This window comes from Bacillus sp. KH172YL63 (assembly GCF_011398925.1).
GTDB lineage: Bacteria > Bacillota > Bacilli > Bacillales > Bacillaceae_B > Rossellomorea.
The window spans coordinates 3470001-3584856 of the sequence record NZ_AP022842.1; the positions used below are offsets into that span (position 1 = coordinate 3470001).

The 114856-nt window shown below is 45.5% G+C and carries 119 protein-coding genes, 1 tRNA gene, 1 rRNA gene, 2 pseudogenes and 2 riboswitches (2 of these 125 only partly in view); of the genes and pseudogenes, 38 read left to right on the forward strand and 85 right to left on the reverse strand.

The window, feature by feature from the left end; all coding sequences use genetic code 11:
- The 3 genes from KH172YL63_RS17795 to KH172YL63_RS17805 form a co-directional block, all read right to left on the reverse strand.
- Positions 1–752 (reverse strand): 16S ribosomal RNA (locus KH172YL63_RS17795) (it extends 716 nt beyond the left edge of the window).
- A gap of 550 nt (positions 753–1302) precedes the next feature.
- On the reverse strand, positions 1303–1806 hold the full coding sequence (locus KH172YL63_RS17800) for a GNAT family N-acetyltransferase (protein ID WP_173107345.1): 504 nt from the start codon (positions 1804–1806) through the stop codon (positions 1303–1305).
- Positions 1796–2713, reverse strand: a complete 918-nt coding sequence (locus KH172YL63_RS17805; protein WP_173107346.1) for a DMT family transporter — start codon at positions 2711–2713, stop codon at positions 1796–1798. The genes KH172YL63_RS17800 and KH172YL63_RS17805 overlap by 11 nt, the downstream gene beginning before the upstream one ends.
- 104 nt (positions 2714–2817) lie before the next feature.
- On the opposite strand from KH172YL63_RS17805, the gene KH172YL63_RS17810 reads away from it, so the two are divergent.
- Positions 2818–3510 carry an MgtC/SapB family protein gene (locus KH172YL63_RS17810; RefSeq protein WP_173107347.1) on the forward strand — a complete coding sequence of 231 codons (693 nt, stop codon included), beginning with the start codon at positions 2818–2820 and terminating at the stop codon, positions 3508–3510.
- Between the two features lie 200 nt (positions 3511–3710).
- On the opposite strand, the gene KH172YL63_RS17815 is transcribed toward KH172YL63_RS17810, so the two are convergent.
- The 8 genes from KH172YL63_RS17815 to KH172YL63_RS17850 all read right to left on the reverse strand — a co-directional run bounded on the left by KH172YL63_RS17815 (position 3711) and on the right by KH172YL63_RS17850 (position 13971).
- Positions 3711–5570 (reverse strand): PTS fructose transporter subunit IIABC, encoded by a 1860-nt coding sequence (locus KH172YL63_RS17815; protein WP_173107348.1) that lies wholly within the window; start codon positions 5568–5570, stop codon positions 3711–3713.
- 15 nt (positions 5571–5585) lie between these two features.
- The gene (pfkB, locus tag KH172YL63_RS17820; RefSeq protein WP_173107349.1) at positions 5586–6497 is read right to left on the reverse strand and encodes a 1-phosphofructokinase; all 912 of its coding nucleotides are present in this window, start codon (positions 6495–6497) and stop codon (positions 5586–5588) included.
- Positions 6494–7246 carry a DeoR/GlpR family DNA-binding transcription regulator gene (locus tag KH172YL63_RS17825; protein ID WP_332066880.1) on the reverse strand — a complete coding sequence of 251 codons (753 nt, stop codon included), beginning with the start codon at positions 7244–7246 and terminating at the stop codon, positions 6494–6496. The genes pfkB and KH172YL63_RS17825 overlap by 4 nt, the downstream gene beginning before the upstream one ends.
- Positions 7247–7637: 391 nt before the next feature.
- A complete protein-coding gene (locus KH172YL63_RS17830; RefSeq protein ID WP_197747080.1) occupies positions 7638–9617 on the reverse strand; it encodes a lipoteichoic acid synthase in 1980 nt (659 codons plus the stop codon).
- A gap of 396 nt (positions 9618–10013) precedes the next feature.
- Positions 10014–11024 (reverse strand): ABC transporter permease, encoded by a 1011-nt coding sequence (locus KH172YL63_RS17835; RefSeq protein WP_173107351.1) that lies wholly within the window; start codon positions 11022–11024, stop codon positions 10014–10016.
- A 2-nt stretch (positions 11025–11026) separates the two neighbouring features.
- Positions 11027–11902: an ABC transporter permease subunit gene (locus KH172YL63_RS17840; RefSeq protein WP_173107352.1), complete on the reverse strand. Its 876-nt coding sequence runs from the start codon at positions 11900–11902 to the stop codon at positions 11027–11029.
- Positions 11903–12078: 176 nt separating this feature from the next.
- On the reverse strand, positions 12079–12900 hold the full coding sequence (locus tag KH172YL63_RS17845) for a Cof-type HAD-IIB family hydrolase (protein ID WP_173107353.1): 822 nt from the start codon (positions 12898–12900) through the stop codon (positions 12079–12081).
- Between the two features lie 117 nt (positions 12901–13017).
- Complete coding sequence (locus tag KH172YL63_RS17850; RefSeq protein WP_173107354.1) at positions 13018–13971, reverse strand: aminoimidazole riboside kinase; 954 nt, start codon at positions 13969–13971, stop codon at positions 13018–13020.
- A 121-nt stretch (positions 13972–14092) separates the two neighbouring features.
- Here KH172YL63_RS17850 and KH172YL63_RS17855 point away from each other — a divergent pair, with 121 nt between their 5' ends.
- From KH172YL63_RS17855 to nagB, 3 genes are read left to right on the forward strand one after another with little or no spacing between them, the layout of a single operon-like run.
- Positions 14093–14326, forward strand: a complete 234-nt coding sequence (locus KH172YL63_RS17855; protein WP_173107355.1) for a DUF3953 domain-containing protein — start codon at positions 14093–14095, stop codon at positions 14324–14326.
- Positions 14327–14357: 31 nt separating this feature from the next.
- A complete protein-coding gene (nagA, locus tag KH172YL63_RS17860) occupies positions 14358–15566 on the forward strand; it encodes an N-acetylglucosamine-6-phosphate deacetylase (protein ID WP_173107356.1) in 1209 nt (402 codons plus the stop codon).
- Positions 15553–16317, forward strand: coding sequence for a glucosamine-6-phosphate deaminase (gene nagB / locus KH172YL63_RS17865; protein WP_173107357.1), 765 nt, complete (start codon positions 15553–15555; stop codon positions 16315–16317). The genes nagA and nagB overlap by 14 nt, the downstream gene beginning before the upstream one ends.
- A 34-nt stretch (positions 16318–16351) precedes the next feature.
- On the opposite strand, the gene KH172YL63_RS17870 is transcribed toward nagB, so the two are convergent.
- Positions 16352–17707, reverse strand: a complete 1356-nt coding sequence (locus KH172YL63_RS17870; protein ID WP_173107358.1) for an arsenic transporter — start codon at positions 17705–17707, stop codon at positions 16352–16354.
- 482 nt (positions 17708–18189) lie between these two features.
- Here KH172YL63_RS17870 and KH172YL63_RS17875 point away from each other — a divergent pair.
- A tRNA-Ala gene (locus KH172YL63_RS17875) sits at positions 18190–18262 on the forward strand.
- 47 nt (positions 18263–18309) lie between these two features.
- Here KH172YL63_RS17875 and KH172YL63_RS17880 read toward each other — a convergent pair.
- The 4 genes from KH172YL63_RS17880 to KH172YL63_RS17895 all read right to left on the reverse strand — a co-directional run bounded on the left by KH172YL63_RS17880 (position 18310) and on the right by KH172YL63_RS17895 (position 20517).
- The gene (locus KH172YL63_RS17880; RefSeq protein WP_173107359.1) at positions 18310–19443 is read right to left on the reverse strand and encodes an MBL fold metallo-hydrolase; all 1134 of its coding nucleotides are present in this window, start codon (positions 19441–19443) and stop codon (positions 18310–18312) included.
- A gap of 38 nt (positions 19444–19481) precedes the next feature.
- On the reverse strand, positions 19482–19715 hold the full coding sequence (locus tag KH172YL63_RS17885) for a glutaredoxin family protein (protein ID WP_173107360.1): 234 nt from the start codon (positions 19713–19715) through the stop codon (positions 19482–19484).
- A gap of 65 nt (positions 19716–19780) precedes the next feature.
- Complete coding sequence (locus KH172YL63_RS17890; protein WP_232066058.1) at positions 19781–20155, reverse strand: DsrE/DsrF/DrsH-like family protein; 375 nt, start codon at positions 20153–20155, stop codon at positions 19781–19783.
- A gap of 14 nt (positions 20156–20169) precedes the next feature.
- The gene (locus KH172YL63_RS17895; protein WP_173107362.1) at positions 20170–20517 is read right to left on the reverse strand and encodes a DsrE/DsrF/DrsH-like family protein; all 348 of its coding nucleotides are present in this window, start codon (positions 20515–20517) and stop codon (positions 20170–20172) included.
- Positions 20518–20649: 132 nt separating this feature from the next.
- Here KH172YL63_RS17895 and KH172YL63_RS17900 point away from each other — a divergent pair, with 132 nt between their 5' ends.
- Both KH172YL63_RS17900 and KH172YL63_RS17905 read left to right on the forward strand, forming a co-directional pair.
- Positions 20650–21201, forward strand: a complete 552-nt coding sequence (locus KH172YL63_RS17900; protein ID WP_173107363.1) for a GNAT family N-acetyltransferase — start codon at positions 20650–20652, stop codon at positions 21199–21201.
- Between the two features lie 54 nt (positions 21202–21255).
- Positions 21256–22248 carry a potassium channel family protein gene (locus KH172YL63_RS17905; RefSeq protein ID WP_173107364.1) on the forward strand — a complete coding sequence of 331 codons (993 nt, stop codon included), beginning with the start codon at positions 21256–21258 and terminating at the stop codon, positions 22246–22248.
- Here KH172YL63_RS17905 and KH172YL63_RS17910 read toward each other — a convergent pair.
- The 3 genes from KH172YL63_RS17910 to KH172YL63_RS17920 all read right to left on the reverse strand — a co-directional run bounded on the left by KH172YL63_RS17910 (position 22241) and on the right by KH172YL63_RS17920 (position 26000).
- The gene (locus tag KH172YL63_RS17910; RefSeq protein ID WP_173107365.1) at positions 22241–22648 is read right to left on the reverse strand and encodes a YugN-like family protein; all 408 of its coding nucleotides are present in this window, start codon (positions 22646–22648) and stop codon (positions 22241–22243) included. The two genes, KH172YL63_RS17905 and KH172YL63_RS17910, sit on opposite strands and share 8 nt — an antisense overlap.
- A gap of 360 nt (positions 22649–23008) precedes the next feature.
- Positions 23009–24358, reverse strand: a complete 1350-nt coding sequence (locus KH172YL63_RS17915) for a glucose-6-phosphate isomerase (RefSeq protein ID WP_173107366.1) — start codon at positions 24356–24358, stop codon at positions 23009–23011.
- A 478-nt stretch (positions 24359–24836) separates the two neighbouring features.
- The gene (locus KH172YL63_RS17920) at positions 24837–26000 is read right to left on the reverse strand and encodes an iron-containing alcohol dehydrogenase (RefSeq protein WP_173107367.1); all 1164 of its coding nucleotides are present in this window, start codon (positions 25998–26000) and stop codon (positions 24837–24839) included.
- A gap of 200 nt (positions 26001–26200) precedes the next feature.
- Between KH172YL63_RS17920 and KH172YL63_RS17925 the strand changes: the two genes are divergently transcribed.
- On the forward strand, positions 26201–26434 hold the full coding sequence (locus tag KH172YL63_RS17925; RefSeq protein ID WP_173107368.1) for a DUF378 domain-containing protein: 234 nt from the start codon (positions 26201–26203) through the stop codon (positions 26432–26434).
- 51 nt (positions 26435–26485) lie between these two features.
- Here KH172YL63_RS17925 and KH172YL63_RS17930 read toward each other — a convergent pair whose 3' ends face one another.
- The 4 genes from KH172YL63_RS17930 to pruA form a co-directional block, all read right to left on the reverse strand.
- On the reverse strand, positions 26486–27886 hold the full coding sequence (locus KH172YL63_RS17930) for an aldehyde dehydrogenase (RefSeq protein WP_173107369.1): 1401 nt from the start codon (positions 27884–27886) through the stop codon (positions 26486–26488).
- Between the two features lie 188 nt (positions 27887–28074).
- The gene (locus tag KH172YL63_RS17935; protein ID WP_173107370.1) at positions 28075–29319 is read right to left on the reverse strand and encodes a Glu/Leu/Phe/Val family dehydrogenase; all 1245 of its coding nucleotides are present in this window, start codon (positions 29317–29319) and stop codon (positions 28075–28077) included.
- A gap of 154 nt (positions 29320–29473) precedes the next feature.
- On the reverse strand, positions 29474–30667 hold the full coding sequence (locus tag KH172YL63_RS17940; RefSeq protein ID WP_173107371.1) for an ornithine--oxo-acid transaminase: 1194 nt from the start codon (positions 30665–30667) through the stop codon (positions 29474–29476).
- Positions 30668–30748: 81 nt separating this feature from the next.
- The gene (gene pruA / locus KH172YL63_RS17945; RefSeq protein ID WP_173108278.1) at positions 30749–32293 is read right to left on the reverse strand and encodes an L-glutamate gamma-semialdehyde dehydrogenase; all 1545 of its coding nucleotides are present in this window, start codon (positions 32291–32293) and stop codon (positions 30749–30751) included.
- A 298-nt stretch (positions 32294–32591) separates the two neighbouring features.
- Between pruA and KH172YL63_RS17950 the strand changes: the two genes are divergently transcribed.
- Positions 32592–33962: a sigma-54 interaction domain-containing protein gene (locus KH172YL63_RS17950; protein ID WP_173107372.1), complete on the forward strand. Its 1371-nt coding sequence runs from the start codon at positions 32592–32594 to the stop codon at positions 33960–33962.
- Between the two features lie 148 nt (positions 33963–34110).
- On the opposite strand, the gene KH172YL63_RS17955 is transcribed toward KH172YL63_RS17950, so the two are convergent.
- The 9 genes and pseudogenes from KH172YL63_RS17955 to KH172YL63_RS17995 form a co-directional block, all read right to left on the reverse strand.
- The gene (locus tag KH172YL63_RS17955) at positions 34111–35571 is read right to left on the reverse strand and encodes a catalase (RefSeq protein ID WP_173107373.1); all 1461 of its coding nucleotides are present in this window, start codon (positions 35569–35571) and stop codon (positions 34111–34113) included.
- Positions 35572–35940: 369 nt separating this feature from the next.
- Positions 35941–36276 (reverse strand): DUF779 domain-containing protein, encoded by a 336-nt coding sequence (locus KH172YL63_RS17960; protein ID WP_173107374.1) that lies wholly within the window; start codon positions 36274–36276, stop codon positions 35941–35943.
- A 1-nt stretch (position 36277) separates the two neighbouring features.
- Positions 36278–37798, reverse strand: coding sequence for an aldehyde dehydrogenase (gene adh, locus KH172YL63_RS17965; protein ID WP_173107375.1), 1521 nt, complete (start codon positions 37796–37798; stop codon positions 36278–36280).
- Between the two features lie 279 nt (positions 37799–38077).
- Positions 38078–38632, reverse strand: a complete 555-nt coding sequence (locus KH172YL63_RS17970; RefSeq protein ID WP_173107376.1) for an MEDS domain-containing protein — start codon at positions 38630–38632, stop codon at positions 38078–38080.
- A 161-nt stretch (positions 38633–38793) separates the two neighbouring features.
- Positions 38794–40051: pseudogene (ltrA, locus tag KH172YL63_RS17975) on the reverse strand (group II intron reverse transcriptase/maturase).
- 602 nt (positions 40052–40653) lie between these two features.
- Positions 40654–41061, reverse strand: a complete 408-nt coding sequence (yugI, locus tag KH172YL63_RS17980) for a S1 domain-containing post-transcriptional regulator GSP13 (RefSeq protein WP_173107377.1) — start codon at positions 41059–41061, stop codon at positions 40654–40656.
- 194 nt (positions 41062–41255) lie between these two features.
- The gene (locus tag KH172YL63_RS17985) at positions 41256–42500 is read right to left on the reverse strand and encodes a hypothetical protein (protein WP_173107378.1); all 1245 of its coding nucleotides are present in this window, start codon (positions 42498–42500) and stop codon (positions 41256–41258) included.
- Positions 42493–43050, reverse strand: coding sequence for an RNA polymerase sigma factor (locus KH172YL63_RS17990; protein ID WP_173107379.1), 558 nt, complete (start codon positions 43048–43050; stop codon positions 42493–42495). Before KH172YL63_RS17990 ends, KH172YL63_RS17985 begins: the two co-directional genes overlap by 8 nt.
- Before the next feature lie 103 nt (positions 43051–43153).
- Entirely contained in the window at positions 43154–43441 is a 288-nt protein-coding gene (locus tag KH172YL63_RS17995) for a spore morphogenesis/germination protein YwcE (protein ID WP_173107380.1), read from the reverse strand.
- 343 nt (positions 43442–43784) lie between these two features.
- Between KH172YL63_RS17995 and KH172YL63_RS18000 the strand changes: the two genes are divergently transcribed.
- Entirely contained in the window at positions 43785–45113 is a 1329-nt protein-coding gene (locus tag KH172YL63_RS18000) for a sodium-dependent transporter (RefSeq protein ID WP_173107381.1), read from the forward strand.
- Positions 45114–45357: 244 nt separating this feature from the next.
- Positions 45358–45729, forward strand: a complete 372-nt coding sequence (locus KH172YL63_RS18005; protein WP_173107382.1) for a helix-turn-helix domain-containing protein — start codon at positions 45358–45360, stop codon at positions 45727–45729.
- A 155-nt stretch (positions 45730–45884) separates the two neighbouring features.
- Here KH172YL63_RS18005 and KH172YL63_RS18010 read toward each other — a convergent pair whose 3' ends face one another.
- Together KH172YL63_RS18010 and KH172YL63_RS18015 are read right to left on the reverse strand one after the other, a co-directional pair.
- Complete coding sequence (locus KH172YL63_RS18010) at positions 45885–47057, reverse strand: aminotransferase (protein ID WP_173107383.1); 1173 nt, start codon at positions 47055–47057, stop codon at positions 45885–45887.
- Positions 47054–47554 carry an Lrp/AsnC family transcriptional regulator gene (locus tag KH172YL63_RS18015; RefSeq protein ID WP_173107384.1) on the reverse strand — a complete coding sequence of 167 codons (501 nt, stop codon included), beginning with the start codon at positions 47552–47554 and terminating at the stop codon, positions 47054–47056. Before KH172YL63_RS18015 ends, KH172YL63_RS18010 begins: the two co-directional genes overlap by 4 nt.
- A gap of 197 nt (positions 47555–47751) precedes the next feature.
- Here KH172YL63_RS18015 and KH172YL63_RS18020 point away from each other — a divergent pair, with 197 nt between their 5' ends.
- Positions 47752–48660, forward strand: coding sequence for an alpha/beta fold hydrolase (locus KH172YL63_RS18020; protein ID WP_173107385.1), 909 nt, complete (start codon positions 47752–47754; stop codon positions 48658–48660).
- A gap of 128 nt (positions 48661–48788) precedes the next feature.
- Positions 48789–49952: a MalY/PatB family protein gene (locus KH172YL63_RS18025; RefSeq protein WP_173107386.1), complete on the forward strand. Its 1164-nt coding sequence runs from the start codon at positions 48789–48791 to the stop codon at positions 49950–49952.
- Between the two features lie 82 nt (positions 49953–50034).
- On the opposite strand, the gene KH172YL63_RS18030 is transcribed toward KH172YL63_RS18025, so the two are convergent.
- The 3 genes from KH172YL63_RS18030 to KH172YL63_RS18040 all read right to left on the reverse strand — a co-directional run bounded on the left by KH172YL63_RS18030 (position 50035) and on the right by KH172YL63_RS18040 (position 51778).
- Positions 50035–50562, reverse strand: coding sequence for a superoxide dismutase family protein (locus tag KH172YL63_RS18030; protein WP_173107387.1), 528 nt, complete (start codon positions 50560–50562; stop codon positions 50035–50037).
- Between the two features lie 121 nt (positions 50563–50683).
- Entirely contained in the window at positions 50684–50887 is a 204-nt protein-coding gene (locus KH172YL63_RS18035; protein WP_173107388.1) for a hypothetical protein, read from the reverse strand.
- A 156-nt stretch (positions 50888–51043) separates the two neighbouring features.
- Positions 51044–51778, reverse strand: a complete 735-nt coding sequence (locus tag KH172YL63_RS18040) for a peptidylprolyl isomerase (protein WP_173107389.1) — start codon at positions 51776–51778, stop codon at positions 51044–51046.
- A 95-nt stretch (positions 51779–51873) separates the two neighbouring features.
- Between KH172YL63_RS18040 and KH172YL63_RS18045 the strand changes: the two genes are divergently transcribed.
- Positions 51874–52272 (forward strand): kinase-associated lipoprotein KapB, encoded by a 399-nt coding sequence (locus KH172YL63_RS18045; protein ID WP_173107390.1) that lies wholly within the window; start codon positions 51874–51876, stop codon positions 52270–52272.
- 43 nt (positions 52273–52315) lie between these two features.
- Here KH172YL63_RS18045 and kapD read toward each other — a convergent pair whose 3' ends face one another.
- Positions 52316–52936, reverse strand: a complete 621-nt coding sequence (kapD, locus tag KH172YL63_RS18050; protein WP_173107391.1) for a 3'-5' exonuclease KapD — start codon at positions 52934–52936, stop codon at positions 52316–52318.
- Positions 52937–53254: 318 nt separating this feature from the next.
- Between kapD and KH172YL63_RS18055 the strand changes: the two genes are divergently transcribed.
- Both KH172YL63_RS18055 and KH172YL63_RS18060 read left to right on the forward strand, forming a co-directional pair.
- Positions 53255–54466 (forward strand): MFS transporter, encoded by a 1212-nt coding sequence (locus tag KH172YL63_RS18055; RefSeq protein ID WP_173108279.1) that lies wholly within the window; start codon positions 53255–53257, stop codon positions 54464–54466.
- Positions 54467–54482: 16 nt separating this feature from the next.
- The gene (locus tag KH172YL63_RS18060) at positions 54483–56330 is read left to right on the forward strand and encodes a transglycosylase domain-containing protein (RefSeq protein ID WP_173107392.1); all 1848 of its coding nucleotides are present in this window, start codon (positions 54483–54485) and stop codon (positions 56328–56330) included.
- Positions 56331–56730: 400 nt separating this feature from the next.
- Here the strand turns inward: KH172YL63_RS18060 and KH172YL63_RS18065 are convergent, their stop codons facing one another.
- Both KH172YL63_RS18065 and KH172YL63_RS18070 read right to left on the reverse strand, forming a co-directional pair.
- Positions 56731–57306 carry a DUF5366 family protein gene (locus tag KH172YL63_RS18065; RefSeq protein ID WP_173107393.1) on the reverse strand — a complete coding sequence of 192 codons (576 nt, stop codon included), beginning with the start codon at positions 57304–57306 and terminating at the stop codon, positions 56731–56733.
- 154 nt (positions 57307–57460) lie between these two features.
- On the reverse strand, positions 57461–57721 hold the full coding sequence (locus KH172YL63_RS18070; protein ID WP_173107394.1) for a hypothetical protein: 261 nt from the start codon (positions 57719–57721) through the stop codon (positions 57461–57463).
- 301 nt (positions 57722–58022) lie between these two features.
- Between KH172YL63_RS18070 and KH172YL63_RS18075 the strand changes: the two genes are divergently transcribed.
- From KH172YL63_RS18075 to mnhG, 7 genes are read left to right on the forward strand one after another with little or no spacing between them, the layout of a single operon-like run.
- Entirely contained in the window at positions 58023–60428 is a 2406-nt protein-coding gene (locus tag KH172YL63_RS18075; RefSeq protein ID WP_173107395.1) for a Na+/H+ antiporter subunit A, read from the forward strand.
- Positions 60425–60859, forward strand: a complete 435-nt coding sequence (locus KH172YL63_RS18080; protein WP_173107396.1) for a Na(+)/H(+) antiporter subunit B — start codon at positions 60425–60427, stop codon at positions 60857–60859. Before KH172YL63_RS18075 ends, KH172YL63_RS18080 begins: the two co-directional genes overlap by 4 nt.
- Positions 60859–61200 carry a Na(+)/H(+) antiporter subunit C gene (locus KH172YL63_RS18085; protein ID WP_173107397.1) on the forward strand — a complete coding sequence of 114 codons (342 nt, stop codon included), beginning with the start codon at positions 60859–60861 and terminating at the stop codon, positions 61198–61200. Before KH172YL63_RS18080 ends, KH172YL63_RS18085 begins: the two co-directional genes overlap by 1 nt.
- The gene (locus KH172YL63_RS18090) at positions 61193–62674 is read left to right on the forward strand and encodes a Na+/H+ antiporter subunit D (RefSeq protein WP_173107398.1); all 1482 of its coding nucleotides are present in this window, start codon (positions 61193–61195) and stop codon (positions 62672–62674) included. The genes KH172YL63_RS18085 and KH172YL63_RS18090 overlap by 8 nt, the downstream gene beginning before the upstream one ends.
- Positions 62675–62680: 6 nt before the next feature.
- Positions 62681–63157: a Na+/H+ antiporter subunit E gene (locus tag KH172YL63_RS18095; protein ID WP_173107399.1), complete on the forward strand. Its 477-nt coding sequence runs from the start codon at positions 62681–62683 to the stop codon at positions 63155–63157.
- Positions 63157–63441: a Na(+)/H(+) antiporter subunit F1 gene (locus KH172YL63_RS18100; RefSeq protein ID WP_173107400.1), complete on the forward strand. Its 285-nt coding sequence runs from the start codon at positions 63157–63159 to the stop codon at positions 63439–63441. Before KH172YL63_RS18095 ends, KH172YL63_RS18100 begins: the two co-directional genes overlap by 1 nt.
- Entirely contained in the window at positions 63425–63787 is a 363-nt protein-coding gene (mnhG, locus tag KH172YL63_RS18105; protein WP_173107401.1) for a monovalent cation/H(+) antiporter subunit G, read from the forward strand. The genes KH172YL63_RS18100 and mnhG overlap by 17 nt, the downstream gene beginning before the upstream one ends.
- 65 nt (positions 63788–63852) lie before the next feature.
- Here mnhG and KH172YL63_RS18110 read toward each other — a convergent pair whose 3' ends face one another.
- Both KH172YL63_RS18110 and KH172YL63_RS18115 read right to left on the reverse strand, forming a co-directional pair.
- On the reverse strand, positions 63853–64224 hold the full coding sequence (locus KH172YL63_RS18110; protein WP_173107402.1) for a DUF2188 domain-containing protein: 372 nt from the start codon (positions 64222–64224) through the stop codon (positions 63853–63855).
- 62 nt (positions 64225–64286) lie between these two features.
- A complete protein-coding gene (locus KH172YL63_RS18115; RefSeq protein ID WP_442858790.1) occupies positions 64287–64664 on the reverse strand; it encodes a hotdog fold thioesterase in 378 nt (125 codons plus the stop codon).
- A 159-nt stretch (positions 64665–64823) separates the two neighbouring features.
- Between KH172YL63_RS18115 and KH172YL63_RS18120 the strand changes: the two genes are divergently transcribed.
- Positions 64824–65210, forward strand: a complete 387-nt coding sequence (locus KH172YL63_RS18120) for a YuzC family spore coat inner layer protein (protein ID WP_173107404.1) — start codon at positions 64824–64826, stop codon at positions 65208–65210.
- Positions 65211–65400: 190 nt separating this feature from the next.
- Positions 65401–65883 (forward strand): hypothetical protein, encoded by a 483-nt coding sequence (locus KH172YL63_RS18125; RefSeq protein WP_173107405.1) that lies wholly within the window; start codon positions 65401–65403, stop codon positions 65881–65883.
- Between the two features lie 68 nt (positions 65884–65951).
- On the opposite strand, the gene KH172YL63_RS18130 is transcribed toward KH172YL63_RS18125, so the two are convergent.
- Both KH172YL63_RS18130 and KH172YL63_RS18135 read right to left on the reverse strand, forming a co-directional pair.
- On the reverse strand, positions 65952–67268 hold the full coding sequence (locus KH172YL63_RS18130) for a Na+/H+ antiporter family protein (RefSeq protein WP_173107406.1): 1317 nt from the start codon (positions 67266–67268) through the stop codon (positions 65952–65954).
- Positions 67269–67475: 207 nt separating this feature from the next.
- The gene (locus KH172YL63_RS18135) at positions 67476–68981 is read right to left on the reverse strand and encodes a leucyl aminopeptidase (protein ID WP_173107407.1); all 1506 of its coding nucleotides are present in this window, start codon (positions 68979–68981) and stop codon (positions 67476–67478) included.
- 156 nt (positions 68982–69137) lie between these two features.
- Here KH172YL63_RS18135 and KH172YL63_RS18140 point away from each other — a divergent pair, with 156 nt between their 5' ends.
- A complete protein-coding gene (locus KH172YL63_RS18140; RefSeq protein ID WP_173107408.1) occupies positions 69138–69617 on the forward strand; it encodes a divergent PAP2 family protein in 480 nt (159 codons plus the stop codon).
- 10 nt (positions 69618–69627) lie between these two features.
- Positions 69628–70440, forward strand: a complete 813-nt coding sequence (locus KH172YL63_RS18145; protein WP_173107409.1) for a cobalamin-binding protein — start codon at positions 69628–69630, stop codon at positions 70438–70440.
- A gap of 38 nt (positions 70441–70478) precedes the next feature.
- On the opposite strand, the gene KH172YL63_RS18150 is transcribed toward KH172YL63_RS18145, so the two are convergent.
- The 5 genes from KH172YL63_RS18150 to KH172YL63_RS18170 form a co-directional block, all read right to left on the reverse strand.
- Positions 70479–71183: a 3D domain-containing protein gene (locus KH172YL63_RS18150; protein WP_269475174.1), complete on the reverse strand. Its 705-nt coding sequence runs from the start codon at positions 71181–71183 to the stop codon at positions 70479–70481.
- 691 nt (positions 71184–71874) lie between these two features.
- A complete protein-coding gene (locus KH172YL63_RS18155) occupies positions 71875–72192 on the reverse strand; it encodes a YuiB family protein (RefSeq protein ID WP_232066059.1) in 318 nt (105 codons plus the stop codon).
- A 579-nt stretch (positions 72193–72771) separates the two neighbouring features.
- Positions 72772–72897, reverse strand: a complete 126-nt coding sequence (locus tag KH172YL63_RS21815; protein ID WP_171050981.1) for a YuiA family protein — start codon at positions 72895–72897, stop codon at positions 72772–72774.
- A 158-nt stretch (positions 72898–73055) separates the two neighbouring features.
- Positions 73056–73538 carry an NUDIX domain-containing protein gene (locus tag KH172YL63_RS18165; protein WP_173107410.1) on the reverse strand — a complete coding sequence of 161 codons (483 nt, stop codon included), beginning with the start codon at positions 73536–73538 and terminating at the stop codon, positions 73056–73058.
- Between the two features lie 73 nt (positions 73539–73611).
- Positions 73612–74829: an NAD(P)/FAD-dependent oxidoreductase gene (locus KH172YL63_RS18170; protein WP_173107411.1), complete on the reverse strand. Its 1218-nt coding sequence runs from the start codon at positions 74827–74829 to the stop codon at positions 73612–73614.
- A gap of 471 nt (positions 74830–75300) precedes the next feature.
- Here KH172YL63_RS18170 and KH172YL63_RS18175 point away from each other — a divergent pair, with 471 nt between their 5' ends.
- From KH172YL63_RS18175 to KH172YL63_RS18185, 3 genes are all read left to right on the forward strand, one after another.
- Positions 75301–76299 carry an NAD(P)/FAD-dependent oxidoreductase gene (locus KH172YL63_RS18175; RefSeq protein ID WP_173107412.1) on the forward strand — a complete coding sequence of 333 codons (999 nt, stop codon included), beginning with the start codon at positions 75301–75303 and terminating at the stop codon, positions 76297–76299.
- A 63-nt stretch (positions 76300–76362) separates the two neighbouring features.
- The gene (locus KH172YL63_RS18180) at positions 76363–76977 is read left to right on the forward strand and encodes an FMN-binding negative transcriptional regulator (protein ID WP_173107413.1); all 615 of its coding nucleotides are present in this window, start codon (positions 76363–76365) and stop codon (positions 76975–76977) included.
- A gap of 93 nt (positions 76978–77070) precedes the next feature.
- Positions 77071–77715 carry an SDR family oxidoreductase gene (locus tag KH172YL63_RS18185; protein ID WP_173107414.1) on the forward strand — a complete coding sequence of 215 codons (645 nt, stop codon included), beginning with the start codon at positions 77071–77073 and terminating at the stop codon, positions 77713–77715.
- Between the two features lie 48 nt (positions 77716–77763).
- Here the strand turns inward: KH172YL63_RS18185 and KH172YL63_RS18190 are convergent, their stop codons facing one another.
- Positions 77764–78126, reverse strand: coding sequence for a HesB/IscA family protein (locus KH172YL63_RS18190; RefSeq protein ID WP_173107415.1), 363 nt, complete (start codon positions 78124–78126; stop codon positions 77764–77766).
- A gap of 228 nt (positions 78127–78354) precedes the next feature.
- Between KH172YL63_RS18190 and KH172YL63_RS18195 the strand changes: the two genes are divergently transcribed.
- Positions 78355–79044, forward strand: coding sequence for a DUF2225 domain-containing protein (locus KH172YL63_RS18195; protein ID WP_232066212.1), 690 nt, complete (start codon positions 78355–78357; stop codon positions 79042–79044).
- Between the two features lie 88 nt (positions 79045–79132).
- Here KH172YL63_RS18195 and KH172YL63_RS18200 read toward each other — a convergent pair whose 3' ends face one another.
- Positions 79133–79369 (reverse strand): YuzB family protein, encoded by a 237-nt coding sequence (locus KH172YL63_RS18200; RefSeq protein WP_173107417.1) that lies wholly within the window; start codon positions 79367–79369, stop codon positions 79133–79135.
- Positions 79370–79696: 327 nt separating this feature from the next.
- Here KH172YL63_RS18200 and KH172YL63_RS18205 point away from each other — a divergent pair, with 327 nt between their 5' ends.
- On the forward strand, positions 79697–80764 hold the full coding sequence (locus KH172YL63_RS18205) for an NAD(P)/FAD-dependent oxidoreductase (protein WP_173107418.1): 1068 nt from the start codon (positions 79697–79699) through the stop codon (positions 80762–80764).
- A gap of 236 nt (positions 80765–81000) precedes the next feature.
- Here the strand turns inward: KH172YL63_RS18205 and KH172YL63_RS18210 are convergent, their stop codons facing one another.
- Positions 81001–81327 carry a YuzD family protein gene (locus tag KH172YL63_RS18210; RefSeq protein ID WP_173107419.1) on the reverse strand — a complete coding sequence of 109 codons (327 nt, stop codon included), beginning with the start codon at positions 81325–81327 and terminating at the stop codon, positions 81001–81003.
- Between the two features lie 194 nt (positions 81328–81521).
- Here KH172YL63_RS18210 and KH172YL63_RS18215 point away from each other — a divergent pair.
- A pseudogene (locus KH172YL63_RS18215) lies at positions 81522–81761 on the forward strand (NifU family protein); the annotation flags it as partial.
- 45 nt (positions 81762–81806) lie between these two features.
- Here KH172YL63_RS18215 and KH172YL63_RS18220 read toward each other — a convergent pair.
- Entirely contained in the window at positions 81807–82769 is a 963-nt protein-coding gene (locus tag KH172YL63_RS18220) for a 2-hydroxyacid dehydrogenase (RefSeq protein ID WP_173107420.1), read from the reverse strand.
- Between the two features lie 72 nt (positions 82770–82841).
- Positions 82842–83843 carry a spore coat putative kinase YutH gene (gene yutH, locus KH172YL63_RS18225; RefSeq protein ID WP_173107421.1) on the reverse strand — a complete coding sequence of 334 codons (1002 nt, stop codon included), beginning with the start codon at positions 83841–83843 and terminating at the stop codon, positions 82842–82844.
- A gap of 212 nt (positions 83844–84055) precedes the next feature.
- Here yutH and KH172YL63_RS18230 point away from each other — a divergent pair, with 212 nt between their 5' ends.
- On the forward strand, positions 84056–84556 hold the full coding sequence (locus KH172YL63_RS18230) for a phosphatidylglycerophosphatase A family protein (RefSeq protein WP_173107422.1): 501 nt from the start codon (positions 84056–84058) through the stop codon (positions 84554–84556).
- A gap of 367 nt (positions 84557–84923) precedes the next feature.
- On the opposite strand, the gene KH172YL63_RS18235 is transcribed toward KH172YL63_RS18230, so the two are convergent.
- The 3 genes from KH172YL63_RS18235 to KH172YL63_RS18245 form a co-directional block, all read right to left on the reverse strand.
- The gene (locus KH172YL63_RS18235) at positions 84924–85175 is read right to left on the reverse strand and encodes a helix-turn-helix domain-containing protein (protein WP_173107423.1); all 252 of its coding nucleotides are present in this window, start codon (positions 85173–85175) and stop codon (positions 84924–84926) included.
- A 547-nt stretch (positions 85176–85722) separates the two neighbouring features.
- On the reverse strand, positions 85723–86487 hold the full coding sequence (locus KH172YL63_RS18240) for a TIGR01457 family HAD-type hydrolase (protein ID WP_173107424.1): 765 nt from the start codon (positions 86485–86487) through the stop codon (positions 85723–85725).
- A 103-nt stretch (positions 86488–86590) separates the two neighbouring features.
- The gene (locus KH172YL63_RS18245) at positions 86591–87028 is read right to left on the reverse strand and encodes a DUF86 domain-containing protein (protein WP_173107425.1); all 438 of its coding nucleotides are present in this window, start codon (positions 87026–87028) and stop codon (positions 86591–86593) included.
- Positions 87029–87163: 135 nt separating this feature from the next.
- Here KH172YL63_RS18245 and KH172YL63_RS18250 point away from each other — a divergent pair, with 135 nt between their 5' ends.
- Both KH172YL63_RS18250 and KH172YL63_RS18255 read left to right on the forward strand, forming a co-directional pair.
- Entirely contained in the window at positions 87164–87433 is a 270-nt protein-coding gene (locus tag KH172YL63_RS18250) for a DUF3055 domain-containing protein (protein ID WP_173107426.1), read from the forward strand.
- A 53-nt stretch (positions 87434–87486) separates the two neighbouring features.
- Complete coding sequence (locus KH172YL63_RS18255) at positions 87487–87795, forward strand: cytosolic protein (protein WP_173107427.1); 309 nt, start codon at positions 87487–87489, stop codon at positions 87793–87795.
- 353 nt (positions 87796–88148) lie between these two features.
- On the opposite strand, the gene KH172YL63_RS18260 is transcribed toward KH172YL63_RS18255, so the two are convergent.
- Positions 88149–88427, reverse strand: coding sequence for a YutD family protein (locus KH172YL63_RS18260; protein ID WP_173107428.1), 279 nt, complete (start codon positions 88425–88427; stop codon positions 88149–88151).
- 102 nt (positions 88428–88529) lie between these two features.
- Here KH172YL63_RS18260 and KH172YL63_RS18265 point away from each other — a divergent pair, with 102 nt between their 5' ends.
- A complete protein-coding gene (locus KH172YL63_RS18265; RefSeq protein ID WP_173107429.1) occupies positions 88530–89255 on the forward strand; it encodes a YhcN/YlaJ family sporulation lipoprotein in 726 nt (241 codons plus the stop codon).
- A 232-nt stretch (positions 89256–89487) separates the two neighbouring features.
- On the opposite strand, the gene lipA is transcribed toward KH172YL63_RS18265, so the two are convergent.
- A complete protein-coding gene (gene lipA / locus KH172YL63_RS18270; RefSeq protein ID WP_173107430.1) occupies positions 89488–90405 on the reverse strand; it encodes a lipoyl synthase in 918 nt (305 codons plus the stop codon).
- Between the two features lie 218 nt (positions 90406–90623).
- On the opposite strand from lipA, the gene KH172YL63_RS18275 reads away from it, so the two are divergent.
- Positions 90624–91628, forward strand: coding sequence for a M23 family metallopeptidase (locus KH172YL63_RS18275; protein WP_173107431.1), 1005 nt, complete (start codon positions 90624–90626; stop codon positions 91626–91628).
- 41 nt (positions 91629–91669) lie between these two features.
- Here KH172YL63_RS18275 and KH172YL63_RS18280 read toward each other — a convergent pair whose 3' ends face one another.
- The 26 genes from KH172YL63_RS18280 to KH172YL63_RS18405 all read right to left on the reverse strand — a co-directional run.
- Positions 91670–91777 (reverse strand): methionine/alanine import family NSS transporter small subunit, encoded by a 108-nt coding sequence (locus KH172YL63_RS18280; RefSeq protein WP_173107432.1) that lies wholly within the window; start codon positions 91775–91777, stop codon positions 91670–91672.
- Position 91778: 1 nt separating this feature from the next.
- Positions 91779–93305, reverse strand: coding sequence for a sodium-dependent transporter (locus KH172YL63_RS18285; RefSeq protein ID WP_173107433.1), 1527 nt, complete (start codon positions 93303–93305; stop codon positions 91779–91781).
- Positions 93306–94008: 703 nt separating this feature from the next.
- A complete protein-coding gene (locus KH172YL63_RS18290; protein ID WP_173107434.1) occupies positions 94009–95571 on the reverse strand; it encodes a Na+/H+ antiporter NhaC family protein in 1563 nt (520 codons plus the stop codon).
- A gap of 117 nt (positions 95572–95688) precedes the next feature.
- Positions 95689–95871: riboswitch (Lysine riboswitch) on the reverse strand.
- Positions 95872–95949: 78 nt separating this feature from the next.
- Complete coding sequence (gene yunB / locus KH172YL63_RS18295; RefSeq protein WP_173107435.1) at positions 95950–96714, reverse strand: sporulation protein YunB; 765 nt, start codon at positions 96712–96714, stop codon at positions 95950–95952.
- A gap of 58 nt (positions 96715–96772) precedes the next feature.
- Complete coding sequence (locus tag KH172YL63_RS18300; RefSeq protein WP_173107436.1) at positions 96773–97885, reverse strand: HD-GYP domain-containing protein; 1113 nt, start codon at positions 97883–97885, stop codon at positions 96773–96775.
- A 322-nt stretch (positions 97886–98207) separates the two neighbouring features.
- On the reverse strand, positions 98208–98510 hold the full coding sequence (locus KH172YL63_RS18305) for a YunC family protein (RefSeq protein WP_173107437.1): 303 nt from the start codon (positions 98508–98510) through the stop codon (positions 98208–98210).
- A gap of 56 nt (positions 98511–98566) precedes the next feature.
- Positions 98567–99919 carry a bifunctional metallophosphatase/5'-nucleotidase gene (locus KH172YL63_RS18310; protein ID WP_173107438.1) on the reverse strand — a complete coding sequence of 451 codons (1353 nt, stop codon included), beginning with the start codon at positions 99917–99919 and terminating at the stop codon, positions 98567–98569.
- A gap of 28 nt (positions 99920–99947) precedes the next feature.
- Positions 99948–100772 (reverse strand): sulfite exporter TauE/SafE family protein, encoded by an 825-nt coding sequence (locus tag KH172YL63_RS18315; protein WP_173107439.1) that lies wholly within the window; start codon positions 100770–100772, stop codon positions 99948–99950.
- 21 nt (positions 100773–100793) lie between these two features.
- Positions 100794–101636 (reverse strand): DUF72 domain-containing protein, encoded by an 843-nt coding sequence (locus KH172YL63_RS18320; protein ID WP_173107440.1) that lies wholly within the window; start codon positions 101634–101636, stop codon positions 100794–100796.
- Positions 101637–101773: 137 nt separating this feature from the next.
- Positions 101774–103171, reverse strand: a complete 1398-nt coding sequence (gene sufB, locus KH172YL63_RS18325) for a Fe-S cluster assembly protein SufB (protein WP_173107441.1) — start codon at positions 103169–103171, stop codon at positions 101774–101776.
- 40 nt (positions 103172–103211) lie between these two features.
- Complete coding sequence (gene sufU, locus KH172YL63_RS18330; protein WP_173107442.1) at positions 103212–103652, reverse strand: Fe-S cluster assembly sulfur transfer protein SufU; 441 nt, start codon at positions 103650–103652, stop codon at positions 103212–103214.
- A complete protein-coding gene (locus tag KH172YL63_RS18335; protein ID WP_173107443.1) occupies positions 103642–104871 on the reverse strand; it encodes a cysteine desulfurase in 1230 nt (409 codons plus the stop codon). The genes sufU and KH172YL63_RS18335 overlap by 11 nt, the downstream gene beginning before the upstream one ends.
- Positions 104871–106181: a Fe-S cluster assembly protein SufD gene (gene sufD, locus KH172YL63_RS18340; RefSeq protein WP_173107444.1), complete on the reverse strand. Its 1311-nt coding sequence runs from the start codon at positions 106179–106181 to the stop codon at positions 104871–104873. The genes KH172YL63_RS18335 and sufD overlap by 1 nt, the downstream gene beginning before the upstream one ends.
- A gap of 17 nt (positions 106182–106198) precedes the next feature.
- Positions 106199–106984 (reverse strand): Fe-S cluster assembly ATPase SufC, encoded by a 786-nt coding sequence (gene sufC, locus KH172YL63_RS18345; RefSeq protein WP_173107445.1) that lies wholly within the window; start codon positions 106982–106984, stop codon positions 106199–106201.
- Between the two features lie 931 nt (positions 106985–107915).
- Entirely contained in the window at positions 107916–108281 is a 366-nt protein-coding gene (locus KH172YL63_RS18350; RefSeq protein WP_173107446.1) for a carboxymuconolactone decarboxylase family protein, read from the reverse strand.
- Positions 108282–108432: 151 nt separating this feature from the next.
- Positions 108433–109257 carry a MetQ/NlpA family ABC transporter substrate-binding protein gene (locus KH172YL63_RS18355; protein WP_173107447.1) on the reverse strand — a complete coding sequence of 275 codons (825 nt, stop codon included), beginning with the start codon at positions 109255–109257 and terminating at the stop codon, positions 108433–108435.
- A 15-nt stretch (positions 109258–109272) separates the two neighbouring features.
- Entirely contained in the window at positions 109273–109941 is a 669-nt protein-coding gene (locus tag KH172YL63_RS18360; RefSeq protein ID WP_173107448.1) for a methionine ABC transporter permease, read from the reverse strand.
- Positions 109938–110960, reverse strand: coding sequence for a methionine ABC transporter ATP-binding protein (locus KH172YL63_RS18365; RefSeq protein WP_173107449.1), 1023 nt, complete (start codon positions 110958–110960; stop codon positions 109938–109940). Before KH172YL63_RS18365 ends, KH172YL63_RS18360 begins: the two co-directional genes overlap by 4 nt.
- A 154-nt stretch (positions 110961–111114) precedes the next feature.
- Positions 111115–111220, reverse strand: a riboswitch (SAM riboswitch).
- Between the two features lie 112 nt (positions 111221–111332).
- On the reverse strand, positions 111333–111680 hold the full coding sequence (locus KH172YL63_RS18370) for an SCP2 sterol-binding domain-containing protein (protein WP_173107450.1): 348 nt from the start codon (positions 111678–111680) through the stop codon (positions 111333–111335).
- Between the two features lie 238 nt (positions 111681–111918).
- On the reverse strand, positions 111919–112233 hold the full coding sequence (locus KH172YL63_RS18375) for a thioredoxin family protein (protein ID WP_173108282.1): 315 nt from the start codon (positions 112231–112233) through the stop codon (positions 111919–111921).
- 5 nt (positions 112234–112238) lie between these two features.
- Positions 112239–112595 (reverse strand): toprim domain-containing protein, encoded by a 357-nt coding sequence (locus tag KH172YL63_RS18380; RefSeq protein ID WP_173107451.1) that lies wholly within the window; start codon positions 112593–112595, stop codon positions 112239–112241.
- A gap of 188 nt (positions 112596–112783) precedes the next feature.
- On the reverse strand, positions 112784–113020 hold the full coding sequence (locus tag KH172YL63_RS18385) for a YusG family protein (protein WP_173107452.1): 237 nt from the start codon (positions 113018–113020) through the stop codon (positions 112784–112786).
- A 142-nt stretch (positions 113021–113162) separates the two neighbouring features.
- Positions 113163–113546 (reverse strand): glycine cleavage system protein GcvH, encoded by a 384-nt coding sequence (gene gcvH / locus KH172YL63_RS18390; RefSeq protein WP_173107453.1) that lies wholly within the window; start codon positions 113544–113546, stop codon positions 113163–113165.
- Positions 113547–113663: 117 nt separating this feature from the next.
- Entirely contained in the window at positions 113664–114020 is a 357-nt protein-coding gene (locus tag KH172YL63_RS18395; RefSeq protein ID WP_173107454.1) for an arsenate reductase family protein, read from the reverse strand.
- Positions 114021–114108: 88 nt separating this feature from the next.
- Entirely contained in the window at positions 114109–114411 is a 303-nt protein-coding gene (locus KH172YL63_RS18400; RefSeq protein WP_173107455.1) for an ArsR/SmtB family transcription factor, read from the reverse strand.
- A 30-nt stretch (positions 114412–114441) separates the two neighbouring features.
- A protein-coding gene (locus KH172YL63_RS18405) for an SDR family NAD(P)-dependent oxidoreductase (protein WP_173107456.1) crosses the window boundary here: on the reverse strand, positions 114442–114856 show its 3' portion. Its footprint extends 365 nt past the window's final position; the window shows 415 of its 780 coding nt (coding positions 366–780); its start codon lies off the right edge, out of view — the gene reads right to left on this strand; it ends in the stop codon at positions 114442–114444.

Here is a 114856-nt window from a genome sequence, read left to right on the forward strand (position 1 = left end):
ACAGACCAGAAAGTCGCCTTCGCCACTGGTGTTCCTCCAAATATCTACGCATTTCACCGCTACACTTGGAATTCCACTTTCCTCTTCTGCACTCAAGTTCCCCAGTTTCCAATGACCCTCCACGGTTGAGCCGTGGGCTTTCACATCAGACTTAAGGAACCACCTGCGCGCGCTTTACGCCCAATAATTCCGGACAACGCTTGCCACCTACGTATTACCGCGGCTGCTGGCACGTAGTTAGCCGTGGCTTTCTGGTTAGGTACCGTCAAGGTGCCGCCCTATTCGAACGGCACTTGTTCTTCCCTAACAACAGAGCTTTACGATCCGAAAACCTTCATCACTCACGCGGCGTTGCTCCGTCAGACTTTCGTCCATTGCGGAAGATTCCCTACTGCCTCCCGTAGGAGTCTGGGCCGTGTCTCAGTCCCAGTGTGGCCGATCACCCTCTCAGGTCGGCTACGCATCGTCGCCTTGGTGAGCCGTTACCTCACCAACTAGCTAATGCGCCGCGGGTCCATCTGTAAGTGGTAGCTAAAAGCCACCTTTCAACATTCCCTCATGCGAGGGAATGAATTATCCGGTATTAGCCCCGGTTTCCCGGAGTTATCCCAATCTTACAGGCAGGTTACCCACGTGTTACTCACCCGTCCGCCGCTGATATCAGGGAGCAAGCTCCCATCAATCCGCTCGACTTGCATGTATTAGGCACGCCGCCAGCGTTCGTCCTGAGCCAGGATCAAACTCTCCGATAAAAGTTTGATTAGCTCTTTAAAAATAAATCTAGAATTAACGTTGACGTATTGTCTTGTTTTGTTCAGTTTTCAAGGTTCAATGCTCGTCCTCTTCTCGAAGAAGCGACTTTTTTAATTTAACATATTCATTCATTCCGCGTCAACTGCTTTTTTCATTTCTTTTTCAAAATGTTGTTTGCTGTATCAGCGACGTTTATAAATATAACATGCGTTTAATGCTATTGCAATATATTTTTATTAAAATCTTTAAGATTTTAATAATCCTCAAGAGAAGCGGTTCTTTCATTCCTTGGACTTCATATACTTAATATTATTACACACGATGGGAAGGGGCCCTTACATATGCTCTCAGTCACAGCACTATATCTATCATTCATCATGGCCGTGTATCTATTTGCATATTCGTATGTCCAAGCATTGAAAATTTGTGAAAGCCCGGACCGGGTAAGAGGATTGACGTTTATTTTTTCTGTTAATATGGCTTTTGTTTTCTCCGGTTTGACATATGTGTTCTTTTAACAAAGAGGAGTGACGGTCTGAATGCCCACCGTCACTCCTCTTTTTCATTCAAGTTGAGTAAGAGCCCTTCTTCCTTATACTTTCCACCGCCGATTTCCAATTCAGCTTCCTTGATCAGCATAGGCTGAAAAGTATAATAAAACTGCTTTGAGGGGTTTTCTTTTAACACCCAGATCCACATTGAATTGAACCCTTGTGTTTTAAGTTCCTTCATGGCAATTTCAAATAGCTTCTTTCCTATCCCTTTCCCCTGGTGTTCTTCCAACAGATAGATGGCATATAACTCTCCTTCATATTCCCCTGATCGTTCTTTACCGAATGAAACGAAGCCGGCTATTTCCCCATCCTCCAATTCACAGACATAAGTATGATGTGTGTTGGAAAGGATATCGCTCCATTTCTTTTCTTTGCTGTCTTTAGATAATGACTGAAGATACTCATTGGATACGATGCCCCGGTAGGTTGTTTTCCAACTTTCAACATGTACATGAGCCACTCCTTTGGCATCTTGCAATACAGCCTTTCTAAGTAACATCTGTTTTCACCTCATTCCCTTGGACAACTCTTTTCATCTTCCTTTCTTCTATTAAGAAGAACATGACTCCCAACATAATAATCATACCACCAACAACTTGGCTCAGCTGTAAATTTTCGGAAAGCAGCCAATACGCAAGGACCGAAGCACCGATTGGTTCAAATAGGATGGCCACCGAAATCGTCGAGGTGCTTAGCCACTTTAAAGACCAATTAAATAATGAATGACCGAGCAAAGTCGGAATGACTGCGAGAAGCAGAAAGTAGACCCACTCTTCACCCGGGTATGGCCAGAGGCTCTCACCGCGAATAAGCACGTACAAAAGTAATACGGCAGAACTGATTGTGTAAACCAAATAGGTATAGGTGATGAGCGACAGCCTTTTTCTGATCGTTTGACCGAACAGAAGATACCCGGTGATGAGCGCGCAGGCAGCCAGGGCGAGCAGGTCACCCCAGAGGGCACTTCCGCTGATCCGGAAATCTCCCCAGCTGATGATGATGCTTCCACTGACGGCAAAAAGCGCAGAAACGATTGCCTTCCCTGTCACTTTTTCCTGAAAGAACAGGTAACCGCCTATGAAAGCGAATAATGGCTGCAAAGTAACGAGCACCGTTGAACTGGCCACGGAAGTGTAATCTAGGGATTCAAACCACAGTATGAAATGAAATGCTAGGAATACCCCTGCCAAGACTGAAAATAGCCAGTCTGTGTGAGTAATAACTTTCAATTCCTTCACATACTTTAAGAAAAACACCGGGGACATTAACAGGACCGTGAAAAACAATCGATAAAATGCCAAGACCCCGGAAGAAGCAGTGGACACTTTCACTAAAATCGCAGATGTAGAAACCGCGATGACGCCGATGGCAAGCAAAAGATAGGGATTAACTTTCGTCTCTGACATATCCACCCTCCTGACAGGTATGTTTCATAGTCTTTATTTTATTATCAGGCGGCTCGATTTACTATATGTTTTTCATACAGGTCTGAAATGTGGAGGAAGCCACGATGGAACTATTGGATACCACTTTTTTAATCAAGCTTGGTATATCAGCGATTCTCGGATTGATCATTGGATTAGAAAGAGAGTTAAAGAGGAAGCCGGTAGGATTGAAGACCTCCCTTGTCATCTGCATCGTCAGTTGTTTGTTGACGATTGTGTCGATAGAATCAGCTTACCTTTCTGAAGGCTCAGATAAAGTGAATATTACGATGGATCCGCTGCGGTTGGCGGCGCAGATTGTTTCCGGGATCGGGTTTCTTGGCGCAGGCGTCATCCTCAGACGCGGTAATGACAGCATCTCAGGGTTAACGACAGCCGCGATGATCTGGGGGGCGGCAGGCATCGGGATTGCGGTGGGGGCGGGTTTTTACCTCGAAGCCACTGCAGGCGTCATCCTGCTCATTGTTTCCGTTGAAGTCGTACCGGTCATCATCACGTATCTAGGTCCGAAACGGCTGCGTGAAAAAGAACTTTCCCTCAAGGCCACGATTCTAAATAAACGGGAAATCAAATCCATTATCGAGCGGATCAAAGCTGAGGAAATTTCAATTGAAAACATACGGATCAAAGATTTAAAGAATCAGCAGCATTTGTTGGAGTTGAAGATCATCGTCGATTTCAGGAAGAAGACAGTGGATGTTTATTATACGATATCCGAAATAGAGGGAATCAAGGATGTGGAAATTGAAAGTTTATAAACGAAGAAGGTCACCGAAAACGATACCGGCAAAGGAAACTCCGAACGCCAACCGAAGGCAATCGGAGTTTTTTTGTGGGATCCAGCGGGTTTTCGTTTGACGCCCATGGTTACTTTTATCCCCTTTTTTCAGGTCAGCTATCACACGCACTCATTCCAGGATAAGAAAAAGAACCAGGCATCCACCAGGTTCTTCATTCTTTATTTCACTGGCTTTTTCAATACTCCTACCATCAAAGCTGTTATGACGGAACCTATCAACACCGCCAGTAGATACAGGAATGGATTTCCTTCGACCACTGGGAAAACGAATAACCCGCCGTGTGGCGCAGGCAATCCGATGCCAAAGAACATCGTCAATGCACCGGCAATGGCTGATCCGGTCACAATGGACGGTATCACCCTGATCGGATCAGCCGCTGCAAAGGGAATTGCTCCTTCGGTAATGAATGAAGCGCCCATAAAGTAAGCGGCAATGCCTGCTTTTCTTTCATTATCATTGAACTTCTTTTTAAAGAATGTTGTGGCTAGCGCCAATCCTAAAGGAGGCACCATCCCTCCTGCCATAATGGCTGCGTGCGGGGCGATATTGCCGCCTTCGATCATCGCGATCCCGAATGTAAAGGCCGCTTTGTTGATCGGGCCACCCATGTCAACCGCCATCATTCCGCCCAATATCAAGCCAAGTAAAACCAGGTTCCCTGTACCCAATCCATCCAGCCAGTTCTGTATACCGGTATTGACTGCACTCAATGGCTCCACCAGGAACTGAAGCATAATGAATCCGGTGATGAAGATTCCGAATAAAGGATAAATCAGTACCGGCTTGATCCCTTCCAGTGCCGGTGGGAATTGTTTCGTTGCCCGCTTGATTCCAAGTACAACATATCCAGCCAGGAAACCGGCAATGATTCCTCCAAGGAAACCACCTTGACCTGTTGCTGCGATCAAACCGCCTACCATACCAGGCGCAAAGCCGGGACGGTCAGCGATACTCATGGCAATGAAACCTGCAAGTACCGGAACCATCAAGTAAAATGCATTTCCTCCGCCAATCGTGCTCAAAATTGCTGCAAACTCATTATATTCCGGTGAATCGGGATTAGCCGACTGAATACCGAACAGGAAGGAGATTGCGATCAGGATTCCACCGCCGACAACGAAAGGAAGCATATTTGAAACACCATTCATCAGGTGCTTATAAAATCCGCTCTTCTGTTTTTTCTCGGGTTCTTCACTTTTCTCTTCACGACCTTGATAAATGGGCGCTTCCTTTTTCTTCGCCTGCTCCAAAAGTTCCGCCGGACGCCTGATTGCTTCTGCGACAGGCACTTCGATGACAGGCTTCCCCTTGAACCGGTTCATCTCCACTTTAGTATCCGCGGCAACGATGATCGCTGTAGCGCTTTCAATTTCTTCATCAGTCAGTACATTCTTCGCACCGCCGGAACCATTCGTCTCAACTTTCACGTTCATCCCCAAGTCCTTCGCTTTTGCCTTCAAGGCATCGGCGGCCATATACGTATGGGCAATCCCTGTTGGACATGCGGTGACGGCAAGTATTTTCTCCTCACCTGCAGATTCGGCATCAGAAGGATCTTCCTCCTTGCCGTCATGCCGGTCAATGATTTCCAGCACTTCCTCTTTTGTAGAGGCAGCAAGCAGCGACTTCCGCACATCCATATCCATGAGCAGGGAAGACAGACGGCTCAATGCTTCCAAGTGCGTTTGATTCGCCCCTTCTGTCGCGGCAATCATAAAGAAGAGGTGAGCTGGCGCTCCGTCAAGGGAATCATAATCCACACCGGCTTCTGATTTACCGAAAGCGATGGCAGGGGTCTTCACCGCCGACGTTTTTGCATGGGGGATCGCGATCCCCTCTCCGATTCCTGTCGTACTTTGCGCTTCCCGGTTGAGGATCGCCTCTTTGAATTTCCCGGCATCCTTAAGCTTCCCGCTTTCACCCAAAACGTTGACGAGTTCGTCGATGACTCCCGCTTTTGAATGAGAGGACAATTGCAGCTGAATCGTATCTTGTGTCAATAATTCAGTAATTCTCATTTTTTATTCCCCCTTTTAAATTTTTTTAATTTCAATTTCTTTATATAAGCTTTCAATCTTTTCCGATGAACAAAGACCGATTGAATATGCGGTCGCTGATCCGGCAGATGTCCCTAACCGGAAAGCATCTTCTATATCCCATCCTCTTGAGAGACCGGCTAGAAATCCTGCTACGGTAGAATCCCCGGCACCAACAGAACTTTTCAATTCCCCTTTTGGGACTGAAGAGAATAATACCGCATCATCCGTCAGCAGCAGCGCCCCTTTTTCAGCGAGGGATACCATCACATGTTGGACCCCGGTTTCCTTCAACTTCTTTCCATAATGAATCGCATCTTCAATGGTGGCGATCTCCACATCAAACATCTCACCAAGCTCGTGGTGGTTCGGCTTGATCAAAAATGGCCGTAACGGCAACACAGGTTGAATCAGACTTTTCTCTGCGTCTATGATCACTTTGGTCCCCTGCTTCTGACACCGGGAGGCAATCTGCTCATAGAATGTGTCAGGTACGGATGAAGGAATGCTTCCAGCAAGCACAACCATGTCATCCTTCCCGAGGAGAGAAACTTGTTCAAGAAGCATTTCAATATGCTCACTGTGTATCGCCGGCCCACTTCCGTTTATTTCAGTTTCGTCATCCGCTTTCACTTTCACATTTATCCGGGATGCTTCCTCCACCCGGACAAAGTCGGAACGAATCCCTTCCTGAGCGAGGAACTGCTTGATATACTCGCCTGTATATCCCCCTGCGAAACCAAGGGCCACACTTTCCACATCCAGTTCATGCAGCACCCGTGAAACATTGATTCCCTTGCCGCCCGGGAAAGCACTTTCCGCCTTGCTCCGATTCAGTTCACCTTTCTGAAATTGTTCCAATTCCATAATGTAATCCACTGAAGGATTGAGTGTTATTGTATATATCATGTTGTCACAACCTTTATCGTAGTCTGTTTCATCATTGCCGCATCTTGTTCTTCGTTGATGGCATTAGTAATGATCGTAGCTCTATCAAGATCCACGATTTTACTGAATGCAATCTCCCCAAACTTGGAATCATCCACAAGGAACATCGCTTCCCTTGCCAACTCGATAGCCGTTCGCTTGATCTGGGCTTCCTCCGGATCAGGAGTCGTAAACCCGTATTGGCTATGGACGCCGTTCGCTCCCATGAACGCTTTATCAAACCGGTATTGACGGAGAGATTCCAACGCCCCGCTCCCTACCATCGCCCGGGTGACCGGCTTGACGTGACCACCGATCATATACGTCTTGAACCCCTTCCCGATCAGGGCCTCTACATGGGTCAGGCCATTTGTGACCACAACGATATCGATTTGCGGCAGATGATCGATCACGCTCAGCGTTGTCGTACCTGCATCCAAGTAAATACAGTCCCCCTCCTCTACAAGAGAAGCGGCATATTGTCCGATCGACTGCTTTTCTTGAAGGCTTTTGGTTGATTTTTCAGAAACACTCAATTCCTTCAGTTTTCCCTGAAGCCTGGATGCCCCTCCGTGAATCCTTTTCAAATATTTCTCTTCCTCCAGCTGCGTCAAATCACGGCGGATCGTAGACTCGGACGCATTGGTCGCATCAACGATTTCCTGCACTTTGATCGCTTCCTTTTCCTTGAGCAGGTCTAAAATGATTCGATGTCGCTCCTCGGTTAACATCGTGCTTCCCTTCTTTCTCCGATTGTTATTACGTTCATTATAATGATAACGTTTACAGAAATCAATCATTTTTGGTCATTATCTTTCATTTTCGTTCAAGTAGTGGTCAGAAACGGTCATTGGGTTTGTCAGTTGAAATTTGTAAAGACTTTGTCAGTTGAAATTCAGATGGATTTTGTCTGTTAAATTTCAAGGGGATTTTAACTGACAAACCAAGCGACTATTTTGACAGACAATATTCCTCTTACATTCAACTGACAAACTTTTCTCTTTATTCAACAGTCAAAACCCCCGATAATTTCAACAGGCAACAAATCCCACACAAATCCCCAACAAAAAAGCCAGCATCCCCGCCATCAATGGCGCAGGATACTGACTTATAACTCCCGAATTATTGGTGATTCTCTTCGCTGGAAGAATCCGGCTCGGATGAGCTTTTCGGATTCGGGTTGATATATTGGTAATCTTGTCGGTCGATCTGCTTGTAGCCTTCTGGCTTGTAGAAACGGAGCAGATCTTCGTAGACGACTTTGTCTGAAAGTTCAAGGCTCTTGTTCGCTTGCTTTGTGATTTCTTCGCAGGCGTTGCTTCCATCTTCTACAGGCAGGCCGGTTTCGTTATCGTAGCATACTCCCTTGATTTCAGAGTATTCCGGTGAGATGACGTCACCGTTACGGAACGGCACGATCTGCTTGCGGTCCTTGGAAAGCAGGTCCTGACCGAAGCTGATATAGTCTTTGTTGTTTACACCAAGAAGGTTGAAAAGTGTTTCACGGACGTCGACTTGACCGCCGTATGTGTGATTCACTTCACCTTTCACTCCTGGTGCGACGATGAACAATGGCACCCGTTGGAGCTGGGCATTTTCGAAGTCGGTGATTTCCTTACCTGTCACTTCTGCCATCGCTTTATTGTGGTTTTCTGAGATACCGTAGTGGTCTCCGTAAAGGACGATCACTGTATCATCATATAAACCGTCTTCTTTCAGGTTGTTGAAGAACTCTTCGAGTGCTGAGTCCATGTAGTTTGCCGTTTGGAAGTAACGGTTCACCACTCCGTCACCGAAGTCACCTTGTTCGAAATCTGTATCTTCCTCATGTCGATCGAATGGGAAGTGATTGGATAGTGACAGGAACTTCGTATAGAACGGTTGGGGCAGTGCTTCAAGCATCGGCATGGATTCCTCGAAGAATGGTTTATCCTTCAGGCCGTATGGAAGCTGCTCTTCCGGTTTACTCATATCATAATACGTTGCATCGTAGAATTCGTCATATCCCATGGAGCGGTACATTTCAGAACGGTTCCAGAACGTTTTATAGTTACCGTGGAAGACGGCTGAATTGTATCCTTCACCTTTTAAAATTCCTGGTGCTGATTGGAATGTGTTATTCGCATGCGTCATGAAAACGGCACCCTGCGGTAATGGGAATAAGCCATTTTCCATGATGAATTCGGCGTCGGATGTTTTACCCTGGCCGGTCTGGTGGAAGAAGTTATCGAAGTAAATCGCATCTTCTTTTTCCACTAATGAATTCAAGAATGGTGTTACCTCTTGACCGTTGATTTCTTTATCGATCACAAATGATTGCAGGGATTCCATCGATACATAAATGACGTTTTTCCCTTTTGCTTTACCGAAGTATTCCGGATTCGGCGTCGCTTTGTTTGCTTTTACATAGTTTTCGACTTCTGATACTTCATTGCTGTCAGCAAGCGCACGCTTGGCAGATGTTTTAGAGTTCTGGATCACATCGTAAATCGTAAAGTTATGTGTACCCAGATACTTTACAAGGTAGTTACGGTCAAAACTTCGGGTCAATAGTTCAGGACGATCGATTTCAGCAAGGCCCAGGTTCAGTAAGAACACAAGGACTGCAGAAGTCATGACCGCAAATACTGAACGGAATCGTAATTTTTCCTGTGGTTTCACTTTCTTCAACACCATGAACCCAATGATGATAAATAAGTCTAAGAAATACAAGATGTCCATAGGATTGATCAGTTCAAGTGCACTTCCGCCGAGTCCGTTGTTTGTTTTCGCCTGTAACAGGACCGGAACCGTAATGAAATCATTAAAGAAACGGTAGTACACGACGTTTGCATAAAGGACGAAGGACATCAGCAGGTTAATCACGATGAATGCAATATATCGGCCCTTGCCTTTCCAGAATAACGCCAGTGAAAAGAATAGCATTGCTGAGCTTAACGGGTTTAGAAATAAAAGAAAATGCTGAAGCGCATTTTGTATTCCCAGGTTAAATTCAGCTAAATAGACTGCATATGTTTTAATCCAAAATAATACGACGACTGTAAAGAAGAACGATAACTTCCCAGTGCGCATATCTTCAAACTGTCTTTTAAAGAAGTTCATACTTCATCACCTTTTTATTAATTAATTTGATGCTTTTATAAATGTAAATTCATGAAGGAATTGTTTAGCCAATGTAAATTCATTTGAATCAACAACGAGTATTATAACAAAAATAAATTTCATGTGTATAACATTTTGCGGTAAATGTAACAAAAATATTTCATGGGAATTCGACAAATCGGGCTGCTTTACTTGCTGAGCCTTGCCCTGTCAATGGACGGGCAAATATGAACAACAGGTGAACGACCCACATTTTCCCATAAGCCTGCATGAATGTAAGTGATTACACAATGTTTATCCAGAGTAATTGTATTCCCGGTTCGTGTTTACATGAAACTTATTTAGTCCATGTAATATTTACCATACACTTACATTCTTCAAACTTAGTATGCACATTTACAGCTCGGCTTTCTGAAAATCCGACTGTTCCAATTTCTGCTTATATTGCTTTTCATCTTTTTTATATGCTTCTTTGAATTTCTTTTTATAATACGAGTGACCGCTGGTTGCCTGCACGTACCCTTCGATCATCAGGGATACCGACAGCATCGTGGCGGTGAAGAACAGGATGGGCGTCAGCGGGATCCACGGCGCACCTTGCAGGTAGCGGAACGAATCGCCGATCAAGCCCGACCATTCATATGTGATGGATCGGGGCGGATCATTGACCAATTGATAATCAACGTCCGTCCCCCCGAGGAACAGGGTCAACAGTCCGAGATGGATGAAGATGATGAGCGTCTGCATGAATTGCTGGCCAAACATGATGACAAGCTTTTCCTTCATGGAGGGCAAGATATGTTTCAGGATGATCCGCCATTTTCCGGCACCGAGTGTTTTGGCACTCAAGATGAATTCCTGCTTGTATATCAGAGATACTTCATTCCCGATCAGTGCCGAGAGAATCGGGACGATGAGGATCGTCAGCAGGAGGATTTCTAGAATGAAACGCTCGACGATGGTAGTCGTGAATCCGTCAAAGGGCTCCCACAGGATCGGCTCCAATAAGAAATAGGCCAATATGGTCAAGGGGATATAATGGAAAGAATCGATCCAGCCGTTGATATACTTTTTATATTTTAAAAGGAAAGTCCCAAAAATCAAGCCGATCGGTATTGCCAGGCAAACTCTTAAAAAGGCAATTACCAACGCGGTCAGTATCGTATATTTGGCCCCTATGAGGATTTTCCCAAGCATATCAAGTCCGAGGGCATCGGTCCCGAAAGGAAATGACCATTTGGGCGAAATCGGGGATGATTCGACCACCACACCGTCAACCGACAGGAAATACAGCCTCCGCACCTCATTTCCCCAAACAAAGGAATAGGCAAAGCTCGCGAGGACCATCACAGTGATGAAGGTGAAACCAATCAGAAAGAAGGGGTTTTTCCAAACACTTTTCTTCATATTTATATTTCCTCCCCTTTGTTGGCGTTTTTGGCGAGCAGCCATTCCCCAACCGTGTAAAAGACAAACAGTGGGATGAATATTGAAAGCACGGCGATTGTAAACATTGTCGGCTGCAATGAGGTTTTTAAGAAGCGGGTGATGCCTGCAATGTTAAACAAGAGCTCTAGTACGAATAGATTGGAGAGCATGAACCAGACGGTCTTTTTTGATTGAAAGAAGACGGTAATGATGGCATTTCTTAAAATATGAAAAGTCAATATCACCAGTTTTCCAAGACCGATCGATTGGGCGAGGGTGACATAATCTTTTCTCTCTTCCCGTTCAAATGAGAGGATCGAAACCCTGAACAGCTGTACGGTAGGCAGGATGGCAAGAACCAGGACAGGAAGAAGATATGCACGTTCTGTTTCTATCGAGGCAATTTCAAAAAACAGGATGCCTGTATGTTTATAAGTAGCTAGGACCAATAGTTGAGAAAGTAAAATCACCAGTACATCCGGGATCGCTTCGAACAGGTAAAACACGAATTTGATCCGGTTTCTGTTCCGTTCGGAAAACAGCATGATGAGAATGGTGAGCAGGATGCTTAAGAAGCTTGCCAGAAGAAAGGCGGTGAACAGGATGAATAATGAGTAGGTGATGGGCTCCCACAAATACGGAAATAAAGTCCGCTCTTTCTGACCGCCCGCTATGGCATATGTCAATGCCCCTGGATGAAACAGGGCAAATATGATGTCTTTAACGGTATCCCAATATGGAAGTATACGCAGTTCCCGCTGACCGATCCCCGACAGGAGGACTGGTAATCCTCCGATAAATATGATGCCGATCACAGAGAGCAGGAATTTCAATACAATATCAAACAAACGCTTCACTGACTTGTCCTCCTGATAGCTTGATTATGTTTAATAGTATCATAGAATGGGTTGTTTTATACATATTTTTCCTATTTGTGATAAAAGCCGCATAATAGAACCTCAGAATGATTTCTCCCATAAAAAATAGCCGAACGATTTGGAATGATCGTCCGGCTTTTTCAGAGGCTGAAGACTTACACGATAGAAAGTTCTTTCAGCACAAATTTTTCAACTACTTCTGCTACGCCATCTTCCATATTGGAAGCTGCTACATAATCGGCTTGCTCTTTGATGTCCTGCGGGGCATTGCCCATGGCGACACCAAGACCGGCATATTCGATCATGGCAAGGTCATTGTAGCTGTCCCCGATGGCGATGATTTCTTCGGCTTTCAACCCCATCGGCTTGATGAGGTAATCAAGGCTTGCTCCTTTTGTGACACCAAGCTCGGTGAATTCCAAGAAGAAAGGCTTAGAGCGCATGACGCTCAGTTCGCCGTGGAGTTCCTCCTGCAGCTTCTTCTCCACTTCCACCAGGTGGTCGGCTTCCTTCAGCATCAGGGCTTTCACGACCGGGGCCTTGACCGCTTCCTTGAAGTCAGGGACAACCTTGACCGGCAGCCCTGTCAGTTCACTTTCTATCGCAGCAAATTCGTTCTCTTCTTCTACGATGATGGCGTCATCCGCGTAGGTGAGGATGCCCACGCCTTCACGCTTGCTCAGATCATATAAGCGGTGAGCCGTTTCTGCTGACAAAGTCCGGCTGTATTTCTCCTCATCGGTCTTGCAATCTATGATTTTCGAGCCGTTGAAAGACAGGATGAAGCTGCCGTATTGATCAAGCTTCAATTCCTTTGCCACCCATCTCATGCCAAATGTCGGCCGCCCGGAAGCAAGTACCACTTTCACTCCGGCTTCTTGTGCTTTGAACAAAGCATCCTTTGTTCGCGCTGAGATCGTTTGGTCGTCCCGCAGCAATGTATCATCTAAATCCAGTACAATCATTTTATATGTCATGATGAAAAATCCTTTCAGAAAGTCCAATTTATATGACTCTACTATAACATCACTTGGCCCATTTGAAAAAATAAAATGATGGAAGGATTGCCTGTAAAAACAGTTATGCTCACTTCATCATTTTTCCTCAGTCAAAAGTCGTTTCACTTCTTCTATGGAAGGCAGGGCGGTCATCGCACCTTTCGTTGATGCGGCAAGCGCACCGGAAACTGAGGCAAATCTCGCCATGGCTACCCCATCCCCGATGGTCAATTCATTGAGCCCTCCCCCATATTCATGAAGGGAATACAGGATGCCCGATACGAACGCATCTCCTGCTCCGGTCGTATCAACCGCCTTCACCTTCAACGTCGGGACATGCCGAAGCTCCTCGCCTGTCACCACATAACTTCCTTCTGCCCCAAGGGTGATGAACATCAGATCGATATCGTAAGTCTTAAGTATGGCCACACCCGCTTCAATGTCTGTTTCACCGGTAAGAAATGCAAGTTCTTCCTCCGAGATCTTCAACACATCCGCTTCAGCGAGCATGCTTGTAATCGTTGTACGGGCAATCTCTTCAGATTCCCAAAGACCCATACGGATATTTGGGTCATAGGAAATCAATACCCCATTTTCCTTTGCCGTCTTCACCGCCTGGATCGTTGCTTCCCTCGACGGTGAACCGATCAGGGAGATGGATCCAAAATGAAGGATCTTATGTGAAAGGATCTCCTCCTCATCAAGGTCGTCCACATGAAGGAACCGGTCTGCACTTGGATCTATATAAAAGTCGAAGCTCCGTTCACCGTCTTCTCCGTTCGTTACAAACACAACACCCGTACGGACATCAGGAGTCAGCAGCATCTGGTCGGTCCTTACGCCATAGCCTTGAAGGGTTTCGTGCAGGAATCTCCCCAGTACGTCCTCCCCGACCTTGCCAAGGAAGCTCGATCTCACCCCTAATCGTGCGACACCAACTGCCACATTCGCAGGCGCACCTCCTGGACTTTTTTGATAAATTGCATTGTTCTCATCAAGCGGGATAAAGTCTATCAAGGCTTCACCCAGTGAAAGGATCCCGTTTTTCATCTGCCATCCCCCTCATTCTGTTCATTGATTTCATCTTACCATGGACAAGGATAAGAAGGCACAAACATCGGTGGGAATATGTGGTATCATAAACTCATCCAAACTGACAGGAGGACTTTGCATGCTGTTCAAGTTCCGGGTTTTATTTTCACTTATCGCCATCTCATTTGCTTTATACGCATTATTCAGTGAACAAACACCTGACATCATTTATACATGTATGTTTCTCGCTCTCAGCATGATGATGCACATGATGGGATTATCAGAGATCAAGGCAAACAGGAAACCAGCCGGCTGGCTTTATTTCTCTACAGCTGTATTCCTTGGCTTTGTCATGACATATTCATTATTTTAAAAAACCATGTAGATTCAAGGAGGGATGCCTGATGAGCTCGTCGAGTAACAATCTGATTATTCAAGGGGCTGCTGTTTATACTGAAGATCAAACGATTGAACGTGGATATCTCAAGGTCCAAAGAGGTGTCATCACTGAAATCGATGATCTTTCCCGGTTACAATCTGCTGATGGCGATCACGTGATTTCATTTCCTCCCGGCTTTCGTGCCGTCCCGGGAATGATCGACCTTCATATTCACGGTGTGAACGGCGCCGATACGATGGATGCAACCAGGGAAGCGCTCGATACGATGACCGCTGCTCTTCCGAAAGAAGGGACGACCAGCTTTCTTGCCACAACCATGACAGAAGCAGAAGAAGCCATTGAAAAAGCCTTGAAAAACACGGCCGACTATATGTCGCATTATCAGAAGCCCGGTCAGGCAGAGATCCTTGGCATCCACTTGGAAGGTCCGTTCATCAACAGCGCAAAAGCCGGGGCACAACCGCTCTCTTCAATCAAAAAGCCTGATGTGGACCTCTTCGTTTCATGGCAGAAACTGGCCAGAAACTTCATCAAACTGGTGACCCTCGCCCCGGAACTTGATGCAGGCCACTCACTGATCCGTCATTTAAACGAGCATGGCATCATCGCCTCAGTCGGACATTCCAGTGCAACATTCGATCAGGTAGGGGAAGCCATCGGGGCAGGCCTGTCCCATGTCACACACCTATTCAATCAAATGACAGGTCTCCATCACCGGGAACCGGGCATTGTCGGGGCAGCTTTTTCAAGAAAAGAACTGATGGTCGAGCTGATAGCGGATGGCATCCACGTCCGTCCTGAAGTCGTTCAAATGGCATTCAACCAAATTACGGACGAACGGCTCATCCTGATCACAGATTCCATGAGGGCAAAGTGCCTGAAGAATGGCCAGTATGATCTTGGGGGACAAATCGTCACGGTCAAGGACGGCAAAGCGTTATTGGACGCCGATACATTGGCAGGGAGCGTCCTGAAAATGCGGGATGCATTTGCCAATATTCAACGCTATACGACCGGGGATATGAAAAGCGCCATCCGGATGACTGCAGAAAATCCAGCCAGGCAGCTGAATGTTTTCGACCGGAAAGGCAGCCTCGCTCAGGGGAAAGATGCTGACATCGTCATACTGGACGAAAATAACGATGTATATATGACCATATGTAATGGAGAAATCGCCTATCGTCGGGAGGGTGACCAACATGGAACTGATTGAAGTAAAGAACTATCAGGAAATGAGCCAAAAAGCGGCTGACTATATAGCATCCAAAGTAAGAAAAGACCCGGAATTGGTTATTGGTTTAGCGACGGGAGGAACCCCCAGGGGCCTTTATGAAGCGATGGTCCTTGATCACATCCGTAATGGAACCTCTTATAGGTCTGTCTCTTCCTTTAACCTGGACGAATACATCGGACTGCCGGGAAACCACCCAAACAGCTACAGGCATTATATGAATGAACATTTATTCCAAAGCATCGATATCCTTCATCAAAATACTCATATTCCTTCTGGGATGGCAGCTGACCTAGAACAAGAATGCAAGGCATATGATGAGCGCATTGAGTCAAAAGGCGGGATCGATCTTCAGGTGCTCGGAATCGGATCAAATGGACATATTGGTTTCAATGAGCCTGGCACTTCAGTTGAATCAGGTACCCATCTCGTAGAACTGACCCCGTCGACAAGAAAAGCGAATGCCCGCTACTTCAATCGGATCGAAGAAGTGCCGACCCATGCGATCACGATGGGAATTAAGTCGATTATGAAGAGCAGGGAAATCCTCCTCCTCGTTTCCGGCAAAAAGAAACAGAACGCATTAAAACAGCTTCTCGAAGGGGAGATCACAGATTCCTTCCCCGCGTCGATCTTAAATCGCCATCCAAATGTGAAGGTGATCGCCGACGAAGAAGCATTGAATCTAGTTAAAGACTTGCCGAGAGGGAAGGCCGATAGGAACAACATATGAAGGCGGCGAACTAATGATAGTTTGCCGCTATTTTTTATCCAAAAATGATTTGGACCCAATAAAACAACAGAAACAATGAAACGACCGTGGCTGCAGGAATGACGATGAGCGATACACTCAGATAATCCTTCCATTTCACTTTGATATCATTTTGCCTCAGGATATGCATCCAAATGAGGGAGGCAAGTGTCCCGATTGGCAACAGCAGTGAGCCTATGTCGCTTCCGATGATGTTGGCCAGGTAAATCGTTTTCAGTGTGATCGGATCGAGTCCCATTTCGGTCAAGGTAATCGTTCCGACCATCAGGGCAGGATGATTATTGAAGATATTCGATAGGATCGACACCAATCCCCCCATCATGAAACTTGCCTGAAGCAGTCCCTGATTGACGATCGGTTCACAAAAGCCGACAAGTATGTCTGTCAATCCCGCATTATGCAGCCCGTAAATGATGACATACATGGAGAAAGCAAAAATGAGTATGTGCCAAGGCGTCTTCTTTACAATATCCGACGGGCTCGTCCCAAGGTGATGCCATCTCCAGAGAAGCAATACGGCGGACCCGAACAGCGCCACCAGTTCGATGGGGATCAAAAGGAACGACGCCACAAAGAGAAGACATCTCATAATGAAGACAAACAGCAGCACCTTCAGCATGAATTGGGACCGTTCCTTCTTCGTTTCAACTGATATGCTCCCTTTCAGGGGATGAAAGTTCTTCGTAAAAAAATGTTCTTCGATATCATGGGTCGAAACAGGAAGCGTCTTCGGCAGCTTACTTTTCAACATGATAAACATCAGCCCCGACATGAAGATCAACCCGAGGGTCGCCGGTACAAACATCATTGCGGTATGCATATAGAGGCTCATATGAACAATTTCCAACGCAATGAGATTGACGATGTTACTCACCCCGATCGGCGCACTCGAAGCCGTGGCAATCAATGCCCCGCTCAAAAGGTAGGGGATCATTTGATGGGTTTTTAAACGAAGGTTTTTGAGGAGCAGGATCAAGATAGGGGTTGTGATTAAAATACTGCCATCGTTATTGAATAACAGGGTCATAAGGAAACACAGCAATTGGATGTACCAGTATAATCGATAACCTGAATTTCTGGACAAAATGACCAGCCTCGCAGCTGCCCAGTGGAAAAACCCGAAGCTTTCCAAAATAACAGCCATGACGATGGTTGCCATGATCGTAATCGATGCGCCACCGATCTTAGAGACGATATCTGCAATGTCTGCGAAGGACACCGTTCCCATCAGGAAGATGATCAGTGCCCCGGCTGACGCCGGCCACGCCTCATTCATCCCACCCGGCCTTAAGAAAATGACCGCCATCGTCATTACGAATACAAAAATGGTCATCCAAATCGTAAAAGACATATAGATTCTCCTTTCTAAAGATTGGTCATGGACATATGGATGTGCATGTCCCATTCCATATATGTATATTCTCACTTGTGGAAGCCGCATGGTTTTACACCTAAATCTAGTAAAATGTATGTCTGTCACTCTAGTATATTTGTCAGCCCGTGATAGAGGCGGAGGAAAAAGCGGGACCCTTTCCCAGAAAAAACTATCAAATCAGACAGAAACACAGCGGACCTGTTTGACACAGCAGCAAAATCCGATGCATATGTATGATCAAATGATTGCTAGGGGCCCCCCATCCAGCTATGCCTCCTGCTCCCTCACATTCATTCTCGAACGTGATCGAACTATTTGCATTGAGAACAGATGGATTTTCACTAACTTAAAGCAGCGCACACAGGCTCATTACTAAAATCAAAAAGATAGAATATTTTTGCAAAAAAACATTGACGGATAGCATCAGGATTCCTTATAATAAATCTTGACCGATTCACGGGGCATTAGCTCAGCTGGGAGAGCGTTTGGCTGGCAGCCAAAAGGTCAGCGGTTCGATCCCGCTATGCTCCATACCGAAATAACCCCTTGCCTGTGGCAAGGGGTTATTTTTTATGCTGTTAATCTGTGTGGTGGACCGCACAGCGATTCGGCCCGATCTCAAGTTCCTGCATTTTCAGGACATCCACCATCTCCACACCACGGTTGATCGCTACGATTTCCTCAAAGTTTGGCGGTTTGACTGAGCTTGCTGATTTTTCTACAGTATCAAGGAATTCCTCTTTCGGCGTCGTGAACATCTTTTCGTTTCGTGTTCTGATGCTTCCGAGCGTATCACCGATATATCCTTTTCCATTCAATTCTGCTTCAAAATCTGCGTAATGCCCTGGAAGTACGATGACATCATCGACGATTTCCGATACTTTGTCATGCACCGTATCATACAAATCATTTGCCCATTCCCGGACTTTATTTCCTAAATCCGGTCTTCCAAGCCCGCTGACAAAAATCGTGTCACCAGAGAACAGCAGTTTTTGATTCACAAAAAATGACACGCTGCCAGGTGTATGACCTGGTGTTTTGACCGCTAATACTTTAAGGGAAACTTTGTTGAATTCGATCATCTCATGGTTTTCCAAAGCCTCAAAGTCAAAGACGGCACCTTCACTTTTCATAAGGAAGTAGCTTGCGCCGGTTTTTTCTGCAAGAATCTTCCCGCCTGAAATGTGATCGGCATGTAAGTGTGAGTCCACGATATGGGTGATGACGGCCCCTTTTTCTTTCGCCGCTTCTATATAATGGTCAACAAAGCGGGCAGGATCCACGATCAGGGCCTCTCCATCAGATACCACCATATAGGAAAGACACCCTTTTCCAACACGGATATATTGATATACCCCTATCTCTTCATCTTCGAATACCTTCACTTCATACAGGTATTCACTCCACGCTTTCATCCCGCCTTCAAGATAACTGACATCCAGTCCTTCTTCCAATAACATCTCGGAAACAAGTATCGATGATCCTTCTTTGGCACAGATCGTGATGATTTCCTTCCCTTCAGGAATGCGGTCCAGGATGTCTTCTACCCCATCCAGAAGCTCGAAATAAGGGATATTCAAGTACTGAAAGAACTCCCCCTCTACTTTCCAGTCATTGAAATCCGTTTCATTCCTCACGTCTAAAATGAAAACCTGTTCCTTATTTAAGATCTTTTCATTCAACTCTTGAGCACTTATTCCTTTCACCGTCATCACATTACCCCCTAAGGTATATTTTTAATTAAAAAAATTTATCTTCCGATTGCAGCCATCACTTTATCAGGGTCGAATCCAAGGATCCATTGGCCGTTCACATTCGTTTGCGGTACGCCCATCTGTCCGGTTACCCTCACTATTTCTTGCATGACGGCAGGCTGTTGTTCTACATTGACTTCAGTAAATTCAATCTGCTGAGACTGAAGGAAATTTTTCATCATGACACAATACGGACAGCGGTTTGTCGTATAGACGGTAATGTTATTCATTTTTCATTCTCTCCTTTTTATTCAATTGCCCTAGATTATTCTTATTGCTCCAATATGTTCCTGTTTTAAAAGTGAACAAAGAGGTCTGCAGACACCGCTTCATTCAACACCCACTTGATGGGTACCTGCTCCACAGGGTATGAAAAATTAGTTTCATCATCGATATCAAGGTCAACGACAAAAAATTCAACACCGCTTTCCACAGCGATTTCGAGCAGTTCATGTATCGTCGGTGCCTTGAAGTCTGTCAGTGCCTGAGATAAATATTCCAGTCCCTTTGAAGGAGCCGGGGTATATGCTTGATCAAGGATATTGATCCCCTTCCTGGAAAAAGCAAGCTTCACTTTGGCACCGGAAGAAGCAGCGCCTACGGCGATATTCAAAGGCGGATAAACTGATTCCAATTCATCGTGCAAAGCCATTACAACTACTTTCTTCATGACCATCCCTCCTTTTAATAACTCAAGACGGCGTCAGCTTCATATGCATATTCAAGGAATGTGACAACCCCTGCAAGCTCTGCCCCTTCGATCAGTTCAAGTCCATCCGCTATCAATACATTCATTTGGCATCCATATAACTTCACTCCATTGGCCAATGAAGCTGCCAACAGGGCGGCAAGATCGGTGCCGTGGGTACGCGAGATGGTTTTCAGATAGTTTTTGTCGAGGACATGGGCTCCGTCGAGATCGAAGAATACGGCTACCTCATCATGTTGATCTGTCTTCCGGATTGATTCCTTCAATACATGGTGGGCATTGGAACTTAGCGATACGAAGTAAACAAACTTTTTATTGGCCATTTCCTCCCCTTCTTTCAATGTGGATGATGATACTTTGATTATATACCCCTAAGGGTATATAATCAAGGGAAAAGTTTCTACATTTTTCATGTTTTTTCATGATATACTTTCTCATACAGGGAGTTGATAAAAATGGAAAAATATCCAGTATTTGAAACAAAGCGCCTCACCTTAAGACAGCTGACAATGGACGATGTCGATTTTCTTTATCATCTCTATACTTCAGGTGACGTGCTCCGTTATTTCGGGATGAGCCCGATCCAATCCCGGGATGTGGCCGTAGGCATGGTTGAAAACTACGAGAAGCATGCAGAAACCGGTGGACCGATGAGATGGGCTGTCATTGAAAAGCAGAGTGGCAGGCCCATCGGCACCTGCGGATTCCATGCCATTTCTAAAGCGTATAAGCGATGCGAGATCGGCTATGACCTTGAAGCGGCAAGCTGGGGCAAGGGCTTCATGGTCGAAGCACTCTCTCCCCTTCTTTCCCATTTATTTAAGGAGAAAGGGATGAACAGGGTGGGAGCGGTCATCGTCCCTGACAATGAGGCGTCCTCACGTGTTGTAGAGAAGCTGGGATTCAACCAGGAGGGATTATTGAGGGAGTACATTTTGCAGGATGGACACTTTTTTGATGCGTACATGTACAGCCTTCTGGAGAAAGATTGGCAAGGGAAGTTATGAGACCGATGTGAATAGGCAATAATGGTCAGTGCAGATGAAAAAGGAGCTGGTAGAATGGTACAGCAATTGTTTCATGGTTTTTTGCGCTGGCCTTTAGTTTTGCGTATTTTTATGATTGCCATCACACTGATGCTTTCATTTGGGACGATGATTCATTTCATCGAACCTGATACTTTTCCGTCCTTATTTGATGGGATCTGGTGGGCGATCATCACGACTTCTACCGTCGGATACGGGGATTTTGTCCCGCTGACCATCGAAGGCAGGATGATCGGGATTGTCCTCATCCTCGCCGGCGCCGGCTTTCTTTCCACCTATTTCGTCATGCTGGCGACAGAAACCGTCATGACGCAAAATGCATACCTGGAAGGAAAAGCCTCCTTCAAAGGGAGGCAGCATGTCGTGATCGTAGGCTGGAATGAGCGAACCCGTGAGGTCATCAAGCAGCTGACTTCCCTTCAGTCCCATTGCGATATCATCCTCGTCGATGAAACGCTTGAAATGAACCCATACAATCATAATCATATCCACTTCGTCAAGGGGACGCCTTTCAGAGACGCCATTCTGAAAAAGGTCAACCTGCATGAAGCGACAATCGCGATTATAACGGCAGACCAGAATAAAGATGAAGTCACATCCGATATGAATTCTGTGTTAACCCTTCTTGCCATCAAAGGCAACCATCCGGATTTATATACCGTCGTCGAAATCCTCCAAAAAGATCAAGTAGCAAATGCCAAGCGGGCCGGCGCGGATGAAGTCATCCAGACGAATATGCAGACAAGCTATGTGATGATGAACAGCATCATCTCTCAGGGCATGTCCAAAACGATTCTCAAGCTGCTCAATCATCTCAAGGGAAATAACCTCAAGCTGATTCCTGTGGCTGATGAATATGTGAATGAAAATTTCCATTCATTGAGTACACATCTCCTCAAGACCAACGTCATTCTACTGGGCATAAAAAAAGGAGAAAACACGACTGTGAATCCTCCTTTAACAACGATCGTCGAACAATCGGACGAACTTCTTGTCATTTCTAATTAGACATCAATGTGTTCTCCAGTTCCTTCACCAGTTCCTTCCCTACGGTGATATACTCATCAGGAACGCTTGCGTCCGGATCCTGGGGTTCCGAGAACTGATTCACCGAGCCTGAAAAGCTTCCTGCAGTGGCGTAATCGTCGAGCCCGATCTGATATTTATGGGCGAGGAGAAAAGGCTTGCCAAATTGTACGGTAGCTCCCCTCGAATCGAGTTGGCCATCAACCGACGTAAAGGGCAACCGCAAAAATTGATACCCGACTTCGTCATCAATTTTATAATCGAAGTAGCCGTGGTCATAATCCCAGTTGCCGCCGATTGAGTAGCCGAGCGGCTTTAACAGCTGCTCAAGTTTATACAATTCATATTTTTGTCCTTCAATGCTTGATGAAAGCTCAATCACGATGGATGCATCCCCTTTCTTTTAGGGATAGTTTTTCCTAAAACCATTGAAAAATGTAAAGGAGGACGGAGATTTCTCTCAGTGCTCCTTTACATGGGCGGCAATCATTTATGGTTGGTTCCATTAAAGAGAAAGTGTAGAATTCCACTCCAGGCGGTCGGTTTCCGCGGGGCGTGAGTTAATCCACTCACCGGTTCTAACCTTGCCCTCTTTCTATAAGGATCTTCACCTTGCAAGCCAGTCCACAGCTGGAGTCCGCTTCATCCATTAATAAAAAAATCCGAACGCAGTCGCTTTTCATCAACGAATGCAGTTCGGATTTTTTTGTTTGAGAGGCCGATATCAGAGAGCCTCTATCTATTACTTCAGTCGTTTCTCAAGCTCGGCTTTCTTTTCTTCGAAGCCCGGTTTACCCAGAAGGGCGAACATGTTTACTTTGTATGCTTCCACTCCCGGCTGGTCGAATGGGTTGACTCCGAGGAGGTATCCGCTCATGGCACATGCTTTTTCGAAGAAGTAAACAAGGTATCCGAAAGTGTATGCATCCATGGCAGGGATTTCGACGATCAGGTTTGGCACCCCTCCGTCTGTGTGGGCAAGCAATGTTCCTTCGAACGCTTTATTGTTAACGAAGTCGACTGTTTCCCCTGCAAGATAGTTCAACCCGTCCAGGTCGCTGTCCGCTTTTTCGATTGTCAATTCGTGACGTGGCTCAGATACCTTGATCACGGTTTCGAAAATGTCACGGCGCCCTTCCTGTACATATTGTCCAAGTGAATGAAGGTCTGTTGAGAAGTTTGCAGATGAAGGATAGATCCCTTTCTGGTCTTTCCCTTCACTTTCTCCAAACAGCTGCTTCCACCATTCAGCGAAATATTGCAAGCCTGGCTCATAGTTGATGAGCATTTCGATTGTTTTTCCTTTATTGTAAAGGGCATTTCGCACCGCTGCATATTGGTATGCAGGATTTTCAGACAGTTCGGATTTACCGAAATCTTCACGTGCTTCCGCTGCACCCTTCATCATTGTATCGATGTCGACTCCGCTTACCGCGATCGGAAGCAATCCTACCGCTGTCAGGACAGAATAACGTCCGCCGATATCATCCGGAACGACAAATGTTTCGTATCCTTCATCTGTTGCCAATGTCTTAAGGGCACCTTTAGACTTATCCGTCGTCGCATAAATACGTTTGCGTGCTTCTTCCACACCGTATTTCTCTTCAAGAAGATTGCGGAAGATACGGAAAGCAAGTGCCGGCTCAGTTGTCGTACCTGATTTGGAAATGACGTTGATCGAGAAATCCTTGCCATCAAGCAGATCCATCAGATCTTTCATATATGTGGAGCTGATGTTTTGTCCGACGAATAATACTTGCGGTGTTGAACGCTTATCTTTCGGAAGCGCATTATAGAAGCTGTGATTCAGCATTTCGATCGCAGCCCGGGCTCCAAGGTAAGATCCCCCGATCCCGATGACTAGAAGGATATCAGAATCGCTTTTGATTTTTTCTGCTGACTTCTGAATGCGTGAAAACTCTTCTTTGTCATAGTCGACTGGCAGGTCGATCCACCCCAGGAAGTCGTTTCCTGCACCTGTTTGTTCATGCAATGAATGATGTGCCACCTTTACGGCATCACTTAAGTATGTAAGTTCGTGTTCTCCAAAAAACGATAACGCCTTTGAATAATCAAAACGAATGTGTGTCATAACCATCCTCCGATTAAAATTATTTTCTTCTATCTCACTTTATCGAAAGCTGACCTGAGAATCAAGAAAGCTCCCTCTATGTAAGCGTGTCCATCTTAAAATAATTTTATTTTACTTCCCCTATACTATTCCCGGGCGATCAGATTAGCAAACCAAAGAGGCTGCACCTAACTAAGTCCTCCTACTTAAAGAACGAGCTTCTACAAAATGCATTTCATTTTGGCATACCGCTATTGATTTCCGTGCAAGGCTTCGCTTTCCTCGGGCGGCGGTGTGCCTCCTCGTCGCTACCGCTCCTGCGGGGTCACACCTACCCCGCTTTTCCCGAAGGAGTCTTCGCCTTGCACTCCAATCAACAGCTGGAACCTGCTAAATACATGTATGAAGTGACAGCACAAAAAAATCCGAACGAAGTAGATTTTCAACTTCGTTCGGATTTTTATTGGCTGGCACCTTTTTGTCCCAACCTCATCATTTATTATAATGATGCTCTTAAAATGGCCAAAACGTCTTCTTTGTTGAGTTTGTTGAAGTTACCGAATTCGCCGTTGACCATTGCTTTGTCTGCCATGAGGTCGAGCTTGCTGTCGTCGATATCGTAGTCGGCGAGGCGATTTGGTGCACCGATGTTGGTCCAGAATTCACGAAGCTTTTCTATTCCTTCAAGTGCCACTTCTTCGTCTGATTTGCCGGCAGGGTCCACATTGAATACCCGTTCTGCAAGCTGTGCGAATCGTGAAGGATTCACTTTCAGGTTATGCTTCATCCAGTTAGGGAAGATGATCGCAAGACCCCCTGCGTGCGGGATATCATACACAGCGGATACGGCATGCTCGATATTGTGGCTTGCCCAGTCCCCGTTATAACCCATTTGCAGCATACCGTTCAGCGCGATTGTGCCGGAGTAGAGTATCGTTTCGCGTAATTCGTAATTTTCCAGGTCGTTGATCAGCTTCGGAGCCGTTTCAATAACCGTCGTCAGGACTGATTCACACATACGGTCCTGCAGCGGTGTGTTTGAGCCGTTATTGAAATACTGTTCAAATACGTGACTCATCATATCCACCATACCGTAGATTGTATGATCTTTCGGTACTGAGAATGTATTTTCAGGATCTAAAATCGAGAATTGCGGGAACGTCACAGGGCTTCCCCAGCCATATTTCTCGTTTGTTTCCCAGTTGGTGATGACAGACCCTGCATTCATTTCTGATCCAGTTGCCGCCAATGTAAGGACCGTTCCGAACGGAAGGGCTTCTTTTGCAGCAGCTTTCTTCGTTACAAGATCCCACGCATCTCCATCATATTTCGCACCTGCAGCGATGGCTTTTGTACAGTCGATCACACTGCCGCCGCCGACTGCCAAAATAAAGTCGATATTGTTTTCTTTGCTGATTTCCACTCCACGTCTGACGGTTGAAAGGCGGGGGTTCGGTTCCACTCCGGAAAGTTCAAACACCTCTGTGTCGATTTCTTTTAAAATAGACATGACCTGGTCATAAAGACCATTGCGCTTGATGCTTCCGCCACCGTATACGACGAGGACTTTTTTTCCATATTGAGGTACCAATTCCTTCAATTGTTCTACTTGCCCTTTACCAAAGATTAATTTGGTCGGATTGTAAAAAGTAAAGTCATTCATTATTTGTTACCTCCTTGTATTTAATAAGGGACGATTTTATTTCGTTACCCAAAATGTTTTCAACACATTTCCTATTATCGAATATATCATCCCCAAATTGCAAAGAACTTGCACAAGGAATTTTTCTTTGTGCCTTTTTGAATAAGAATAACCGTACCGGGAAACTTAAGAATGAGCCATTGAATAAGGAGGAAAACAACATGAGTGCAATTCAACGCTTTGCTTTGGTTCTTACGATTATAGGTGCTGTCAACTGGGGACTGATCGGCTTCTTCCAATTCGACCTGGTCGCAGCCATCTTCGGCGGACAGGATGCAGCTTTATCCCGGATCATCTATGGACTGGTCGGACTCGCCGGCCTCATTAACCTGGGCCTCTTATTTAAACCAACCGAGGAGCTTGAAAGAGAACCTCACACTGAACCGACCAGATAATTTATTTCTGATAGAAGCGAAAAAGGTGACCCGCGAATAGGGTCACCTTTCTTATTTCAATAATTTTTTGATGATTTGCATACCGAATTTCCCGCTTGGATAGCGGAAACTCATGTCGAACTTCGTGGTCTGTTTGAGGATGCTCTTATAATGGGAGAACGTCTGGAAGCTTGATTCACCGTGATAGTTCCCGATCCCGCTCTCGCCCACACCACCGAAAGGAAGGTAAGGGGTGACGATATGCATAAGGGTATCATTCACACATCCTCCGCCAAACGAAATAGACCCGTTTATTCTGTCTTCAGTCGCAGAGCTGCCGGTGAACAGATAGAGTGCCAGCGGTTTGGGGCGTCCGGTCACAAAGTCAATGACTTCATCCAGCTCCTCATATTCAATCACAGGGAATATGGGGCCGAAAATTTCCTCCTCCATTACCGAAACAGAAACATCATTCGGCTTCATCAATGTTGGTTCAATCTTCAAACTTGAAAGATCTGCATTTCCCCCCAGCAGGATTTCACCATCATCCAAATACGACAGCAGACGGTTGAAATGACGTTCATTGACGATCCGTCCGTATTTTTCACTCTTCAACGGTTCTGTCCCATAAAATTCAATGATTGTTTTCTTGAACGCAGTAATGAATTCTTCCACCTTGCTCTTATGAATCAACAGGTAGTCAGGGGCAATGCACGTCTGTCCGGCATTTGTCGCCTTACCGAAGGCGATGCGCTTTGCCGACAGCTGAATATCAGCCGTTTCATCTACGATACACGGGCTCTTCCCACCAAGTTCCAGGGTGACTGGAATCAGCTGTTTGGCCGCCGCCTCCATCACTACTTTCCCCACCGGGACACTTCCGGTAAAGAAAATATAATCAAATGGCTGCTTGAGAAGATGCTGGTTCGTTTCCACTCCCCCCTCTATGACGGTAAGCTGCTGGGGATCGAAATGTCCGCTGATCATATCCGCTAGTAATGAAGAAGTTGCAGGCGTCAATTCCGACGGTTTGATGATGGCCGTATTTCCGGCAGCAATCGCTCCGATCACAGGGGCAAGGGCGAGCTGAAGGGGATAATTCCAAGGTGCGATGATCAACGTCACTCCGTATGGTTCAGGAACGGAATAGGCTTTCGACCCGATATGGGTCTTTGCCGTTTTGACCTTTTTTGGTTCAGCCCACTCATCAATATGCTTCAGGACAAACCGGATTTCCTCGAGAAGAATCCCTATTTCTGTCGCATATGATTCCATTTCCGATTTACTCAAATCCTTATTTAATGCTTCTATGATGTCTGTTTCATGATTTTTTATGACGTTCAAAAGCTTCTCAAGGAGATCTTTCCGATATCGAATCGGTCTGGTCATCCCGGATTTATAAAACTGCTTCTGCTGTTGAATGGTTGATTGTATCACTTCCAGGGAAGTTTCCTTTTTCAAGTCAATCGACATATGTATCCCTCCAAACTTGAATGTTTTTCACTTAACAAAAAAGGTCATATTCATAATCAAATAGATCTTTCCACAGCCTGGCCATAACAAAGGCTCTTTCATTCATTTCTACATTAAACCGTGAATTCCTTTAAAGCAAAAAAAGAACGCATCCTCCTATTGAGGACACGCTCTTGTTCATGCGATCGTTACACCCAACCTCTGAATCTTGAGGCTTCTGCCATTTTACGTGCGCCGACCATGTATGCAGCTAGCCGCATATTCACCCGACGGTTCTGAGATGTCTCATATACATTGTTGAAAGCTTCAACAAGTTTAGCATAAAGCTTCTCGTTTACTTCCTCTTCAGTCCAATAATACCCTTGATTGTTCTGTACCCATTCGAAATAAGAAACCGTTACCCCGCCGGCACTTGCCAGTACATCGGGCACAAGGAGGATTCCTCTTTCAGAAAGGATACGGGTTGCTTCAAAGGTGGTCGGACCGTTTGCAGCTTCTACCACAATGGATGCTTTGATGTCATAGACATTCTCTTCAGTGATTTGGTTTGAAATCGCTGCAGGCACCAGGATGTCACACTCCAGTTCAAGTAATTCCTTATTTGAAATTGTGTTTTCAAATAATGTGGTCACTGTGCCGAAACTGTCGCGACGATCCAACAGATAATCAATATCCAGGCCAGCAGGATCATGAAGTGCACCGTGGGCATCGGAAATCGCGATGACCTTCGCACCGGTATCATGCATGAATTTTGCCAAGAAACTTCCGGCATTCCCGAAACCTTGAATGACGACGCGTGCGCCTTTGATATCGATGCCCCGTTTCTTTGCTGCCTGTTCGATGCAGATTGTCACACCTTGAGCTGTTGCCTTCTCACGGCCCTGTGAGCCGCCGAGGACAATCGGTTTTCCTGTAATGAACCCTGGTGAGTCATTTTCACGGAGACGGCTGTATTCATCCATCATCCAGGCCATGATCTGTGAGTTTGTGTACACATCAGGAGCAGGGATATCCTTTGTAGGACCTACGATCTGACTGATGGCACGGACATACCCGCGGCTCAGCTTCTCAAGTTCAGTGAACGACATCGTTCTCGGATCACAGATGATCCCGCCTTTTCCCCCGCCGTATGGCAGGTCGACAATGCCGCATTTCAAACTCATCCACATGGATAAAGCCTTTACTTCTTCTTCATCCACTTCAGGATGGAAGCGTACGCCTCCCTTTGTCGGACCTACCGCATCATTATGCTGGGCCCTGTATCCAGTGAAAACCTTGATGCTGCCGTCGTCCATCCGGACAGGGATGCGCACGGTCAGCATACGTACCGGCTCTTTCAACAGTTCATACATTTCTTCCGTATATCCAAGCTTTGATAAAGCATCATTGATGACATGCTGTGTAGAAGTAAACAGATTAAGGTTTTCTCCCATTGTAAACATTCGCCTCTTTATTATGTGATCTGAAACGTTGTAATTGTAACATATTACCGTATCTTAAAACCATTGAGTTGGAAAAGAAATAATTTTTCTTTTACAGGCTTTTTCAGGCTGCGCTACGAAAAAATCTTTTTGGATTTCCGTTGTTTTAAGACAGGACTTTTTTGATTCTTTCGATTGCCCAGTCAAGTTCTTCCTGCGAAATGACAAGCGGAGGGGCAAAACGAATGACAGTATCGTGTGTCTCTTTGCAGAGCAGTCCTTCTTCTTTCAGCTGCTCACAGTATTTGCGGGCAGGTTCCTTCAACTCTACACCGATAAATAACCCGCTGCCACGGACTTCCTTAATCATAGGATTATCTATCTCACGAAGTTTACTCATAAAGTATTCACCCATCTGAAGGGAACGTCCGGCAAGATCTTCATCGATCAACACATCCAGGGACGCAACCGACACGGCACATGCCATCGGATTACCGCCGAATGTAGATCCGTGTGAACCCGGGTTGAAAACGCCGAGCACTTCTTTATTTGCCACAACACATGAAATTGGGAATACGCCCCCGCCTAGCGCTTTACCGAGGATGTACATATCCGGATCCACATCATCCCACTCACAGGCAAACATTTTACCGGAACGTGCAAGTCCCGCCTGGATTTCATCGGCAATGAACAACACATTGTTTTCTTTACATAACTCGTACGCCGCTTTCAGGAATCCTTTCGGCGGGAATACGATGCCTGCCTCCCCTTGGATCGGTTCAATCAGGAATGCTGCCGTATTCGGCGTGATCGCTTCTTTCAAAGCATCCAGGTCACCATAAGGAATCAAGTTGATGCCAGGCAGCATCGGACCAAAGCCGCGTTTGTATTCCTCTTCTGATGAAAGGGAAACAGCCGTCATTGTACGCCCATGGAAGTTGCCGTTACATGCGATGATTTCCGCACTGTTTTCAGCTACACCTTTCACGTCATATGCCCAGCGGCGCGCCGTCTTGATCGCCGTCTCAACTGCTTCAGCACCTGTATTCATTGGAAGGGCCATGTCTTTTCCTGTAAGCTTACAGATCTTTTCATACCAGGGAGCCAGCTGATCATTATGGAATGCACGTGATGTCAGCGTCACGCGGTCCGCCTGATCTTTCAGCGCCTGGATGATCTTTGGATGGCGGTGTCCCTGGTTGACTGCTGAATAGGCGCTCAGCATATCCATATACTTGTTGCCCTCAGGATCTTTCACCCAGACACCCTCTGCTTCTGAAATAACGATTGGCAGGGGATGATAATTTTTCGCACCATATTTCTCTGTTTGTTCAATAATTGAATGCGTACTCACTGTCATACAAGTTCCTCCTAACGAAATGTAAAAGATTATGCTTATATACAAGGATGGAGCCTCTGTAAACAAAGGCTCCTCCTGTTCTTAAAGTGTTTCTGAAGTTGTTTTGGCTTGAAGGTGAAGCAGTAGATAATCCGGTCCGCCGGCTTTCGAGTCGGTACCTGACATGTTGAAACCGCCAAATGGCTGGTATCCAACGATCGCTCCCGTACACCCTCTATTGAAGTAAAGGTTTCCGACATGGAAGTCTTCACGGGCCTGTTCGATCTTCGCACGGTTATTCGTGATGACTGCACCCGTCAAACCGTAGTCCGTATTGTTCGCAATCTCAAGCGCATGATCGAAGTCCTTTGCTTTAGAGAATGCCACAACCGGTCCGAAGATTTCCTCTTGCATCAAGCGTGCTTCAGGATCCAGATCAGCAAAGATTGTTGGTTTCACGAAGAAGCCTTTAGAGTTATCGCCTTCTCCTCCTACCATCAACTTCCCTTCTTCTTTACCGATTTCAATATAGCTCATGATTTTATCAAATGACGCCTGGTCGATCACAGGACCCATGAAGTTATCACGGTCTACAGGATCTCCAACCGTTAATTCTTTCGTTAATTCCACCGCGCGCTGAAGTACTTGATCGTACACATCTTCCACGACAACGGCACGTGAACAGGCTGAACATTTTTGTCCCGAGAATCCGAATGCTGAAGCTACGATGGATTTCGCTGCCAGCTCAAGATCTCCCTCACTGTCCACCACGATTGTATCTTTACCGCCCATTTCGGCGATGACGCGTTTCAGCCATTTTTGACCCGGGTTCACTTTTGCCGCTCTTTCATAAATGCGGATACCTACATCACGGGAACCTGTGAATGAAATAAAACGAGTCTTTGGATGATCCACAAGGTAGTCTCCAACTTCAGCTCCGCTACCCGGAACATAGTTGATTACCCCTTTCGGAAGACCTGCTTCTTCTAATACTTCAATGAACTTCGCTGCCACAACAGCTGTCGTTGAAGCCGGCTTCAGAAGGACCGTATTACCTGTCACGATGGCGGCTACAGCTGTACCGGCCATGATTGCGAAGGCAAAGTTCCAAGGTGAGATGACAACACCCACTCCAAGCGGGATGTAATTGAATTGATTGTATTCACCTGGACGGCTTTCTACAGGGAACCCATCTTTCAAACGAAGCATTTGACGGGCATAGTATTCCATGAAGTCAATCGCTTCCGCTGTATCAGCATCCGCTTCATTCCATGGCTTACCCGCTTCTTTCGTAAGTAAAGCAGAGAATTCATGCTTACGGCGACGAACGATTGCAGAAGCACGGAAAAGAATGTCGGCGCGGGTTTCAGGCTTCACTTTGCGCCAAGTCTGGAACGTGTCATAAGCGACATCCATTGCCTTCTCAGCAAGTTCTTTGTTCGCTTTTGAAACGCGTCCGATGAGTTCTTCTTTGTTTGCTGGGTTTACAGAAACAAGTTTGTCCTCAGTCGTTACCCGTTCTCCGCCAATCACTAATGGATAGTCTTGGCCTAAGTAACTTTCTACTACCTTTAGACCTTCTTTAAATGCTTTTTGATTCTCTTTCTCTGAGAAATCTGTGAATGGTTCGTGCTTGTAAGGAATCATGTGGGCATTTCCCCCTTTAAACAAAGATTTTTTATTCATCCCCGGTGTGACGAGGCTCATTAACAAATATGCAAAAAAAATTTGCATTTAGAAAACCCTTACACTTATAATAATGCAAAAGATAGTTGCTTTTTTCAAGAGTTTTTTTAAAATTTTTTATAATCCCACATTTTTTGCCCTTTCTTGCTTCCCAACCTTTTAAAAAAGGTGGATACAGGAATGGGCATCCATGAGAATTGATAAACGATAGACGATACGTTTTGCAGTAAGGATCATTGATGAGGAGGAGGGAGACAGCATGCTTGAAGCCGAAAAACGTTTGTATATGTACGAGAAAACCGCTGAACATCTTGAATCAGGGATCCATGTGATCGATTCAACCGGCAGGACCATCATTTACAACCGCAAAATGCGGGAAATCGAAGGGATGGAAATCGAGGACGTCCTTGATAAAAATTTATTGGACGTCTTCCAATTTCACTCGGAAGAAGAAAGCACCCTGCTGAAAGTTTTGAATACGAAAGAGCCCACCCTGAATGTCAAGCAGACTTACTTCAACGTGAAGGGCATTGAAATCACGACGATGAACGACACCTTTCCGGTCTTCCACGATGAGACCTTGATCGGCGCGATTGAAATTGCGAGAGATATCACAAAGCTTGAAAAAGTGATGAGAGATCAAATACATAAACGTCCCACCAGCTTCTTCACCTTTGACAGCATCATCGGCCAACACCCACGCCTGACAGAGGCTGTCGAGACGGGAAAACGTGCAAGCAGGACCTCTTCCCCTGTCTTGATCTGCGGGGAAATCGGCACAGGCAAAGAACTTTTCGCCCAGAGCATCCACAATGATAGCGCCCGTGCGAACCGGCCCTTCATCACCCAGAACTGTTCTTCCATAAGTGATGACATGCTCGAGGAAGCCCTTTTCCATGGGTCAAATCAGGAGGATCACCGCCCTTCCCTATTCCAGCAGGCACAGGGAGGAACGCTGCTCCTTGACGAAATCAGTTCCTTATCCCCTTCCCTTCAGGAAAAATTGCTAAACCTCTTTTCCCGGGGGACGGACCTTCCCTATGATGTCAGGATCATGGCAACGGTAAATGAAGACCCGATCGACGCGATTGCTGAAGGAAGGTTGCTGAAAGAGCTTTATTACAGATTGAGCATCGTGTCGATCTTCACCCCATCGCTCCGGTCGAGGAAGGAAGACCTGCCCGAGCTCGTCAGCTACTTCATCGGACAATTCAACCATCATTTTGCCATGGAAATCACCGGCATAACAGATGAAGTGAAAGAAGTATTCCACCACTATGACTGGCCGGGAAATGTCCGTGAGCTCGAGCATGTCATCGAGGGGGCTTTCAATCTGGTCGGATTCGAAAAGGAAATTGCCTTTAATCATCTTCCTTTTGGATTCAGGCAGAGGATCCACCACAGTTCAATGGGGGAAGAAAGTCAGGATGAATCTGAATTCCTTTATCAATCGGGAACTGAGATCAAACCTCTCGAACTGTTCATAGAAGAAGCAGAAACCTATTATATTCAGAAAGCGCTGAAGTATCATGAATTCAATATCACCAAAACAGCCAAATCACTTGGCATGAGCCGTCAAAACCTTCAGTACCGGATCCGGAAGTATGGGATCGAGCGGAATTCATTTTGATTTAAGGCCACTCCCTCACTTCAAGGGGAGTGGCCTTTATTGTAAAAAAACGGTTCACCCCAACGGAACCGTTCACAAAAAAAGGGCACCGCCCCCCATCAGCGTATCTTCACCGATAGAGAGCAGTGCCCTTCAGCATTTCCCCAACTTATTTCATGTGTTGCAGGTATGGCGTAAGATCCACGCCGATTTTTTCTGCAAGCTGTTTCCCAAGCTCTACATCCGCCCGGAAGAAATTACACACGGCACGCAGCGCGATCCTTTCATCAATTGCAGAAAGTTCCTGAGAAATGTTTTTAATGACTTGTTCTTTCACTTCCTCCGAATAACTTCTGTAAATCCGGCCTGCCTGTCCGAAGTCGTCCGTCTTCCGGATTTTCTGTCTTCCTCTCTCTCCGTTCATAGGCTGCTGCACTTCGGTATATGCCGGCGCTTCCTTTGGCGTATCTTCGAAGCTGTTCGGCTCATAGTTGACCGACCCTTTCTGCTGCTTGAACGGCATATGTCCGTCCCTCTGATTGTTGGCAACTTGAGCAAACGGGCAGTTGATTGGAAGCTGAAGATAATTCGCCCCGATCCGGTAACGCTGTGTATCCGAATAAGAGAATAATCTCCCTTGTAATAGTTTATCTTCAGACGGAAGCATCCCATTCACCAGCACACCTGGATTGAACCCTGCAGACTCTGTTTCAGCAAAGACGTTTTCAGGGTTTTTATTTAAAATCATCGTCCCCACAAAGTGAGATGGAATCTCATCTTCCGGCCAGTCCTTCGTCGCATCCAGTGGATCGAAATCAAATGAGTCCATATCCATAGGATCTAACACCTGAACATAGAGATCCCATTCAGGAAACGCTCCTTTTTCAATAGATTCATATAGATCACGGCTAGCGTGGTTAAAGTCCTTCCCTTGCATATCGGCAGCTTCCTCAGCCGATAAATGCTGAAGACCCTGCTTCGGCTTCCAGCGGAGCTTAACATACACTGTATTACCGGCAGCGTTCACCCATTTGTACGCATGGACGCTCGATCCCCTCATTTGTCTATAATTCGCCGGGATGCCTTCATCTGTAAACAGATGAAGCAGCATGTTCGTTGACTCCGGCGTCAAGGACATGAAATCCCAATAGCGTTCAGGCTCTTGAATATTCGTTTGCGGATTCGGTTTCAATGAATGGACCATATCCGGGAACTTCATCGCATCACGGATGAAGAAAACAGGCAGGTTATTGCCGACAAAATCCCAGTTCCCTTCCTCTGTATAAAACTTCACTGCAAATCCCCGGGGATCACGCAAAGTCTCAGGGGAATGCTGACCGTGGACAACGGTAGAGAAGCGGGCAAATACCGGTGTTTCTGTCCCTTCCTCTTGAAAGAGTGCAGCCTTCGTATATTTTTTCATGCTGTTTTTCGTGATGAAAACACCGTGTGCCCCGGCCCCTCTTGCGTGCACAACCCGTTCAGGGACTCTTTCCCGGTCAAAATGAGCCAGTTTCTCAATTAGCTGATAATCTTCAAGGAGCGTCGGTCCTCTATCTCCTGCTGTAATCGAGTTCTGATTATCGCCAATCGGGGCTCCTTGGTTCGTGGTTAAGATTCTATTATTCATCTGAAACTCTCCTTTAGATTATAATAATTATTAAGTAATTATAGTTATATTTTATCTATTTGAGAACGAATGTCAATTATTATTTATAATTATTTTAAATAAATAATTATTTAAATGAACTTTATCCCCCTGTCATGCTAGATCGCCCAGTAGTAAATAGGCTCAAAAAGCGTAAAAAATAGGCTGGAGATTCTTCACCCCGCTCTCTCTCATACATTCCTGTTTATTTACCATTGTCGGCCCTCTACGGCATTTCACTTTTCGTCCATATTTCTAAAACACAAAAAACCGAACGAATTCGACTTTCTGAATGAAAGTCGAATGATCGTTCGGAATTCTCTCTTGTATGTGGAAAGAAGATCTCAAACCCTACCTCGGATTGAACAATTTGGAATCGGTAATAAAGCGTACGCCTTCAGTTGATTCCAGTGAAAATACGCCTCCCCTTCCTTCCCTGACATCCAATATGATTTTGAAATGCTTCCAGTATTCATATTGCTGTTCGTTCATATAAAAAGGACAGTCGGCTACAGTACCTACCAATACATCACTGTCACCGATGATCAGATCATCTTGACTTAAACACATAGGGGAACTGCCATCACAACATCCGCCAGACTGATGGAATAAAAGAGGGCCGTGCTTTTCCTTTAATTTTTCCATCAGTCTGAGGGCTCGTTCTGTCGCCTCTAGTCGCTGTTCCATTTTAGAAGAATCCTAACGCTTTTGGACTATAGCTAACTAGTAAATTCTTTGTTTGTTGATAGTGTGACAGCATCATTTTGTGATTTTCACGGCCGATACCGGACATTTTGTAGCCCCCGAATGCGGCATGAGCCGGATATTGGTGATAGCAGTTTGTCCATACGCGGCCCGCTTCGATGTCCCGTCCAAAGCGATATGCCGTATTCATATCCCGCGTCCACACTCCTGCTCCCAGGCCGTAAAGTGTATCGTTGGCAATTTCCAGTGCTTCTTCTTTCGTCTTGAAAGTAGTGACAGACACAACCGGACCGAATATTTCTTCCTGGAAGATACGCATTTTATTGTGACCCTTGAATACGGTCGGCTTCACATAAAATCCTTTTTCTTGATCGCCGTCAAGCGTATTCTGTTCGCCGCCGATCAATACTTCCGCACCTTCTTCTTTTCCGATTTCGATATAAGAAAGGATCTTATCCAATTGCTCCTCTGAAGCCTGGGCACCGAGCATCGTCTCTGAATCCAACGGGTTTCCTTGTTTGATTTGCTTGACCCTTTCAATCGCCCGCTCCATGAACTTATCGTAGATGGATTCTTGAATGAGTGCTCTTGATGGGCATGTGCATACTTCCCCTTGATTCAGGGCGAACATCACGAAGCCTTCGACTGCTTTATCAAGGAAATCATCATCCTGATCCATGACATCTTCAAAGAAGATATTCGGGGATTTACCGCCGAGCTCCAATGTCACCGGGATGATATTTTGTGAAGCATACTGCATGATCAGGCGGCCGGTCGTCGTTTCACCGGTGAAGGCTACCTTTCCTACCCGCTTGCTTTGGGCAAGTGGCTTCCCTGCTTCCACACCGAAACCTTGCACGACATTCAGTACACCCTTCGGCAGCAGGTCTTCGATCAATTCCAACAGGACCATGATCGATGCAGGCGTTTGTTCAGCCGGCTTCAGGACGACACAGTTCCCTGCAGCGAGGGCAGGGGCGATTTTCCACACAGCCATCAGGATCGGGAAGTTCCAAGGGATAATTTGTGCCACAACGCCGATCGGCTCATGGAAATGATAGGAAACCGTATCATTGTCGATTTCTCCAAGAGACCCTTCCTGTCCCCTGATACAGCCTGCGAAGTAACGGAAATGATCGACAGCAAGCGGTAAGTCGGCCGCCAGCGTCTCACGTACAGGCTTACCGTTATCCCACGTTTCAGCGACGGCGAGCATTTCCAGGTTTTCCTCCATACGATCTGCAATTTTATTCAGGATGCTTGCTCTTTCTGCTACAGACGTCTTGCCCCAGGCTGCTTTAGCCGCATGGGCCGCATCCAGTGCCTTCTCTACATCCTCTTTATTTGACCGGGCAATTTTTGTAAACACCTGGCCTGTCACAGGCGAGACATTCTCAAAGTACTCCCCGCTTGCCGGCGGTACATATTCCCCACCGATATAGTTTTCATATTTGTCCTTGAACTGTACCAATGAACCTTCAGTATTCGGATTATTATAAAGCATGTAACATCCTCCTATTGGTATGTATTCACCATAATTAAAGCGCTTCCATTTTTCATTATAAGACATCATTAAGGTACGGACAAGTTTATTGTTCAAAAATTCTATATTTTTTGTTAATTTATGATACGTTTCTACATCTTTCTTCGTTTCAGCTCAGGAATTTCCAGCCATACGTTCAACATAACCATAAAAAAACCGGACGACATTTGCTTCCAATGATGGATTACGAATGTCTTCCGGACTTTCACACAAATTTATTACATTCACTTTTGATCCCGATCAGGTATACACATTCGACGGAACGATATCTTCATCCGTCATGATGTGACCATGACTCTTCTTCAAGGCTTCCTCAAGGTGGTCAGGCATGAGAGCTGCGTTATAGGCACAGACGATGGTGAGTTTATGTTCATGAAGGACCCGGTCCGTTTCTTCTTCAAACCATTGAATGATCGGAGATGGATCATCCAGCGTCCCCCATTCTACGTTGGTCCACGACCTGAAAGGGATTTCCTCCTCAAGAAAGGGCGTAATGCTTTTCGTCAATTGTTCATAAATTGCAGGCGGATGGTAGCTGCCGCTCGATTGATAAAACTCAAAGTTGCTGACGATATGGAGTTTTTCTGACTCCTCATCCGTCAAACGGCCATCGAGCCTTTTTTTCAATTCGTTCAGATTTTTTTCATTCTCAATGAGCAGGATGGATTCTCCCGCTTCAATTCCCTGGACAATGTAGGCCACGGCATTATTTAAATATGCGTTTCGATCATGATAGGAGTATAAAACATGAGTGCATTCCCTACTTGTTAATAAATCGGTTATTTTTTCTTTCACTCACTCTCACCTTCCCCCTACTTTTTTCTTTATCTACTTCTTGTTATTCGCTAAAAGGATTCAAAACCCTCTATATTCATAATATTAATCGAGTAGGAGGGGATGATTAATCCCCGACCTCTCACACCACCGTACGTACCGATCGGTATACGGCGGTTCAATCAAGATGGTTGACGAAGACTTTCATACCTACCGATAAGACTTAGGAGCCCTTGGCGATTCCAAAATTGCCAAGGGTTCTGTGTAGTATTGGACTTTGTGCGACCCTCCAATATCCCTTCCGGGTATTTCCCCATTCATATGCCTTCCATTTTGGAACGCCGAGCGCAATGAGGTTACGGACTTTAGTTTTCGGCAGTTTCCACTGCTTCCACAGACACATTCGCAATCTTCTTCTGATCCATGCATCCAGGTATTTTAGGATGCTATGTGTATCAGCCAGCTGAAAATAGCCGATCCATCCCATTAAATATTGGTTCAGCTTTCTGATTCGTCCCTCCATCGACCATCCTGAAGATCTGGAAGTTAGATAACGGATTTTCTGTTTCAACCGTTTTATACTTTGGGAGGCAACTCTGACTTTTGGTTTACGATTCGATGTAAAGCTAAAGCCAAGGAACGTTCTTCTCCAAGGTCTATCCACCGCAGATTTCTTTCGGTTTACCTTCAATTTAAGTTTCTTCTCAAGAAACGTCGTCACTGAAGTCATCACCCGGTTACCGGCTTTTGGCGAACGGACAAAGATATTACAATCATCTGCGTACCGTATAAAACGTAGCCCCGTTTCTCTAATTCCTGGTCCAGTTCATTCAAAATGATGTTAGAAAGCAATGGACTGAGAGGTCCGCCCTGTGGCGTACCTTCCTCGCTTTTCACCTTTACACCTTCTATCATAATTCCTGCATTGAGGTAAGAACGAATCAGTTTCAGAAGTGCTTTGTCCTTTACTTTCTTCGCCAGAAGACCCATGAGCTTATCATGATTCACTCTGTCAAAGAATTTCTCTAAATCAATATCGATAACCCAGCGATATCCTTCCCGGATATACATCTTCGCTTTTCTAACGGCGTCATGGGCACTCCGATTTGGTCGGAACCCATAACTATGATCAGAGAAGGTCGGCTCGTATATCCCGGAGAGTATTTGGGCAATTGATTGTTGAATCATACGGTCTGTCACCGTTGGGATGCCTAACAACCGGACGCCGCCGTCTGGTTTCGGGATTTCGATCCGACGTACCGGGTCCGGCTTGTAGGTTCCCCCAAGGAGATTCTTGCGAATCGACTGCCATTCGCGCATGATATGCGATCGCAGGTTTTGTACGGGCATATCATCCACGCCATGGCTTCCCTTATTACGTTCTACACGTTTCAGTGCTTCAAGCATATTCGGTTTAGACAGAATCATATTCATCAACATCACTGATATTCCTTTCCTTCGTGTGTCACGTTTCCTCTTTCGATGGCCCTGCCTCACACTTCCACCAGCCCTCACGGAATTCACCGTTACCTCTAAATGGACAGCTCTTTTCAGATTGTCTGTGAGTCTCTCAGTTACCATGAGCCAGGTCGTGGCACTCTCTTAATTGTTCAGTCCTTCCCGGCTTCCTCGAGAAAAGCCGGTACTATGACCTCGGCTGACTTCTGGCGGTTCAGCGGAGAATCACTTCTCCGGTTACCAAGTGTTCAAGGCGTATCCGTCAGATCTCCCCGGGTAAGAGTGTAATCTTTCCCTCCATCTATCCGCCTCATTTACTTTCTGCACCTTCGACAGTTCGGACTTCATCTTGTATTGCAGACTCATCCAGTGCAACAAGCCTTATATGAGATTCGTGTTCCTCGGACCGGAGGTTTGCCGCCCGCTTCCTTCAGATTCCAGGTCACCCCGGACACCCTTGCGTTAAGCTAACCGCTACAACTGTCTTCACGGCTCGGGACTCTCACCCTATAGATTACACCCATGCCGGGCGCACAATCAAAAAAGACTGCCCTTTAAAAGGACAGTCTTTTTCATGAAATCAATTATTTCTTGATTAGATCTTCACGCTCTGATTTCTCGATCCACTCTTCAAGCTTATCTTTAAGCGTATTGAAACCTGCAGGTGTTGATTCTTCAACTGCTGGTTTTACACTTCCTTGACGGCGAGGTTTTTTCGCTGCAGCCGGTTTTGCTTGTGGCGCTGGAGCTTCTTCTGTAGCACGGATTGAAAGGCTGATTTTGCCAGCAGCTTCGTCCACAGATAGAACTTTAACCTTTACTTCGTCACCTACTGAAAGGTGCTCACTTACGTCTTTAACAAAGCCGTGAGTGATTTCAGAGATATGAACTAATCCTTGTGTTTCTTCGTCAAGTGCAACGAACGCACCGTATGGTTGAATGCCTGTAACTTTACCTGTTACAACAGATCCTGTTTCGAATTTTGTAGTCATGGTAACACTCCTAGTATATATATTATTTTTCGTCTTTACACGCAATTGTAGATTATATCATAGATTGGGCCATTCGGCAAAGGGATATTATCTTCCCTCTTTCACCCAACATCCGGATATCATCCATTATTGCATTCTCACTAGTTAGGGTTCCCCATTGTGACCATTATTAAAACAGCGTCTGCCCAGGTACGTCAGGATCCTTCGTATATGTCCTCCGTCTGTTTAGAAAGTATGACCGGCGTGTGCTGAATCCATCGTTCAGGCTTGATGAAACGGGATTGTTCCAACTCTTCATAAACCTCTCTCACACCCTCTGCTGTCGCAGTTCCCTCGTACTCTTCCTGTAAATATCGATAAGCATCTTTCACTTCCTGCTTCAGTCCTCCATTGTCATCAAAAATGGGCTGACTGGTGGTGCCTCTTGTGAAGGATTGATACAGCAGGTCATATTCATGCTCTACTTCTTTCCTGAAGCGGGACGAATCAGATAAGTAAATTAACATCTTTTCATAATCTATCAATCGAACGGCGGCATCGTTCCATGAGCCGGTGAACACCCCCGCCTGAATGAAACGGTCGAACCTGGAAAGCAAATAGCTTTCATATGGATCGGGAAGGGCATCAGGGTTTACCATCATCTTATAATACTTGTCATCGAACTCAGGTTTAACCCGGTCCGCCTTTTGATCATAGGTGAGTGTCACCCCATTATTGAACATGCCCTGCCTGACCTTTGATAATAGTGTGGGATCATCCTCGTGCTTTTGATTAAACTCAGTCATATTAATCTTTCCATCTTCAATGTGACCCCGCCAAAATTCCTCATGCTCATTCAGTACCTCTTCATAGATGGGCAGGATGTCTTTTTCCTTTGAAACAAAATCGTCCACCCATACTTCAGCCTCAGCAGCCGACAACAGACCTGTCAGTGTCTTCATCATGACATCAGGTGTAGTCAGCCGTTGATTCATCTCTTCTTCAGCCCGCTGGAACCATTCCCTTTTCTGTGCAGCGGACACATCACGCTTCGGGATCGATTCAATGTATTTCATATGCATCTTTGATTCCTCTGACATTTCCGTTTTGTTGAACAGGGACTGAGTGAATCCGAGACGGTCCATGGCCATGGATTCCAATGAATCATAGTGAATCTGTAATTTCTCCATTTCATCCTGCCAACGATTTTCTTCTTCACCAGATTGCTCTCCCTGTTTCCCCCCCTGATCACTCATCGTCATTTGAAGGAACAGGACCGCTCCAATCAAGACCACCCCGATCATGCCTGCCACATATGACCATTGAAAAGTCGATTTCCTTCTTGGGGGACGGTCTCTTTTTACTTCCTGAATCATATCCGAAGGGTCGGTAAAGGCTGGGATTTCATCATACGATCGCTTCAACCGTTCCATACGCTTCCCGAATTTTTGTTCATCCATTTCTTTTCCCCTCCCTTTTCTCAGCCTGCTCCAATCGTTTCTTTAAGAGGTTCTTCCCCCTCAACAGCCTGGTTTTGACAGTTGATAAAGGAATGGAAAGAATATCTGCCATCTCTTCATACTTCTTTTCATGGAAATAATGGAGGATGATCGGTATGCGATACTTTTCATCGAGCGCCTGAATGCATTCATGCAGCATGCGATCCTCCTCATCTTTCAGCAATTGTCCATGGGGCGTCTCAGCCTCCTGCTCCGCTTGCTTTTTTATACTCCTGATCTTTAAAAAGTATTGGTACTCTTTCCGTTTAAAGTCACGGGATACGTTAAGTGTGATCTTATAAAGCCATGATGTGAATTTTGCATAAGAAAAACCGTCCAGGAAACGGTATACGCGAAGAAAGACCTTCTGTGCAATGTCAGGGATATCCCCATACGAGTGCCCCATCTGGTAAGCAAACCGCTCCACGACCGGTGAATATTTGCCGATTAATTGACCGTAGGCTGTTAAATCTCCTTTTTTCGCCTGGCTGATCAGATGTTCATCTTCCACACACGGTCCCCTCCTGTTCATTTGTTGTCTTATATATGTAACGCAGGATACAAGGGAATTGTTTCAAAAAATAAAAAAAAGCCTAACCCAGATAGGGATTAGGCTACGTGTTCTTAATGGATACTGACTTCTTTTTTCTTTGCTTGTGGAGAAAAGGCACTGCATACAGCATGAAAGCTGCGATATGAGCGAAAGCAAGGTTTGCGACAAACAGGCTCCATAGAGTAACGTGCCCCCAACCACCGAGTTCCGGTACAGCTATATAGTAGATGAATGCGGCCCATAAGGCTATGACAAACGGGATATGAAGGACTGCCCATTTACGATGTTCTACCCAAAGAAAAAGTGGAGTTGCTGTTGCAACGAATAAGTACACTAAGAATACATCCATTTCTAATTCCTCCGTTTCCGTAGTAAACGCTTCCAATTGTGGCGAAAAAAAGAATAATTTGTGAACGTTTTGTTACAGTTAGTATACTACATATTCAGAAAATTTCCAGCCTATATCTGATTTTTTTAACTTCTTTTCTAATAAATAGTAAAAAAATCATGAATTTAACCGTTTTCACACATAATATATGGAAATACCTGTGAATGCTTAGGTTTCCTTGTTAATACAAGGTTCTTTTCACTTATTTTCTTCCTAGATTGAAAATTAAAAATTCCGGTATACAGGGATTCTAAAACATAGTACGATTGAAAAATCTTATTTTTTCGAAAGGAGGATTTTATGTATGACGAATAAAGATCAATGGACTTCCAAAATCGGCTTTATTTTGGCAGCGGCAGGCTCTGCCATCGGACTCGGGGCGATTTGGAAATTCCCATATATGGCTGGAGCAAATGGCGGGGGTGTCTTCTTTTTACTGTTCATCTTGTTCACCGTCCTGATCGGTGCCCCCATCCTTCTTGCTGAGTTTGTCATCGGGAGGCGTGCCGGTGCCGACGCGGTCACCTCTTATAAGAAATTGGCACCAGGCACTTATTGGCACTGGATCGGATATTTAGGGACTGTCGTGTCTTTCATCATCTTATCCTTTTACAGTGTGGTCGGCGGCTGGATCCTTTCCTACTTGATCCGGAGCATGTCTGGATCTTTAATCGGGAAGACCCAGGAGGAGTACGGTTCCTTATTTGAAAGCATCATTGCGGATCCAAAGGAAGTACTGATCGCCCAGTTCGCTTTTATCGTCATCACGATCCTTGTCGTCCAAGGCGGGATTCAGAAAGGGATTGAGCGGGCCAGCCGTTATATGATGCCGGCATTATTCTTACTATTTATCATTCTGGTGATCCGCTCCCTTACGTTGGACGGCGCGATGGAAGGCGTCCGCTTCCTTCTGCTTCCTGATTGGAGTTATCTGAACGGCGAGACGGTCCTTCTGGCACTCGGACAGGCGTTCTTCGCACTCACAGTCGGACTTTCCGTCATGGTGACATACGCCTCTTATTTATCCAAAGAAGACAGCATGCCGAGATCTGCCATCAGCGTATCCGGGTTGAACATCTTCATTTCTTTACTCGCAGGTTTGGTAATTTTCCCTGCCGTGTATGCCCTTGGCTTCCAACCGGATGAAGGACCTGGAATCGCGTTTGTCGTCCTGCCGGCTGTGTTTAATGAGATTGCATTCGGCGGCATATTCCTGACAGTGTTTCTCATCCTGCTGCTGTTTGCCACATTAACTTCCGCTTTCTCAATCCTTGAAATCGGGGTTGCAGCCCTGTCAAAGGGGAACCAGCAGAAGCGGATGCCATTCACATGGCTGATCGGTATTCTTGTGTTCATCGCCGGGATCCCAAGCGCATTGTCATTCGGTGTATTCGATGATTTCCTCATCATGGGGAAGAACTTCTTTGACTTTGCCGATTACATGACAAGTAACTTCGGGTTGCCTATAGGAGCATTATTCATTTCCATCTTCGTCTCTTATCGCTTGAAAAGGGAAGATGTATGGAATGAGCTGCAGTCAGGTTCGTCCCTTTCGCCGGCAGTGTTTCGCGGCTGGATCTTCCTGCTGAGATATCTTGTACCCGTGGCCATCATCCTTGTCTTTTTATCATGATACAAGCTATGACTTAAAAGAAGATCCGGACCGATCGATGAACGTCGAATGGTCCGGATCTTTTTGTATGCCCTTGAGGTTCATCCTGCCCACTAAAGTCAGTTTTTCAGGGGATATTCAACCTCCTCCTTTGTATATGATTGAATTTTTTAACAATTTGTTCACGGGTTACGGGGCTATTTTCTTATAATAAGTGATACTATAAAAGTATAAGGAAGACATTTATTAGAGGAGGGACTTTAGCGTGTCACACTTTGGTGAAAATCTGAAACGGGTACGTGAGGAAAGACATTTATCCCAGCAGGAGCTCGCATTGAAAGCACGGTTGGGATCGAAGACGATTGAAAAATACGAATCAAATCTCCAGATCCCAGATACACAGACGATCCTTAAACTCTCTACGGTTCTCGATATCCCTGCTTCCGAACTGTTGGAGCGTGAAGTGAAGGATCATCCTCCTCAAGGTATTGATGCCGAGATGGAGCAGCTGATCAAAGAAGTGGGACCGAAGCGATCTAAACTCATCCTCCGCAAGGCAAAGGAATTCAGTGAGGAAGATTTTTTGCGGGTCATGCAGATGTTATATGAATTGAAGTATGAAAAAAGTGAAATATAAAAATTTCCATGTATAAAAGAATGAAAACTGGGTCATACTTAAAATAAGCTTTCTAAGTATTCCCCCTTTTGTTTTCATTTGGTGGACGATATTTGATTATCGTCCTATTTTTTTGCCTAAAAAAGGTGCCGCAATCTTTCCTGCGGCACCCATTTTTATGAGCAGTGATGTTCTACAAACCGTTTGATCCTTTTTACAGCTTCCTGAAGCTGCTCCATGCTGGATGCATAGGAACAGCGGATATACCCTTCTCCGCCTTTACCGAACACATTCCCTGGCACTACCGCAACTTTCTCCTCAATCAGGAGCTTTTCTGCGAACTCTTCCGAAGTGAATCCGGTTTTTTGTATGGAAGGGAAAGCATAAAATGCCCCTCCAGGCGTATGACAGGTCAGCCCCATTTCGTTCAGCGAATCCACAAAATAATGACGGCGATGGCGATAGCTGCGCTTCATTTCCATCACATCGTCCATTCCTTTATCCAACGCCTCCACTGCTGCGTGCTGGGCCGGAGTCGAGGCACACATCATCGCATATTGATGGATCTTCAACAGTGATGACGCAATCTCACGTGGAGCACAGATATAGCCGAGTCTCCAGCCCGTCATGGCGAAGCCTTTCGAGAATCCATTGATCAGGATGGTTCTATTTCTCATATCCTCTAACGACGCAATGGATACGTGGGGAGAATCATAAGCCAGTTCTGAATAGATTTCATCTGACAGCACAACAAGATCATGTTGACGGATCACCTCTGCGAGTGCTTCAAGGTCATTCCCATCGAGGACTGTTCCAGTCGGGTTATTCGGAGAACATAGCAGTACCGCCTTTGTCCGGCCAGTGATCGCAGCTTCCAGCTCTTCAGCCGTGACCTTGAAACCATTCTCCTGTTTCGTTTCAACCGTTACAGGCACGCCGCCGGCAAGCTGAACAAGAGGGACATATGAAACAAACCCCGGCTCCACCACAATTACTTCATCCCCGGGATCGATGATCGCCCGCATGCTGATATCAAGGGCCTGTGATGCACCGACGGTCACAATGATTTCATCTTTTGGATCATAGTCAACCGCATACCCATTCTTCATGTACTGTGAAATCTTTTCCCGGAGCTCAAGAAGACCGGCGTTTGCCGTATAGGATGTATATCCCTGCTCAAGGGAAAGGATCGCAGCCTCACGGACCGTCCATGAAGTGACGAAATCAGGTTCCCCCACCCCTAATGAAATGACTCCTTCCATATTGGCGGCCAAATCGAAGAACCTGCGGATCCCTGAAGGTTTTAAGTTTTTCACTGAAGATGCTATGTAGGAAGTCTTGGTTGTCATGGTGACACCACGATTCTGCGGTCTTCTCCCTGGTCACCGAAAATGGTGCCATCATGCTTATATTTCTTCAACTGAAAATGTGTCGTTGTCGATAACACCGAATCAAGCGTAGAGAGTTTCTCTGACACAAACGTCGCGACTTCATGCATGGATCGCCCCTCTACGGTCACGGAAAGATCATAGGCCCCTGACATAAGATACACACTCTTCACTTCTTTGTAACGGTAGATCCGGTGCGCCACTTCATCAAAGCCTACACCTCTTTTCGGTGCGACTTTCACATCGATCATTGCCGTTACGCCTTCATGTCCCTCTACTTTTGCCCAATCAACGATCGAACTATATTTAACAAGAACCTTTTCTTTTTCAAGTTTTTCGATGGTTTCCTGGATTTCCTCCGTTGATACTTGGAGCATTTTCCCCAAGCTTTCATAAGAAATCCTCGCATCTTTTTGCAAAATCCTGACTAAATCAAGCTCCATTTCTCTCAGTTGCATCCTGCTTCCTCCTCATCACCACTAAATGGTTTTATTATATCAGAAGATTCATTTAAAAAAAGAGGGATCATCCCTTACCCGTAATTTCCCCGAATGCTTTGACCATTATGAAAGAGAAGCCAACTTTCTCACCGGGGTGTGAAATGTTTAAATACGGGTAAAATACCTTTAAAGAATCAGAGAGGTGTGAAAGGGATATGCAAGAACATGATTTTGCAAAAAGGGTACAGGTGAATGGTGCCAACGTTTATTTCGAACATCACCTCCATCCTACTGCTCCGGAAACGTTCGTCCTTCTTCATGGATTCCTATCATCGACCTTCAGCTTCAGAAGACTGACACCGCTTCTGAAAGAAAATTACAATGTCATTTCCATCGATCTCCCTCCCTTTGGGAACAGCGAGAAAAACAACCGGTTCATCTACTCATATGAGAACCTGGCCGATACGGTCATCACCCTGTTGGACCATCTCAATGTGGGCCGCATCCATCTGACGGGTCATTCGATGGGTGGACAGATCGCCTTGAATGTGATGAAAAAGGCCCCTTCCCTCGTAGAAAAAGGGGTGCTCCTGTGCAGTTCAGGTTACTTAAAGAAAATGAAATGGCCCGTCATGATGCTGAGCCACGTACCCTTCTTCCATTTATATATCAAGCTGTGGCTGACACGGTCAGGGATCCGTAGCAACCTTGAAAATGTTGTCCATGACCCTGCCATGATTGATGATGAAATGATGTTCGGCTATCTGAAACCCTTCCTGGAAGATGATATTTTTAAAGCATTGACCCGGATGATCCGGGACCGTGAAGGAGACTTATCGGCAAGCGATCTGAAAAACATCCAGACTCCCTGCCTTCTCGTATGGGGAGAGCATGACAGGGTCGTCCCCCTGTCCACAGGACATAAGTTAAAACAGGATATCCCGAATTCAAAGCTTGTCGTACTCAAAGAAACCGGCCATCTCGTCCCGGAAGAAAAGCCCCAGGAAGTATTGAACTATATTCACCACTTTGTCAACGCCTCTGAAACGGAGCTTGCGGATGAGCCCCAATCAGAGCCGCTCTTTCAAAACGGACTTTCCCAGTCGCTCATTTCTGAAACGTAGGGGAAGTTCCCTTTTTCTTTGCCCGCTGACCATGACGATTCGTGTTGAATACAAGCAGATTTGTTTTTTCTTTTTCATTTCCATCATATGATTTAACTACAACTACATAAAAGAAAGGAGAACAACCAATGAACAAATTCGAACAAATCATCGACAGGAAAGGCTCCTCCTCTGTAAAATGGGACCTCACAAAAACCGTTTTCGGGAAGGATGATGTCCTCCCGATGTGGGTGGCAGATATGGATTTCCTCCCGCCTCAAGAAGTGCTCGATGCCCTTCAGGCAAGACTGGATCACGGCATATTCGGATATACATTTGTAGGGGACGGGGCAGCAGAAAGCATCAAGGAGTGGATGAATAATCGTCACAGCTGGACGATCGAGAAATCCTGGCTTCAATACAGCCCCGGGGTCGTGCCCGCCCTTTCGACAATCATTCAGGCTTTGACCAAGCCCGGTGACAAAGTACTGGTCCAATCCCCTGTCTATACCCCTTTTTTCAATCTTGTAGAAGACAACGGCCGTGAGATCGTCAACGCGCAGTTGGACTATCGTGAGGGACACTATTCGATTGATCTTCAATCTTTTGAAGAAGCATTGAAATCCGGGGTCAAACTGTTTCTTCTCTGCAACCCGCACAATCCGAGCGGACGGGTATGGACGAAAGAAGAGCTGACGGGCATGGCTGAATTATGCCGCAAATATAATGTTGTGATTGCATCGGATGAAATCCATTCAGACCTCGTATATGGAAATCGTGAACATACACCCCTCGCTTCCCTTCATGAGTCGTACAGGGATATGAACATCACATGCATCGCACCGAGTAAAACCTTTAACCTCGCGGGACTTCAGGCATCTGCCATCATTACGGCAAATCCAGACCATCGGGAAAAAATCGCCGATATCCACAAAAAACAGGGCTTCTTTACACTGAACGCATTCGGCATCATCGGAATGGAAGCAGCCTACCGCCACGGAGAACCTTGGCTGAATGACATCCTTCAATACCTTGAGGAAAACGTACAGATCACCAAAACATTCCTCACAGAACATCTCCCTGACTTGCAACTCGTTGATCCGGAAGGAACGTATTTAGTTTGGATCGATTGCACGAAACTGGACTTATCCGATGAAGATCTGAAAGACCGCTTACTCAATAAAGGCAAGATTGCCCTTGAGCCAGGTCCAAAGTACGGACCCGGCGGCGAAGGATTTGTGCGGATGAATATCGCATGCCCGCAGGCTACATTGATTGAGGGGCTGAACAGGATCAAAAAGGCTTTGGCTTAATATAAAAACGGTAAGAGCGGACCTGATCAGTCGACTCTTACCGTTTTTTGTGGAGAGGCTCCAAAGTTCCCGCTCTCACCTGTTACTTCTTATCACTTACAATCTCCCCGCAGGCGATCCTTTTCCCGGAGTCACCTGAAGGCTGTGTCATACCGTCATCTTTGTTCTCATCAATGATAAGGGAGGTTCCGTCTTTGGTGAAAAGTGACGTTTTCCCTTTTGCTAATGTGACCATCGGTGCCATCAAGGTGACTTTGACCGTCCCGTCATCCCCGACGATGAGATTGGGAAGGTCTCCGCCATGGGCACCTTCCGGATGGAGCAGTCCGTGTTTCGTATCATCCGGGTTGAAATGATTGCCGGCAGACACAAAGTCCGGCCGTTTGCATGCCCCTCTTTCGTGGATATGTATCGCATGCTCCCCCGGCGGCAACCCTTCAAGATCCAACCCCACTTCCACTCCGTCAGTCTGCTCCTGCAGAGTTGCTGTACCTAGAGAATCACCATTCTCATTCTTCATTTCCACTTCAACCTTTTTAGGGTTTTCAATGGCACACCCTCCAACAAAGATGCTTAGGGTGACCAAATAAGCTACAGTTGTTCGTTTCATACCGTTCTTCCTCCAAATCTTCATACTCTTCCACATTGTTCACTTAGAGGGCGAAAAATATTCTTCCAGGGGCAACGGTTCTCACAACAAAAAAAACACGCCAATAGCGTGTCCATTCTGCTTATTCAGTTTTCCGCTTCCGATTCATGGCTTCTTCTTCCATCTTCTTCGTTTTCAATTCTTCACGCTTTGAAACCTTCAAGATGATCCGGAACGTCAAGAGCGCACCAATCAGGAAGATGACCATTGTAATCCCGGCAGGAATATATTCTGTCTTATCTTCGGGAAAATAAAGAAATAAATTTATAACAAATGAAGAAAGCATTGAAAGCTCCTTTCCAGATATCGCTTCGTCTATTATACCAACCCGGTCCGCAGCATTCCAACCATCGCTCCAGACCTCGACAATTTCCGAGGAAATATGCCGTCATTTTCCGAAAAAAGCCGTGATCCTTATCCGGATTACACGGCTCCTAGTATATTACTTTACAACTTTGATGCTTTTGATCACAACATCTTCTTTCGGGAGATCGTTTGCGCCTACTTCCACGTTCGCAATTTCATCCACGATGTCCATTCCTTCGACCACTTGGCCAAAGACGGTATGTTTTTGATCGAGCCATGGGGTCCCCCCGTTTTCCATGTATGCATCGATGATTTCAGCCGGGAAGCCTGCCGATTTCATTTGATCTTCCAGTTGGGGATCGATGTCGCTTTTTTGTACAATGAAGAATTGACTTCCATTTGTGTCAGCTCCTGCATTGGCCATTGACAGGGCGCCGCGCAGATTGAATAATTGCTGCGAAAATTCATCTTCGAACGATTCACCGTAGATGCTCTCCCCTCCGGTTCCATTTCCATTCGGATCTCCGCCTTGAATCATGAAATCCTTTATCACACGGTGGAATTTCAATCCATCGTAATAGCCGTTTTCACTGTGGGTAATGAAATTTTCAACGGTTTTAGGTGCTTGTTCAGGGAAAAGCTTGATTTTGATCGTTCCCATCGAAGTGTTCATTTCGACTAATCTTTCGTTTTCAGCGACTTCTGTCGAGAGCTGTGGGTATGACATCTCTTCATCTCCTTTAGTATCTTCTGAGGTTGTCGTTTTTTCGTCTGATTTAGGGTCGTCTTTCGACTCATCCTTTTCTGTTTGTCCACAAGAGGCAAGGATTAAACCTAATAAGCACAGGGTCAAAATCAGTAAACGCTTCATATATGTACCTCCACATGTTACCTTTATAGTAGTTATTTCACAGTTCATTCCGCTTTCATTATAATAGAGATTGATGTACGTGAGGAGGTTTTTTTATGAAAAACATTCAAATTGGTGATAATGTCACAGCTTTTTATAAAACAGGAAAGTATATCGGGGAAGTGACCGATGAACGGCCGGGTGCTTATGTGGTAAGAATCCTTGCCGTCCTGAAGCATCCTCGCCAAGGGGATCTTCACAACCCTAATGAAGTGGACGTCCCTTTGTTTCATGAGCGGAAGGCGCTTGCCCACATGGAGCGGGCAAATATGCCGGAGAAGATGGTCAAACCCTATGAAGGTGAGATTCCTGACTACAATGAGTCACTGATCGAGTCTTTCCATACACTGAAGCAGGAATTGGAAGCAGACCGATCACCCCACGCCCTGAAAAGCCTTGAAACCCTGCAATCTGTTCAAAGGGAATACGAATTGATGTATCGCCTTTCTTTATAAAAAGTAATGAGGGACGGACCTTCAAGGTCCGTCCCTCATCTTATCATGCGAGCTGATTATAAAATTTGGAGAGGTCGATCCGGTCTCCGATGGTGGTGGGTTCCGCTTTATCGAGGTATTTCTTGTCTTTTTCGACAAGATTGTAGATATGGTGGGTGGTGAGGGCATCATCCAGTGCTTTGTGATGCTTTCCGACTCCTTCTCTCCCGTATTCCTGGACTGCTTTCCACAGGCCCGTTTGGTTCTGATCGCCAAAAAATCGTTTGTATTCCATGGACAGGTCGACAAATTGCGCCTGGAACGGGAACGGAATGCCCGTCTGTGCACAATTATCCCTGAGCACCTTCATGTCCATATTTCCCCATGTCACGACCTTTTCGATCCCCCTGGTATTGATATCGTTGAAATAATCGACCATACCTTTAAATGTAATGCCGGCATCCACTTCCTGCTGAGTGATGGATAAAAACCGTTTGCAGCGATTGGTTAGTTTGGGGAATGCAGTCGGTTTCACATAAGATGAAAACGTAGCTGACACTTTTCCATTCTGAACCACCACTACCCCGGCTTCGATGATCTCCGGAAAAAAACCTTTGGGGACTCTATGTCGTTCCGGCATAGAAAACTCAAAATCAATAAACACAAGCTGCTCCGCTTTTGCCACTATACTCCCTCCTCAAAATGTAGATAAGACCCCAATCTATCTATATTAAAAAATCTTTTTTCGCAAAGTTTGTTCATACACGCCTGTAACAGGATCTGGGGCATTATCTCTCTGTCCCTTCATGAATGTCCAACTACCCCGAAACGTCCCCCACTTCCTCATACTTCTTATTCTTACATTATATCATGCTATATGTAGAAATTATGACTAATTACCGGTTTTATCTGAGAATAAATGTTAATCATTGGACGATGATCTCCATCTTTAATACAATGAATATTTAGTTAAGCGAAATATTATCCATAGAAGGTGTTAACCATTTCAACAAGAAATAAAAATCTGACAATCATGCTTCTGGCCAATTTTCTCGTTGCGGCAAGCGCAACCATGGTACTGCCTTTTTTGTCACTCTATATTGAAACATTCGGTCCCCATAGTCACGAGTACATTCAACGCTGGTCAGGATTTGTCTTTGGCATTACGTTTCTGACGGCGTTTTTCATTTCTCCGGCATGGGGGCGGATCGGTGACCGGTTTGGGTATAAACCGATCCTTCTGATCACCGGGTACGGGATCGCCGCCTCGATATTCATGATGGGCTTCATGGATTCTGTGTGGGGACTTTTCTTCCTCCGCATGATCATGGGGGCTGTGACAGGCTTCATCCCGACTTCGATGGCCCTCATTTCAGCCCAGACCCCGAAGGAAGAAGCCGGCCGCACATTGGGCACCCTGCAAATGGGTACGGTCTCCGGTGGGTTGTTCGGTCCCGTCCTCGGTGGACTGCTGGCAGATCATGTTGGTTTTTCTTATACGTTCATCATCACTTCCATTGCCATCGCAGGGGCAGCAACCGTTGTGTTGGCTGGCATACACGAGGTAAGATCCGAGGAGCAGCAAAATCAAAGAAACAAATATACACGAAAAGACGTGATCCGCCATATTTACAATCATAAGTTATTGGTGACGGTCCTTCTCCTGTCTTTTCTTATTCAGACGGCGAACTTCAGTATCCAGCCCCTTCTCGCACTCTATGTCGATGAACTTACCACCTCTTCAAACCTTGCATTTCTCGCCGGCGTTGCTTTTTCAGCCACCGGGCTTGGAAATTTACTCGCCACGAGACGCTGGGGGCGGCTTGGGGACGAGATTGGCTACGAGAAAGTATTATCGATCCTCCTGGTCCTTGCTTGTATTTTCATCGTTCCCCAGGCGCTAGCTCAGGAACTTTGGCAGCTTGTACTGTTCCGCTTCCTGTTCGGCATTGCAATCGGCGGCATGATTCCGTGCGTCACGGCCTACATCCGTCAGGAAGCACCTGTCAGCATGCAAGGGGAAGTACTCGGTTATAACCAAAGCTTCCGGTTCCTCGGTAATGTCGTGGGACCTGCCTTTGGCGGAATCCTGTCAGGCTATATTGGCATTTCCTCGGTTTTTTATACGACAGGTGCTTTATTCTTAGGCGCGTTTGGATTATTATGGTGGAGTATACGTCATTCGAATCAGACAAGCCATGTGAAAGATTACTAGAAAAGTAGCGTGAGATATGAGAGTTTTTGCAGGTTATGTAACAGTGATTGGTTTTATGCTCATCTTCTTCACCACCTTGTTTTTTACGGCCGGTGAGTGGAATAAAGTACAAAGCTTCAAAAAGGAATTGAAGCATGCGGTCAGCACGGATACGTTAGATCTGAACCGCACAACCTTGATGCTCGATCAAAACGGAAAGGTTTTCTCGGAAGTGAACCGGCCGTTTCGTTTATATGCTTCGGATGAACAGATCCCTCCTTTTATAAAGGAGATTCTCGTCGCGTCCGAGGATCAGCACTTTTATGAACACGTCGGATTCGATGCAGGAGCCATCCTTCGGGCTGTCGTGAAGAATCTTGTGTTCACCCATATCCAGCAGGGTGGAAGCACCATCACCCAGCAACTCGCCCGGAATTTATATTTGGGCCAGGAAAAGACATACAACCGGAAGTTGACCGAGTTATTTTATGCTCATGAAATTGAACAATCGTTAACAAAGGATGAAATACTTGAACTGTATTTAAACGTCATCTATTTCAGCAACGGCGTGTACGGTGTCGAAACCGCGTCTCAATACTATTTCCAGAAAAGCCTCACCGAGCTCAATCAAGCCGAAATGGCATTTATCGCTTCGATTCCAAATAACCCGGGAAAATATGATCCGCTTGATCACTTTGATCAAACGAAGGTACGGCAGGAGCGATTGCTGGATATCCTCGTCAATACGGGCAAACTGTCTGGCGAAGAAGCAGAGAAACTGAAAAAAGTCCCGATTTCATTGAATGTCAGGAAGAAAACGGATCTCTATCCCGATTATGCGTTCTACGTAGAAAATGAATTAAAGGATTTGATTGCCCTGAACGAGGGTTATAAAGTGGAAATCGAAAATGCCGCTTCACCTGAAGAGAAACAGGAAATTGCAGAGAAATTAGACAAGCGCCTCCAGGAAGTGATCGCTTCCGGTGTCCGCATTCAAACGTCGCTAAACCCTGCTCTTCAACAAAAAAGCGTCAGCGCACTAAACAATCAACTGCAGGAAGGGCTGCAGGGAGCGACAGTCACCATCGACAACAAGACAAGATCCATCGTTGCCTTATCCGGCGGTAGAAACTATCAGAAATACAATTTCAATCATGCTTTCCAGGCTTTCAGACAACCAGGATCTGCCATTAAACCATTACTCGTGTATGGTCCTTACATCGAGAAGTCCAAAGCGGCCATCACCGAAAGGATCAATGCGAATCAATATTGCATCTCGGGGTATTGCCCGATCAATTATGGGGGGACCCAGCCCGGAACCGTGACATTGAATCAATCAATGGCCCAATCCTATAACGGCTCAGCTCTGAGACTGATGGAGAAAGTCGGTCTCCACGATGCATTCGCGATGATCTCCCCGTTTTCATTCAGCCGGGTGACAAAGAAGGATCAAACGTATGCCTCGGCAGTAGGAGGATTCACATACGGCATGAGCCCTCTTGAAATGACCGATGCCTATACGTCATTCATTGATGGACATTACAAACAGAGCCATGCCATCCTCCACGTGAAAGACAATCAAGGGAACATCCTCTATCAATGGAAGAACGAACCGAAGAAGGTCTGGTCGGAAGCCACCACTGCTAAACTGAGGCAGATGCTGAACGAAGCCGCAAGGACCGGGACCGGCAAGGCTGCTTACGTATCAAAACCGTATGTAGGGATCAAAACCGGGACCACCAATAACTACCACGACTACTGGGTGATGGGCCTGACCGACACGTACACGACCGGTGTATGGGTCGGCCACGATCTCCCCCGGAATATGAGTGAAATCGAGCGACAGCGGCCAAGCCATAAAATTTGGAAAAGTATTATGAAATAACTTCGCTGTGATGTTGGATAATAAAAGGGGCAGCCTTTAAAATCAGGTAACATGATTTTGAGGCTGCCTCTTTATGTTTGTAGGGGTTTTGCACTTGTTTTGAGCAAAAATGTACGATTCCTAAACCATATACCGGTCAAATAGGTCAAAAAGAGAGGGAGATCAAAGGTTCACCCTTCAATCACCCTCTCCCTGATTCATATATGAGCTGGTTTCGTTTACTTATGAGCCACATTTTGAAAATATGAGCCGGTTATAAAATTTATGAGCGGGAATTTTCATATATGAGCACGTTTCCGAATATATGAGCGCCTTTTCAAATATATGATCATGTTGTCGAAAAATCTCGGCTCCTCCGCCTCTCCGCCTCACCGTCTCCCATCACTTCCAAACATCCAATTTACAACTTCACCTTCGACATGATCGGAAGGCTCGCCATTACTCCGCTGTATAGTTTCAGACAGATGAAGAAAATCGTCAAAAAGATGGAGGACCATGAGAATACCTGCAGGCTCACGACACCGAAGATCCCCATTTTGGAAAGAGAGGGGGTTATTTTATAAACAAAGAAAATGAAATATGCGATGGAGCTGAGTGCAAAGATGAGGAGCAGCCCGAGAAAGGACTTCAAGCTGACGACAGATACGAGACCGCCGATAAAATAAATCATCGAACCTGCACGGACGTGGTTGTACAATTCCCCGTCTGAATCCTTGGAGAAAAACAGCATGGATACACCATTGATCGTTTCTGCGATCAGCTTCAAGGCAGCAAATACCATGAAGGCAGCGACCATCAACAGGACTAGGATGGCGAGTTTCAGCTGTATATCAGACAAGAACTCCCTCATGCCCGGGTATACACCGATTTTCTTGAATAAATCGATGAATACGTCGACTCCGTATACAGAAAACGTAAGGCTGAACAATAATATAGAAAAAAGCGGTAAATAACTTGTTAAGTATGTATTTTTCAATTGTAACTCTCCCATAACGATTCTTCCGTTCCCTCCCCATCATAATCGTTTATGGGACGCTTGAAAAGGGTATAGATTTGGAAGAGATAATGACCTTTTTCCTATTATTGACACAAAAATACTGCCCTCTGTGAAAGAATGTGAGGACAGTATCCTATTGACCTGTAGGGGCGCCAGGATGGGGCACAACCCTGATGTACTCCCTGGATTTATACGGCACCCTTTTTCGCACCTCTGTTGTGTTGTCTTCTTCCACTTCTGCTGTCTCACCATATTGGACCGGCTGAATGTTCAATGAGGTCGGTTCTTCTGCATCCATGATGCCTCTATTGAATCGATCCTGCGTCTCAATCAACCACGCAAATCCAAAAAAGGTAAAGAATATGGTCGTAACCGCTACTGTTTTCTTTTTCATCACTTCATCACCTCATGGATAGGATTCTCCAATTTGACCGAAACTATTCTTGGGTGATGAGAAAAGGGCCGTAAATTCTACATTTTTTTCCCGTGACATTTCCGGCTGTCTTCATATTTAATACTTCTTAAACAATCGGATGGCAAAGGCATCGTGAATAATGCAAGCATTTATTTTTTACGTTATAATGCTCTTTGAGGTTCAGCTTAGGTCGGATTTGCTCGAATTATGCAAGTGTGAGATTGAGGACGACAAAAGACCATGTTGAGAATAAATGAAATTTACATAAGGGGGGTCATATATGACATTATTACATTGGGCAATTGTATCGCCTTTTTTATTTGCCATCGTCATTCCATTTCTTTATAAAGCATTTCGGAATGTACATACGGGCTGGTTCGTATTATTGCTGCCGGCTGCTTTGTTTACTTACTTCTTTCAGTTCATCTCCATCACAAAGCACGGGGATACGGTGAAGGAAACCCTGGAATGGATGCCTTCATTCGGCATTGATTTCATCGCCTATGTGGACGGACTGGGACTCCTTTTCGCGCTCCTCATTACCGGTATTGGATCACTTGTGGTCCTGTATTCAATCTATTACCTCGATAAGAAGAAGGAACAATTACATAATTTCTATGTATATCTAATGATGTTTATGGGTGCGATGCTTGGGGTCGTGCTTTCTGACAATCTCATCGTCCTATATATGTTCTGGGAATTCACATCGATTTCTTCGTTCTTATTGATCGGGTATTGGTATCACAGGGAACGTTCAAGATACGGTGCCCAGAAATCGATGCTCATCACAGTATTTGGCGGACTGAGCATGTTGGGAGGATTCCTGCTTCTTTATCTTATGGGAGGCACCTTCAGCATCAGGGAACTGGTCGTTCAGGCCGACGAACTCATGACGCAGGCACTGTTTATTCCAGCCCTGCTTCTTGTCCTGCTAGGAGCGTTTACTAAATCTGCACAATTCCCGTTCCACATCTGGCTGCCGGATGCAATGGAAGCACCTACACCTGTCAGTGCATATCTGCACTCTGCGACGATGGTCAAAGCCGGGATCTATCTTGTAGCCCGCTTGTCACCGGTATTCGCAGAATCAAGTGTGTGGCTGTGGCTTGTAGGCGGTGTTGGGATCTTCACATTACTGTGGGGCTCGTTCAATGCAGTAAAGCAGACTGATTTAAAAGGGATTCTTGCCTTTTCCACCGTCAGTCAGCTCGGTCTCATCATGTCTTTACTTGGGGTCGGGGCAGCTGCCCTCCACTATACAACCCTTGATGAGAACATTTATATGGTGGCCACGCTTGCCGCGGTCTTCCATTTGATCAATCACGCAACGTTCAAAGGAAGCTTGTTCATGGTCGTCGGAATCATCGATCATGAAACAGGTACGAGAGATATCCGGAAGCTTGGCGGGATGATGAACTTCATGCCCATCACCTTTACGATTGCGATCATCGGCGCGTTCTCGATGGCCGGTCTGCCACCATTCAACGGATTCCTTTCTAAGGAAATGTTCTTTACCGGAATGGTTAGGGTCCTTGAAATGGATATCTTCAACCTGGACACTTTCGGACTTCTCTTCCCTCTCCTTGCATGGGTAGGAAGTGTGTTCACGTTCATTTACAGCATGATACTTGTATTCAAAACCTTCACAGGTAAGTATCAGCCTGAGAAGCTAGAGAAGAAACCTCATGAAGCACCGCTTGGTATGTTGATTTCACCAATCATCCTTGCTTCACTCGTGGTCATCTTCGGTTTCTTCCCGAATATCCTTTCTGAACGGATCATCGCCCCGGCGGTTTCCGCAATCACACCAAGCTTAATCGAGGAAGGACATGCTGTTGAAGCACACATTTCATTCTGGCATGGATTTACACCTGAATTATTTATGACATTCGGCGTCATTTTATTCGGGATCCTTTTATACCTGACCCTCCCTGCATGGAGGAAGGTATACTCATGGATACCTGACCGCCTGACGTTGAATTCGTTTTATGACGGCGGATTGGTCAAGAGTGAACAGGGAGCCAAACGCTTTACGAGCGGTTATATGACAGGCTTCATCCGCACATATCTCGTGTATATCTTCTCATTCTTGATTGCCATCTCGCTCTTTGCCATGTGGTTCAAGGGTGCATTTACGATTAACACGAAAGAGCTTGCCCCTGTTGGTGTATATGAAGTTGCGATCGCGCTTCTATTAATCATCAGCTCAGTCACCATCCTGTTTGCGAAGTCACGCTTAACATCGATCATTTCGCTCGGTGCTGCAGGCTATACCGTTTCGTTATTCTTCGTTCTATTCCGTGCACCGGACCTTGCATTGACACAGCTTGTCATTGAGACGGTATCGGTTGCCCTGTTCCTGCTTTGCTTCTACCATCTGCCAAAGCTGAGCAGGCATGAAGAAAGAATGAGGTTCAAACTTGGAAATGCATTGATTTCGATCGGCGTCGGAGTGGTCGTCACACTATTCGCCATTTCATCGTACAGTTCGAAACTGTTCACTTCCATTTCAGAATATTACATTGAGAACACCCACGATAAAGCCGGCGGAGAAAACATGGTCAATGTCATCTTAGTCGACTTCCGTGGCTTTGATACGATGTTCGAGATTTGCGTGCTGGCGATTGCCGCACTCGGCATTTACTCGATGATCAAGTTGCGTCTTACAAGGAGGGATGAAGGATGAAAAACAAAGTAAAAACAAATGATGTCATCCTGCAAACCGTCACCAATGTGGTCGCATTCATCATCATCCTCTTTTCATTGAAGCTATTCTTCTCAGGCCACTACACGCCGGGGGGAGGCTTCATCGGAGGATTGATGACATCGGGAGCCATCGTTCTATTATTACTTGCTTATGATATCAAGACCGTCTCCTCCATCTTGCCGGTTGATTATAAAATCGTAACGGCAATCGGATTGTTCTTGTCGGTGGCAACGGGGGCGGGAGCGTTATTATTCGATGTTCCTTTCCTGACACATGCTTACGATTATTTCCACCTTCCCCTTCTAGGGAAAACGTCGCTGCATACCGCTGTCCTTTTTGACACAGGTGTGTATCTCGTAGTCATTGGTGTCACGATGACCATCATTCAAACGATTGGGGTGAGCGAATAATGGAAATCCTGATGGCCATTGTGGTCGGAGTCCTATTCACGAGCGCCGTATACTTGATGCTATCGAAAAGCCTGCTCCGTATCATTATCGGAACAGCGCTGTTGAGTCACGGTGCCCATTTATTGATCCTTTCTGTGAGCGGCCTTAAAGGGGGAGATGCCCCCCTTCTTGGAGAGCACGCTGATTCTTATGTGGATCCATTGCCACAGGCACTGATCCTGACGGCGATCGTCATCAGTTTCGGTGTGACAGCTTTCTTCCTTGTACTCGCTTACCGTGCATACCAGGAGCTCGGCACAGATAATATGGATCAGATGAGAGGTAACGAAGGAAATGACTAACTTATTACTACTACCGATTTTGATCCCGTTGTTCACGGCGATCATCTTAATGTTTATCAGTAAATATATAAAGGTTCAAAGATGGATATCTGGCCTTTCCATGATCGGGACCATTGCGGCATCACTGGTACTGATCAATACGGTCCATCATGAAGGCATTCAATCTGTGAACCTCGGGAGCTGGGACGCACCTTTCGGCATTACCCTCGTTTCCGATATGTTCTCAGCCCTGCTCGTGACGACAACAAGCATCATTACGCTCGTGGTGCTGCTTTATTCCTTTAAATCAATCGGCTCTGACCGGGAACGCTTTTACTACTACCCGGTCGTACAGTTTTTATTGGTTGGGGTGAACGGGGCATTTACGACAGGTGATATTTTCAACCTGTTCGTCTTTTTTGAAGTGATGTTGATGAGTTCATACGTGCTGTTGGTCCTTGGAGGAAAGAAGGCCCAATTACGTGAAGGCATCAAATACATTCTTGTGAATGTCATCTCTTCCGCTTTATTCGTCATCACCGTGGCGTTCTTATATTCTGTCGTCGGTACGCTGAATATGGCGGATATTTCAATGAAGATTGCCGAGGCGGGCCAGCCGGGAATCCTGACAGCGATTGCGATCCTGTTTCTATTGGTTTTCGGCTTGAAAGGTGCGATTTTCCCGCTTTACTTTTGGCTGCCAGGCTCGTACTACGCACCGCCGACACCGGTGCTTGCGTTATTCGGCGCCCTGCTGACAAAAGTCGGGATCTATTCTATCATCCGGACGTATACACTGTTTTTCTATCATGATACGGGCTTTACACATGAAATACTTGCGATGCTCGCCATCCTTACCATCGTGCTGGGCTGTATCGGTGCCATTGCGTATTGGGATGTGAAGAAGATCATCATTTATAACATCATCATTGCAGTGGGCGTCATCTTATTCGGGGTGTCGACGATGAATCCAGAAGCGTTGGAAGGGGCCATTTATTATCTTGTCCATGACATGATCATCAAAGCGGCTTTATTCCTTCTTGTAGGCGTAATGATTGCGATCACTGGAACGGCCGACCTGAAGAAAATGGGCGGATTGATCAAGCATTATCCGTGGCTAGGCTGGACATTTCTTGTAGCAGCCTTCTCATTGGCCGGAATACCGCCTCTAAGCGGTTTTATCGGTAAATTACTGATACTGCGGGGAAGCTTTGCTGCAGAGGCCTATGTAGGCGCTGGAGTAGTCCTCGCGTCGAGTCTGCTCGTGCTATATTCAGTCATCAAGATCTTCCTGAATGGCATTTGGGGCACCCCTAAGGAGTATGACGGGGTTTCTAAAGGAGACGCCCGTTACTTATGGATGACTTCGGCCGTTCTCGTTGTGTTGGCAATAGGTTACGGACTCGGTGCCGAAGCGATGCGTCCATTATTCACACAAGCAACAGAAGTACTGGTGAACCCGGATCTTTATATAGACGCAGTGTTAAAGGAGTAATGTAGAATGGCTTTTCAAATACTATTAAACTTTTTCTTAGCCTTTGTCTGGATGTTTCTTTCGGTATCCTTTACTTCTCAGTCATTCATTATTGGCTTTTTACTAGGATTGCTTGTGATATTTGCATTCAGAAGATTTTTCAATTCCCGTTTCTATTTATTGCGGGTGGCTGCAGTGATCAGCTTGTTCTTCCTGTTCCTAAAGGAATTGATTCTTGCCAACATCGCGGTATTGAAAACTGTTTTAAAACCAAAGATGGATTTCCAGCCAGGGATCTTTGCTTTACCGACCGAATTACAAACCGATTGGGAGATCACCCTATTGGCGAACCTGATCACCTTGACACCCGGTACACTCGTCATGGACGTTTCTTACGACAATAAAATCCTTTATGTCCATGCCATCGACATTCCTGACGCAGATCAGGCAATCGATGAAATCAAGAATTCATTTGAAAAAGCGATTATGGAGGTGAGCCGCTAATGTTACATTTGATCTTTCAAGTCACCCTGTTATGCGTCTCTCTTTCCATGCTCGGTCTTATTTACAGAGTCATCAAAGGGCCGACGACCCCTGACCGGGTGGTTGCCCTCGATGCCATCGGGATCAATCTGATTGCGATCATCGCCCTTGTTTCCATGATGCTCGACACCTATGCTTTCCTTGAAGTGATTCTCCTCCTTGGGATTCTCGCTTTCCTTGGGACCGTAGCCTTTTCAAAGTTTTTAGAGAAAGGGGAGATCATCGAACGTGAGCGAGATCATTAGATTTTTCATCGGTTTCTTTTTAGTGGTAGGAGGATTCCTCAGCCTGGTCACTGCCTTTGGTTTGGTCAGGCTTCCGGATGTTTATACGAGGAACCACGCAGCTTCCAAAAGCGCGACGCTCGGCGTCATGTCGATCCTGCTTGCCACATTCCTTTATTTCTATCTGGAGCACGGTCATTTCAATTCACGGTTGATCCTTGCGATCATCTTCATCTTCGTGACCGCTCCTGTCGCCGGCCATCTCATCTCCCGGGCTGCCTATAACTCAGGCGTCAAGCTTTGGGATAAAAGTGTACGGGATGATTTAAAGAACAAAGCAGAATATGAACGTCAGAACAGTCAATAAAGAAAGGCTTGGCGACCGGAAGATAGGTTCCGGCAGCCAAGCCTTTTTTGGTGTTGGAAAAGCATCTATTCACTCTGATAAAAGTGATCCTCCACGCTTCCATCCTGTTTATGGACGACCAGTGTGCCTCCATGGTCCGTCACATAGTTCTTTGCTTTGTCCAACAGCTTTCCCTTCGTTTCTTCCACCATGATGGCTCTCTGGCCGTCTGCCTTCTTCAGCTGCCAGCCGTCATCATGTGGGGAGAGATGATATTCAGTCTTATCATCTGCGCTTCCCTCCTCTGATTGGTGGGCACGGTCAGTGGCGATGGCAATCGCCCTCCCCTCTTCATACCCCTCGTCAAGGAGCGCATTGGCAATCTCAATCGCTTTATTCCGGACGTCTGCAGGCAGATTCTTCAGTGATGCGGGATAATCGCTTTTTGTCCAACTCATCAGGATACGCCTCCTCATTTAGTCGTCAGTATTTGATTTCCCATTTCATCACGTTCTAAACCTCACCGTTTCGGCACGACTGCCATCGTACACCTCGACACACAGATCAGCTGATTGTCTTCATCGGTGATTTTGATGTCCCATACCATCGTCGTTTTTCCTTGATGCATCACCGTCCCTGTCGCAGTGACCATCCCTTCCCGTTTGGCTTTAATATGGTTCGCATTAATTTCAAGACCGAAGCAGATTTCTTTATCAAGATCGATCAATTGTACTGCCCCCACACTCGCCACCGTTTCAGCAAGTGCAACAGACGCACCTCCGTGGAGGAACCCGAACGGCTGTCTTGTGTTTTGATTCACCGGCATCGTCGCAATGACCTTTCCCTTTCCCAATTCCACAAACTCCATTCCTAATGCACTGATTAATGTATTGTCCATATTCATGTGATTCACCTCATCTAATATTTTCTTCTCTCTATCTGTTCGAGAAACGCTTTTAAAATCCCTTTTTTCCCCTTCGCAGTGGAAGAATGAATAATCCTCCGTACAGTTTCATACATATCCTTAGAGATTTTTTTATTGAAAGGGGATATTGTCATGTATCGATATCATCCGTTTTATCCGCCTGTGCAGCGCCCTTTCTCACCCATCCACCCAAGGGCACAACCCGTCTTTTCCACCAATCGGACCTATCCCCCGATTGACACCCAAACCTTCATGTCTTCTGCCGGAAAAACATTGAGCCTGATGAAGGATGCGGAGATGGTCTTGAAAAAAATCCAATCATCCAAAGAATTTTCAAGGAAATTCATGAATGCCGCACAACAATCCAATTTACCTGAAGTACATAGGTTACTTCAAACAATCGGCACGACGGTCCAGCCTGTCGTATCCTTCAATCCTGACGGCATTCGTCTCGTGTTTGACGAAAAGCTCGGTCAAGTGGATTGCTGCCATCTGATTGTGATTGTCAGGTGGACATGACGCTGTAATGTAAAAGCTGGGCGATGATCCGGGATTCTACTTTGAATCGGATCATCGCCCAACTTTTTTTATGACTGTGACTTGCTACACCACCGGGTAAGTTTAACCCTTTTCTCTCTTCACATCCATACATAATTCTGTAAAAGAGAGGGATGATACATGTATAAAGATCGTTCGAAGGGGCTTATGTATGAAGAATTCCAATAAACTGATTGCACTGATGACCATTTTACCTTGGTTCACCATTCCACTGATCGGCGCGAAAGCCTTCAAGAGATATCTTCCCGGCTCCATCTTCATGGCGCTGTTTCTCCTTGCAGAAGGAAGATACGCAGAGAAGAGAAAATGGTGGTGGTTTCTTTATTCGGTTAAGCCCAATGTCCTGGGAGAACTGCCGCTGATCATTGGTCCGTTTTTTGTCGGTACAATTTGGATATTGAAATATACGTTCGGGAATTTTTATCTTTACTTATTCGTCAATGTGATTGTTGATTCGATATTCACATATGCAGGAATGAACTGGTTCAGAAAAAACGGCTATGTGACGCTCGTCAGAATCACAAAATTTCAGTTATCAATTGTATTTCTAGTCAAAACCATCGTCCTATACGGCTTTCAACTCGTTTATGAAAAGCTGTTCTGTCGTCAATCGATCGAGGGAGCCGAAAAATAAAAAAATCCGAACGCATTCGATGTGGAATGACCATTCGGATTTTTCTTTTCTATTAAAACGTGATTGTACTATAAAATGACCGCTGCGATCCAGCCGAACAGGATCAAAGGGATATTATAGTGCAGGAAAGTCGGGACACATGTATCCCAGATGTGATTATGCTGACCATCTGCGTTCAATCCCGCCGTCGGTCCAAGCGTACTGTCGGAAGCTGGTGATCCGGCATCCCCAAGTGCACCTGCAGTACCGACGATGGCGATCGTCGCGAGCGGACTGAATCCAAGCTCCATCGCGAGAGGTACAAAGATGGCTGCGATGATTGGAATCGTCGCAAATGAAGAACCAATCCCCATTGTCACCAATAATCCAACCACAAGCATGATAAGAGCAGCCAGTGCCTGATTGCCACCGATGACGTCAGCTGTCGCTTTCACCAGTGTCTCAACATCCCCGGTTGCCGTTACGACTGCAGCAAAGCCTGAAGCCGTGATCATGACGAACCCGATGAAGGCCATCATCTTCATTCCTTCATTCAGGAGTCCATCTGCTTCTTTCCATTTCACAGATCCTGTTATATACAGGACTGCAATACCAGCCAGTGCACCGAAGATCATCGATCCCAGCTGAAGCTGTACATAAAGTGCAGCCACGATCGCTACAAGCGCAAAAATCATCGACTTTTTGTTGTAAACGACTTTTTCCGAAGCAATCACTTCTTTTGTTTCACTATAATTCCTTGGTTTGCGATAGCTTACAAATACGGCGATCAATAGACCGATGATCATACCGCCCACCGGCAGAAGCATCGCTTTTGGAATATCACCAAGGGCGATTTCCATACCGCTTGATGCCATATTTTGAGCAATGATTTCATGGAACTGAAGACCAAAGCCTACCGGCAGCAGGATGTACGGAGCCGTCAATCCAAATGTAATCACTGTCGCAATCAATCGTCGATCAATTTGCAGCTCTGTCATCACCTTCAATAGAGGAGGAATCAGAATCGGGATAAATGCGATATGAATCGGGATCACATTTTGGGAAAAACAAGCCATAATTAAGATAGAAATGACAATCAGTGCTTTTGATAGAGCTGTCTTTCTTGAATCCCCTTTTTTACCAACAACTTTCAATACCCAGTCAACGAGCAGGTTTGGGATCCCTGTATAGGAAATCGCCACTGCGAATCCACCGAGCAGCGCATAACTGAGTGCAATGCCTGCACCTCCGCTGATCCCATCTGAAAATACGGAGATTGTCTCCTCTAGGCCCATACCGCCTGTCAATCCGCCGACGAGGGCTCCAGTGATCAATGCAAACACAACATTGACCCGCACCAGGCTCAACACGAGCATGACAAGAACCGCTATAACAACTGCGTTCATAAAAATCTTCCTCCTTAAAATACTCTCTACGATTCATCTATACTTTAGTTCGCTAAATTGGTAGAGTAATAAAATCACGATTTCTACTTTATCAAGATGAAGGAAGAATGTCAATACTTTAGCAGGATGAAAGATTCACGTCTGTTCATTTCTCATAAAAATAAGCCCTCTTACAGTCGCAAAGACTGAAAGAAGGCTTGTTCAAGATTATTTATTTAATGGTTCAAAGCGCTCGACCAGTAAAGCAAGGGTCCTTGCCATAACGCCGGTTCCACCTGCAGGGCCCAGGTCATGGCTCCCTTTGGTTGTAGCTGTTCCTGCGATATCCAGATGAACCCATGGCAGTCCTTCGGCAAACTCTCCGACAAACGCTCCGCCCATGATCGCGTGGCCTGCCCGTCCTGGAGAGTTGTTCAGGTCGGCTATATCGCTGCCCCGTACACGCTTTTTGTCGTGTTCCGTATAAGGAAGCTGCCAGATATACTCTCCTGATTCTCCCGATGCCTCCAACACTTGCTCAAAGAACGCCTCGTTATTCGTGAGGGCACCTGTCTTATCTTCCCCCAGGGCGATGATGACCCCGCCAGTCAGGGTGGCAACGTCCACCAGATAATTCGCTCCCTGATGCTTCGCATATGTCATACCGTCAGCAAGGGCTAAACGGCCCTCTGCGTCGGTGTTTAACACTTCGATCGTCTTACCGCTCATGGATGTGATCACATCGTCAGGCTTGAATGCAGATCCGCTTACCATATTGTCTGTAGACGGGATGACAGCCACCACGTTTTGTTCAGGCTTGATTTCCCCGATGATTTCCATCGCGCCAAGAACAGCTGCCGCTCCACCCATATCCGTTTTCATGCCGACGATGCCGTCCTTCGGTTTAATGGAGTAACCGCCGGTATCAAAGGTGATCCCTTTTCCGACCAGTCCGATGACATCCTTCCATTCATCTTTTCCGCTGTATTTCAGGACAATCATCTTCGGCGGCTCAACTGAACCCTGGTTGACTGCGAGAAGCGCGCCCATGCCGAGATGCTCCATTTCTTCTTTATCAAGGATTTCCACCTCAAAATCATATTTTTTCGCTAACTCCAAGGCATACTCGGCCAATTTAGTCGATGTTAACAGATTCCCCGGCATATTCACCAGTGTCCGGGCCGAGTTGACCCCGCTACCGAAGGCAGAGCCGATATGCAGGGCTGTTTCTACTTCTTTCGAGTCTGATTGGGTAAAGAAATCAATCGCCTCTACATGGACTTCAGGTTCATTCGATTTCTTCTTATAGCCGTGAAACTCATATGTAGACATTGTAAATGCTTCTGTGAACGCATGGGCTGCATCTGTTGAAGTCATATCTTCCGAAACAAACGTATCGAGTGCAACGGCAAAGGATGACACTTTCATGCCTTTGATTGATTTTGAAGCAACGCCTAACGCCTCTTTTAATCTATCGAATGTCAGCTCTTTCTGCTTTCCTAAACCGACAAACAGGATTCTCTTAGCGCCGATCTTCCCAAACGTATGGACTTTTGACACTTTTTTGGCTTTGGAAGAAATGTCTCCATCTTTCACCAATTGTGTCAGATAGCCTTCAAAGGCGTGATCCAGTTCTTTCAGCTCCCCTTCAAATGTCGGCTGATTATAAATACCAACCACCAGGCATTGATGATCAGTTGATGTTACCTCGTTCTGATTAATTGAAAATTTCATATTAAACGACACCTCCAATCCCTATTATAACGAAGATATCCCATTATTTCGACTTTCTAAGTATCAAAGGGGTACGTTAAACCTAAAGTAAAAAGGGTATGATATAATGAGAACATTATATTTATTCAAACAATTGAAAGGGTGGCATTTCACAGCATGGAAGTATTGTTTAATTTTCCATTATGGGCATCATTGTTTTCCATTTTTTTCGCCCAGTTTGTAAAGGTTCCCATACAGTTCATCGCAACAAGGGAATTAAACTGGTCATTGATCACTTCAACAGGTGGGATGCCAAGTTCCCATTCGGCGGCCGTAACCGCATTATCCACAGGGGTTGCCCTTGAGGTCGGTCTCGATTCCCCTATCTTCGCCGTATCTGCCATGTTTGCCATCATCACAATGTTTGATGCGACCGGTGTCAGAAGACAGGCAGGGGAACAGGCCATTGTGTTGAATCAGTTGATGGTGGATTTCCAAAGATTCATGTCAGAAGCCAAGGGCTGGCAGAAAAAACCGGAACAGGAAAAGCGCAAAGAGCTGAAGGAATTACTCGGCCATAAGCCGATCGAAGTATTTTTTGGAGGATTGTCCGGCATCATTCTGACGCTTCTTCTCCACTATTTCTTTCTAGCATAGAGGTGTACCGATGAGAATTGTATCCATTTGTCCAAGTAATACAGAGCTGATCGATTACCTGGGATTAACGCCACAGCTTGTAGGTGTCGATGATTATTCCGATTATCCTGAAGCCGTGGAATCCCTTCCCCGGCTGGGCCCTGACCTCTCCATTGACATGGAGAAGCTCGAGTCACTGAATCCTGATATTGTGTTTGCTTCTTTAAGCGTTCCTGGTATGGAAAAGAATATCACGGAATTAGAAAAGCGGGGCATTCCCCATGTAACATTGAATCCCCAAAGCTTTTCCGACATCGCCGACGATCTCGTGACGGTCGGCGATGTCGTGACGGTCGGTGCGGCCTGCGGGATTACCGCTCATGCCGAGTTGCGCCGAATGGATTTTCTGAAAACAGTCAATGAATTAAAAGCGATTGGAGAGAAGGTGGACCACCCTCCGACCCTTTATTGGGAATGGTGGCCCAACCCTGTCTTCACACCGGGGAAAGTCAATTGGCTGACTGAACTCAGTGAAATGGCGGGGGCACGCAATATCTTCGCTGATGTGGAGCTTGCGAGCGTCCAAACTGACTGGGGCGATGTATTAAAACGGGACCCCGACTATATTTGCCTTGCCTGGGTAGGTGTGCAGCGAAAGCGGGTCAAACCGGAAATCGTGAAGAAACGTCCCGGGGCGCTCGAGATGCCAGCTGTCCAGAACGATCGACTGCTGATTCTTGAAGAAGCGCTTTATTGCAGGCCGTCCCCCCTTTTATTGAAGGGTGCCGTCGCCCTCAGCAGACTGCTTCATCCCGATTTGTACAGAGATATCGATGTAAACTAAAGAAGCCCGCAGATTCAATTGAATCTGCGGGCTTTTCTTTATTCTTCTTTCGATGACAGGATCTGCTGTCTGAACACTTGCATCGTTTCATTTTCATTGAGCGCTACCAACTGCTCTTCCGACAGCTCACCTGAACCCATTTGAATCACGTATACATCGAGGGTCTGTTTGCCCCATTCATTATAAACATCTTCCACCGTCTCGTAATATAGATCGAGGCGATTCCCCTTAATAGCGCTCCCTTTATCCGCTACGACCCCATATCCATAATGGGGGATAAAAAGAATGGTACCAATGGGATAGACGGTCAGATCCGCTGCAATCGTTGAATATAAATCACGCTTCACTTTCACCCCAGAATATGTAATGCCATAGAGGGGATGCCCCGGATTTTTCCCGGTTGACTCCACTCCCGCCGTGTAGCCGGTCGCTACCACTGAATGCTTCGTATATTGATCCCAGTCAACCGAATCCTCAAGCGTTCTTGGCGCTGCCTGAGTACTCGCTGAAATCTTGGTCTCTGTCCCTGTGAACCGTTTTAGGAACTTAAATGACAAACCGAAACGGCTCTTCGCATGTTCGTTATCTTTTAAACTTGTTAGATCCCGGTCGGCTTTGTCCATCAGCCACGTTTTCACCGTTTGTGCTTCTACACCGGATACGGATTGAAAAGTCGTTCCCAATGCAAAAACAAACATACCGATCATCACAAATCGTTTTATCCATTTATTTAACAAAATCATGTATTCACTCCTCCCACCTTTAATACTTCCCAACAGGGAGGAGATATATGCATAAAAAGAGAAAATAATTGAATATTTACAATTTTTGTAATTTGTTAAAGTTATAGCAGCCTATCTTTACTGATAGTAATGACCGCATTTTTTCAATTAGATTTTTAAACCACAGATTGGAGTGAAAGAACTGGATCCCTTTAATAGTCCTACCTAATAACAACGTTTGTGAAAGGCTGTTTACGTAAACATTGTGGCTTTTTGATAAGCGAGATGCAGTTGATTTCCGCTCCAGATGCTCGCTTTCCCCGGGGATGGCGGTGAGCCTCCTCGGACTTCGTCCTGCGGGGTCTCACCTGTCCATCAGTTCCCGCAGGAGTCGAGCATCTGGAGCTCCAATCAACCCTCGAGGATAAAAACCATAAATTCACTGGACTAAATGATTATTCTTCTATTGATTTATAGTGACCAACGTAATTCGAATACATTGCCCTTGATCATTGCTATTGTAATTTTTTATTCCACAGTCTCAAATCACTGAAGATGCTCACATTCACCTCTATTAATAAAAACAATCAATGCGAAAAGAGCCTTGTGAAATGAGTTTCCTGTAATCATCATCATTAAACGATCGAGAAGTCCTTTTTCCCCATAATAAAAACCGTTAAACCAGGTTCATCCCCGGTCAAACGGTTTATGATTAAAACATCCGGTATCCTTTGGCTCTCAGGATCCTCATGACGACTCCTGAAAGGACCGCTCCGGCAAGTCCACTCCCAAGGATGACAAGGTCTGCAACAGCCAGGTGCCCAAGCTTTGTGCCCAATGCTGAAAAAGCGTCACCTGCATGTCTGAAATAATCTATAAAACGAACATCGTCCACGATAAAAATCACAACAATTGGATAAATGATGGCCATGATCCACGTCATACGCAATAACATATTTAACAGAAAGCCTATTCCGAAAAACAGGACAAAAAATAAAAGCATCGAAATCAACATTACATGTATAGGCATTTTACCATTGACACCTCCATAAACACTATTGAATAGTGTACCCCGACTGCAATGTAAGCGTCAATATTTTCAAGTCAAAATTGCAGGAACTTCACAAAATGAACATAATTGGAAGAAAAGCGGAGGCGGCTTGGGAAGGCCCGACAAGCATAAGGCGAACATGCCGGAAAGGCGTTCTTTGCCTTTTTGGCATGTTTGACTTATGACCTCGAGGGACTAGCCGCCGGAGCTGGACAATAGAAAACCGGAAGGGGCTTGCTCTGGGGCGACAAGCATAAGACGGGGTACCCGGAAAGGCGTTCTTTGCCTTTTTGGGTGTGCCGGCTTATGACCTCGAGCCCCAAGCCCCTGGAGCTGGACAATAGAAAAGCGGAGGCGGCTTGGACAGAGGCGACAAGCATAAGATGAGTAACCCGGAAAGGCGTTCTTTGCCTTTTTGGCATGTTTAACTTATGACCTCGAAGGACTAGCGGCCGGAGCATCCCATACCCCAACCAGCAAAAAAACAGACCCGATACAGCAGCATGGCTTCATCAGAAGCATCCACTGTCATCAGGTCTGTTTTGATTCAACGAAATTTTATTTTTGTTTTCCGCTGCCGCCGCAGCAAGGGCACGTTTCAGAACCACCCAATACTAGCTGAAAGTATCCTTTTCCCGAACAGTATAGACAATATTTCGCTTTTGTACTTGCAGTAGCTCTCATCAAAACATCTCCCTTTTCTTTAATTTCTTAATTTTCTGATAATATATCATCTATCTTCTGTAAAGAAAAGGGACATTATAGGGGATGTACCGTGAAGTAAGCGAATACATTGATGGTTTTCTTTGATTATCTCTTTTTTTCTTAAAATTTACTGAATTTTATAAAAATAACTGGTAGCGCGTATATGCAAACTGATCACCAGGGTTGACGCCCTCCACCAGTTGTAGTTTGTCTCCGTTATGCATGCGCTTGATCATCTCGTGTACCATAACCGAAGTGTTGGCATCGTTCAGCAATGCTTCAGGTGACTTCCACTGGACATCCCACAGTTCTTTTTCTTCAATGATGATAGAAGATGTTCCCTTGTTTTCCAGTAGAAAAATCATCATATTGTCGCTGATTTCGTTTTTAATGACGCCGGATCTCACTCCGATGAGTCCTTTGACGGAGGTGTGGAGACCGGTTTCTTCCTTCACTTCCCTGACGATTGCTTCATCGACTGTTTCAAAGTGTTCGACAAATCCTGCCGGCAGCGACCACATTCCTCTCAAGCCGCTGTACTTCTTTTTCACCACAAGCCATCTTCCCTGTTCGTCGATGACCAGCCCCGCCACAGCGAGCCACACATTTCCCCTTTTCATTGAACCTTCCTCCCATTCCAATCAAAAAAAAGCAGAGTGGCATCCACCCTGCTTTCATTTTATACTGTAAGACTTAAAAGAACTTGAACTTACCTTTTTTGAAGACAAGTGATGGTCCGCCAACCATGTAAAGCGCACGGTTATCGACTACTTTCTTCATGAAGGAAGCTTTTGTACCAGTGATTTTCTTGCCGTAAACGACACCGATTGCATCGTCTTCACCGAGTGAACATACAGTTCCTTTGATGTCTGGAGTGAATGACTCAAGCTCCTCTTTACCGTGAAGTAAAGCAGCGATGTTACGGGCACATACTTCACCTTGCTGCATCGCGATTTGAGCAGTCGGCGGGTATGGACGGTCAGTTTCTTCATTGATCATAAGTGAACAGTCACCGATGATGAAGATGTTGTCATGTCCAGGTGCACGAAGATCTTTATTGATTTTCACGCGGGCACGCATGTTTTCGATTCCGGCTCTTTCGATGATGGAATTACCGCGGACACCTGCAGCCCATACGATCGTACCAGCTTTGATTTCTTCTACTTCATCTTCGCCTTTAGAGATGATGACGCTGTCTGCTTTCGCTTCTTTAAGCGGTGTTCCGATGTGGAACTCGACACCTTTTTTCTCAAGCTTCGCACGTGCGTATTTCACTAGCTCAGGATCGAAGCCAGGAAGGATCATTGGCGCAGCTTCAACACATACGATGCGTACTTTCTTGCGGTCGATATCATATTCGTGACAAAGCTCAGGAACACGGTTACCTAATTCACCCAAGAATTCGATTCCAGTGAATCCTGCTCCACCTACAACGATCGTTAAGCGCTCATCGTTTTTCTCTTCCTCGTTTTTGTACGTAGCAAATTGTAATTCAATGTGCTCACGGATTTGACGGGCAGAGTTGATGTTTGAAATCATGAACGCATGCTCATGAAGACCCTGGATGCCGAATGTTTCTGATTCTGCACCAAGTGCCACAACAAGATAATCGAATTCTACTTCACCGTCAGCTGTGATGACCTTCTTCTCTTCTACTTTGATATCTTCAACAGTAGACTGAAGGAAGTTCACTTTGCTTGTGTTCACAACATCTTTGATGTCATAGCGCACGCGGTCGTGATGAAGCGTACCAGCGGAAGCTTCATGTAACCAAGTGGTTTCGTAGTGATAATCATTTTTATTAATTAGAATAATTTCTGCTTCATTTGTTCCTAGTTGTTTTTGAAGACGGGTCACCGTCATCAATCCACCATACCCTGCACCTAATACAACGATTCTTGGCTTTCTCAACTGAATCACATCCACCTTTTTTTTGTTAAATTTGCTTTGGATACTCTTAGAGTCCTCCACATCATCCTTTTTTATCCCGTACAATCTGATACCATTATCTTTTTCCCTTTTCAAGAGATAATGAAACAAATCAAGTGGGATCTTCCTTTTAGTAAAGGAATGATTGTATACATTATAAGAACGAATAAATAAGAAAGTATGTGACTTATTTCACGAACTACTATACAGCTATTCGAAAATTGTCATAAATTCTTAACAACTACCTACAATACATCATATTCGTTTTGTCCTTCATTTTCAAGATATAGAAAGGAAATTCAAAACTTACGAATTTTTAAAAAATACAGGTGATTCACCTCCAGATAAAAGACTGATTATTCTTACTTATAGATCCTATTTGTGTGAAGAATCAAAAGCGATATGATAGAATACATTATGATGATAGACATCTTAATTGTTGGAGGGATCTAGTTGAAGGAAGATCAAAAAGTATATGATATTACAATCATAGGCGGCGGTCCTACCGGGTTGTTTACGGCGTTTTACGGTGGGATGAGAAAAGCATCAGTTAAGATCATTGAAAGCTTACCACAACTCGGGGGCCAGTTGGCCACACTTTACCCGGAGAAATACATATATGATGTTGCTGGCTTCCCTAAGGTGAAGGCCCAGGATCTTGTGAATAATTTAAAAGAACAGATGGCCAAGTTTGAAACGACCATCTGCCTCGAACAGGCAGTCGAAGGCGTCGAGAAACAGGCTGACGGCATGTTCAAACTGACGACGGATAAGGAAGTTCACTTTTCGAAGACAATCATCATTACGGCAGGAAACGGGGCATTCCAGCCCCGCCGCCTGGAACTTGAGCATGCTACTGAATTTGAAGGCAAGAATCTTCATTATTTCGTTGATAATCTTGAGCATTTCAGGGATAAAAAAGTAGTGATCTGCGGCGGTGGCGATTCTGCAGTGGACTGGGCGCTCATGCTCGAGCCGATTGCAGAAAAGGTCTACCTTGTGCACAGAAGGGATAAGTTCAGGGCCCATGAGCACAGTGTGGAAAATCTCCACAACTCATCGGTTGAATTAAAGACGCCTTATGTCCCATCCGAACTGGTGGTTGATGAGCATAAAATCAATCAGCTCATCCTTGAGGAAACGAAAGGCGATGAAAAGGAAATCATCGACCTTGATGAACTGATCGTGAACTTCGGATTCGTCTCTTCCCTTGGTCCAATTAAAGATTGGGGCCTTGAGATCGAGAAGAATTCCATTGTCGTAAATTCACGGATGGAAACGAATATCCCGGGCATTTATGCTGCAGGTGATATCAGCACCTATGACGGGAAAGTCAAGCTTATCGCAAGCGGATTTGGCGAGGCACCGACCGCTGTCAATAATGCCAAAGCGTATATGGATCCGAAAGCAAGGGTACAGCCTATGCACAGTACGTCCATGTTCACAGACTAATACCATCCAAAGGGGCCCGGAAATCAGTTTCCGGGTCCTTTATTCATCCAGGGAGGCTTCTTTATGTATATTCCTAAACCATTTATCATTGATGATCAAGAAACACTTCACACTATAATCGAAGAAAACAGCTTCGCCACGCTTTTCACACAGCACAACGGCAAGCCTCATGCGACCCATCTCCCTCTTTATTTGGACAGAGAGGCGAATATCCTTTATGGACACTTCGCCCGGGCCAATCCTCAGTGGAAAGATTGTACCGAAGGCGAGGCACTTGCAGTGTTCCATGGTCCTCATGCCTATATCTCTCCTTCCTGGTATGAAACAGACCAAACCGTCCCTACCTGGAATTATGTAGCCGTCCATGTGTATGGGAAAATTGAGCTCATAAGGGATGATTCTGAAAACATCGAGGCACTGTCTGCTCTCGTCGGCAAATATGAAGGCCCGGACAGTCCCTATTCATTCGGAGAGGTTGACCCAAAGGTAAGCAGTGGGCTCCGCAAAGGGATCGTCGGCTTTAAAATGCCCATCTCATCAATGGAAGGGAAAGCAAAGCTAAGTCAGAATCATTCCCCGGAACGACAGAAGCGGGTCATCGAACAACTGGAGAAGCGGACAGATGAGAATAGTCTTGCCATTGCAGCGCTTATGAGAGAGAACCTTCATCTGAAGTAAGCATTCACCACGCTGATTACATTGTTTAATTTCATCATCTTGGGGTAGACCAATAATAGAACAAAAAATCAGGAATAAAGGATGATGGATGAAATGAATGTGTTAGTGATTGGAGCAAATGGCCACACTGGCCGTCACATAGTGAAAGAACTGGCAAACAGTTCACAGCATTTCGTGAGGGCGATGATCCGGAAAACGGAGCAGGCGAAAGATATGGAAGATCTGGGCGCAAGACCGATCATCGCCGACCTTGAACAGGACTTTTCTTATGCCCTTGAAAATGTGAATGCGGTCATTTTCGCAGCCGGAAGCGGCGGTTCAACGGGAGATGACCAAACGCTTGCCATTGATCAGGAAGGCGCTAAAAAAGCGGTCGATTATGCGAAGAAGATGGGGATCGAGCGGTTTGTCATGTTAAGCTCCATGGGTGCAGACAATCCTTCAAGCGGGCCTGATGCGCTTCAATTCTATTTGAAGGCAAAAGGCGCAGCTGACGCTCACTTGAAAGAGAGCGGTTTAAACTTCACGATCGTCCGCCCCGGAGCGCTATCCTTCGATGGCGGAACGGGAAAAATCGAAGCCGCCTCCTCGATTGAAGACAAAAGCCGGGACATCTCACGTGAAGACGTCGCAAAAGTACTTGTCGATTCCCTGACCATCGAAGAAACGAACCACAAAGTATTTGAAATCCTGAGCGGCGACACACCTGTCGAAGACGCATTGAAACAAATCCGATAAATGTAAAAGGGACGGACCTCGATCATCGAGGTCCGTCCCTTTCTGTCTTTAGCAATTCTCCGGTGTTCCCTTATTCGTCGCCGTCACGAATGATGATCCGCACCCGCATGAGGCAATGGCGTTCGGATTGTCGATTGTGAATCCGCCGCCCATCATGGACTGCTTATAATCAATCTTCGTGCCGTTCAGGATCTGTGCATCTTCCTTGGCCACAACCAGCTTGATTCCGTGCTGCTCAGTTGTGGTATCTCCATCTTGAAGTTCATGTTCGAAACCCATACCGTAAGAAAGACCGCTGCAGCCTCCCCCTTTTACCGATACACGGAGCATCGCTTCTGTTTCGTCATGCTCCTTCATCATATCCTTGATCTGAAGGGCAGCCGCTTCTGTCAGAATGACAACTTCACTCATACTTTACACCTCCTATCTTCATTTCTTCTTACCACTCAGTATACTCTTTTCTATTTTACTACTCAACCAATGGGACTTTGGTGAATGATTGGTAAATATTTTTCTTGCAAGCCCCATCGATTCGTGACTTTTTGCTTACCTCACCCAAAAAATGCTGGTCTCCCGATATTCCAGCAGGGTATAATAAGGTAAATAGTCCCGATTGGGGAGGTGGTATTCTTGACAGAAGTGACACCCTTTTATGATAAAAAAACTCAGTGTCTCTCTTGTAAACACGCGTATACTACGACCAGGATCCGATCCCGCTTCGTGAAAGTCAAAGGATATGACAGCGACTTTTGTCCCTTATATGAATCTGATGAAGTGAATCCTTTGCTTTATAACGTATCTGTCTGCCCGAAATGCGGCTTTTCCTATACGGATGATTTTTCTGTTTACATCCCGCCGGTACTGAAGGCGGAGCTCGAGAAGAAGATCAGCCTCCACTGGCAGCCCCAGGATTACGGTAAAATCCGATCATACGAAGATGGAATCAATACATATAAATTGGCCGCCTACTGCGGTCTGATCAAAAAAGAAAAAAAGGTGACCATCGCAGGCCTTTATCTACGGACTGCGTGGCTTTACCGGAAAACAGGTGAAAAGGAACAGGAAAGACGTTTCATCAACCTCGCCACCCACGAATACATTGACGCCTATTTGACCGATGGCGCAGCCGGTTTAACGATGTCAGAAACAAAGCTTCTGTATATCATCGCCGAACTGCTGAGAAGGCAGGACAAAATCGAAGAATCGGTTTCGTATCTTTCTAAAGTGATCGCCAAGCAGCATCTTTCCACCGAGCCGAAAATCATCGAGATGGCAAGGGACCGCTGGCATGAAATGCGTGATACTTATAAAGAGATACAGTCTATGTAAAAAACAGCGGGCCCCCGCTGTTTTTTATTTTGCATAACCAAGCAATTCGCAAACAAAAAAATAAGCCGGTCCCATGACCAGCTTTCCCTTAGAACATCGGGTTCTCTTCCAGAAATTGATAGATATGATCGACCAATTCTTCAGGCGTATCCCCTGTGACGACTTCGCCATTGACTAAGGCATAAAAAGATTGGGCACACTTCCCGCAGTAGCCCAGACATCCGTACTCAATCACATCAAGGTTCGGATCTCTTTCCAATATCTCAAGCGCTTTTTGCGCACCACTAGCAAGATTGCTTATACAAAATTCTATAATCGGTTTCATTTCTATCACCTCACTACTCTTTGTTATGCTACCTTTTTTTATCACTATCGTCAATCATTTGCATTACTCCCAATCGTATAACAGATTGTGAACATTTTCGCTTATTTCTGTTGTGAAAAGACCTTTATTTCGATATACTTTTAATGTTAATAGGTTTATTAATGTCGGAAATACAGGAAATATGCTTCACATTGAAAATGCTTACTTTCCCTGGATACGCTTCTGCATAGCATCCTCGGAATATGACCACCGTATCAATACGGGTTTATTATTCATACAAACATACTATTCAACAATAATTGAGAGTGCAAAAAGGGGAAATTTTTCATGAAACAATTAGTGCTGCTTGGCGGAGGATATGGGAACATGCGCGTTCTGCTTCGCTTACTACCCAACCAATTACCTGATGATGTATCGATTACCCTGATTGACCGCAATCCTTACCACTGCCTGAAGACTGAATACTACGCGCTTGCCGCAGGTACGATTTCAGATCAACATGTACGCGTATCTTTCCCGGAACATGCCCGTTTATCCTATGTATATGGGGATATCACCGGAGTGGATATGGACAATAAACGCGTATTGATGAAAGATCAAGAATCCGTCCCTTACGATGATCTCGTCATTGGACTCGGATGCGAAGACAAGTACCATAACGTACCTGGTGCAGATGAGCATACATATTCGATCCAGACGATTGAAAGATCCCGCAGGACTTACCAGACGCTGTGCAACCTTCCTGCAGGTTCGATAGTCGGGATTGTGGGTGCCGGTTTAAGCGGGATCGAGCTTGCCAGTGAACTCCGTGAAAGCCGCTCTGATCTGAAGATTAAATTATTCGACCGCGGCCCGCGTATCCTCAATGCATTCCCTGAGCGCCTGAGCTCTTATGTGCATGGCTGGTTCGATGAGAACGGCGTGGAGATTGTCAACAATTCGAATATCACGAAAGTGGAACCGAACACCCTTCATAATCATGAAGAACAGATTTTCTGCGATGCCATCGTGTGGACGGCAGGCATACAGCCGAGCAAAGTCGTCCGGGATATGGACGTTGAGAAAGATGGAAGCGGACGGGTGATTTTGTCAAAATATCATAACCTCCCTCAGGATGAGAACGTCTATGTTGTCGGAGACTGTGCAAGCCTCCCTCAGGCCCCGAGTGCACAGCTCGCTGAAGGTCAGGCAGAACAAATCGTGACCATTCTCCTCAAGCGCTGGAATAATGAAGAGCTTCCGGAAGAACTGCCTAAGATCAAGCTAAAAGGGATCCTCGGTTCCCTCGGCAAGAAACATGGCTTCGGTCTTGTGAATGAACGCTCCATCACCGGCCGCGTCGCCAGATTATTAAAATCAGGCGTGCTGTGGATGTATAAGTATCATAATGGCTGATGCCCACCTGGACAAAAGCCTTTAAGGAAATAAAATCCGAACGACCATTCGAAGTTCTTCTCTAGATAACGAATGGTCGTTCGGATTTTTTGTTTTAATAATAGCATAGAATGAAACCCTGTCCAGCCTTTGATTGGAATGCAGGGTTAAGACTACTGCGGTGTTTCAAAACAGATAGCAGTTTTCATTTTTTCCCGGCAAAAAAAGCCAATCCCCATTAGAGATTGATCAGTTCCTCACACTGCTTTATATCCATATTTCTCAAGTTCTGAATAAATCACCTTTAAGCGGGGATTGCCTTCCCCGATGATATTTCCGTCCAGCAGCACGACCGGATAAAACATATCCTCCTCGATCACCCGTGAAGCAAAGCTTTTCACCGCTTCATCTTCAGGTGGATTGTGGATATCTACGTATTTGATCTCAAAAGGCTGATTCGGGTATTTTCTGCTCACGGCCGCCTGGAGCCATTCGCAGGTTTCTTTCGATGATGGTAAGTTCACGCAGCTCGGACAAGTCACTTCTGCCCCGTATACATACAGTTCTGCTCGCTTGTGTTCCATATCCTTCTCCCCTTTTCTTCCCTCTTCTGTATATTTTACAAAAAAAGCAGAAAAGTTGGAACACTATTCAGCCGAATTGTTGCTGAAAACGGGATGGGAAACTTTTCTGCAAAAAGAAATGCCCAATCATTTGCAGGTTGATAGATTTTTTGCGAATATGTCATTATAATAGAAGATAAGGAAAGGAGTAGATAATGATGGCTGAAAACGAAATGATTGCACCCGTTCAGGAAGTATTAGATAAATTACGACCGTTCCTACTTCGCGATGGTGGAGATTGTGAATTGGTCGACGTAGAAGATGGGATTGTAAAATTACGTCTGCTTGGCGCCTGCGGAAGCTGCCCAAGTTCAACGATCACATTAAAAGCAGGAATCGAACGCGCCCTAGTGGAAGAAGTTCCTGGCATCGTTGAAGTAGAGCAAGTATTCTAATAAAGCATGTTAAAGCCTGAATCTTTCCGATTCAGGCTTTTTTATTTACTTCACCTCAGTCTTCGGGTTTTCCCCATTCAAGACTGCTGTGATATTCTCTACACATAGGGTCATCATCCCATATCGGGTGTCTGTTGATGAGCTTCCGATATGGGGAAGGGCGACTACTTGATCGAAACGTAGCAGCGGATGATCCCGGTCGATCGGTTCGCTTTCAAATACGTCTAGACCCGCTCCGGCTATCTGACCATCCTCCAACGCCTGCTCCAGGGCTTTTTCATTAACAATCGGGCCCCTGGCAGCATTGACGAGGATCGCAGAATTCTTCATCAAGCGGAACTGTTCTTCCTGGAACATCCCTTTCGTACCGGCATTGAGGGGTGCAAGGATCACGACGAAATCCGATTTGGCAAGAAGTTCGTCAAGAGCCGCATAGCTGACACCAAGCTCCTTTTCTGCTTCATATTTTCTTGTGCGATTATGATACAGGACATCCATGCTGAATCCCTTTGCCCTTTTTGCAACCGCCTCACCGATGCTTCCCATCCCGATGATCCCCATCGTTTTGTGGTGAATATCCATGCCAGCAAGGAGAAGAGGCGACCAGCTCTTCCATTTTCCTTCTTTAATATAGCGATCAGCCTCGACGATCCTCCTTGCCGTTGCCATCATTAATGCAAACGTCAGGTCGGCCGTGGTTTCAGTCAGTACATCTGGCGTATTGCATATGGTGACGCCGAATTCCTTTGCCCCTTGGAGATCAATATTATCATATCCCACCGCCAGGTTCGCCACGACTTGAAGAAGAGGCGACCGGTGCAGCAGCTCCCTGTCCACCTGATCAGAGAGCATCGTCAGTAAAGCGGAAGCACGTTCTGCTTTATTGAGCAGGACCTCCCTTGGAACAGGGACATCCCCGTGCTCCCACATCTCGACTTCGAAGTGCTCACTCAGCGGCTCCACAACCTCTGCAGGCAGCTTTCTCGTAATATAAATATATGGCTTCAAATGAACTCCCTACCTTCACACTTTTACCTTAGTGTAGCACAAACGGGGAAGCCCATCTTGACGGATAACTCTCTAAAGCCATGCCACAAGGGGGATTCCCCATTTCTTCACCGGCACTTCAGTCATATGATAAAAATCCGACAGGAACGATTCATATTGTTGGGAGTTCTTTAAATAACGCTCGAGTTTATCTTCTACAATCTTCTTCTGCTGTTCAGATCCGGAAATATAATACTCCTCGATGCACTCGAAATAATGAAGGGGAAACAGCAGTCTCGCGTACAGCAATCTCCAGGAAAACGGGGACAGCGGACTGACCGATTCATACTCCTTCATGAACTCCTGCAGATCCGGGTGAAATGTCTGGCTCCTCATGAAATACCGCTCCCTCACCCATTCGGCGATATCCCTGCTCCCATGGTCAAATACCCACTGAAATGGGAAATGGATGGAAACATCTTTTCCCCAGGTCGATTGAAGGAACCGTTCATGGCAAACAGTGCCTGCATCAACCGCAGTCGGGTCTTCATCGAGTTCCGTATCCACCAGGTATTGAATCGCATTTTCAGAGAGGGCATTATAATATGGATAACTCTCCACGAAACGCCGTTCAAACTCATCAGCTGGCTGATCCTGTATGACCTGATAATACGCTTTCTCCAACTGTGACAGACGCTTCTCCCACAGGTCCTTCCACTGCCCCATCCTGTTGATCCGCTCGACTTTCTCTTCAAAGGTCCGTCCCCTGAAATGGAATTTGGCCAGCTTTCTTCCTATTTTATTTTCCGGCGGGGATGGGATGTTTTCATTTCTCAGGACAACGTAGTCATTGTTTTTCTCGACGACGAGGAATCTTCCTTCCTTGTTCGGTACAAACGTTGATACATTCCGGTCACCATGGATTTTCAGATGCTCGGCTAATTTATAAAGTTCCACAAGCGTTTCCTGTTCCATATCCGAAACGCCAACAATACTATATATTAATCCCCCGACCAAATAGCGATCCATCATACCATCGAAATATGCCCGCTCAGGATGCAGCCCAAAGTGATTGATTAATATTTCTTGAGACATACAGATCTCTCCTATCTAAAGTGACCGACATTTTTCCTGTACACATCTATCCGATTTCCTTCCGGATGAATATCCGAATCCCGGGATGGGCAAGAATGAGTACAGAAGCTATTATTATGTCTATTTTTCAATCGGGAATCATATGAGTAAAACAAGGCTTCGTCTAATCGAAACAGGGGTTATATAATCTTTCAAAGAAAAAGGTGAATAGGATGAAGGATAAAGATTCAATGGATTTATTAGAGAAGACGGCAAGAAAATGGCTGCACGAAAGAGGCGTCGAGATTGAAGACATCGCTCAATTGGTCATGTACCTTCAGCAAAAATATCATCCTGATCTGGAATTAAAGGAATGTGTCTATAATGTTGAACGGGTACTGACGAAACGGGAAGTACAGAATGCGATACTGACAGGTATTCAACTTGATATATTAGCGGAGAAAAAGATGCTTGAGCAACCACTCCAATCGATCATTGAAGTGGATGAAGGCTTATACGGGGTCGATGAAATCCTCGCCTTTTCCATCGTGAACGTTTACGGATCGATCGGTTTTACAAACTATGGTTACATCGATAAACAAAAACCGGGAATCCTTGAGCGGTTAAACGATAAATCTTCCGGCGCGTGTCATACATTCCTCGATGATATCGTGGGTGCCATCGCCGCGGCCGCTTCCAGCAGGCTCGCACACCGGGCCGAACACGCAGAATAAACAAATAAAAAAAATCAGACGACCATGGCCGTCTGATTTCTTTAGTGATAGAAGAAGTGTGCTGTTCCTCACTCTATTCAAGACTTTTTAATAAAGATCTTTTTTAACTAACTTTATGATTGCACTTCATAAGATAGTTCTATATAATTACAATTATAGTTGTAATTACGTGCAATTTAATTGTACCAAGAATTTCTCTCCTACGAAATTCATCAATGAAAGGCTTCATTTTTGGAACGGGGAGCTGTGACTCCTGATTTGATTCTGAGTGAAGCCTTTATTGATACCCTCTAAACCCTATGATTAATGTTCAGTAATGGTTGTAGCATTCTGATCAAACAAGAAAAATAAAGAGAAAATCAGTTCATTAAAGTATCGTTTGATTGTAAATTTCTTGGTGTTCTTCGCAATTTGGCATAATATCTTCCCATTGGATATCCAAGGCACATACGATAGCGTTAAGCTTGTTCAGAGAAGGGTTGGCCTCTCCTTTTTCAATCAAAGAAATATAATTTACTGTCAATCCACACTTGCGGCTTAATGCTTGGATGGTGATTTCTTTTGCTCTTCGATGGTATCTGATTTTCTTTCCGACAAGTCCTGTAACCGTAATACTCATTACCTCACTACCCTTTTAAAAATTCTTTAGAAATGTTGTGGAATGTTTCGAAAATCAACATTGACTTTCATTCGTAAAGTTGTTTGCATTCGTAAAGAATAGTTAGAAATTGAAACGGAATCAACGCTAATAGTCCCCTACTACCTTCTGTGTTTACCCTCGTTCATTGTCTTTACACGTATTTTCGGAACACTCTCAAAGAAAATAATTATTTTCACCTAACATATTCCTTTGGCCCTTTAGGCTCCCGATTCTTCTAAGTACTCTAGGCATGTGTAATGGAAAGTGAAAGTTAGCTGGATGAGGAACTGCATAATATACGGAGTAACTTCTTATTTAATTCACAAAGATACCTACTAGGTGCAGGTATGCCGTGACAAAAAGGACCATAACCACGGTCCTTAAGGATAAAAAGTATTCTGATTACTATGATTACTTCTTTCAACACTAGTTCTATTGTACTTATCCCTGCGTTCATTGTCTATTATGAATACTTTTCTAATTCATGATATTTTTGCCAAAAATGTTTAAAAACTGTTATCCTATATCAGATCTCCCATTCGCTTAAGTCTTCAATCGTATAGGTTGGCTGAATTTCTTTAGACTTCAGCCCCTCTTTGGTCGTGACGCCAGTATGGACGAGCAGCGTATCAAGACCTGCATTGATCCCGGCCAAAATGTCTGTATCGTAATTATCCCCAACCATGAGCGTATCTTCTTTCGGAACGCCCAACACTTCCAGTGCCTGCTCCATGATGATCGATTCCGGTTTACCGATAAAAATCGGTTCTGTCTGGGTAGAAACCGTCACAACCGATGTCAAAGAACCATTCCCAGGAAGCAGCCCTCTTTCTGTCGGAATGGCGATATCCCCATTCGTCGAGATGAAAGTGGCCCCATTCCTGACTCCAAGGCAGGCAAGGGCAAGCTTTTCATAGTTAATGCCCCGATCAATCCCAACAACGACGAAATCCGGGTGCTCATCCTGCAAGGTGATTCCATTCTCTTCAAGTGCGGAACGGATTCCCTCTTCACCGATCACATAAGCTGTGCCATTCGGTTTCTTCTGTGCGATGAACTGTGCCGTCGCCATCGAGGTTGTGAATACCTGCTCTTCTGTTGCAGGGATATCGAACGAACGGAGTTTTTCTGCCACCTGTTCAGGCCTTCTCGAAGAGTTATTCGTTACAAACAGATAAGGCAGCCCCTTGTCCTGCAGGCGTTTCACGAAATCACCTGCTTCCTCGATCTTCTCTTTCCCTTTGTACATCGTTCCGTCTAAATCAATCAGGTAGCCTTTATATGCTTTCATTCTTATACCTCCAAGATTGTTTGTATAGTATACCCTTCTCAGGCTGATTTCCTGTTACCAAATAATAAAGCGCTCCCTGGTCAGAAAGCGCTGTCAAATGCTATTAATTTTTAAAGGCCGATACCGGTCCGAGTTCATGTTCAAGGTAGCTCCGCACCTGTTCCGGCAACTGAACTAGCGTTGGGAAAACATCCTGTAAAACTGAATGCAGCTGCCCATGATCCACCGAGATGTAATCCTGAACAAGCGTTTTACGCTGTTCAACCAGCTTTTTCAGGTCTTCACTCATCTTCCCGTCAATCACTTTTTCGTCCAACAGAATATCAATGATATCCTCATAGCTGCCTGGATCTCTCATGATGAATCCATCGATCATGCTGTTGCCTACATCAAGCACGGATTCAATGATGGTGTGGCTGATCCGCTCCAACGCCAATTTCTCTACTGTAGAGCTCCACTGATCACGCTCTTTCACAAGGATTAACTGCTCATTCATGTACACTAAAGTTTGTTCAATCTTTTCTCTGTCTACGAAATACACGGTGCCACCTCTTTCTGAAACGAAATCTTCACACCTTATTTTAACATAATTTCTTTACCGGCATATAGGTACATCCTGCATTTCTTCCCTCAGTTTGATATGATGTAGGGAGCAGAAATTGAGGAGGACGTTGTAATGACTGAACGATTTTATTTATATGACGATATGGAAAATACAAAAACCCGGTTTGTCAGCTTCATGGGTGAAAACCAGCGCTACGACCTGGCCATCACCCAAACCGAGCGCTACTACGGTAAGTCCCTCGTGCTCGATCTCCAGGGAAACCGCTTCTCCATCATCGGCCGGGACGACCTTGACGAACCTGGATACATCGAAAGCGTCTTTAAACTTACCGAAGAAGAAGCAGATGAACTGCGGGACTTCTTAGGAGAAATCATCCTGTAGGAATGAACTCTCCCTCCCACTCACATACTACACCTATGAAAGGTGGGAGACTTATGAGAAAAAGAACGGATGAAAACGACAAAGAAGAGCAATACAGTGACTTCTCCAACGTTGAAACATACCGCAACTTCATCGTACCGGAAACGCTCCCGGAAGGTCCCTACGGATCCCCCCGGGGCAAGCACACCCCGGTAGAAAACAAAAGCACCCCATGGGAAGAAGGCCAGCGCCCATACAGCGCCTTCAACTATGAAAATAAATCCCTCCATCAGGATATACCACGGCAAGAACCTGGATCCCACCCGGTCCACGCCGATCCTGATGTGAATGAACAGACTCCTTATACTGAAAGTGAGGAGTGAGGGTGGAGACGGGATGGAGCGATGTGGCTTCATCCTGTTTTTTTATGGGGGATGGGTTGGCGAGCCTGGAGGAGGGCAGGTCAGGCGAGGAGAGGCCTAATTACGCAATCAACCTCCATTCTCACGCAATACATGCTGAAATTCACGCAATAAACCCCGATTGTTACGCAATGATCCTTGAAAGTTACGCAATAAACCTCCGCCGGCAAGCAGCCCACGCTGTAAACCACTGGTGATAAAGCAATAATCAGCTTCATGTAGCTAAAACTAGCCTCTTCTCTTTGAAAAACACACTTTTTTCATCAAGCAGCTCATAAAAAAGGAACAAACGCATTCACGTCTGTTCCCCATCCCTATGCTTTGCTGACTTTTTTCACAAGAAAATATGCACAGCCAAAATTACAGTATTCATATAAGTAATCTTTATGTGTGCTAACCTTGGTGTCAAAAGATGACTTCTGATTATGGTCATCGAAGAAACCTTTCAGTCTGAGCTGGCCGTATCCCCAATCGCCGAGGATGTAGTCATATTTGCTTAAAATATCGCTGTATCTTTCCTTAAATGCTTCCTCGTTGAATCCGTCTCTGAATTCTTCAACGATTTCGTAGCACGAATTCTGTACACAAATCATTCCGTCCACCCACTTTCATTTCCTTATTTTAAATTATAACGGATTGTCCATTAATTACTATGAAAAATTGCATTTAGAGATGGTCACCCTATCAAATAGGGGGTGTTTAAGTTGAATAAATTTATTCTCGGATCGACGGTACTAAGCATTGCACTCATTGGTACAGCCTGTAACGGCATCGACACAGCCAATGAAGAAATGTACCATGACAATGGCAATACAATCAATGTAAGCGACAGGGAAGACCTTTATAACGAAAACAATTGGACTAAAAAAGGCGCCCACCGCGGGGAAAGCTTCGGTTATGTGCGTCAGCAAAAGAGTCCCACCGGCGGTCAAACCATTTCCACGAAGGATATGTACAGCATCGACAGGGAACAGGTAGCTGACAGTATCAGTAAGATGAGTGTCGCCCTTCCCGATGTGAAAGATTGCTCCACACTGGTGACGGACGAGGAAGTGCTCGTGTCCTACATCACTGATAAAAAAGATAAAAAAGGCCGTTATGAAGTAGCCGACCAAGTCAAAAAAACTGCCATGTCAGTCATACCACGCTGGTACCATGTCTATGTCACCGATGACAAAAGTCTGATGAGAAATGTTGAAAACCTGGCAAAGATGGACAGTGACAGCGACAACGTCAACACTGCCATCGATGACACCATCAACCTCATGCTTCAGGATTCTCCACAAGGAAGAAACATAGACGCCGGGGAAAATGCCAACGGTGAAATGACGAATGAAATGCGGGATGACGATACCCACACGATCAACAAAAGCCGTCAAAAACGCAACGACTACACCGACACAGACAAACTGATGGACTAAAGAAAAGCGCAGGCGGCTTGAGCGGAGGCGACAAGCATAAGGCGAACCGGACGAAAAGGCGCTCTTTGCCTTTTTGACCGGTTTGACTTATGACCTCGAGCCTCTAGCCGCCGGAGCTGGACAATCGAAAAGCGCAGGCGGCTTGCACTTGCCCGACAAACACCCATATCTATAAAAAGGACTGACTGTTAGAGAGCTTCTCCTTCAAGTCAGTCCTTTTGTATGTGTAAGATTAAGCGTTTAGAACTTCCTGCTCACCTTTGGCTTGTCTTGCTTTGGCTGCTGCGTTTACCTGCTCATCGGCATGATAAGAAGAACGTACGAGCGGGCCTGCTTCACAGTGGCTGAAGCCTTTTTCCATTGCTGCTTCACGCAGTTCGGCGAATTCGTCCGGGTGGTAATACTTTTGAACCTTTAAGTGTTTCTTGGATGGCTGCAGGTATTGACCCAGCGTGACGATATCAACATGGTGCGCACGAAGATCATCCATTGTTTCAAGGATTTCTTCCTTCGTTTCCCCCAGACCAACCATGATGCTTGATTTAGTCGGGATATCAGGATTCAATTCTTTGGCACGACGCAGGAATTCCAGTGTGCGGTCATATGTTGCACGGGCACGAACCCTTGGCGTCAGGCGGCGAACGGTTTCAACGTTGTAGTTCATGATGTCCGGCTTCGCATCCATCAATGTTTTGATGTTATCGAAGATTCCACCCATATCGGATGGCAATACTTCGATTGAAGTGAACGGACTTTTGCGGCGGATGGCACGGACCGTTTCAGCAAATACTTTTGATCCTCCGTCTTTCAGGTCGTCACGGGCAACTGCCGTGATAACGACGTGTTTCAGGTTCATCAATTTAACTGAATCTGCTACGCGTTCAGGTTCTTTCAGATCCAACTCAGTCGGTAGTCCTGTCTTGACTGCGCAGAAACGGCATGCACGGGTACAGATATCCCCAAGGATCATGAAAGTGGCTGTACGTCTCGTTCCCCAGCACTCATGGATGTTAGGACAGCGTGCTTCTTCACAAACTGTGTGAAGGTTGTTCTCACGCATCATCTTTTTCAAGCCCATATAATTATCGTTCGTATTCAGCTTAATTTTAAGCCAATCCGGTTTACGAATATGTTCATCTTTCTTGCTCATACCCCTCATCTCCAATCCTAAAATTCTGACTTAGGCAAAGAGTGAAACGCTGTATCGTTCATCTTTATGTAAATAAAGTCATCATCAATATACTTCTTTTGTCACTTTATCATACTAAAAATGTGAAAACAAGCATGTGATACCCTATTACCATTTATTGATGATTATGATTCCTGCCGAACGATACAAACTACTATTAGGCCTCTAAAAATGGAGTGATGATTTTGTACAAAAGATTGGTCTTGACCATTGTGGCAATATTCGTATTGACCGGTCCCGGCCGTTCAGTCGCAGCGGAACCACTGACGGATGAACAGATTCACACAAAAAGGATGGAACTGTTCCAAAAAAGTGAAACGCTGACCCAGATTCCGTGGTACTACCTGGCTGCCATCGATCAATATGAACGCAGCCTCCGGTTTGCCAGAAAGGACAGGGATAAGCCCTCTTCTCTTATTTCAATTTATATGGAGCCTGAAAGATGGGTCGGCCCCCTCAATCCTGATCGGGATGATGACAATCCTAAAACGATTGCTTTATTCGGAGGACGTGGGCGTGATGGGGACCTTGATGGAAAGGCCAGCCTGGAAAGCGATGAAGATATCCTGGCAGCGATGACGGAGTATCTATTGCGCTACGGCATCGACAGGGACAATTTCAAGCTTGCCCTTTGGGACTATTATAAGCGTGATAAGACGGTCAGCATCATCATGGGAAATGCGAAGATCTATAAACAATATGGAACGATTCATTTAAATAAAAAAGCCTTTCCCCTGCCCCTCCGATTCAATTACAGTTACAGGAATACGTGGGGAGATGCCCGCGGCTGGGGAGGCAGACGGATACACGAAGGGACGGACCTTTTTGCAGACTACGGCGTACCTGTCAGGGCCACTTCCTATGGGATCATCGAAATGAAAGGATGGAACCGTTATGGGGGCTGGAGGATCGGGATACGGGATATCAATAATACGTATCATTATTTTGCCCACTTGAGCGGGTTCGCCAAAGACCTTCATGTCGGCCAGGTTGTTGAACCAGGGATGGTGATCGGCGGCGTCGGAAGCTCTGGATACGGCCCTCCGGGTACATCAGGAAAATTCCCTCCCCATTTGCACTACGGGATGTATAAGGATAACGGCTTGACTGAGTGGTCCTTTGACCCCTATCCACATTTGAGGATGTGGGAAAGACAGGACCGAATCGACAGCAGGAAGCATTAAAAAAGCAGACAATGGGATATCCATCGTCTGCTTCTTTTCAATTATGCTTGATTTTTCGATTTGGATACAGCATTCATGATACTCGCTGCCAAGCCACCCCAGATGATGACCACTCCGACAACCATCATAACAATCGCACTACCTGTCATGTTAGCTTACCTCCTTAAAGCTTTCAGCTTCTGTTTTGGCATGCCAGCGTTTATATCCTAGTGCAACCCCTACAAGGATCGCGAATGCGGCCACGAACCATCCGCTGTAAAGAATGAATGTATCTGAGTAACCGCCGTAGTTACCAGTCTCTGTTTCAAACTCTTTCAGTAAGTTCATTTTGAATAAACCGAACATCATCCAGCCAAGGACGATCGGTGTGATGACGCCAAGGCACACTTTCCACCAAGTGCCGAGGTGAAGGTCAGAGATGCCGTTTGCATGAGATTGGAAAGCACCAAGCTTGCGCAGGAACCATGCAATGACGACTACTTCTACAAGTCCAACGAAGGCTACACCGAATTGGTTGATGAAATAATCTGCTACATCCAGGAACAACAGTCCGCCCTGTGTTGCAAACAGGATGGAGATGATCGCTGAAAGTCCGCCCCCGAAAAGGACAGCTTTGTTACGTGAGATTCCGAACTTCTCTGAAACAGCTGCTACATAGGTCTCAGAAATCGAAATCAGGGATGATAAACCGGCAAGGACCAGGGAAGCAAAGAATAGGAATCCAAATACTTCATTGAATGCCGGGAATTCGTTGATGATTTGCGGGAAGACAACAAATGCAAGCCCAACGCCACCGCTTACGACTTCCTGCACAGAAACACCCTGGGACTGCGCCATGAATCCTAATGCGGCAAATACCCCGATACCGGCCAATAATTCAAAGCCTGAATTACTGAAACCTGTGATGAAAGCATTGTTTGTGATATCAGATTTCTTCGGCAGATAACTTGAGTACGTAATCATGATGGCAAAGGCAATGGATAAACTGAAGAAAATCTGTCCATATGCAGCCACCCATACCCCGGGATCTGCGATCTTGCTGAAATCCGGTTTGAAGAAGGCATCAAGCCCGTCAAGCGCACCTGGTAAAGTTAAAGCGCGAACAACAATGATTAAGAATAAGATAACAAGTGCCGGAATAAAGATTTTATTCGCTACTTCGATCCCTTTCTTTACACCTTTGAAAAGGATGCCCAGTGTAACCGCCCATACTATGACAAGCGGGATGAATACGCCTGGTACGACGCTTCCTGTTTGACCCGGATCAACGGAAAGTTTCAAATAATCGCTGAACAGGAAGGATTCTGTTTCCGTTCCCCAGCCGAGATTGAAAGAGAATACGCTGTATGACATCGCCCATGCAATGATGACGGCATAATAGGTGGAAATGACAAAGGCAATCAATACTTGCCACCAGCCTAGCCATTCGGTTTTCTTATTAAGACGGAAATAAGATAGCGGTGCTGATCCACGGTACTTATGACCAATCGTGAATTCAAGTACTAATAAAGGAATACCTGCTGTAAGAAGAGCAAATAAATAAGGAATAAAGAATGCTCCCCCACCATTTTCATACGCCACTGCCGGAAAACGCCAGATGTTTCCAAGCCCGATTGCCGAACCTACAGCAGCAAGAATAAATCCTGCTCGTGTACCAAACTGTGCACGATTCTCCATTTTGTTCCCCCCTAGTTCTTTCCAACTACCTAATATAGGTATTTGAAATTTTTATATTTTCAGATTATTTATAATCTAAAGTCAGTATAGCTAGTTCCACGTCAATTGTCAAAGCTTTCTTTTAACCTTACCGGTAGAATTTTTAAGGAAGTGCGCCGGTACTATTTCACTATAAGGTTTTTGTCGAATATTGGATATTACGAGGGTATAAAGATTCAGGTGGGGATGAAAATTAAAGGCTGTTTTCGTAAACATTGTGGCTTTTTGACAAGCGAGATGCGGTTGATTTCCGCTCCAGATGCTCGCTTTCCGCGGGGATGGCGGTGAGCCTCCTCGGACTTCGTCCTGCGGGGTCTCACCTGTCCATCAGTTCCCGCAGGAGTCGAGCATCTTCCGCTCCTATCAACCATCGAAGATAAAAACCATAAATTCACTGGATTTACTGCTTATTTATCTTCTGAATAGTAGTGATCAACGCAATTCAAGTACATTACCCTTGATTCATAGCTATGACAATTTTTTATTCCGCAGTCGCAAATTACCGTAGGCTCGCATTAACCTCTATTAATAACGATAAACAATGCAAAAAGAGTCAAATAAAAAGGATATTTTCATTATCATTGTTGTATTAAAATTACAACAACTTTGCGAATAGAGGCAATAAAAAAACCAGGAGCATAATGCTCCCGGTTTTCAAGTCAGTTTATTCAGCTGGTGCCGGTTTGGCTTTTTCTCCAAACAGCAAGGCGAATGCGACGATCAGGATGATCACCACGGCGAGTCCTAGCAGGGTGCTTCCCGTGAATCCTAATACGAGGTATCCGATTGAAGCGACTACAGCGCCGATGATGGCATATGGCAGCTGAGTGATCACGTGATCGATGTGATTGCTCCCCGCTCCTGTAGAAGAGAGGATTGTTGTATCAGAAATCGGTGAGCAGTGGTCACCAAGTACAGATCCCGCAAGGACAGCAGCCATTGCAGGCAGTAAAATGCTGACGTCTGTTGCAGCAGCGATTTCTCCGGCAATCGGAAGCAGGATCCCGAATGATCCCCAAGATGTACCGGTGGAGAATGCCATGATGCCTGCTACAAGGAATAAGATGACAGGCAGTGCCTGCATCGGCAGGTTGGATGTTTCAACGAGTCCGGCAAGATACGTACCTGTCTGCAGCTGATCGATCAGTGTGACAATCGTCCAGGCGAAGATCAGGATGTACACGGCTGGCAGCATCGACTTGATGCCTTCAACGACAGCTGTACCAACGGCACGTGTCTCGATTCCCTTCATCATCACTTGACGGAGGAAGAATACCAGGGCAACAAACATGCCGAATAATCCACCGTACAATAATGATTTCGTTACATCTGTATTTTCAAAAATCGGCAGTAAATCAAAGGCTCCGACCGCTTCATAACCAGTCCACAGCATCATGGATACTGTCCCGACCACAAGCGCTACGATAGGCCAGACAAGATCGCCGACCGTTCCTTTTGTACTGACAGGAAGATCGTTTTTCAATTCTCCCGGAATTTCTTTTTCAGGATCATAAAGAGCGCCCGTTTCAAGTGCCCTCACTTCGTGTTCTTTCATTTTCCCAAAGTCCAGGCCTTTATAGGCAACCATCACGACGAGCAGGATAGCGGCCCAGACATACAGGTTCATCGGGATCATCTGGATGAACGCCGAGAATGCCGTGTACTCGGTAATGCTGTGTGCTGCAAGGATCGAACCGATGATTCCGATGATGTACGCTCCCCAACTTGAAATCGGTGATACGACACAGATCGGTGCAGATGTCGAGTCAATGATATAAGCAAGCTTTGCACGTGAAATTTTGTGGCGGTCCGTAATCGGTCTTGAAACCTGTCCGACTGCAAGGGCATTAAAATAGTCATCGATGAAAATTATGATACCTAAAACCGCAGCCAAAAGCTGTGCGCCCTTTCTTGTCTTGACCCGTTTCATCGCCCATTCACCAAATGCGCGGCTGCCTCCGGAAATGTTCACAAATGCAGTGATCACACCAAGGATAAGCAAGAAGAAAATAATATATACATTCCAGGTGTTCAATTCCCCATCTGAGACAAAGATGCCTTTAAAGGCGTCCCACATAAAGCTGAATGTTTTGGTAAGTGAGAAATCTGCCAATAAGAAAGCAGAAGCGACGATGCCAACTCCCAGTGAGAGTAGTACCCGTCTTGTGAGAATAACCATAAGAATGGCTAAAAGGGGTGGTAAAAGTGAGTAAATCGTGTTTTCCATTGTGTCCTCCTCCTAAAGTTGATAGGGGGGAACCAGCGTAGCATGACAGAGGATAATAAAAAAAGGCAACGATAGAGTAACTATCATTACCTTTGTTAGTAATGTATGTGCTCCATCACGATCTGTAGCTCCCCATTATAGAGATTACCCTATAATGACAGTGTTATCCTTCTTCAAGATAACCCCAGCAAATATACTTGCGACAAGTCTATTTACTTCGGCATAAGTTCCCTTTTGTCTGTTCTCAACGTTGTCATCCTCAAACAGATTACTCTTGAACCCTGCGCCTCTACCCCATCGGACTGATGATGTGGTGTTATAAAATTTTCTTTATTAATATAACAAACTCTCTTTCTTTTGACAACTTATTTTTTCAAACTAATTTGTAGGTATTTCTATTGAAGGTCCTGCATCCCCGCCTCCGTTATTATAAAATTGCGGCACATCCAGATGGACTGTCCCCATCGCAACAAGGATATCCTGCTTGATCGTTTCCGTTTTCGTCGCAAAAGGAATGATGATCTGCACATTCACTTCAAGCTCCACAAACACCTTTACGACGGCATTGTTGATCCCAAACTGCTCCACGGTCGTTTTCACATCGGAACGGACGTCACCGATGGAATGGAACTGGATCGGTATCTTCGGACCAAGATTCCCGAGAAGGACGTTATTCGTCGCCTGCCCTAGGGGGACCGAATAGGTGATGCCCTTCGATGCTTCTGACTTTTCTTTATCGATTTCAACCTCGGTGATGAATTCGAGGTTCTCAATATTGCCTTCTTCTGCTTCCTGAAGGTTTTGCTGTACCAGATTTGTAATCTCCGCCTGCACACGGTTAATGGTCTGGGTATTATATTTAAACGAAACGATATCACCTTCCGAGTTTTTTACTTCTTCCGTTATATCTGCAATATCGAGGACATCGGCAATCTTCTTATTGATCGCTTTATTGATCACAAGTGTCCCGATCCTGCTCGTTTGTGTTTCGGCATATGCAAGAAGCGTCGGCTTCAACCCTTTATTAATGATCCACAATCCAAATCCGGTCGAAATCATGAAGAACAGAAAGGTTATGATCATGACATATCGAAAAGGCAGCGGACCTCCTCTTCGGGGTTTGTACGTTTTGAACTTTGACAAAAAAATCCCCCCTTACAAGCTATTTGTATGCACTGTAAGAGGGGTTTAACGCAAATATTTATTTAATTTTAAGCGATTGGGGTTCATACTCCGGATCAAAACCTGTGATCACCTTGTCTAATTCGGCACTTAAGTCCATCGGGTACGGAGTTTGCAGCTCTTCCCCATTTTCTTCGATGATGCGGACCACCGGACGGTCTGTGACCCCTTTGTTCTGATCGGTTACGATTCCCTTGCGGCCGTCACTCAATTCTACGATCATCCCGGTTGGATAGATTGCAACCGAAGACCTGAACGCTTCGATCACGTTTGCATCAAACAGGGTTCCGGATCCTGCATACAATATCTCCAGGGCTTCATGGGGAAGCATGGCTTTTTTGTATATGCGGTTAGACGTCATGGCGTCGAACACATCAGCGACGGCGATGATCTTTGCAAAGGGATGGATTTCTTCCCCTTTGATCCCCCGCGGGTACCCGGTGCCGTCGAGCCTTTCATGATGCTGATAGGCACAGTGGGCGATGATCAAAGGCACCGAATAAAGTTTCCGCAGGATTTCAAAGCCGTGCTCAGCATGCTTTTTGATCTCATTGAATTCCGCCTCTGAAAGCCTGCCCGGCTTTAGAAGGATCTCTTCCGGTACAAGCATCTTCCCGATATCATGAAGAATTGCCCCCACCCCCAGCTGCTCCAGCTGCTTGGGAGGCAGTTTCAATTCAAGTCCGATTGAAAGTGTATAGAGTGTTACATTAAATGAATGATGGAAAATATAAGAATCATATTCAAAGACATCTGTCAAAATCGTAAGGAGATCATTGTTTGCTTTTACTTCGGATAGAACTACATCGATTACTTGCTTCAGCTGTCTTGCGCTATCCTCGATGACAAGCAGATTGGGCTGTTGTTTCGATGAGCTCAATTGGTTAAAGGCTTTCTCGATATGTTGAACAGCGACCTGCCTGACCTTGCCTGAAACGGTCCCTTTTACATGGATCCCGCTGGAAAGGTAGTCTTCAATATAGACATACTGAATGCCGATCTCCTGCAATCTATAAATCATGCGTTCAGTGATCGGAACATTATCATGCAACAATGCCTGTCCCTTTACATTATATACCGTTGTAGCCAGAACCATGCCGGGCTTAAGAGCCCTCGTAGATATTAGCCTCATTGATTTCTCCCATGCTTTTCTTTCATATTTCGACAAATATTCCTAGTATCTCCATTATAAATGATTCAAGTAAGCTTGCAAGATGATTTTCGTTTTTTATTCATGAAAGAATATTGTACAAACAGGTAAAAACCCTGCAGTTCTCCAGGTGTTTCCCTTCATTTGATTCAGGAATTCCAACACCTTTTCAACATCCCTTTGCATATTTACTAGTTGGCAACGTATAAATCTTTTACCGAAAAAGGGTTTCACTCCACCGCCTGGTACAGTTTGATTTCATAATAAAACCAGCTGTCCATTACTCAGCTGGTTCAATGTCGCATTATATCATTTTCAGCAGGGCATCCCGACCGATCATGCCAGGGTGGATGCCCCGGTTGGCCGCTTCATGGGTAATCGATTCGAGGGGGGCGTCGAGAAGCTGATCGATGCTTTTTACACCGACCGCCCTGCCTGCTATGATTCCCCTGTCCTTGAGCTTTTCATTAAGCAGCGCTACATCCAGTGCGCCACACATAATATATCCTTTTTCACTCGTCACGACGAGGAGATTGGTTTTCGGCAGTTCTACTGAAATTGCAGTAAAGGTATGTCCCTCTATTGTAATGGGAGATACATTCATCATGTCACATCGCTCCTTTCACTCATATGTATGACGTGAAAGATGAAACGGTGATTCCTTTACTGCTTTAATTTCCACTGGAGGACATCCCGCAGAAATTCCGGCATGAAGTACTTCTTTTCCAGTCTCTTGATATCCGGAAAGAAATGACCGAATGTGAACATATCCGGCAATGCAAGCTTGTACACCTTCTCTTGTTTAAGCGGTTTGCTGTCAATCAGGAAATCATGTCCCTCCCAGGAGATCTTGCTGTATACAAAGCTCCCCATCACTGTTCCCCTGAAGCCAAGGCCTTTCACTTGCAGGTGCGGCCAGTCTTCATTCCACGTCTGCCTGATGATTTCCTTCAGCTCCGATCCTTTGATGTGAATGACACAAGGGTTGATTGGATGGGGAAGGATGCGATGCAGATCCTGCTTCGTGACGCTTCCTTCTTTCAGCCCTTCCAACAGGAGACCGGAATTTAGAAAAGCACAATCGGCTTCACACCATTCCTGAAGGGCATCGCTCAACAGCTGTGGGAGGGAAGAAGGCTGAAACCAGTCTGTAGAGACCGGGGCCGTAAGCTTGGCCACTTCCTCATTCAGTAACCCTTCTCCTTCTTTCACCCAACTGCACGCTTCCCCTTTCTCTTCTTCAACACAAGGAAGTTCTTGATGGCCATAGAGCTGTGCTTTCTTAGACGTGATCTGTTTCCTCTCACCATCAATCTCGATCATCATATGACCGACATAGTGCCCGTATTTCCCTGCAGCACCAAGCATCGTCCCCTGGATTTCTTTCCCTTGATGAAGCACATGATGTGTGTGTGCACCAAGAATGACGTCTATCTCCGGCCAGCGCTCGGCAATCAGCTCGTCATCCCGTATCCCTAAATGAGAGAGAAGGACGATCATATCCACATCTGAGGCAATCTCTTCAATCAATCCCCCCAGTTCTTCCATCGGAGAGGTGATATGCCAGCCAAGGGCTTCATAAAAGGGTTTAAAAAAGGCGGTCAACCCCAGTACCCCTATTCTCATACCGCTTTGAGTCTGGAACGTATGATGCTTTTTCACCCATTGGGGAAGCTGCGACGAACGGTCCAACAGATTCCCGACGATGACTGGAAATGCTGCATCGTCATACAGATGGTCCAACTCGTGATAATCAAGTGTGATTCCTTCGTTGTTTCCGATTGTGACAGCATCGAATCCCACCTCATTCAGTAACGCGACGTTCCCTTTTCCAAGCGTCGCTTCCGTTAACGGATGAGAACGGTCTACATGATCGCCGATGTCGAATACATAAACCGGTTCTCCTTCACTGTGGTGCCACTTCTTCCTCGATTTCAAAAATTCCCTGATTCTCGGCCAGTGTTCAAAATGACTGTGCAAATCATTTGTATGGTATATATGAATGGTTTCTCTCATCTCTCTATTCACTCCTATTGGAGGTATATTATCCTGTTATACCTTGATAAATCAACCGTACACCCAATAATATCAGTATAATACGCAAGACGCTGACCAACGACTGGGATTCAAGCTTTGTATTTAAATAGGCCCCGAACTTCGCACCGATCCATGCCCCAGGAATAAGAGCCAGGGCATAGAGCCATTTCACATTCCCAAACATGACATGTGCTCCTGAACTGACCAGCGCAGACAGAAAGATCATGAACATCGATGTCGCAATCGCCACATGGGGAGGGAATAAGAAAATCAAGATCATCGCAGGCACCATCAGGGATCCGCCCCCGATGCCGAAGAGGCCTGAAGTGAATCCTACCGCAAATGCGATCAGCGCACCCAAAAGGGGTGGATAACCATACCTGAACGTCTCTCCTGCCGGGTCGGTGAATTCCCTTTGGAAGGAGGCATCCTTGAATTTCTCGATTGGTTTTAATTTATTGCGGACCATCAGGACAATGGCGATCAGAATCATAAAAATCCCGAAATAGAGGTTGAAGCTTTCCATATTCAATCCTTTGTTCACCCATGCCCCAAGTATGGACCCGGGTCCGCTTCCTGCAAAGAAGATCAATCCACTTTTATAATCAACGGTCTTATGCTTTAAATAGGCAAGTGTCGACGACAGCCCTGTAAAGATCATTATGACAAGGGAGGTACCCACAGCTGTCTGCGGATTCATCCCATCGATCAAGGTGGTGTATGTCCCGAAGTAAATCAATGCAGGGACGATGATCACACCGCCCCCCAGACCGACCAGGGACCCGATCGCCCCTGCCAGTAACCCAATGGATACTAGTACAATCCATTCCATGCTCCGTTCATCTCCTGTCAGTTAAAATAAATCCAGTTGTTTCGGTGCGAGTCCTTCATAATCGATCCCCAGTAAGTCAATGAGTTCTTTGGCATTATCGGCCGCGTCGCCGCCGGAATTATTATTAAATAAGATATAGATATCCTTGGACTGTTCATGAAGCTTATGGATATGAGGGATCCATTCTTCAAGCTCTGCAGTGTTGTAGCGATACAAATAGCGGACCTCCCGCCAGTCTTCCCCGTTCGGCTTGTTCCATCCATACAGATTCCTGCCATGGAAACGGATCAAGGTCGCATGCTTGTCTGTCGCCTCGAGAACCCGGGGCACCGATCCTTCCCCTGCCTGCGGTTCATCACAAATACTGTGGATCCATCCTTCCTCTTTCATAAAAGCCAGCGTTTTATCCCTGAACTGAGGCTTGTACCAGCTTTGATGCCGAAACTCGAGCGCAAGCGGATATCCCTTCAGCTGCTCCCGGCAATACCGGATATAATCGACATTTTCCTTCTTACACTCATACCACGGCGGGAATTGAAGGAGCACCATCGCCAGTTTTCCGGCTTCCGTATAGGGAGCGAGGGATTCCCTGAACGCGTTGAACATCCCTTCCCTCGTTTCAAACGGAATGTCTCCCCGCTGATGCCCCGTCATCCCTTGGTATGCCTTCACGATGAATTTGAAATCCTCCGGCGTTTCCCTTACCCATTTTTCAGCATTCCGAATAGGCTGGACCGCATAGAATGTCGTGTCCACCTCCACGATTGGAAAATGAGCGCCGTATTCTTTTAATTTATCCCTGGGCGATACATGCTCATAAAGAGAATCATGGTCTCCCCAACCTGTCACACCTATGTATATCATCCGCATTCACCTTCTTTATTATGAACATGTCCATTTTATCATACGGGAATTGGAAATTCTTTCGCTGGGATTGAGCGCTGGTGCATTTAAATAGAAAAAACTCCCTCGATACAAATCGAGGGAGTTGATCATATGAATTAACCGATTGAACCTTCCATCTCAAATTTGATCAGACGGTTCATTTCAACTGCGTATTCCATTGGAAGTTCTTTCGTGAATGGCTCGATGAAGCCCATTACGATCATTTCAGTTGCTTCTTCCTCAGAGATACCACGGCTCATCAGATAGAATAATTGTTCTTCAGATACTTTAGAAACCTTCGCTTCGTGCTCTAACGAGATGTTATCGTTAAGGATTTCGTTGTAAGGAATCGTATCGGAAGTGGACTGATTATCCATGATCAGCGTGTCACACTCGATGTTTGAGCGTGCACCTTCCGCTTTGCGGCCGAAGTGTACAATTCCACGATACGTTACTTTACCACCATGTTTGGAGATGGATTTAGATACGATCGTAGATGATGTATTCGGTGCAAGGTGAATCATTTTCGCTCCGGCATCCTGGTGCTGACCTTTTCCTGCAAGTGCAATCGATAACGTCATACCGCGGGCGCCTTCACCTTTCAGGATGACTGCCGGATATTTCATCGTCAATTTCGAACCGATGTTTCCGTCAACCCATTCCATCGTCGCGTTCGCTTCACATACCGCACGCTTCGTCACCAGATTGAACACGTTGTTCGCCCAGTTCTGAATCGTCGTGTAACGGCAGTACGCGTCCTTCTTGATGATGATTTCCACGACTGCAGAGTGAAGTGAATTCGTTGTGTATACAGGTGCCGTACAACCTTCAACATAGTGTACGCTCGCGCCTTCGTCAACGATGATCAACGTACGCTCGAACTGACCCATGTTTTCTGAGTTGATACGGAAGTAAGCTTGCAGCGGTGTGTCCACTTTTATGCCTTTAGGCACATAGATGAATGATCCACCTGACCACACAGCTGAGTTAAGGGCAGCAAATTTGTTATCCGTTGGAGGAATAACCTTTGCCCAGTGCTCGCGGAACAGTTCTTCATTTTCTTTCAGAGCAGAATCTGTATCTTTGAATACGATACCCATCTCTTCAAGATCTTCTTGCATGTTGTGGTAAACAACCTCTGACTCATACTGAGCAGAAACCCCTGCAAGATATTTTTGTTCAGCTTCAGGAATACCTAATTTATCAAACGTCTGCTTGATTTCTTCAGGTACTTCATCCCAGCTGCGCTCTGACTTTTCTGAAGGCTTCACATAATATGTGATTTCATCAAAGTTCAGTTCCTGCATGTCTCCGCCCCATTGAGGCATAGACATATTATAGAAATGCTCAAGTGACTTCAAACGGAAATCAAGCATCCACTTAGGCTCATCTTTCATACGGGAAATTTCTTCTACGATTTCTCGCGTTAAACCACGTTTAGAACGGAAAATCGATACGTCTTTATCACTAAAACCGTATTTATAATCTCCGATCTCAGGCGCTTTCTTAGCCATGTTGGTTCCTCCATTCTTTGGTAGGGTCAAGAGGAGAGCACTATTCCTGCTCTTCCTCTGCCACTCCTTTTTCCATCGCTTTCCAGGCCAATGTCGCACATTTGATGCGTGCCGGGAATTTAGCGACTCCTTGTAATGCTTCTATATCTCCTAAATCTACATCTTCATCATACTCATTACCCTGCATCATATCAGAGAAGATTTTGGAAAGCTTAAGGGCTTTTTCAACCTCTTTCCCCTTGACGGCCTGCGTCATCATCGAAGCGGAAGCCATGGAGATCGAGCAGCCTTCCCCGTCAAACTTCGCATCAGTGACGACACCGTCTTCCACTTTCAACGTCAAGTGGATACGGTCACCGCAAGTCGGGTTGTTCATGTCGATGGTAAAGCTGCCATCTTCCAACGAACCTTTGTTGCGGGGGTTTTTGTAATGATCCATGATGACTTGTCGATATAACTGATCTAAATTATTAAAAGACATCGCTGAAAAACTCCTTTGTCTTCACCAGGCCTGCAACCAGCTTATCAATATCTTCCTCCGTATTATACAGATAGAAGCTTGCCCTTGCTGTTGCAGAAACGTTCAGCCATTTCATGAGCGGTTGTGCACAGTGATGACCTGCACGGACGGCAATCCCTTCCGCGTCAAGCACCGTTGCCACATCATGGGGATGGACGTCATCAATGTTGAATGTGACAAGCCCTGCACGCTGTCCCGGATCTTTAGGTCCATAAATGGTCATGCCTTCAATTTCGTTCATCTTGTTGAGGGCATAAGCCGCAAGCTTATGTTCATGCTCCTCGATATGATGAAGTCCGACCTGCTCCAGGAAGTCGATCGCTGCACCGAGACCGATGGCACCTGCAATGATTGGCGTACCGCCTTCAAATTTCCACGGAAGCTCTTTCCATGTAGACTCCTGAAGACCGACAAAGTCGATCATTTCCCCGCCGAATTCGACCGGTTCCATGTTGTTCAGATGCTTTTTCTTACCGTAGAGCACGCCGATCCCTGTAGGACCGACCATTTTATGACCGGAGAATGCGAAGAAATCACAGTCCAGGTCCTGTACGTCCACTTTCATATGGGGAGCTGCCTGAGCTCCGTCCACAACCATGACCGCGCCATTTTCATGAGCGACCTTGGTGATTTCCTTGATTGGGTTCATCGTACCGAGTACGTTTGAAACCATCATGATGGACACGATTTTTGTGTTGGATGTAATGGTAGCTCTCGCATCCTCCATCGTGATCGTCCCGTCTTCCTGAAGAGGGACATATTTTAACGTTGCACCTGTTTCTTTGGCCACTTGCTGCCAGGGAATGATGTTACTGTGATGCTCCATGTGCGTGATCACAATTTCGTCTCCCTCTGACAGGTTTGCGCGGCCGAAACTGGCTGCAACCGTATTGATTGCTGTCGTCGTCCCACGGGTGAAAATCACCTCTTGGGTGGAAGAAGCGTTTATAAAATTACGCACCTTTTCCCGTGCGCCTTCATAACCGTCTGTCGCCCTTGTACCAAGAGTGTGGACACCACGGTGGACGTTTGAGTTGTATCCACGATAATAATCATTCATCGCTTCAATAACGGATACTGGCTTTTGTGAGGTTGCGGCACTGTCTAGATAAACAAGTGGATGGCCGTTTACTTCCTGGTCGAGAATCGGAAATTGTTTACGAATCTCTCTGACATCCATTAGTTTACTTTCCTTTCAATAACCTCAACCAGTTGTTTTTTGACTCCTTCGATCGGAAGCTGTTTCACAACCGGTGCAAGGAATCCGTGAATCACAAGACGCTCTGCTTCATGCTGCGGGATACCGCGGCTCATCAGATAGTAAAGCTGCAGTGGATCAACGCGTCCAACAGAAGCTGCGTGTCCTGCCGTTACATCATCTTCATCGATCAGAAGGATCGGATTCGCATCTCCACGGGCTTTTTCACTGAGCATCAATACGCGTGACTCTTGCTCTGCGTTTGACTTGGAAGCTCCGTGTTCGATCTTGCCGATACCGTTAAAGATGGATGACGCTTCGTCTTTCATGACGCCATGCTTCAAGATGTAACCTTCAGAGTTTTTACCGAAGTGAACGACTTTTGTCGTGAAGTTTTGCTTTTGCTTGCCGCGACCTACGACAACTGTTTTCGTATCGCCATATGAGCCGTCGCCCATCAGGTTCGTGACGTTTTCAGACACAGTGTCCCCGTCGTTCATCAATCCTAAAGCCCATTCGATGCGCGCATCTCTTGCAGCAATCCCGCGACGGTTTACATATGTCGTCAATCCGCTTGCCAGGTTATCCACAGCACCGTATGCCACTTTCGCATTATCCTTCGCCAACACTTCCGTTACGATATTGTACACGCCGTCTTCTACATCCGTTGTAGAGATATAGTTTTCAACATATGTGACTGAACTGTTGTCTTCAGCTACAACCAATACGTGGTTGAACATAGCAACTTCAGCATTGTCATGTACATATACCGCTTGAATCGGCTTAGACAATTCAACGTTTTTCGGAATGTAAAGGAATGCTCCTCCATTCATCAGTGCCGCATGAAGAGCTGTAAGCTTATGCTCATCAACTTTCACGCCTTCAGTCATGAAATACTTTTGAACAAGTTCACTGTGCTCTTTCACCGCTGTCAGGATATCCGTGAAAATAACACCTTTGTCTTTCAATTCATTTGAAAGAGAAAGAAAAGCAGGTGTGTTATTCCGCTGGATATAAAGACTTTGATCTGTATCTTCTAAATCGACTAATGCTTTTGCTTCTTCTGGCAGCTCACTCAATGATGAAAACGCATCACTATCAACCGTATGTTTTTGGAATTGAGTAAAATTCCAATTTGTGATTTTCGTTTTATCAGCAACTGGAAGGCTAAGATCCTTTACTTTATTAAAGGCATCTGTACGAAGGGTTGTTAACCATTCCGGCTCTCCAAGTTGTTTCGAGTAGGAGCTGACATAATCGTGATCTACTGGTAGTTTCGTTTCAACAGTCATTTTCATCCCCCTAACACTTACGCTTCTTGGCCGACAGTTTCGTCTTTGATTCCCAATTCTTCTTTGATCCAGTCATATCCTTCTGCTTCAAGGCGCTGCGCTAATTCTTCGCCGCCTGATTTCACAATGCGTCCCTGCATCATAACGTGAACGTGGTCAGGTGTGATGTAGTTAAGAAGGCGCTGATAGTGAGTGATGATCAAGCATCCGAAATCTTCACCGCGCATTTTGTTGATCCCTTTGGAAACAACTTTAAGAGCATCGATATCAAGACCTGAATCGATTTCATCAAGAATCGCGATTTTTGGTTCGATCATCATTAATTGAAGGATTTCGTTACGTTTTTTCTCTCCGCCAGAGAACCCTTCGTTTAAATAACGTTGAGCCATATCCGGATCCATTTCTAAATATTCCATCTCAGCATCCATTTTACGGATGAATTTCATAAGTGAAATTTCATCGCCTTCCTCACGACGGCTGTTGACAGCAGAACGTAAGAAGTCTGCGTTCGTTACACCGCTGATTTCACTTGGATATTGCATTGCAAGGAATAGACCTACGCGTGCACGCTCGTCTACTTCCATTTCCAGAACATCTTCCCCGTCAAACGTGATGCTTCCTTTTGTCACTTCATACTTCGGGTGACCCATGATCGCAGAAGATAAAGTTGATTTACCTGTACCATTCGGACCCATTACTGCGTGGATTTCTCCACCTTTAATTTCAAGGTTAACCCCTTTCAGGATTTCCTTTCCTTCAATCTCAACATGAAGATCTTTAATTGTTAAAGTAGAACCTGCCATGTGTATATACCTCCGTGACTTTATAATGAATTTAAGAATACAATTCTTTAATCATTCTCAATTTATTCTCATTACAATCTTATAACAAATAAAAGCTATTATCAACTTTTTCAGGATATCCATATCGTGCTAATCTGAGATGAGCTGCCTCTTCTATTGTCCGCCTAAACCGGCGGAAAAATGTAGCGTGACGTCAAACCAATATTTATCGCCTGTGCAGACTTCAGGGGGGCATATTCTTCGTCTTCCTGAAAGACCGAACCCATTCACTTTAACACACGAATACCGATTCATTAAAAAAACCAGTGCATCTGCTACACTGGTTTCTCTTTTCTTCCTTATTATATATTAGCATGCACTTTACGATCAAATGCAGCAATCATTCTGCGGCTTTCCTTATAGTCCTGCTCTCTTTTCTTCTCTACTTGCATCCTGACATCATGCTTTCGTTTGTACACCTCATAACCAATCCCATGGGCTCCATGCATAGCTTTTTCCATTTCACTTGTGTACGAGATACTCTCAAGAGAGTCGATAATGAATCATTCCTTTCAGGTTTTTAATTACTTTACAACTATACTACCCCCACGTTCACAAGACAAAACCGGTTTTTCTCCATTTTTTCTTGTATTCTTCTCTCCTTGGTGTCACCGGGGGTCTACCTATAAGTTTTCACAAAATTCCGCCATTATACTGCCAAATAATAGCGTGTCGGTGTAAATTTATGAATTTACATACATGTTTATTAGTTTCAGGCGGGTACACTTCTCTCTGCGGTGAGCCCTGATTGTTTCGATTTCCAGCCGAGGTATCCTGGGACCGGATTGAGAACACTTGGGTAAGAAGATAAGCGGTTAAGGTAACAATGTTTACGAAAACAGTCATAAAAAAACCAGAAGCTGATCGAACAGCGTCCTGGTTTTTTTCGTGACTATTGCTTCAATTGATTCAAATCCTGTATCGATTGCTGGACGAGTGTGACAGCCTGGCTCATGGCTGCTCCGCCACCGAATGCAGCTGTCACCCCGATTGCTTCAAGGATTTCCTCTTCAGAGCATCCTTGATCGAGACATCCCTTTGTGTGATAGATGATACAGTATTCATCCTGTGAGTAGAGGCTGATGCCCAATGCAATCAACTGCTTATCTTTTTTGGAAAGCACACCTTCCCTGAAACAGTGTTCAGTGAATGTATTGTAATGCTCTGCCAGCTCAGGCATCTTTTCAGTGAAGACCCCAAGTCCCATTTTATAATCAAGCAGTGCTGCTTCTGTCGTATTTCTCGGTTCCATCTGCATCTCTTTCATCTCCAATTCAAAAAATGATTCATCCAAAATAGTATGAGCCAGTCATGAATTGAATATGTGGGCAAAAAGAAATCCGAACGAATTCACTTCAAGGAGAATTCGTTCGGATTATGTCCGGCTAAATGAAAGCCGCTGCTTCTCGTTATTCCGATACCGGGACTACCGCGCCGTCCCACTCTTCATTGATAAATTCCTGGATTTCTTTCGAACGGAGTGCTTTTACCAATGCTTTCACTTCTTCTTTGTTTTCATCGCCTTTATTAACAGCAATCACGTTTACATATGGGGAGTTGCTGTCCTCGATGGCAATGGAATCTTCAAGAGGTTTCAATCCTGCATCAATTGCATAGTTGGAATTGATTACGACTGCGTCGCCTTCTTCATTTTCATACATTTGTGGCAGCAGTGCCGCTTCGTATTCATAATCAAACTTCAGGTTTCGTGGGTTATCTTTAATATCTTCAAGCTGTGCCTGTGTATTTTCCACTCCATCCTTTAACGTGATGAGACCTTTTTTCTCAAGGAGTGTAAGGATGCGCCCATGGTCAGACACAGAGTTACTCATCAAGATCGTCGCCCCTTCAGGAAGGTCTTCAAGTGATTTGTATTTCTTTGAATACACACCGATTGGCTCGATGTGGATGCCACCAGCATTGACGAAGTCATAGTCATTATCCTTCATTTGAAGATCCATGTAAGGCGTCGTTTGGAAATAGTTCGCATCCAGATCACCATTATCCAGGTCTTTATTCGGAAGGATATAGTCCTGATACGTTTCAATCTGTAAGTCGATACCCTCTTCTTCCAGGATCGGTTTTACTTTTTCAAGGATTTCGGCATGGGGTACATTCGAAGCCCCTACCACTAATTCTTTTTCATCACCATCGCCGGATCCTGAATCACTCCCGCATGCTGCCAGTCCAAAAATACTTGTTGCTGCAATAACTCCTGCTAACCATTTTTTCATTTGATATTCTCTCCTTTATCGTTTGTCTAATTTATTTGTAAAGAAATCACCCAGAATTTGAATGGCAAACACGACAAGCAGAATCATGATCGTCGCTGCCAATGTCACATCTTCCCTGCTGCGCTGGAATCCATCGAGGTAAGCAAGGTTACCGAGACCTCCAGCCCCGATCACACCTGCCATTGCCGTGTAACCGACAAGGGCGATCGCCGTAACCGTAATTCCTGATATCAATGCCGGAAGTGATTCGGGTATGAGGACTTTCCATATGATCGTGCTCGTTTTCGCCCCCATTGCTTTTGCTGCTTCGATGACACCTTTATTCACTTCACGCAGTGCAATCTCGACCATACGGGCATAGAATGGGGCTGCCCCGATGATCAGTGCCGGCAGTGCCGCGTTTGCCCCCCTGATCGTATCGAGTAAAAATTTGGTGAAAGGAATCAATAATACGATCAGGATGATGAAGGGAATCGAGCGAAACACATTCACCACTGCACTCGTCACCGTATAGGTGAGCTTATTCTCCCACAGATTCTCCTTGGAAGTGAGAAAGAGAAGTATTCCCAGAATCAAGCCTAGTACAAATGTAATCACTACCGACATGCCTGTCATATAGAGGGTTTCAAGGGTAGCTTCCCACATCTTTTCCCAATCTACATTCGGAAACAGATTTTCAATCATCCTTCAAGCACCTCCACTTTTACCAACTGCTGCTCGACAAAGGCAACCGCTTCTTGAATCGTCTCACCGTCTCCATCCAAGTGGACAAACAATGTGCCGTACGCTCCTTTTTGCGTCTGGGAAATCTGGCCCTGGATGATATTGACGTCAAGGTCGAACCTCCTGATTAAGCTAGTAATGAGCGGTTGTTCAGTCGATTCACCGACGAATGTGAATTTCAGCACCTTTCCGTTTGGATACTGTTCCAATAAGTGCTCGACCGTTTCTTCCGTTTCCTCTCTTTGGGAAACTTCTTGAACAAATCGCTTGGTCACATTCTCTTTCGGGTTGCGGAACACATCGAGAACATCACCGATTTCCACCACTTTCCCCTGTTCCATGACAGCGACCCGGTGACAGATCTTTTGGATCACATGCATTTCATGAGTGATCAATACGATTGTCAGCCCCAGCCTCTTATTAATATCCACGAGTAAATCCAGGATTGAATCTGTCGTTTGGGGATCCAATGCGGAAGTCGCTTCATCGCAAAGCAGGACGTTGGGGTTATTGGCCAGTGACCTTGCAATCCCGACCCTCTGTTTCTGCCCGCCGCTCAGCTGTGAAGGATACGCATCGCCTCTCCCTTCCAAACCGACCAGCTCCAATAATTCTTTGGCCCTTTTCTTCCTGTCTTTCTTCGATACACCGGCTATTTCCAAAGGAAACTGGATGTTTTCCAATACAGTCCGTGACCATAGAAGATTGAAGTGCTGAAAGATCATCCCGATCGACTGCCTCGCTTCCCGCAGTTCCCTTCCTTTTATCTCTGATATCTTCTGCCCATTCACGTCCACGATTCCTTCCGTTGGGACCTCGAGGCCATTGAGCATACGGATCAATGTACTTTTACCCGCTCCGCTGTAGCCGATCACCCCAAAGATTTCACCTTGTGCCACGTTGATGTTTACACCATCAACAGCTGAAATCGGTCCGGATTTGGATGGATAGATTTTTTTCACATCAGAAATTGAAATCATGCTGCCTGCCACCTTCTTTCTAAGTAAAACGACCTTTTTAATCAGGATTATATGTGCACCCCTAGTGCTAAGTGATCACTAGCTTTTCCTGTAACGAATAAAAAATGCCTTCCTGCGATAAGCAGAAAGGCATAATCATATAGGACTATCCTTTCTCTCATCTTTCAAAGCACTGCTTTGAGTGAATTGGCACCATTTCAATTTGCATTGACGGTTGCCGGGCTTCATAGGGCACGTCCCTCCACCTCTCTAAATAAGAGTAAAGTATCGATTATTTAATTATTATGATTGGTTAAAGACTCTGAAAATTTGCTACAAGAGAGATTCTATCATCGGTTGTAGAAGTGTGTCAATTCTTTTTCTTTCATTTTTTTATACTTCAATGGATTCCTTCATTTTGGAACGCGTGAGCCAAAGGACCGATTCAACGAAAAGCAGCGGGCGGTAGCCGCCTTTTACCGAGAGCATTCCTGCTTCGATCAATTGCGATAATCGGTCTTCACCCGAAAATAAAGAGACGATGTGATTTTGCTCGCCTTCAATGATAAAATGCGCTTCTTCACACTGTTCTTCTACAGTACATCCCCTGCTTGAAATCGATATGCCATATGTTTCTTCCCTGCACTGAAATTGAAGGATAAACGGATGATCAGGAAATAAAAATTGTAAATGATAGCGGGACTGACACTGATCTACTAATTCCTCTAAATATTTGCGCATAAATACCCTCCCAGGAATCGTCTATACAGATGATTTCCACTTATCGCCAGCAAATCCTGCCACCCATTCTCGACAGTTTTTGAACAGTAGTGTCATATTTGTCGAACAATAAGAATCCGGCTTACAACCAGTCAAAACCTGCTATCTTTCGCACCATTTCCCGAGAAATATGTCTGCGTATGTAGAACGAAAATCTGGGCAAATAAAAAAAGACCTTCTTGAAAAGGTCTCTCCCCCATTAATCAACGGCAATTTTATTGAGGCTTTCATATAAGAATGGGACAGACTGAAAGGCGTAAATCCTTTCTTTCTCGGTACCATCTTTAAATAATATCAAGCATGGAACACTTTCGACGGATTGCTTCTTTGCAAATTCGGGCAGGTAGTTCAAGTTGGCTTTCGTAAAGTGGAAGGATTGTGGAAGCTTCTCCACGACTTCCATCATTTTGCCTGCAACCTGGCACGTCCCGCACATCGGGGTGTACAGGTAGACCGCTTCCAATGCATGTTCTTCAATCCGATCGCACAATGCTTCTGTAGAGCTAACCTCAATCAAAACTAGATCATCCTTTTTCCAAGATATTCTTTATGCACATCGATATTCGCACCAATCAGCACAGAGGCAAGGTGGTACTCCGGTGCTGCTGCCACTTCCTTATACATACGGTCGATGTACAGATGCCCCGCTTCAGGGAATTCACGCTTGAACTGCTTTCGTAATTTCTCTCCGGCATCATCGGCATCGACAAGGATATATACATCCCTTTCAAACAGCTCATCGATGAGTTCGTCCATTTTCGTTATACTGATTGTTCCATTTGTACAAATGATTTCAATCGGTTCTTTAATGATGTCCTTTACTTTTCGCTTGTCAGTTGTACCTTCCACAATGATTACTTTTTCATCAAGTTCCATCATGATCATCACCTTATCTTTCAGAAATAAGATTAGGATAGTATATTCAAATAACAAGAGATGATGTCCACTTTCTACTTTTATTTTCTCATGTTTATAAAAAAAAGCGCAAGCCCCATGCTCATGTGATGGGGAATAGACAAGTGATGCCAGTCCCCTCCTAAAGGAGAACCGGCACCATATGGCTTTTAACACCAGCCGCCTTCATCACAATCTGTATACCTTGCATCCCGTCCTTCGGTGGCAGTGTAGCTTTGGTAAATCTTATTTTCCTTCGCCTCAAAGTTCGGTTCCATCGTTAAGCCCTCAAGAGACAATAGCATCTTGCCCACCGGCTGATCATCAAGAAATAATGTGACTTCTCCGTTATTCAACCGGCCTGTCACGCGGCTCGTGACATCTACCTGTTTCGGTTCTAACGCCATATAGGGTCATCCTTTCTATATTGAAGCTGGATCGATATAAAAACTGTTGCCTGTGGTGATTCGACAACAACGTTTATCCCTATCATGCCCCAAAAGAAAAACAAAACACCTTGAGGAATCCTCAAGGTGTTCAGGAAGAATATTAGCCTTCATTGATCATTTCATCATACTGTTCAGCAGTCATAAGCTTGTCTACTTCTCCAGCATCTGAAGGTTCAACAACGATCATCCATGCCTTTTCGTAAGGTGACTCGTTCACGAACTCAGGGCTGTCAGACAGCTCTTCATTCACTTCCACCACTTTACCAGATACAGGTGCATACAGTTCAGAAACAGTCTTAACCGATTCCACGCTGCCGAATGGTTCGCCTGCTTTGATCTCATCTCCCGCTTCAGGAAGCTCAACAAATACGATATCGCCCAGCTCAGACTGTGCAAAAGCTGTGATTCCTACGCGTACATTTTCCCCTTCGGCCTTGACCCACTCATGTTCTTCTGAAAAACGAAGTTCTTTCGGTGAACTCATTCTCTATCCCTCCAAATGCTAGTTATACAACCTAATATTGACACACTTTTCACTGTAAAAGCAAGAAAACTAAGTGTGAATATTGAAACTTTCCCCTTGTCTGTGAACGGGCCTGTCTCACTTCCACATTTCTGCAAACGTTTCTTCCTTGAATCCTACTGATACCTTGTTTCCATCTGTTGTGAGTGGACGTTTGATCAGCATTCCGTCAGAAGAAAGAATATCCAGCAATTCATCATCGCTTGCCGAATTCACTTTATCTTTTAAGCCAAGTTCACGGTATTTCTTCCCGCTCGTATTAAAAAATTTCTTCAGCGGGAGTCCGCTTTTTTCATATAAGCTTTTGAGCTCATCCTTTGAGGGAGGATTCTCGACGATATGTATTTCATTCATTTCAACATTGTGATCTTCAAGCCACTTTTTCGCTTTCCTGCACGTCCCGCATTTCGGATAAGAATAAAAAGTCAACGACATCATTACACCACCTTTCATTAATGCCTGGAGGGGCTGCCCATCCTAACACATTCACTTCTTAATATTCGCCAATCATCGCATATATCCTTCATTCACACTGTGCTTCCACAGTTTCAACCAGCTCTTTCAAAAGAGAGGTCGCATCCTTCAATGCCAGGGAATAAAACCGCTGTGTGCCCTTCTGTTCCAGCGATACCAACTGCTGCTCCCTTAAAATTTTCAAATGATGGGAAACAGCCGGACGCGATAATGTAAGGTTTTCGGTAATCTGATTCACCGTAAGTGGCTCCTGCCCGGCGAGAAGCAGGATGATATCCTGTCGATAAGGATCACTAAGCGCCTGAAATAACGGGATACATGCACGGAATGTATCTATAGCTTTTTGCCCCATAACCTTCTCCCTTCCACCATTTCGTTTCCATTATACCCGTTCTTGAACTTTACGGACGATGGCTGGTACGAGCTTGCGCGGGATAAACCGGACGGTACTTGTCAGGATTTTATTTTTCAGACCCGGTACGATCACCGTTTTGTTCGTGTTCATCATTTGCCTGTATCCTTCCTCCACGACTTCTTCCACGCTCATGACCCCGGATTGAAAGAGCTTCGAGGAATGGAGGTCTGCTGCATCACTGAAGCCCGTCTCCGTTGCCCCCGGACAGAGCGCCGTCACTTTCACCCCGTGTGATGCCCACTCATTCGCCAATGCTTCTGAAAAAGACAGTACATAGGCCTTCGTGGCATAATACACGGCCATCAGAGGTCCAGGCTGGAACGCTGCCGTAGAGGCCACATTCAAGATCTGTCCACGCTTCCGGCTCACCATATCTTTTCCT

Coding starts and splice junctions, on each gene's coding strand:
- KH172YL63_RS17810 (WP_173107347.1), top strand. CDS start 2,818: ATGGAACTATTGGATACCACTTTTTTAATCAAGCTTGGTATATCAGCG.
- KH172YL63_RS17850 (WP_173107354.1), bottom strand. CDS start 13,971: ATGAAAAACGGGATCCTTTCACTGGGTGAAGCCTTGATAGACTTTATC.
- KH172YL63_RS18230 (WP_173107422.1), top strand. CDS start 84,056: ATGAAGGATAAAGATTCAATGGATTTATTAGAGAAGACGGCAAGAAAA.
- KH172YL63_RS18260 (WP_173107428.1), bottom strand. CDS start 88,427: ATGATTTGTGTACAGAATTCGTGCTACGAAATCGTTGAAGAATTCAGA.
- KH172YL63_RS18070 (WP_173107394.1), bottom strand. CDS start 57,721: ATGAAAAAGAAAACAGTAGCGGTTACGACCATATTCTTTACCTTTTTT.
- KH172YL63_RS18145 (WP_173107409.1), top strand. CDS start 69,628: ATGAGAATTGTATCCATTTGTCCAAGTAATACAGAGCTGATCGATTAC.
- KH172YL63_RS18125 (WP_173107405.1), top strand. CDS start 65,401: ATGAAGAATTCCAATAAACTGATTGCACTGATGACCATTTTACCTTGG.
- KH172YL63_RS18335 (WP_173107443.1), bottom strand. CDS start 104,871: ATGGATGTCAGAGAGATTCGTAAACAATTTCCGATTCTCGACCAGGAA.
- KH172YL63_RS18355 (WP_173107447.1), bottom strand. CDS start 109,257: ATGAAAAAATGGTTAGCAGGAGTTATTGCAGCAACAAGTATTTTTGGA.
- KH172YL63_RS18180 (WP_173107413.1), top strand. CDS start 76,363: ATGTATATTCCTAAACCATTTATCATTGATGATCAAGAAACACTTCAC.
- KH172YL63_RS17985 (WP_173107378.1), bottom strand. CDS start 42,500: ATGGATGAACAAAAATTCGGGAAGCGTATGGAACGGTTGAAGCGATCG.
- KH172YL63_RS18380 (WP_173107451.1), bottom strand. CDS start 112,595: ATGGAACTTGATGAAAAAGTAATCATTGTGGAAGGTACAACTGACAAG.
- KH172YL63_RS18190 (WP_173107415.1), bottom strand. CDS start 78,126: ATGAGTGAAGTTGTCATTCTGACAGAAGCGGCTGCCCTTCAGATCAAG.
- KH172YL63_RS18185 (WP_173107414.1), top strand. CDS start 77,071: ATGAATGTGTTAGTGATTGGAGCAAATGGCCACACTGGCCGTCACATA.
- KH172YL63_RS17895 (WP_173107362.1), bottom strand. CDS start 20,517: ATGGCCAATAAAAAGTTTGTTTACTTCGTATCGCTAAGTTCCAATGCC.
- KH172YL63_RS18135 (WP_173107407.1), bottom strand. CDS start 68,981: ATGAAATTTTCAATTAATCAGAACGAGGTAACATCAACTGATCATCAA.
- KH172YL63_RS18045 (WP_173107390.1), top strand. CDS start 51,874: ATGAAAAACATTCAAATTGGTGATAATGTCACAGCTTTTTATAAAACA.
- KH172YL63_RS18035 (WP_173107388.1), bottom strand. CDS start 50,887: ATGCTTTCTTCATTTGTTATAAATTTATTTCTTTATTTTCCCGAAGAT.
- KH172YL63_RS18020 (WP_173107385.1), top strand. CDS start 47,752: ATGCAAGAACATGATTTTGCAAAAAGGGTACAGGTGAATGGTGCCAAC.
- KH172YL63_RS18120 (WP_173107404.1), top strand. CDS start 64,824: ATGTATCGATATCATCCGTTTTATCCGCCTGTGCAGCGCCCTTTCTCA.
- lipA (WP_173107430.1), bottom strand. CDS start 90,405: ATGAGCAAGAAAGATGAACATATTCGTAAACCGGATTGGCTTAAAATT.
- KH172YL63_RS18075 (WP_173107395.1), top strand. CDS start 58,023: ATGACATTATTACATTGGGCAATTGTATCGCCTTTTTTATTTGCCATC.
- KH172YL63_RS18000 (WP_173107381.1), top strand. CDS start 43,785: ATGACGAATAAAGATCAATGGACTTCCAAAATCGGCTTTATTTTGGCA.
- KH172YL63_RS17930 (WP_173107369.1), bottom strand. CDS start 27,886: ATGTCGATTGACTTGAAAAAGGAAACTTCCCTGGAAGTGATACAATCA.
- KH172YL63_RS18140 (WP_173107408.1), top strand. CDS start 69,138: ATGGAAGTATTGTTTAATTTTCCATTATGGGCATCATTGTTTTCCATT.
- KH172YL63_RS18255 (WP_173107427.1), top strand. CDS start 87,487: ATGAGAAAAAGAACGGATGAAAACGACAAAGAAGAGCAATACAGTGAC.
- KH172YL63_RS18395 (WP_173107454.1), bottom strand. CDS start 114,020: ATGTCGTTGACTTTTTATTCTTATCCGAAATGCGGGACGTGCAGGAAA.
- KH172YL63_RS18385 (WP_173107452.1), bottom strand. CDS start 113,020: ATGGCGTTAGAACCGAAACAGGTAGATGTCACGAGCCGCGTGACAGGC.
- KH172YL63_RS17960 (WP_173107374.1), bottom strand. CDS start 36,276: ATGGAACAGCGACTAGAGGCGACAGAACGAGCCCTCAGACTGATGGAA.
- KH172YL63_RS18210 (WP_173107419.1), bottom strand. CDS start 81,327: ATGGAACACAAGCGAGCAGAACTGTATGTATACGGGGCAGAAGTGACT.
- KH172YL63_RS18110 (WP_173107402.1), bottom strand. CDS start 64,224: ATGAGTTGGACAAAAAGCGATTATCCCGCATCACTGAAGAATCTGCCT.
- KH172YL63_RS18200 (WP_173107417.1), bottom strand. CDS start 79,369: ATGAAACCGATTATAGAATTTTGTATAAGCAATCTTGCTAGTGGTGCG.
- KH172YL63_RS18115 (WP_442858790.1), bottom strand. CDS start 64,664: ATGGACAATACATTAATCAGTGCATTAGGAATGGAGTTTGTGGAATTG.
- KH172YL63_RS17825 (WP_332066880.1), bottom strand. CDS start 7,246: ATGTTAACCGAGGAGCGACATCGAATCATTTTAGACCTGCTCAAGGAA.
- KH172YL63_RS17925 (WP_173107368.1), top strand. CDS start 26,201: ATGAGTGCAATTCAACGCTTTGCTTTGGTTCTTACGATTATAGGTGCT.
- nagA (WP_173107356.1), top strand. CDS start 14,358: ATGAGCTCGTCGAGTAACAATCTGATTATTCAAGGGGCTGCTGTTTAT.
- KH172YL63_RS18100 (WP_173107400.1), top strand. CDS start 63,157: ATGTTACATTTGATCTTTCAAGTCACCCTGTTATGCGTCTCTCTTTCC.
- KH172YL63_RS17920 (WP_173107367.1), bottom strand. CDS start 26,000: ATGAATGACTTTACTTTTTACAATCCGACCAAATTAATCTTTGGTAAA.
- KH172YL63_RS18085 (WP_173107397.1), top strand. CDS start 60,859: ATGGAAATCCTGATGGCCATTGTGGTCGGAGTCCTATTCACGAGCGCC.
- KH172YL63_RS18360 (WP_173107448.1), bottom strand. CDS start 109,941: ATGATTGAAAATCTGTTTCCGAATGTAGATTGGGAAAAGATGTGGGAA.
- KH172YL63_RS18095 (WP_173107399.1), top strand. CDS start 62,681: ATGGCTTTTCAAATACTATTAAACTTTTTCTTAGCCTTTGTCTGGATG.
- KH172YL63_RS17805 (WP_173107346.1), bottom strand. CDS start 2,713: ATGTCAGAGACGAAAGTTAATCCCTATCTTTTGCTTGCCATCGGCGTC.
- KH172YL63_RS17950 (WP_173107372.1), top strand. CDS start 32,592: ATGCTTGAAGCCGAAAAACGTTTGTATATGTACGAGAAAACCGCTGAA.
- KH172YL63_RS18235 (WP_173107423.1), bottom strand. CDS start 85,175: ATGAGTATTACGGTTACAGGACTTGTCGGAAAGAAAATCAGATACCAT.
- KH172YL63_RS17800 (WP_173107345.1), bottom strand. CDS start 1,806: ATGTTACTTAGAAAGGCTGTATTGCAAGATGCCAAAGGAGTGGCTCAT.
- KH172YL63_RS17835 (WP_173107351.1), bottom strand. CDS start 11,024: ATGAAGAAAAGTGTTTGGAAAAACCCCTTCTTTCTGATTGGTTTCACC.
- KH172YL63_RS17915 (WP_173107366.1), bottom strand. CDS start 24,358: ATGACACACATTCGTTTTGATTATTCAAAGGCGTTATCGTTTTTTGGA.
- KH172YL63_RS17940 (WP_173107371.1), bottom strand. CDS start 30,667: ATGACAGTGAGTACGCATTCAATTATTGAACAAACAGAGAAATATGGT.
- KH172YL63_RS17885 (WP_173107360.1), bottom strand. CDS start 19,715: ATGAATAACATTACCGTCTATACGACAAACCGCTGTCCGTATTGTGTC.
- pruA (WP_173108278.1), bottom strand. CDS start 32,293: ATGATTCCTTACAAGCACGAACCATTCACAGATTTCTCAGAGAAAGAG.
- KH172YL63_RS17935 (WP_173107370.1), bottom strand. CDS start 29,319: ATGGGAGAAAACCTTAATCTGTTTACTTCTACACAGCATGTCATCAAT.
- KH172YL63_RS17995 (WP_173107380.1), bottom strand. CDS start 43,441: ATGGATGTATTCTTAGTGTACTTATTCGTTGCAACAGCAACTCCACTT.
- KH172YL63_RS18015 (WP_173107384.1), bottom strand. CDS start 47,554: ATGCAACTGAGAGAAATGGAGCTTGATTTAGTCAGGATTTTGCAAAAA.
- KH172YL63_RS18040 (WP_173107389.1), bottom strand. CDS start 51,778: ATGAAGCGTTTACTGATTTTGACCCTGTGCTTATTAGGTTTAATCCTT.
- KH172YL63_RS18365 (WP_173107449.1), bottom strand. CDS start 110,960: ATGATTTCAATTTCTGATGTGAAAAAAATCTATCCATCCAAATCCGGA.
- KH172YL63_RS17830 (WP_197747080.1), bottom strand. CDS start 9,617: ATGAACTTCTTTAAAAGACAGTTTGAAGATATGCGCACTGGGAAGTTA.
- KH172YL63_RS17955 (WP_173107373.1), bottom strand. CDS start 35,571: ATGAATAATAGAATCTTAACCACGAACCAAGGAGCCCCGATTGGCGAT.
- yugI (WP_173107377.1), bottom strand. CDS start 41,061: ATGACTACAAAATTCGAAACAGGATCTGTTGTAACAGGTAAAGTTACA.
- KH172YL63_RS18155 (WP_232066059.1), bottom strand. CDS start 72,192: ATGCCTATACATGTAATGTTGATTTCGATGCTTTTATTTTTTGTCCTG.
- KH172YL63_RS18290 (WP_173107434.1), bottom strand. CDS start 95,571: ATGGAAAACACGATTTACTCACTTTTACCACCCCTTTTAGCCATTCTT.
- KH172YL63_RS17900 (WP_173107363.1), top strand. CDS start 20,650: ATGGAAAAATATCCAGTATTTGAAACAAAGCGCCTCACCTTAAGACAG.
- sufC (WP_173107445.1), bottom strand. CDS start 106,984: ATGGCAGGTTCTACTTTAACAATTAAAGATCTTCATGTTGAGATTGAA.
- KH172YL63_RS17870 (WP_173107358.1), bottom strand. CDS start 17,707: ATGTCTTTTACGATTTGGATGACCATTTTTGTATTCGTAATGACGATG.
- KH172YL63_RS18010 (WP_173107383.1), bottom strand. CDS start 47,057: ATGACAACCAAGACTTCCTACATAGCATCTTCAGTGAAAAACTTAAAA.
- KH172YL63_RS17890 (WP_232066058.1), bottom strand. CDS start 20,155: ATGAAGAAAGTAGTTGTAATGGCTTTGCACGATGAATTGGAATCAGTT.
- KH172YL63_RS18205 (WP_173107418.1), top strand. CDS start 79,697: ATGAAACAATTAGTGCTGCTTGGCGGAGGATATGGGAACATGCGCGTT.
- KH172YL63_RS18370 (WP_173107450.1), bottom strand. CDS start 111,680: ATGCGCAAATATTTAGAGGAATTAGTAGATCAGTGTCAGTCCCGCTAT.
- KH172YL63_RS18130 (WP_173107406.1), bottom strand. CDS start 67,268: ATGAACGCAGTTGTTATAGCGGTTCTTGTCATGCTCGTGTTGAGCCTG.
- KH172YL63_RS18150 (WP_269475174.1), bottom strand. CDS start 71,183: ATGATTTTGTTAAATAAATGGATAAAACGATTTGTGATGATCGGTATG.
- KH172YL63_RS17855 (WP_173107355.1), top strand. CDS start 14,093: ATGCTGTTCAAGTTCCGGGTTTTATTTTCACTTATCGCCATCTCATTT.
- KH172YL63_RS18350 (WP_173107446.1), bottom strand. CDS start 108,281: ATGCAGATGGAACCGAGAAATACGACAGAAGCAGCACTGCTTGATTAT.
- KH172YL63_RS17905 (WP_173107364.1), top strand. CDS start 21,256: ATGGTACAGCAATTGTTTCATGGTTTTTTGCGCTGGCCTTTAGTTTTG.
- KH172YL63_RS18280 (WP_173107432.1), bottom strand. CDS start 91,777: ATGACAGGTAGTGCGATTGTTATGATGGTTGTCGGAGTGGTCATCATC.
- KH172YL63_RS18275 (WP_173107431.1), top strand. CDS start 90,624: ATGATTTTGTACAAAAGATTGGTCTTGACCATTGTGGCAATATTCGTA.
- KH172YL63_RS18090 (WP_173107398.1), top strand. CDS start 61,193: ATGACTAACTTATTACTACTACCGATTTTGATCCCGTTGTTCACGGCG.
- sufD (WP_173107444.1), bottom strand. CDS start 106,181: ATGACTGTTGAAACGAAACTACCAGTAGATCACGATTATGTCAGCTCC.
- KH172YL63_RS18060 (WP_173107392.1), top strand. CDS start 54,483: ATGAGAGTTTTTGCAGGTTATGTAACAGTGATTGGTTTTATGCTCATC.
- KH172YL63_RS18240 (WP_173107424.1), bottom strand. CDS start 86,487: ATGAAAGCATATAAAGGCTACCTGATTGATTTAGACGGAACGATGTAC.
- sufU (WP_173107442.1), bottom strand. CDS start 103,652: ATGTCTTTTAATAATTTAGATCAGTTATATCGACAAGTCATCATGGAT.
- KH172YL63_RS18165 (WP_173107410.1), bottom strand. CDS start 73,538: ATGAAAAGGGGAAATGTGTGGCTCGCTGTGGCGGGGCTGGTCATCGAC.
- yutH (WP_173107421.1), bottom strand. CDS start 83,843: ATGTCTCAAGAAATATTAATCAATCACTTTGGGCTGCATCCTGAGCGG.
- gcvH (WP_173107453.1), bottom strand. CDS start 113,546: ATGAGTTCACCGAAAGAACTTCGTTTTTCAGAAGAACATGAGTGGGTC.
- KH172YL63_RS18250 (WP_173107426.1), top strand. CDS start 87,164: ATGACTGAACGATTTTATTTATATGACGATATGGAAAATACAAAAACC.
- KH172YL63_RS18025 (WP_173107386.1), top strand. CDS start 48,789: ATGAACAAATTCGAACAAATCATCGACAGGAAAGGCTCCTCCTCTGTA.
- KH172YL63_RS18320 (WP_173107440.1), bottom strand. CDS start 101,636: ATGATATACATAGGTGTGACAGGTTGGGGAGACCATGATTCTCTTTAT.
- KH172YL63_RS18285 (WP_173107433.1), bottom strand. CDS start 93,305: ATGGAGAATCGTGCACAGTTTGGTACACGAGCAGGATTTATTCTTGCT.
- KH172YL63_RS17815 (WP_173107348.1), bottom strand. CDS start 5,570: ATGAGAATTACTGAATTATTGACACAAGATACGATTCAGCTGCAATTG.
- KH172YL63_RS17880 (WP_173107359.1), bottom strand. CDS start 19,443: ATGACGGTGAAAGGAATAAGTGCTCAAGAGTTGAATGAAAAGATCTTA.
- KH172YL63_RS18310 (WP_173107438.1), bottom strand. CDS start 99,919: ATGAGAGAAACCATTCATATATACCATACAAATGATTTGCACAGTCAT.
- KH172YL63_RS18300 (WP_173107436.1), bottom strand. CDS start 97,885: ATGAGGCTAATATCTACGAGGGCTCTTAAGCCCGGCATGGTTCTGGCT.
- KH172YL63_RS18030 (WP_173107387.1), bottom strand. CDS start 50,562: ATGAAACGAACAACTGTAGCTTATTTGGTCACCCTAAGCATCTTTGTT.
- adh (WP_173107375.1), bottom strand. CDS start 37,798: ATGCTTTATAATAATCCGAATACTGAAGGTTCATTGGTACAGTTCAAG.
- nagB (WP_173107357.1), top strand. CDS start 15,553: ATGGAACTGATTGAAGTAAAGAACTATCAGGAAATGAGCCAAAAAGCG.
- KH172YL63_RS18315 (WP_173107439.1), bottom strand. CDS start 100,772: ATGGAATGGATTGTACTAGTATCCATTGGGTTACTGGCAGGGGCGATC.
- sufB (WP_173107441.1), bottom strand. CDS start 103,171: ATGGCTAAGAAAGCGCCTGAGATCGGAGATTATAAATACGGTTTTAGT.
- pfkB (WP_173107349.1), bottom strand. CDS start 6,497: ATGATATATACAATAACACTCAATCCTTCAGTGGATTACATTATGGAA.
- KH172YL63_RS21815 (WP_171050981.1), bottom strand. CDS start 72,897: ATGAGAGCTACTGCAAGTACAAAAGCGAAATATTGTCTATACTGTTCG.
- KH172YL63_RS18400 (WP_173107455.1), bottom strand. CDS start 114,411: ATGGGGCAAAAAGCTATAGATACATTCCGTGCATGTATCCCGTTATTT.
- KH172YL63_RS17845 (WP_173107353.1), bottom strand. CDS start 12,900: ATGACATATAAAATGATTGTACTGGATTTAGATGATACATTGCTGCGG.
- KH172YL63_RS18080 (WP_173107396.1), top strand. CDS start 60,425: ATGAAAAACAAAGTAAAAACAAATGATGTCATCCTGCAAACCGTCACC.
- KH172YL63_RS18305 (WP_173107437.1), bottom strand. CDS start 98,510: ATGATGAATGTATCTCCCATTACAATAGAGGGACATACCTTTACTGCA.